Raw genomic sequence first — 112,334 nt, 5'->3', positions numbered from 1 at the left:
CCTCTCCCGGGGCGGGAGAGGGATTGTGTGGCCGATGTTGGAACGGTCGGCGATTGCCAAGACGGCCCCCAGGCCGGGCACCCCTGCCTTGCGGGACCATGCGGGCACGAAACGCCAGCGCGGCTGTTTACGCTTGGCCTCCGCGGTGATGGAGGCGTGCTTTGGGAGATCCGCGAGATGAGCGACGAGGGTTTCACGGACCGCGTTCTGGACGGCGTGAACGGGCTGGACGGAACCGCCCGCCGCAAGGCCGTCGCCCTGGGCGCGGAGGTGCCGGCCCTGCGCGACGGGCTTCAGGTGCCCAGCTCCCGCATGGTGCTGATGCCGGCGCTGGGGGCGCTGTGGGCCGCCGGGCTGGGCATGGAGAAGCCGGGCTGGTCACGCCTCGCCCGGCAAGGGCTGCTCGCCATCGCGCTGGGGACGGTGGCCGGCAAGGGAATCAAGCGCGTCGTCTGCCGCGCCCGCCCGAACGAGGGCCGCGACCCCAGCCGCTGGGGCAAGGCGGACGGCAAGCACGCCTCCTTCCCCTCCGGCCACGCCATCAACGTGTCGGCGCTGACCACGGCGGTCGGGCTGAACCGCGGGCTCTCCCCGGAAACCATGGTCACCCTGGGCTTCGCCGCGGCGGTGGGCTGGTCGAGCCTCGCCACCGAACGGCACTGGGCGTCCGACTACGCCGCCGGCATGGCGACCGGCGTGCTGGCCGGCCTGGCCGCCAAGGCGCTCGACGGCTGGGCGGAGGACACGCTGTCCTGAGGCCCGGCTTTTATGCGGACGGATCGGCGAGCGCGTGCAGCAGCCGCTCGCGGATCTGGGCCAGCTTGCTCTCGTGGGTGACCTTCAGGCCGAAGACGTCCTTCACATAGAAGACGTCGATGGCCTTCTCGCCATAGGTCGAGATCTTCGCCGAGGAGATCTGCAGCGTCAGGTTGGTCAGCGCGCGGGTCAGGTCGTAGAGCAGGCCGGGGCGGTCGCGCCCGTTGACCTCGATCACCGTGTGGGTGGTCGAAGCGTTGTTGTCGATCAGCACGCGCGGCGGCACGTGGAAGACGCGGGTGCGGCTGGCGTGCGGGGCCTTGCGCTTGGTCAGGTCGTGCAGTGGCTTCAACTGGCCGGACAGCACCTTCTCGATCATCACCGACAGCTTGGCGAGCTTGTCGCCGCTCTCGAAGGCGCCGCCGCCCGCCGCGTCCTGCACGGTGAAGACATCCAGCGCCATGCCGTTGGTCATGGTGAAGATGCGGGCGTCGACGATGTCCGCCCCCGCCGCCGCCAGCGCTCCGGCGAGGCGGGAGAACAGGCCGTGGTGGTCGGTGGCGAAGATCGTCACCTCGGTGATCGCCCGGCCGCGGTCGATGCGCGTGTTGACGGTCAGCGGCCGCTCGTCGCGCAGCGCCTCGCGGACCAGCCGCGCCTGCCGGCCCAGCGTCTCCGCGTCGAAGGCCAGCCAGTAGGCGGGGTAGCCGAGCGCGAGGTGCTGCTCGAAATCGGCGTCGTCGAAGTCGGACAGCTCGGCGCGCAGCGCCGCCTGGGCGGCCTGGATGCGGCGCCCGCGCCCTTCGACCGACAGGCCGCCGGACATCACCTCCTCCGAGCGGTTGTACAGCTCGCGCAGCAGCGTGGCCTTCCAGTTGTTCCAGCGCTGCGGCCCGACCGCCCGGATGTCCGCCACCGTCAGCACCAGCAGCAGGCGCAGCCGCTCCGGCGACTGGACGAGCGAGACGAAGTCGCGCACCGTCTTGTCGTCCTCCAGGTCGCGCTTGAAGGCGGTGTAGGACATGGCGAGGTGCCAGCGCACCAGCCAGGCCACCGTCTCCGTCTCCTCCGCCGTCAGGCCGAGGCGCGGGCACAGCTTCTCCGCCACCCGCGCGCCGAGGATGGAATGGTCGCCGCCGCGGCCCTTGGCGATGTCGTGCAGCAGCACGGCGACGTAGAGCGCGCGCCGCGACACCACCTTGTGGATCACCTCCGACGACAGCGGCAGCTCGTCGGTCAGCTCGCCCATCTCGATCTTGTGCAGGATGCCGAGAGCGAACAGCGTGTGCTCGTCCACCGTGTAGACATGGTACATGTCGTACTGCATCTGCGCGACCACCCGGCCGAAGTCGGGGATGAAGCGGGCCAGCACCCCGGCCTCGTTCATGCGGCGCAGCGTGATCTCCGGGTCCTTGCGGCCGGTCAGGATCTCCAGGAACAGCCGGTTGGCCTCCAGGTCGGCGCGCAGCTTCGGCCCCACCACCGACAGCGAGCGCGTGATGGCGCGCAGCGCGTTGGGGTGGATGTCGATGTCGTTCTGCTGGGCGGTGTGGAACAGCCGGATCATGTCCAGCGGCTCGTCCTTGAACTGGCGGTCGCTGCGCACGTTCAGACGCTCGCCGTCCACCACGAAGCCGTCCACGTCCTTGCGGCGGGCCAGCGCCGCCAGCCGCAGGATGTTGAACTTGGGCGGGCGCTTCGATTCCGCCTCCAGCGCTGCGCAGAAGATGCGGGTCAGGTCGCCGACGTCCTTGGCGACCAGGAAGTAATGCTTCATGAAGCGCTCCACGCCCTTGGTCCCGGCGTGGTCGGTGTAGCCCATGCGGTTGCCGATCGACGTCTGCACGTCGAAGGTCAGCCGGTCCTCCATGCGCCCGGTCAGGTAGTGCAGGTGGCAGCGCGCGGTCCACAGGAAGTTCTGCGCCTTGGCGAAGCGCTGCGCCTCCTCCGGCAGCAGCACCTTCTTGCCGACCAGATCATCCACATCCTCGACCCGGTACAGGTATTTGGCGATCCAGAACAGGGTCTGCAGGTCGCGCAGGCCGCCCTTGCCGTCCTTCAGGTTGGGTTCCAGCACGTAGCGGCTGTCGCCCAGCTTCAGGTGGCGGTTGTCGCGCTCGGCCAGCTTGGCCTCGACGAACTCCGGCCCGGTGCCGGCCACCACCTCGCGGTCGAAGCGGCGGCGCAACTCGGTGAACAGCTTGCGCGGACCCCAGAGGTAGCGGGACTCCAGGATGGCGGTGCGGATGGTCACGTCGGCCTTGGACTGGCGGATGCAGTCGTCGACGCTGCGCACCGCGTGGCCGACCTTCAGCCCGAGGTCCCACAGGATGTAGAGCATGTACTCGACCACCTGCTCCACCCGCGGGGTGCGCTTGTAGGGCAGCAGGAACAGCAGGTCGATGTCGGAGAAGGGCGCCAGCTCGCCCCGGCCGTAGCCGCCGGTAGCGACGATGTCGAACACCTCGCCGGAGGTCGGGTTGGGCGAGGGGAAGATGTGGGTGACCGTGAGGTCGGCCAGCGAACGCACCACCCCGTCGGCGAGGTAGCAGTTCTGCCGCACGCAGTCCTCGCCCGATCCCTTGGCCTCGAAGCGGGCGCGCACCTCGGCCCGCCCGTCGTTCAGCGCGGCGCGCAGCCGGGCGATCAGGGCGGGGCGCAGCTTGTCGCCGGTCCCATGCTCCGCCACCAGCGTCTCCAGGTCCTCCGCCAGCTTGCGCCGGGACAGGATCGCGCGCTTGTTGGGGATGTTGGCGGTGCCGGCGTCCTTGGCGTCGGACGCGTCGGCGGAGGCGGCGCGGGTGGAGAGCATCGGCAAAACGTGAGCCTTCCCAGGACTGCGAGGGGTGCGACGAACCGTGCGGCGTCCCGACTATAACGGGAAAGAGGATAATTCGCACGCGGCACACCAAAAGAGGCTGCCGTCTGTTTCCTGCATGATCCCATTCGGAGCGCCGCGGTGACGGCCGTGCTGTGATGGCCGTCACTGACGTGCTCCATCCCAACGAGATAAGGAGTCCCCGGTGAGACACGCGCGAGGGAGGCCATTGATGATCCCGAACCCCGGAACGGCTCGGCGGGAGCTGGCGAACCTCGGGAATGCCCTGACCCTGGCGGAGCGCGGCCTGCCGCGCCACACCCCGGCCGAGCTGATGGCCTGGCTGGTGCACGCCCTGGCGCTGTGCCCCGGCTCCATCGGCGACGCGCTCCTGTTCGAGATCTGCGGCACCGCCACCGACGCCAAGGCCTCCGACGCCGTCAAGATCGCCCAGATCCGCAAGGGCTGGGCCGCGGTGGTGCGGGCGCAGTTCCGCCTGCGCGGGCTGACCGTGGTCGGCGGCGGAGGCGACTGGCGCGCCTGCGCCGCCTGACGGCCGGTCTCTCTCCGCCTACTCCTCGCGCACCGACAGGTGGATGTTGCCGCCGCCGTTGCCTTCGAGAATCTCGGCGGCCTCCACCTCGTCCTCCACCTCGGCGGTGCGCACCCACAGGATGACCCCGCCGGCCTCCAGCGCGCGGCTGAACTCGTCGGTGTCGGGGTGGCTGGTCAGCTCGTCCAGGTAATCCTTGATGGCGACGCCGCCCAAGCCGGCGGCGACGATGGCGGCCAGCGGCGCGGCGATCGGGCCGCCGACGATGGCGAGAAGCCCGGCGGTGGTCAGCGGGAAGGCGTATTTCAGCTCGCCCACCAGACCGGTCAGGGCTTCGTCCGTCGGGGCCTGCGGGCGCTGGTCGGCGGCCTCCAGCGAGGTGTGGCTGGCCAGGACCGACAGGTCGTCGCGGTCGAAGCCGGCGTCCAGCAGGGCGGCCACGGCCTTGTCGAAGGCCTCGCGGGTCTTGAACAGGGCGACGACCTCGCGCACCTCCCGGACGCCGTCCTGGCCGTCGGTGATCGGGCCATCAGTGTTGTCGGGCGCTTGCGTCACGGCGGTCTCCTTCAGCTTCGGCTGCTCGTTCTACGGGCATCGAACAGTCTAACGAAGCGGTCATCGCGGCACCAGCGCGGGCGTGCTAGGGTGCCGGCCCGACCTCGCCCGTCACAACGCAACCGGTTGAAGACCCGTGTCCGACGCGCCCGCCGCCATGCCGCCCGCCGCCATTCCCCCCGACGCCACTCCGATGATGGCGCAGTATCTGGAGATCAAGCAGGCCCATCCCGACTGCCTGCTGTTCTACCGGATGGGCGATTTCTACGAGATGTTCTTCGAAGACGCGGTGAACGCCGCCCGGACGCTGGACATCGCGCTGACCAAGCGCGGCCAGCATCTGGGCGAGGACATCCCGATGTGCGGCGTCCCGGTCCACAGCCATGAATCCTACCTGCAGCGCCTGATCCGCCAGGGCTTCCGCGTCGCCATCTGCGAGCAGATGGAGGACCCGGCGGAGGCCAAGAAGCGCGGTTCCAAGTCGGTGGTGAAGCGCGGCGTCATCCGCATCGTCACCCCCGGCACGCTGACCGAGGACAGCCTGCTCGACTCCCGCTCCTCCAACTGGCTGGCCGCGGTGGCGGAAGCGGCGGGCGGCCTCGGGCTGGCCTGGCTGGAGCTGTCCACCGGCGAGCTGGTCGTGCAGCCGGTGGAGCGCGCCGGGCTGGGCGCCGCCCTCGGCCGCCTCGACCCGCAGGAGGTTCTGGTCTCCGAGAAGCTGTGCCAGAGCCCCGACCTCTACGAGCTGTGGGGCGAGTGGAAGTCGCGCCTGACCGTGCAGCCGACCCCGCGCTTCGACAGCGAGAACGGGCGGCAGCGGCTGCTCACCCTCTACGGCGTCGGCACGCTGGACGCCTACGGCCAGTTCTCGCGCGCAGAGGTGGCGGCGGCCGGCGCCCTGGTCGCCTATGTGGAGCTGACGCAGAAGGGCCGCGTGCCGCGCCTGTCGCCGCCGCGCCGGCTCGGCCCCGGCGCCGTCATGGAGATCGACGCGGCGACCCGCCGCAACCTGGAGCTGACCCGCACCCTGACCGGCGACCGGCGCGGCAGCCTGCTCGCCACCATCGACCGCACGGTGACCGGGGCGGGGGCGCGTCTGCTCGCCGCCCAGCTCTCGGCCCCGCTGACCAACCCCGCGGCCATCGCCAAGCGGCTGGACATGGTCGAGTTCGCGCTGAACGAGGAGCGGCTGCGCGGCGACCTGCGCGAGGCGCTGCGCCGCTGCCCGGACCTGGAACGCGCCCTGTCCCGCCTGACGCTGGGGCGCGGCGGCCCGCGCGACCTCGCGGCCGTGCGCGACGGTCTGGTCCAGGCCTCGGCCATCCGCCTGCTGCTCAACGGCCACCCCGGCGGCCCGCTGCCCGACGGGTTGGGCGCCGTGGCCAAGGGGCTGGGCGAGCACAGCGAGCTGGTCCAGCAATTGACCCAGGCGCTGGCGCCGGAACTGCCGCTGCTCGCCCGCGACGGCGGCTTCATCGCGCGCGACTATTCCTACGCGCTCGACGAGCTGGTGACTCTGCGCGACGAGAGCCGGCGGCTGATCGCCGGGCTTCAGGTCAAATACGCCGGCATCGCCGGGGTGCCGGCGCTGAAGATCAAGCACAACAACGTGCTCGGCTACCACATCGAGGTGACGGCGACCCACGCGGACAAGCTGATGTCCGAGACGGGGCGCGAGGTCTTCATGCACCGCCAGACCATGGCGAACGCCGTGCGCTTCGGCACGGTGGAGCTGTCGGACCTGGAGCGCCGCATCTCCGAGGCGGCCGACAAGGCCCTGGCCGTGGAGCTGGAGCTGTTCAACGACCTTGTGGAGGAGGTGACCAGCCGCGCCGAGGCCATCGCCCAGGCGGCCCATGCGCTGGCCGCGCTCGACGTCGCCGCCTCGCTGGCCGAATTGGCGGCGGAGCGGCGCTACCGCCGGCCGGTGGTGGACGGCAGCCTCGCCTTCTCGATCAAGGGCGGGCGGCACCCGGTGGTGGAGGCCGTGCTCGACGCCGGCAACGCCGGGCCGTTCGTCGCCAACGACTGCGACCTCGCCCCGGACAACCGGCTGTGGCTGCTGACCGGCCCGAACATGGCCGGCAAGTCAACCTTCCTGCGCCAGAACGCGCTGATCGCTATTCTGGCCCAGATGGGCGGCTTCGTGCCGGCGGAGAGCGCGCACATCGGGGTGGTGGACCGGCTCTACAGCCGCGTCGGTGCCGCCGACGATCTGGCGCGCGGCCGCTCCACCTTCATGGTGGAGATGGTGGAGACCGCGGCCATCCTGAACCAGTCCGGCGACCGCGCGCTGGTCATCCTGGACGAGATCGGGCGCGGCACCGCGACCTTCGACGGCCTGTCGATCGCTTGGGCCTGCGTGGAGCATCTGCACGACGTCAACCGCTGCCGCGCGCTGTTCGCCACCCACTACCACGAGCTGACCATGCTGGCCGGCAAGCTGCCGGGCCTGTCCTGCCACACCATGCGCATCAAGGAATGGCAGGGCGACGTGGTCTTCCTGCACGAGGTGACGGCGGGAGCGGCGGACCGCAGCTACGGCATCCATGTGGCGAAGCTGGCCGGCCTGCCCGGCGCCGTGGTGGGCCGTGCCGAGGAGGTGCTGACCATCCTGGAATCGGGCGACCAGAACGCCGCCATCCACCGTCTGGCCGAGGATCTGCCGCTGTTCAGCGCCGCCCTGAAGCGCCCGCCGCCGGCCCCCGCGGTGTCGGCGCCCGCCGCCCCGCCGGAACCGTCGCGGGTGGAGGAGGCGCTGAAATCCATCGACCCAGACAGCCTGACGCCGCGTCAGGCGCTCGACGAGTTGTACCGACTGAGGGGATTGCTCTCCTAAGAGGGAGGGTTTGCGAAGAAGTACACTCCATAGTATGAAAATCCGCCGCCGCAGCGTCCCGAGCCATGTGCAAGGGGCGTTGTTATCCAAGCGGCGGGAAGGGGGTGTGTTTATTGACCCCTGGTAAGGTGCTGGTGATCTGCACGGTCATTCAGACGGTCGTCGCGATCCTCGCGCTGCTCGTCGCCGTGCTGTAACTCAGACGACGGAGGGGCGGCGTAGCAGCGCCGCCCCTCTTTTCGTGTACACGCCCGTCCGGCCATCCAAACCGTCCGAAGCGCGCGGTACCGGAGGTGTCGTCTATTGACCACTGGTACGGGAAATATAGCGCTGAACCACAGCCGCCGCAATCCCATCCGGTGGCGGCTTTACGCCCGTTCCACCGCGTCCTCGTCAAGCGGGGCGCCGCGGTCGCGGATGGGGGTGACGTGACGTTGGGCAGCAGAACGTTGCGCGTGGCGCAGCTTCTCCTCCACCGCCTCGGTCACGAACTGGTCGAGCGAGCGGCCCTCCCGCTCGGCGGCCTTCGACGCTTCGGATTCCAGCGACTTGTGCAGATGAACCATTCGGTGCCTCCCCCAACGCGGAACGGGATCTGTCCAGTGCTTCACATGGGAAGCCCGCGCCAGCCCTGCGAGCGGCCTATCCGGAAGCGCCGTCCCGATCGGAAGCGTCCGGCGGCACGACCGCGGACGGCAGGAGCGGCTTTGCGTGCAGCGCGCGGGCGGCGACGGCCATCGGGTCCTCGCCCGGTGCGCAGGGATGGGTGGCGGCCAGCAGTGCCTCGGGCACGCTGGCGGCGATGTAATCGGCCACCGTTTCGTGCACCGGGACGATCATGGCGATGCGGGTCAGGTCCACCACCTTGCGCACCTGCCCGGAGGCGCAGAGCAGGGACAGCGCCTTGCCCGCCGACAGGGCCTCGCCGTTCATCACCAGCAGCAGGCCGATGCCGGCGCTATCGATGAACTCCAGCCCGGTCAGGTCGAGAAGGTGGCGGCGCTCCGGCCCGCCCGTCACGTCGGCGATGGCCTGCCGCACCGGAGCGGCGTCCTGGCTGGTGAAGCGCCCGGTGAACACCAGACGGGCGAAGTGCCGCTCCTGCTCCTTGCGATACTGCACGGCCCGCACCCCTTTCCGACGTCCGGCGGCCATGATCCGGTCCGGGCCTTCGCCGGGCAAGCGGACGGCGGCCTCGGGTCCTGCGCGATGTTGACGCAGGGCGGCCCCTATTTGTCACGGGCTCCTTGTCCCTTGACGGCGCGCCGCGGCGGTCCTACAAGCGGGGGTACGTGGTGATTTGGTCGACCGGCTTGCGGGCCACGTAAAACAACCCGCTAAAAAGGTCCGAGCCGCGTCCGCGCCTCGACCCGATCGGTCGGGGCGTTTTTTGTTTTGCCGGTCTGCCCCGCCGGCGGACAGAGGAGACAAAGCGGCCATGGCGCGCACCGATCATCGCAATCCGAACGTCGCGGGGCTTCGCCCGCGCTCCCGTCTGGTCCATGGCGGCGTCCGCCGCTCGTCCTTCGACGAGACCTGCGAGGCGCTCTACCAGACCTCCGGCTTCGTCTACGGCTCGGCGGAGGAGGCGGAGAGCGCCTTCGTCAACGACGGCTCCCGCCACGTCTATTCGCGCTTCCGCAACCCGACCACGGCGATGTTCGAGGACCGGCTGTGCGAGTATGAGGGGGCGGCCTGGGCCTACGCCACGACCAGCGGCATGGCCGCGGTGCACGGCGCCCTGTGGTCGAACCTGCGCACCGGCGACCGCATCGTGGCGCCGCGCTCGCTGTTCATCTCCTGCTACTGGGTGATCAAGGAACTGTCGGCCCGCTTCGGGGTCGAGGCGGTCTTTGTCGACGGCACCGACCTGTCCCAATGGGAAGAGGCGCTGGCAAAGCCGACCAAGGTCGTCTTCCTGGAGACGCCCAGCAACCCGGGGCTGGAGGTCGTCGACCTGCGCGCGGTCAGCGCCCTCGCCCACAAGGCCGGGGCCAAGGTGGTGGTCGACAACGCCTTCGCCACGCCGGTCCTGCAGCGCCCGTTCGAAATGGGGGCCGACGTCGTCATCTATTCGGCGACCAAGCACATCGACGGCCAGGGCCGCTGTCTGGGCGGCATCATCCTGACCAACGACAAGCAGTACGGGTCGGACGTGATCCATCCCTACCTGCGCCACACCGGCCCGACCATCTCGCCCTTCAACGCCTGGCTGCTGTTGAAGGGTCTGGAGACGCTGGAACTGCGCGTGTCGGCGCAGAGCGCGGCGGCCCTGACGGTGGCGGAGTTCCTGGAAGGCCACGCGAAGGTGGAGCGGGTGCTCTATCCGGGTCTGGCCAGTCACCCGCAGCACGACCTTTGCCGCAGCCAGATGACCGGCGGCGGCACCATGCTGTCGATCTTCCTGAAGGGCGGTAAGGAGGAAGCCTTCCGCGCCCTGAACGACCTGCGGATGGTGATGATCTCCAACAACCTGGGCGATTCCAAGAGCCTGATCACCCACCCCGACACCACCACCCATTCCAAGCTGACGGTCGAGGAGAAGGCGGCGGCGAACATCCGCCCGAACCTGCTCCGCCTGTCCGTCGGGCTGGAGGACGCCCAGGACATCGTTGAAGATCTCGACCGCGCGCTCGCTTCCCTGTAAAGACTGGACCCGGAACCAAATGCTGCAGTGCAGCGTTGGCGTCCGGGTCACGGTTTTTTCGGCCCGGCCGGGCCTTCCGGTCCGGTCGGGTCCTTTGGTGAGGTGGAGCGAATGGCGAGACGCAAGGCCGGCAACGGCGAACCGACGCAACGCTTTCTGACGGTGGCGGGCGATCTGACCCGGACCGGCGTCAAGACGGGCGAGATGGGGGTGGCGGCGGCCCAGACGATCGGCTACCGCACCGCGATGATGGCGGCGGCGATGAACAACCCCATCGACCTCGCCAACCCGGAGTTCGTCCGCATGGGCTCCGAGAAGGTGGAGGCGATGGTGGAGGCCACCCACGCCGTCGCCAAGGGCATCGGGGAAATGCAGCAGGCCTGGATGACCCTGATGCAGGGCCAGCTTCAGGCCGCCATGGTGATGGTGACCGGCCTCGGCCAATGCCGCAACCCCGCCGACCTGATGGAACTGCAGCGCCGCACCGTCACCGAGACGGTCGAGGCCGGCATCCACGCCGCGCTCTACATGGTCGAGTCGGCCACGGCCCTGACCCAGGCCGGCATGACCCCCGCCTACCGCACCGTCCGCGCCAACGCCCGCCGTCTGGCGAAGCAGCACGGGTGATGTCGCGGTTCACCGCGACGGCACAAGGCACGATCTCCGTCGTGCTTCGCGCCGCCGCGGTTGAACGCTTTTTTCAGAGCTTTGCGATCACTGCCCCAGCATTTCGAAGCTGGACGGGGCGGGATCGATCACGCGGGGACCGCTCGGGGTGACCTCCAGAACGGCCAGACCGCGCTCCACGACGCCGTCCGCGCGCAGGCGGAAGACGCCGTCCATGCCTTCGAAACCGTTGGGGTTGTTCAGCGCCGCCCGGTCGAAGCGGCCCGCCGCGTCGGGCATCTTGGCCAGCACCGCGGCGATGGCCGTGGCGTCGTAGGACAGGGTGGCGATGCGCGGCGGCTTGCGCCCATAGGTCTTCTCGAAGCGCGCCTCGAAGTCGGCGCGGCTCTGCGGGGCCGGGGCGGCGAACCAGGCGCCGGCCAGGGCGGGCTCCTGGCCCAGCCCGGGCTCGTCCCACAGGCCGGTGCCGAGCAGCTTCACCTGCTGGGTGTTCAGCCCGTTGGCCGACAGCGCCGACGCCAGGCCCTGGGCGCGCGGCCCGCCCTCGGCCAGCATGACCGCCTGCGGCTGCACGCCGGCCTGGGTCACCTGCCGCGCCGGCTGGGCGAGGTCGGTCACCGCCGGGTCGTAGCGCTCGACCTGCGCCACCTGCCCGCCGAACTGGCGCGAGGCGGCCTGCACGGCGTTGACCACGGCGTCGCCGTAGGCGGTGCGCGGGGCCAGCGCGACGTAGCGCGTCGCACCGCGCGAGCGGGCGAAGCCGATCACCCGGGTCACCTGATCGGCCGGCACGAAGCCCAGCACATAGGTGCCGTTGCCGGCCTGGGTCCAGTCGTTGGTGAAGGCCAGAACGTCCACGCCCGCGGACTGGGCGACCGGCTTCACCGCCGCCACGTCGGCGGCGAACAGCGGGCCGAGGATCAGGCTCGCTCCCTCGGCGATGGCCTGCCGCGCCGCGTCGGCGGCGCCGGTGGGCGTGCCCTTGGTGTCGCGGGGCAGCAGCTCGAACCGGTCGCCGGCCAGATCGAACAGGGCCATCTGTGCCGACTCCAGCATGGCCTGCCCGATGGCGGCGCTGGACCCGGACAGCGGCAGCAGGATCGCCACCTTCAAGGTCTGCGGGGCGGCCGGAACGGCGGCGACGGGCGCTTGCGGCGCTTGAGTCGGCGGCGCCGGGGCCTTTACAGTCGAGCAGGCCGAAAGCGTGCCGGCAACCAACAGGGCGGCGGCAGCCCGCTGCCCCCAAGCGCGCGAGAAAGGTGTCGTCAAGCGTGCCACCAACGATCTCCACATCCGGTCCGGCGCCCGAGCCCGTTTCCGGGCCCGGCGTCTCTGGTGACGCTGAAGGTAGCGAGCCGAGGGCCGCAAGTAAACTCGGCGCCGGCCTTTATGTGGTCGCCACCCCCATCGGCAACGCCGCCGACATCACGCTGCGCGCGCTCGACACGCTGCGCCGCGCCGACGCCATCGCCTGCGAGGACACGCGGGTAACGGCGAAGCTGATGGGCATCCATGGCATCCACACGCCCTTCGTCTCCTATCATGAACACAACGCGGCAAAGATGCGTCCGGTCCTGATCGGGCGCATGAAAGCGGGCGAATCCATCGCGCTGGTCACCGACGCCGGCACGCCGCTGGTCTCCGACCCCGGCTACAAGCTGGTGCGCGAGTGCGTGGCGGAGGGGGTGGCGGTCACCACGCTGCCCGGCGCCTCCGCCCCGCTGGTGGCGCTGGTGCTGTCCGGCCTGCCGACCGACCGCTTCCTGTTCGCCGGCTTCCTGCCCAACAAGAGCAGCGCGCGGCGCGCCACCGCCGGGGAACTGAAGACCGTTCCCGCCACGCTGGTCTTCTTCGAGTCGCCGCAGCGCCTGCCCGAGTCGCTGGCCGACCTCGCCGACATCCTGGGCGCGCGGGAGGCCGCGGTGGCGCGGGAGCTGACCAAGCTCTACGAGGAGGTGCGGCGCGGCACCCTGCCGGAGCTGGCCGCCCATTACGCCGAGGCCGGCCCGCCGAAGGGCGAGGTCGTGCTGGTCATCGGTCCGCCCGGCGAGGAGCCCACCCCGACCGAGGCCGACGTCGACGCCCTGCTGCGCGAGGCGCTGACCCGCCTCTCGGTCCGCGACGCCGCCGCCGACGTGGCCGCCCGCACCGGCCAGAACAAGCGCACCGTCTACGCCCGCGCGCTGGAGCTGTCGCGGGAGGGGAAACCATGAGCGCGCCGGGCGCGCTGCGCCGCCGGGCCGAGAATTACGGCCGCTACGCCGAGCAGCTGTGCCGGCTGGCGCTGCGGCTGAAGGGTTACCGCATCCTGGAAAGCCGCCTGCGCACACCCATGGGAGAGATCGACATCGTGGCCCGGCGGGGCGACACTCTGGCGATCGTCGAGGTCAAGGCCCGCGGCGACTGGGACACCGCGAACGAGGCGGTCAACGCCCGCCAGCGGGGCCGCCTCGCCCGCGCCGCCCACGCCTATCTGGGGGCCAACCCGCAGTATGCCGGCTATGTCTTGCGCTTCGACGTCATGCTCGTTACCCCTTGGTCGTGGCCGCGCCACGTCCCGGACGCGTGGCGGGCCTGACGCGAAGGCTGAAGAAGAGGAAGGACGCCGCCCGTGACCAGCCGCGCCGAGGCCCGTGACATCCTGCGCCGCGTGGGGCAGCAGCCGGACGAGCAGATCGATCTGGCCGAAGCCGCCCTGGCGCTGGGCGCGCTGGAGGTGCCGGGCGCCGCGCTGGCCGACTACCGCCGTCACCTCGCCGACATCGCCCACGATCTGGCGGAGCGCGTCTCGCCCACCCTCGACGGGCTGGAGGCCCGCATTTCCTGGCTGCACGAGGTCATCGTGGAGCGGCACGGCTACGCCGGCGACCAGGACACCTACGACGACCTGCAGAACGCCAACCTGCTCCGCGTCATCGACCGCCGCCGCGGCCTGCCGGTGGCGCTGGGCATCCTGTATCTGCACGCCGCCCGCTCGCAGGGCTGGACGATGCTGGGTCTGAACTTCCCCGGCCATTTCCTGGTGCGGCTGGAGGCCGACGGCGCCCGCGCCATCCTCGACCCCTTCAACGAGGGGCAGGTGCGCACCGCCGTGGACCTGCGCGACCTGCTGAAGGCCACCGCCGGCAGCGCCGCGGAGCTGGAGCCCGGCCATTACCAGACGGTGTCCAACCGCGAGATCCTGCTGCGGCTTCAGAACAACATCAAGCTGCGCCACCTGACCGCCCGCGACGTGCCGCGCGCGCTGGAGGTGCTGGAGGCGATGCGGCTGTTCGCCCCGGCCGAGGCGTCGCTGTGGCGGGAGACCGGCCTTCTGGAGGCCCACAACGGCAACCTCGCCGCCGCCATCGCCGCGCTGGAAACCTTCCTGGAGCTGACCGCCAGCGAACGGCACCGCCATCAGGTCGCAGCGCTGATCCAGCAGCTCAAGAACCAACTGAACTGACCCCATTTCAAAAGCCCGTTTCGGAGACCCGCAGGATGAGCCTCGCCGTCGCCTTCCAGATGGACCCCATCGAGTCCATCAACATCGACACCGACTCGAGCTTCATGATGGCGCTTGAGGCGCAGAAGCGCGGTCACACGCTCTACCATTACCACCCGTGCGACCTCAGCCTGACCGGCAACGTCCTGACCGCCCGCGTTCGCGAAATGACCGTGGTCCGCAAGAAGGGCGCCCACTACACGCTGGGCGAGCCGCGGATCGTCGACCTGTCGACCATGGACGTGGTGCTGATGCGCCAGGACCCGCCCTTCGACATGGCCTACATCACCGCCACCCACATGCTGGAGCACATCCAGCCCAAGGTGCTGGTGCTGAACGACCCGGCGGAGGTGCGCAACGCGCCGGAGAAGCTGTTCGTCACCCATTTCCCCGACCTGATGCCGCCGACGCTGATCACCAGCGACAAGCAGGCGGTCCTGGACTTCCGGGCGCAGCACAAGGACATCATCGTCAAGCCGCTGTTCGGCAACGGCGGGGCCGGCGTCTTCCACCTGAAGCCGGACGACGAGAATCTCGGCTCGCTGCTGGAGCTGTTCACCCAGCTCTACCGCGAGCCTGTGATCGTGCAGAAGTACCTGCCGGAGATCCGCCAGGGCGACAAGCGCATCATCCTGATCGACGGCGAGCCCGCCGGCGCCGTCAGCCGCATGCCCCAGGAGGGCGAGGCCCGCGCCAACTTCCACGCCGGCGGCAGCGCCAAGAAGACGGAGCTGACCGCGCGCGAGCAGGAGATCTGCAAGGCCATCGGCCCGGTGCTGCGCGCGAAGGGTCTGGTCTTCGTCGGGATCGACGTGATCGGCGACTACATGACCGAGATCAACGTGACCTCGCCCACCGGCATTCAGGAGATCAACCGGCTCGACGGGTCGGCGCTGGAGGCCACCCTGTGGGACGCCATCGAGCGCCGCCATCACGAGAACAAGGGCGAGACCAAGGGGGCCTGAGGGTCGAAGCCCCCGCCCCCCGCCGGCCGGTCACTCGGTGAAATAGCCGGGCTGGCCGAGGTCGGCGACGAGGCCGGTCTCGCGCGGCTCCCATCCCAGCAGGGCGCGGGTGTGGGCGCTGGAGGTCGGGCAATCGACGCCGGCGAAGAAGGCGAACCACCCGAAATGGGCGGCCGCCTCGTCCGGCGTCTTCGACACCACGGGCAGGCCAAGCCGCGCGCCGATGGCCTCGGCGACGCGGCGCAGCGGCACCCCCTCCTCGGCGATGGCGTGGAACGGGCCGCCCTGCGCGCCGGCCTCCAGGGCCAGCCGGTACAGCCGCGCCGCGTCCCGGCGGTGCACCGCCGGCCAGCGGTTCCCGCCGTCGCCGATGAAGGCCGAGACGCCGGTCCGGCGGGCAATGTCGTGCAGGATGCGTGTGAAGCCATGGTCGCCCACGCCGTGGGTCGAGGGCGGCAGACGCACGACGCCGACCCGGACGCCGCGGGCGGCCAGTTCCCCAGCGGCGAGTTCGGTGCGGCGGGGCAGGGCGTCGGAGGGCGGCCGGTGCGGATCGCTCTCCACCGCCACCGGGCCGCGCGCGGCCACGACCGCGCCCGCCGTCACCAGCAGAGGACGGTCGCTGCCCTCCAGCGCCTCGCCCATCGCGAGGATCGCCTGATAATCCTCCCGGCAATTGTCGGCGAAGCGCGAAAAATCATGATTGAAGGCGGTGTGGATCACGCCGTCGGCCGCGGACACGCCGGCGCGCAGGCTCTCCAAATCGTCGAGGGAGCCGCGATGGACCTCCGCCCCGGCCGCGGCGAGGGACGTCGCCGCCGCGTCGGAGCGGGCGAGGCCGAGGACCCGGTGCCCGTTGGCGAGCAGCTCCTGGACGATGGCCGAACCGACGAAGCCGGTGGCGCCGGTGACGAAGACACGCATGGGAAACCTCTTCCGATCAGGGTCGCAAGGCCACTGTCCGCCGGGGGCTTATCCTGGTAAAGTCGTGACGTTATCGGGGTATAATGACCAACAGGACGGGCCGGAACGCCATGGTGGAGAGCGGATCGGGGGAAAGCCGGCTGGGCGCCTATCTGAAGGACCGCCGGGCGAAGCTCGATCCCGCGGCCTTCGGCTTTTCGGCGGAGCGCCGGCGCACCCGCGGCCTGCGCCGCGAGGAGGTGGCCCAGCGCGCCAACATCAGCACCACCTGGTACACCTGGCTGGAGCAGGGGCGCGGCGGAGCGCCGTCCGCCGACGTGCTGGAGCGCATCGCCCGCGCCCTGATGCTCACCGACGCCGAGCGCGAGCATCTTTTCCTCCTCGGCCTCAACCGCTTGCCGACGTTGCGCCATCCGGTGGGTGAGGCGGTCACGCCGCGCCTGCAGCGGGTGCTCGACGCGCTGAACCCCAGCCCTGCCCTGATCAAGACGGCGACCTGGGACGTCGTCGCCTGGAACCGCGCCGCCGCCGCGGTGCTGACCGACTACGGCGCCCTTCCGGCGGCCCGGCGCAACATTTTGCGGCTGATCTTCTGCGACCCGCGCGTGCGGGCCGCCCAGTTCGATTGGGAGGGCGTGGCGCGCTTCGTCGTCGGCGCCTTCCGCGCCGATGCGGCGCGCGCCGGCGCCGACGACGCTGTGAAGGTTCTGGTCGAGGATCTGTCGCGCCAGAGTCCGGAATTCGCCGCCCTGTGGACCGCGAACGACGTGAGCCATTTCGGGGAGGGCGTCAAACGCCTGCGCCACCCCACGCTGGGCACGCTGGAGCTGGAATATTCGGCCTTCGCCGTGGACGGGCGGCCGGACCTGACGATGCTCGTCTACAACCCGGCAACCCCGGACGACGCCGAGCGGGTGCGGGCGCTGCTGGCCTGACCCGTCACGGGCCGGCGGCGGACGCGGCGCGCCGGAAATCGACGTACCGGTAATCCAGCCCGTTCTCGGTCAGCAGCGGACCGCGCTCCGTCTCCACCCACTCCGGCCCCAGCGGCGGCATGACGGTGTCGCCCTCCACATCCTGTTCGACGCGGGTCAGATGGACGAGGTCGGCGAGCGGCAGGGTCTCGCGGAACAGTTCGGCGCCGCCGATCACCCCGACCTCCGGGACGCCACGGCCGCGGCACCAGTCCAGCGCCGCGTCGAGGCCGCCGAACCAGCGCGCCCCGTCCCGCTCGCCCGGTGGGACGCTGCGGCTGACCACGAGGTTGTCGCGGCCGGGCAGGGGCTTGCGGGGGAGGGACTCCCAGGTGCGCCGGCCCATCAGGACCGGCTTGCCCGTCGTCAGCTCCCGGAAGCGCTTCAGGTCGCCGGGCAGGGACCAGGGCAGGGTGCCGTCGCGGCCGATCACGCCGTTGCGCGCGGCGGCCACCACCAGACTGATGCGCATCCCAACCCCTTTTCCCGTCCCGTTCACCCCACCTTACGCCGCGCGGAGCTGCTGGAGGAAGCCCCCGACCTCCCGGTGCAGCGTGTCGAGCTGGTGGCCGAGCTGGCGCGACATCTCCAACACGTCGCGGGCGGTGGCGCCGCTCCGGGTCGCCGCACCGGTGACGCCGGTGATGTTGGCCGACACCTCCTGCGTGCCGCCCGCCGCTTCCTGGACGTTGCGGCTGATCTCGCGGGTCGCCGCCCCCTGCTCCTCGACCGCGGAGGCGATGGAGGTGGCGATCTCGTTCACCCGCAGGATCACCTGGGTCACGCCCTGGATCTCGCCGACCGCGTCTCCGGTCACCGTCTGGATGTTGGCGACCTGGGCGGCGATCTCCTCGGTGGCCTTGGCGGTCTGGTTGGCCAGCGCCTTGACCTCGCTCGCCACCACGGCGAAGCCCTTGCCGGCCTCGCCGGCGCGGGCCGCCTCGATGGTGGCGTTGAGCGCCAGCAGGTTGGTCTGGCTGGCGATGTCGTTGATGAGCTGGACGACCGCGCCGATCTTCTGCACCGCCTCGGCCAGCCCGCCGACCTTGCCGTTGGCCCGTCCGCTGAGGGTCACCGCCTCACCCGCGATGCGCGACGACTCGGCGACCTGACGGCTGATCTCCTGGATCGAGCCGGCCAGCTCCTCCGACGCCGCCGCCACGGTCTGCACGTTGGCGGAGGTCTGCTCCGTCGCCGCGGCGACCGAGGTCGCCAGCTCGTCGGTCTGGGCGGCGGCGCGACTCATCTCGGCCGCCCGCTCCTCCATCGTCGCCGCCGCGTCGGAGACGGTGCGGACAACGGCGCCGATGCTCTGCTCGAAGCTGGCGGCCAGCGCCAGCATGGCGCGGCGCTTCTCCTCCTCGGCGCGCTGGGCCGAGGCGGCCTGTTCGGCCTCCAGCCGCTGCTTGTCGCGGGCGTTGGTCTGGAAGACCAGCACGGCCTTGGCCATGGCGCCGATCTCGTCGCCGCGCTCCGCCTCCGGAAAGCGGGTGGACAGGTCGCCGTCGGCCAGCGAGCGCATCTTGGCGCCCAGCCCGCGCAGCACCCGGCTGATGTCGGTGCCGACCCAGGCGATCAGGCCGACGGCCGGCACCGCCAGCGCCAGGATGACGAAGGCCAGAGTCCGGAGCTGGTCCAGAAAGGCGGCGCGGATGTCGTCGATGAAGATGCCGGTGCCGATGAAGATGTTCCACGGCTCGAAGCCGCGGACATAGCCCAGCTTCACCGCCAGATCGTTGCCGCCGACCGTGCGCGGCCAGTCGTATTCCAGCAGGCCGTCGCCGGTGGCGCGGACCATGCGGATGAACTCCACGATCATGTGGACGCCGTTGGCCGACTTCAGCGGCTTGACGTCGGCGCCGATCAGCTTGGCGTTGACGTGGGCGAAGCCGTAGCCGTCCATCGTGTGGGCAAAGAGATACTCCTTGCCGCCGGCGTAGCGAATGCCGGCCACCGCGGCCTTGAAGCGCGCCTGCGCCTCCTCGCGGGTGATCTTGCCGGCTGCCGCGTCCGCCTCCAGCGTGGCGGCCAGGGTGACCCCGGTTTCCACGATGCTGTGCAGCGTGTCGAGCCGGTCGGCGTGCATTCGGCTGTAATTGAGATAAAGGCCGGCGCCAGCGATGGCGAAGGATGCGACCGAAGCCGCGACGACGAGCGCCCACAGCTTGGCCCGGATGGAAAGCTTCGTGAGGGTCATGGGATGTCTGCCTGAAACTGTCTGCCCTGTCCCGCGTCTCGGCAAGCGGCGGTTGTTTGCCCTTGTCTTTGCCGAGACTCCAAGAATGATCGACAGTCACAGGAAACTTATAAACGGATGTATAAAAATACGGGGCGCGCCGGGGACTGGGCGCCTTTGTCACACCACGTTTCCGGGTATTCCTGCGGTCAGGCCAGAAGAGCCCCCAGAACGGCGTTCAACCGCTGCCGCCCCTCGTGCGTGGCGCGCAACGTGTCCTTGCCGACCTCCAGGAAACCGCCGGCCACCAGACGCTCCAGCGCGGCTGGATCGACCAGCCCGTCGAGATCGCGGCCGGTCTCCTCGACCAGCCGGGCGCGGGCCACCCCCTCGCGCAGGCGCAGCCCCATCATCAGCAGCTCCGACCCACGCGACTCGCGGGCGACCGGCTCGGGCGCGGCGGCGCCATGGCCGTCGCGCTCCACCCGCTCCAGCCAGATTTCCGGGGCGCGGTGGGCGCGGGTGGCGACTTTCTCGCCGTCCAGCGTCAGCCGGCCGTGGGCGCCGGGACCGACGCCGACGTAATCGCCATAGCGCCAGTAGGTCAGGTTGTGGCGGCTCTCCTCGCCGGGGCGGGCGTGGTTGGAGATCTCGTAGGCGGGCAGCCCGGCGCGGTCGAGCAGGCTCTGCGTCGCCTCGTAGAGGTCGCCGGCCAGATCCTCGTCCGGCAGCACCAGATCGCCCCGCGCGTGCAGAGGGAAGAAGGCCGTGCCCTCCTCGATGGTCAGCTGGTAGACCGACAGGTGGCCGACCGCGTGGTCGAGCGCTTGGGTCAGCTCCGCCTCCCAGGCCGCGACGGATTGGCCGGGGCGGGCGTAGATCAGGTCGAAGCTGAAGCGGGGGAAGGTCCGGGCGGCCAGCGCGATGGCGCCGGTCGCCTCGGCCGCGCTGTGCTGGCGGCCGAGGAACTTCAGCGCGGCGTCGTCCAGCGCCTGGATGCCCATCGACAGCCGATTGACCCCGGCGGCGTGGAAGGCGCGGAACTTGTCCGCCTCGACCGAAGTCGGGTTGGCCTCCAGCGACACTTCCAGGTCGTCGCCCACCGTCCAGCGGGCGGCGATGCGCTCCAGCACGGCGCCGACCGTCGTCGGCTCCATCAGCGACGGCGTGCCGCCCCCGAAGAAGACCGAGGTGACCCGGCGGCCGGGCGTTGCGTCCGCGTAATGATCCAGCTCCCGCACCAGCGCGGCGCGCCAGCGGTCATGCTCGACCCGGTCGCGGACGTGGCTGTTGAAGTCGCAGTACGGGCACTTCGCCTTGCAGAAGGGCCAGTGGATGTAGATCCCGAAGCCCGGATCGGGTTTCACTTGAAGCATCGCTCCACAAGCTGGCGGAAGGCGTCGGCCCGGTGGCTCATCTCATGCTTCCGGGCCGGGTCCATCTCGCCGAAGGTGATGTCGTAACCGTCCGGCTTGAACATCGGATCGTAACCGAAACCATGCGCGCCGCGCGGCGGCCAGACCAGCGTGCCGGGGCAGCGGCCCTCGACCGTCTCGACATGGCCGTCCGGCCAGGCGAGCGACAGGGCGCAGACGAACCAGGCGCGGCGGTCGCTCTGGCCCTTAAGCCCGTCCTCGACCTTGCCCATGGCCATCTGGAAGTCCTTGTCCGGACCGGCCCAGCGGGCGGAGTAGATGCCGGGGTCGCCGTTCAGCGCCGGCACCACCATCCCGCTGTCGTCGGCCAGCGCGACATGCCCCGCCTTGGCGGCGGCCAGGGCCTTCAGCTCGGCGTTCGCAATGAAGGTGGTGCCCGTCTCCTCCGGCTCCGGCAGGCCAAGCTCGCCCGCGGACACAAAGGAGGCGGCGTAGGGGCCGAGCAGCGCCGCGATCTCGCGGACCTTGCCCTTGTTGTGGCTGGCGATCACCAGCGTGCCGCCCGTGAAGCGGCGGGGAGGCGTGGTCATGGGGAGTTCCTTCGATGTGGACTGTTGCCCCCACCCCGACCCTCCCCCGCTTCGCGGGAGAGGGGGCCTGTTCCCCTCCACCGCCGGCGGCGGGGGAGGGTGCCCGCGAAGCGGGAGGGTGGGGGCAATGCGCAGCCGCGCCTTTACTTCACCGCGATCGCCGCCTTCTGCAAGGCCACCAGCTCATCGATGCCCTTGCGGGCGAGCGCCAGCAGTTCCATGAACTGCGGCTCGCTGAAGGGGCGCTCCTCGGCGGTGCCCTGCACCTCGACGATGCCGCCCTGGCCGGTCAGCACGAAGTTGGCGTCGGCCTGCGCCGTCGAATCCTCGGCGTAGTCGAGGTCCAGCACGCTGGTGTTCTTGTAGATGCCGCAGGAGACGGCGGCCACATGGTCGGTCAGCGGCATGGTCTTGAGCGCGCCGATCTGCATCAGATGCTGGAAGGCCAGATGCAGGGCGACGAAGCTGCCGGTGATGGCGGCGGTGCGGGTGCCGCCGTCGGCCTGGATGACGTCGCAGTCGATCTTGATCTGCTTCTCGCCCATGGCGGCGCGGTCGGTGACGGCGCGCAGCGCGCGGCCGATCAGGCGCTGGATCTCCTGGGTGCGGCCCGACTGCTTGCCCTTGGCGGCCTCGCGGTCGGTGCGGCTGTGGGTGGAGCGCGGCAGCATGCCGTATTCGGCGGTGACCCAGCCGAGGCCGGTGTTCTTCAGGAAGCGGGGAACGCCCTCGTCCACGCTGGCGGTGCACAGGACGTGCGTGTCGCCGAACCGCACCAGGCAGGACCCCTCGGCGTGCTTGCTGAAATGGGGCTCAAGGGAAATGGTGCGCAACTGGTCGTGGGCGCGGCCGGAGGGACGCATCGGGCATGATCCGCGAATCTGTTGAAATCGGCGGCAAGCTAGCGTCCGCCGCCCCCGCCGTCCAGCGCGCAACCGGGGCGCACGTTGATTCGGCGGGGACACCTGCCTAAATTCGGGACGCCCCTTTCGCAACCCACCCGCACCGTCCGGTCCCCGCCCCACCATGATCACCGAGCTGAACCAACGGTCCCGCGAGATCTTCCGGCTGATCGTCGACGCCTATGTGGCGACCGGCGAGCCGGTGGGCTCGCGCACGATCTCGCGGAGGCTCGGCATGGCCCTGTCGCCCGCGACCATCCGCAACGTCATGGCCGACCTGGAGGAGCAGGGGTTGCTCTACGCCCCCCACACCTCCGCCGGCCGCATCCCGACCGAGGCGGGTCTGCGCCTGTTCGTCAACGGCCTGCTGGAGATCGGCAGCCTGAGCGAGGACGAGCGCGGCTCCATCGAGGCGAAATGCGCCTCCTCCGGGCGGTCGCTGCAGGACGTGCTGGGCGAGGCCTCCACCCTGCTGTCGGGCCTGTCGCACTGCGCCGGGCTGGTGGTGGCGCCGAAGACCGACCGGCCGCTGAAGCACATCGAGTTCGTCTCGCTGGCCCCCGGCCGGGCGCTGGTCGTTCTGGTCAACGAGGACGGGCTGGTCGAGAACCGCGTCATCGAGGTTCCGGTCGGCGTGCCCGCCGCGACGCTGCAGATGGTCTCCAACTTCCTCAGCGCCAAGCTGGTCGGCCGCACGCTGGACGAGGCGCGTCAGGCCGTGCTGCGCGAGATCGAGGACCAGAAGACCGAGCTGGACGAATTGTCGCAGCGCGTGGTCTCCGCCGGTCTCGCCACCTGGGCGGGCAGCGGCGGGCAGAGCAGCGGCCAGCTCATCGTGCGCGGTCAGGCGAAGCTGCTGGAGGACGTCACCGCCCTGTCGGACCTGGAGCGCGTGCGCGCTCTGTTCGAGGCGCTGGAGACCAAGGAGACCATGCTGCGCCTGCTCGACGCCACCGGCAAGGGCGACGGGGTGCAGATCTTCATCGGCGCGGAGAACGTGCTGTTCGGCCATTCCGGCTGTTCGCTGATCATCTCGCCGTTCCAGAACAGCCGCGAGCAGGTGATCGGCGCCATCGGCGTGATCGGCCCGACCCGCATCAATTATGCCCGGATCATCCCGCTTGTGGATTATACAGCCAAGGTCATCAGCCGCCTTGTCGGGTGACGCCCTGTCGTGTGACGACCTTGGCAACGCTTCACCCATCCCCCATCAGACGACGACCCAAGACGACAACGAGAGAGCCATGAGCGAAGAGCAGAACAAGCCCGCCGAAACCGAGGTGGAGCAGACCGAAGCCGTCCAGGACAAGGCCGCCCAGGAGAAGGCCGCCCAGGACAAGGCCACGGACGCCGGCGCCGGGGATCGCGTGGCCCAGCTTGAGGCCGAGGTCGCCAGCCTGAAGGACCAGCTGCTGCGCCAGATGGCCGAGGTGGAGAACACCCGCCGCCGCGCCCAGCGCGACCGCGAGGACGCCAGCAAGTTCGCCGTGTCGAGCTTCGCCAAGGAGCTGGTGACGGTGGCCGACAACCTGCGCCGCGCGCTGGAGGCCGTCCCCGCCGAGGGCCGCGAGAACGACGATGTGCTGAAAAGCCTCTCCGTCGGCGTCGAGGCGACGGAGCGCCAGCTCATCTCCGCCTTCGAGCGCGCGGGCATCAAGAAGATCGACCCGACCGGCGAGCTGTTCGACCCGAACTTCCATCAGGTGATGTTCGAGATCGACAACACCGGCAAGCCCGCCGGCACCGTCGTGCAGGTGCTCCAGCCCGGCTACACCATCCACGGCCGCCTGCTGCGCGAAGCCATGGTGGGCGTCGCCAAGGCCGGTCCTCACGACCTGGGCGGCCAGCACGTCGATACCAAAGCCTGACCGTTCTTCGGAACGGCAGGCGGCACGTCTCTTGCGGCGGCGCGGCGGCATGGTCCGTTGCGCCGCTTTTTTTCGTCCCATCGTCCTCAAGGGGGCAGGGATGCGCGCGGTCCCCCGCTCACCGAAGGGCTTGCGCCGGGCGGGACCTTCGCCTATTCGCATCGCAACCCCGGTTCGCGTCGGGGATCCTCGCGGCGCCCGGTGAATTGTCCGTTCGGGGCGCCCGCTCATTCAGGGAACCGGACCCGTGGCCAAGACCATCCTGACCGTCGACGATTCCAAGACCATCCGCGACATGGTCGCCTTCACGCTGCGCAACGCCGGCTATGGCGTCACCGAGGCGGTGGACGGCACCGCCGGTCTGGCGGAGGTCAACCGGCAGAAGTTCGACTGCATCATCACCGATCTGAACATGCCGGGCATGGACGGTCTGGCCCTGACCCGGGCCATCCGCGGCAGCGCGCTCAACCGCGCCACCCCCGTCCTGCTGCTGACCACCGAGGCGGATCCCGCCAAGAAGACCGCCGGCCGCGAGGCCGGGGCCACCGGCTGGCTGGTCAAGCCCTTCAACCCGGACAAGCTGGTCGAGACCGTGAAGAAGGTCTGCCCCTGACCAGCACCCGGGGGTCACCGCACCAGCACGACGGCGGCGCTGCGCGTCCGCTCGACCGCCTGGGCCATCTGGGACACCGCGGTGGAGATGCCGGCGATGTTGGCGGAGGCCGTCTGCACGGAGGTCGCGGCGCTCTGCATGTTGCCGGACACGCTCTGGGTCACGCTGTTCTGTTCCTCGACGGCGGAGGCGGTGGCGGTGACGAAGGAGCGCACGGTCTCGATGCCCCCGCGGATGCCGTCCAGCGCTCCGGCCACCTCGGCGGAGGTCGTCTGGATCAGATCGATCTCGCGGGTGATCTGCTCGGTGGCCTTGGCCGCCTGGTTGGCGAGGTTCTTGACCTCCGACGCCACGACGGCGAAGCCCTTGCCCGCCTCGCCGGCACGCGCCGCCTCGATGGTGGCGTTCAGCGCCAGGAGGTTGATCTGGCTGGCGATGTTCTGGATCAGCCCGACGATGCTGTTCATCGACTGGGCGGCGTCGGTGAGGCGTCCGGCGTTGGCGCCGACCGCATTCGCCTTGTCGTAGACGCTGTCGGCGGCGGTGCGCGAATTCGCCATGCTCTGCGAGATTTCGGCGATGGAGGCGGCCAGTTCCTCGGCGCTGGCGGCGACCGTCTGCACGTTGGCCGAGGTCTGCTCGGCGGCGAGCGCCGCGGACCGCACCTCGGACGACGACTGCGCCATCGCCTGGTCGATCTCGCCGAAATTCTGGTCGAGGAGAACCTTGAGATCCCGCAGCAGGTTCATCTGGTTGGTGATGTCGGTAGCGAACTTGACGATCTTCACCACCTTGCCGTGTTCATCGAAGATCGGGTTGTAGGATCCCTCGATCCAGACCACCTTTCCTTGCTTGCCGATCCGGCGGTATTGGCCCGACCGGTACGTGCCGCGCCGCAGGTCGTCCCAGAAGGCGTTGTATTCCGCGCTCGCCTTGTGCTCGGCGTCGATGAACAGGCTGTGATGCTTGCCCTTGATCTCGTCCAGATGGAAACCGAACGCCGTCAGGAAGTTTTCGTTGGCGGTCCTGACGGTGCCGTCGGTGTCGAACTCGATGACCGCCTGGGAGCGGTGGATGGCCGCGACCTGGGCGGCGTAGTCAAGGTTCAGAAGGCGCTCCTTGGCGTCGGCCCACTCCACGACGAAGCCGATGCGCTGCCCGTCCTTCATCAGCGGGGAGACCAACAGGTCGAACTGGTGAGCGCCGACCCGGATGGTGGCGTTGTGCGGGCGCGTCAGAGCGCCCAGCATGCGCTGCTGATGGACCGGGTTCTTGTGGAAGACGTCGATCTTGCTGCCGACCAACGTGTCGACGTTGAAGTTCGGCAATTCCTTGCGCAGGTCTGCTTCGGCTTCGCGAAGAAAGGAAGCGACGGATGGATTGATGTAAGTGATCTTCAGATCATTATCAGCAATCATAATATTGGCGCGAACAGTGTCCAGCGCCGTTGTCTTGTTAATAATCTTGTAATCTTTCCGAAGCATGCCGAGCATGGCCAGACCCCATGGTTTTCATTGATGGGGCATATTGACACAGTAAAAGTGGAAGTCCACAGGTCGGAAAAAATAACATTAAAATTATTACCCAAGATTTAAAAAATTTCATTACCAAAGAAACTCTTTTCGGCCATAAGACGCGTCATATGAGAAACATTTTTTGGCATAAACGGCTCGATTGTCCCTACATATTTTAAGGATAGTCGAGATATGACATCACCTTATTCTTTAAATAGGAGAAACGGCACGGGAAAGGCGACGCCGATCCCTTTCGCCATAGGCGGTGGGTGCGTCGGCCTATTCCGTGATCGAGCCGCTGTTCCCGCCCGGCGCTCGTGGAAAGAGGAACTCGCCCGCCGGGTCGTGGGCGGCAAAGCGCCGTTGCGCGGTGGCGCGGTTGGCGACGGCGTAGCAGTAGACGCAGCCGTGCGGGCAGGTGTCGTACTCCCCGATGTCGCGGCTTTCCGCGCACAGGCAGCCCGGCCGGTTGCCCTTCGTCCGGGCGCCGATGGCCTGCCCGACGACGTCGGACAGCCGCTGCGCGTCGATGCAGCGGGCCGGCGCCGTGCCGGCGACGCCGGCCAGCTCCGGCTGGGTGCACAGCGTCAGCGCCATGCCGTGTTCGGCGGCGATGCCGGCGAAGTCGGCCAGCAGGGTGCGCTTCTCCTCCGCGTCCGGGTCGTGCCAGGGCACGCCGGCGGCGTCGAGGTTGCGCGCCGTCTTGCGGTAGGGCTGGAGGAAGGACACCACCACCTCGTCGGTCAGGCCGCGCATCCGCCCGGCCAGCCGGGCGAAGGTCTCGCGGTGCCAGGACGGCGGCGTTGCGTCTGCCGTCACGATGGGGTCATAGCGCCAGACGGCGGCGCGCGGCCCCCAGCGGTCGCGCAGCCGGGCCATGTGCTCCACCGCGCGCTCCGCGTCGGGGACGGAGCGCTCCAGCGCGGCGGGCAGGCCGGTGACGCTGTACTGGACGACGAAGGGAAAACCGCGTTCCGACACCTCCTCCAGCGCCGGCAGGAAGGGTCCGAGATTCTTGGTCCAGAAGACGAAGCCCTCGACCTCCGCGCGGGTCAGGCCGATGCGGTGGGTTTGGCCGCCGTAGGGGTTGACCATGCGGCAGTATCCGGCCTCCAGCCGGTTCAGGAACCAGCGCCCGTAGAAGGCGGGGATGTCCGTCTTGTAGCTGGCGGAAATGATCATCGCCGAACCATGGTGGCTCGGCGGACTGCGATCAAGGCTGGATTCGCCGGCGCTTCGGCCTAAAGTGCCGGCACAGGATCAGGGGCACAGGATCAGCGGAGGATGCCGTGACGGGCGCACAGGACGGCCAAGGTTTGGGCCACAGCGTGGAATGGGAAGGGGTGGTGCGGTTCCGGCTGCCGGACGGTTGGCGCCCGGAGGTCGAGGAGCACGAGGGCCACGCCGTGGCGGCCTTCCACCCGCCGGCCCCGGCGGGGGGCGTGCTGCGGCTGGTCACCGACCGGGTGGCGCCCAAGGACGGGCCGGACGGTGCGGTGGCGGTGCTGCGCGAGATGGCGCTGCGCTTCGTGCGTCCCGACGACCCGCGGGCCAGCGATCGGATCGTCGAGCCCTGGGGCGACGACGGCGTGCTCGCCCAGGCGGTGATGATGACCGAGGAGGACGGCGGCACCGACGCCCATTACCTGTGGCTGGTCGGGGCGGAGCGCGACGGCAAGGCCGCGGCGGCCATGTTCAGCTACCGCCTGCCCATGGTCATGGACGGCGACGAGTCCTGCGCCGACACGCTGGCCCTGCTCGACGGGGCGATCCGCGCGGCGGAGATTCTGTAAGGCTCGGCGGGACACGCTCCGCACACAGGAAAGCCGCCCCGTCGAGGGCGGCTTTTTTCTTTTCCGGCTCATTTGCCGGTCCGGTTCCTTTGCCGTTGCAGGTCTTTTCCCGGTCCGGTTCTTCCGGTGGTCAGCAGTGGCCGGCGCCGCCGGACATCAGGGCCTTCAACTGCGCCGCCTTCGGATCGAAGGCCATGGCCGCCTCCTCCGCCGCCAGGGCGGCCAGGCTGATGAAGCGCGCCAGATCGTCCAGGTCGCACTTCGTCGCGTCGTCCATAAGGCTGTCGAGGCAGGACTTGATGGCCAGAGCCATGTCGCGCCGTTCATCCATCATCTTGATCCCCCTATGGAATGCTGCACACGGTCCCGCTTCGGAAAGCCATGCCTGCGAGCGCGAGCGGCCCCCTGACCAGGAGGGATATATCATGTTTCCTTCGATTCTCCACTATTAGAATCTTCGGACAACAAAGAAACAAGGCAACCGGCAATTGATTGTGCACTGAAATGCACACCATTACTTGTTAATGAAAAGTTAACATGGCTGGGTTGCGGGGGTTTTGCTTGTGTTAAAGCTCTGTAACAGAGTGCTTTCGGCCCGGCACGGGGATGAAGGGGGGCCGTTGCACGCCTTATGCTTCTGAATACCCCGGTATTCACTTGCGACGCGAAGCCGCAGGCGCGACGATATGTCCCGGTGTGCACGTCACCTTTTGGTCTTTTGACGGTTGGCGGAATGACCAGGACGTTGCAGCCCGAAACGCACCTGCCTATATCTCCGGCGACAGACGTTAATCCACCCAACCGTTCCACCGACCCCAAGGGGATCGCGGCGGTGCCGGACCAAACGGGCCGCCACGCATCTGCCGAACAACAGAGGCTGAACATGAGCAAAGTCATTGGCATCGACCTCGGCACCACGAACTCCTGCGTGGCCGTCATGGAAGGCTCCAGCGCCAAGGTGATCGAGAACGCCGAAGGCACGCGCACCACGCCCTCCATGGTCGCCTTCGCGCAGAACGCGGAGCGTCTGGTCGGCCAGCCGGCCAAGCGTCAGGCGGTGACGAACCCCGAGAACACCCTCTTCGCGATCAAGCGTCTGATCGGCCGTCGCTACGACGATCCGCTGACCAAGAAGGACCAGGGCCTCGTCCCCTACAAGATCATTCCCGGCGACAACGGCGACGCCTGGGTGGAGGCCGTCGGCAAGAAGTACAGCCCGTCGCAGATCAGCGCCTTCATCCTGCAGAAGATGAAGGAGACGGCGGAGAACTATCTGGGCGAGAAGGTGACCCAGGCGGTCATCACCGTCCCGGCCTACTTCAACGACAGCCAGCGCCAGGCGACCAAGGACGCCGGCAAGATCGCCGGCCTGGAAGTGCTGCGCATCATCAACGAGCCGACGGCGGCCGCTCTGGCCTACGGCATGGAGAAGAAGGGCGCCGGCACCATCGCCGTGTACGACCTGGGCGGCGGCACCTTCGACGTGTCCGTTCTGGAGATCGGCGACGGCGTGTTCGAGGTGAAGTCGACCAACGGCGACACCTTCCTCGGCGGTGAGGACTTCGACGCTCGCATCATCGACTACCTCGCCGACGAGTTCCAGAAGGAGCAGGGCATCGACCTGCGCAAGGACCGTCTGGCCCTGCAGCGCCTGAAGGAAGCCGCCGAGAAGGCGAAGATCGAGCTGTCCTCGGCCATGCAGACCGAGGTCAACCTGCCCTTCATCACCGCCGACCAGTCCGGCCCGAAGCACCTGAACGTCAAGCTGACCCGCGCCAAGCTGGAAGCCCTGGTCGACGAGCTGGTCGCCCGCACGATCGAGCCCTGCAAGGCCGCTCTGCGCGACGCCGGCCTGAAGGCCAACGAGATCGACGAGGTGATCCTGGTCGGCGGCATGACCCGCATGCCCAAGGTCATCGAGGCGGTGAAGCAGTTCTTCGGCCGTGAGCCGCACCGCGGCGTGAACCCGGACGAGGTGGTCGCCATCGGCGCCGCCATCCAGGGCGGCGTGCTGAAGGGCGAGGTCAAGGACGTCCTGCTGCTCGACGTCACCCCGCTCAGCCTGGGCATCGAGACGCTGGGCGGCGTGTTCACCCGCCTGATCGACCGCAACACGACGATCCCGACCAAGAAGTCCCAGACCTTCTCGACCGCCGAGGACAACCAGAACGCGGTGACCATCCGCGTCTTCCAGGGCGAGCGCGAGATGGCCGCGGACAACAAGATGCTCGGCCAGTTCGACCTCGTCGGCATCCCGCCGGCCCCGCGCGGCGTGCCGCAGGTCGAGGTGACCTTCGACATCGACGCCAACGGCATCGTCAGCGTCACGGCGAAGGACAAGGCCACCGGCAAGGAGCAGCAGATCCGCATCCAGGCGTCGGGCGGCCTGTCGGACGCCGACATCAACAAGATGGTCAAGGACGCCGAGGCCCACGCCGCCGACGACAAGAAGCGGCGCGAGCTGGTGGACGCCCGCAACCACGCGGACGCCCTGATCCACACCACCGAGCGGACGATCAAGGAGAACGGCGACAAGATCCCGGCCGCCGACAAGACCGCCGCCGAGGCCGCCGTGGCCGAGCTGAAGTCGGTGCTGGACGGCGAGGATCTGGAGGCCGTGAAGGCGAAGACCGAGGCGCTGGCCCAGGTGTCGATGAAGCTGGGCGAGGCCATGTACAAGGCTGGCCAGGGCGAGGCCCCGGGCGCCGGTGCCGCCGGTGCGGCGGGCGCCGCCCCGAACGAGCCGGGCGTGGTCGACGCCGACTTCGAGGAAGTGGACGACGACAAGAAGAAGTCGGCGTAAGCGTTCGGAACCGGAGGCAATTGTCGGGCTGCCGTCGGACAGCCGCCCGTTGCCTCCGGTGTCACAGCCGGGAGAACCCGGCGCCATGCAGTATCGTCCGGCCCGTCATCCGTCCTGCGGTGGCGGGCCGGAGATATGATTGGTCTGTTGAATGTGAAGGCGGTCGGGGCCCATGGCGAAACAGGACTATTACGAGCTGCTCGGGGTGGCGAAGGGCGCCAGCGCGGACGAGATCAAAAAAGCGTACCGCAAGATGGCGATGCAGTATCACCCGGACCGCAATCAGGGTGACAAGGACGCCGAGCACAAGTTCAAGGAAATCAGCGAAGCCTACGACGTCCTGAAGGACGAGCAGAAGCGCGCGGCCTACGACCGCTTCGGCCATGGCGCCTTCGAGAACGGGCGCGGCGGGGCCGGCGGCGGCTTTGGCGGCTTCGATTTCGGTGGCGGCGGCGGCGGCTTCGCCGACATCTTCGACGAGATGTTCGGGGAGTTCATGGGCGGGCGCCGCGGCGGCGGCGGCGCGTCGGGCCGCGGCCAGGACCTGCGCTACAATCTGGAGATCGGGCTGGAGGAGGCCTTCAAGGGCACCACGGCCAACGTCCGCGTCCCCTCCACCGTCGCCTGCGAGTCCTGCAGCGGCTCCGGCGCGGCGGCGGGGACCCAGCCGGTCACCTGCCCGACCTGCCAGGGCCACGGCAAGGTGCGCGCCCAGCAGGGCTTCTTCACCATCGAGCGCACCTGCCCGGCCTGCCACGGCCAGGGCCGCGTCATCAAGGACCCTTGCAAGAGCTGCGGCGGCGCCGGGCGCCTGCGCAAGGAAAAGACCCTTCAGGTCAACATCCCCGCGGGCGTCGAGGACGGCACGCGCATCCGTCTGGCCGGCGAGGGCGAGGCGGGCTTGCGCGGCGCGCCGCCGGGCGACCTCTACATCTTCCTGGCCATCGCGCCGCACCCGATCTTCCAGCGCGACGGCGCCAACATCCACTGCCGGGTGCCGATCCCGATGACCACCGCGGCGCTGGGCGGCACGGTGGAGGTGCCGACCATCGAGGGGAGCCGCACCAAGGTGACGGTCCCGCCGGGCACCCAGTCCGGCCACCAGTTCCGCATCAAGGGCAAGGGCATGTCGGTGCTGCGCAGCCAGCAGCGCGGCGACATGTACATCCAGGCCGTCGTCGAGACTCCGGTCAACCTGACCAAGAAGCAGCAGGAGCTTCTGCGCGAGTTCGACACCGCCGGCAAGGAAGGCTCCCACCCGCAGTCCGAAGGCTTCTTCGCCAAGGTGAAGGAGCTGTGGGAAGACCTGAAGGACTGACCGTCTTTCCTTCGTTCCGACCCGTGAAAAAGGCCCGGCCCGCCGCCGGGCCTTTTTTCGTGGGCACCGCGTGCTTTTGCCCCAGTGGTATGACCAGTTCGGCGTTGACAGCGGTGGGACTCGGGGACGACTGTCCCCGAAAACCACGGACCTATGCGTCGATGCCACAGGCCGCACGGCATACGCACGTATCCTGGACATCACGGCGATTGACGTTGCCGATGGGGGGCATCGCGTGTATCAACAAGCGCTTAATCTCCTCAGACGGTTCGCGGAGAGGGCATTCCAGGCGGTGAGCGGCGATCTCTCCTTCGAGCAGTTGCGCGACCTGATGCATCCGGGCGGACACACCCCGATCATCCAGCGTCGCCGGGCCGTGCTGATCCATTCCCGTGTCCGCATGGTCGCCGCGGTGTTCGCCGTGCTGACGCCGCTGTGGATCGTCATCGACGTCTTCATCTTCCCCTGGCCTCTGTGGGGCTATCTGGCCGGCCTGCGGCTGGTGTCCAGCTTCGCCTTCGGCGCGCTGGCGCTCGGCTACCGGATCTGCGACGACATGGGCAGCGCGTGGCGGGGGCTGGCCCTGCTGCTGGCCGTGCCGACGATCTTCTTCCTCGCCTCGCACCCCATGCTGAACGAGGACATGATCGCGGGAAGCGCGCTGGCGGTGGCCGCCGGCTACGCCTTCCTGCCCTTCGTGATGGTGGCGGGGCTCAGCGTCTTTCCGCTGACCGCCCTGGAGGGGCTGGCCTTCGCGACGCCGATGCTGGCGGCGCACATGCTGGCCGGGGTCTACGGCTCGCTGGTCTTCCCGTTCCCCTCCTATCTGGGCGCCCTGTGGCTGCTGGTGCTCATCATGGTGGTGGCGACGCTGGCGGCGATGAGCCAGCTGCACTTCATGATGGCCCTGGTCGATCAGGCGTCGCACGATGGGCTGACCGGCGCATTCTCCCGCCGCATCGGCGAAGAGCTTCTGCGGCTGCAGTTCGCCCACGCCCAACGCTCGGATCACCCGCTTTCGGTGATCTTCTTCGATCTGGACAACTTCAAGTCGATCAACGACCGCTTCGGCCACGACCAGGGCGATAAGCAGCTCGGGCGGTCGGCGGAGGCGATCCGGGCCATGCTGCGCCAGTCCGACGTGCTGGTGCGCTGGGGCGGCGAGGAGTTCGTGGTCATCATGCCCAACACCTCCCGCGAGGGCGCGCTGACCGCGGTGGAGCGGCTGCACGCGCGGGGGCTGGGCAAGCGCCCGGACGGAGTTCCCCAGACCGCCAGTGTCGGACTCGCCGAATACCTTCACGACCGCCCGCTGGACTGGGAACGGCTGGTCGATCTGGCCGACCAGCGCATGTACGCGGCCAAGCAGTCCGGCAAGAACCGGATCGTCGCCGACGACCGGGTCCCCGAACCGGCCTGACGCTCTGAAACAGCCGGGGCGTTCCCGCTACGCCTCCGGCCCGCCGCGCTCCAGGACCGCGACGAAGGCGTCGACGACGCGCGGGTCGAAATGCCGGCCCGACTCGGCGCGGATCAGATCGACCACCGCCGCCAGTTCCCACGCCTCCTTGTACGGGCGGCGGTGCAGCAGGGCGTCGTAGACGTCGGCGACCGCCACGATGCGGCCCGACAGCGGGATGGCGTCGCCCGCCAGCCCACGGGGATAGCCGGTGCCGTCGAACTTCTCGTGGTGGCTCTCGGCGATCTCCGCCCCCATCGTCAGGTAGTTGCGCCCGCCGACCGGGCCGGAGGCGTCGCGCAGGATGCTCCCGCCGATGGTGGCGTGTTCGCGCATCTGGGTGATTTCCTCGGGGTCCAGCTTGCCGGGCTTGCGCAGGATCCGGTCGGGGATGGCGACCTTGCCGACGTCGTGCAGCATGCTGGCCAACCCGATCAATTCGCAGAACAGGTCGTCGGCGTCGTCGCCACAGGTGCCCCGCGTCTGGAGTTCCCGTGCGATGGCGGTGGCCCAGCGGCCGATGCGCCGGACATGCTCCCCGGTGACCTCGTCCTTGTATTCGGCCAGCTTGCCCAGGGCGTGCACCGTCGCGACCTGGGCGAGGCGGAGCTGCTCGTAGAGGGACACGTTGTCGAACCCGACCGACATCCGGGAGCAGAAGATCTCCACCAATCGCCGCTCGACCTCGGGCAGGCCGCCGTGTCCGCCGATGAACAGCGCGGCGGGACCGGGGCGCTGGGTCTGGAACAGCGCGACGCTGTGGTCGTCGCGGTGCAGGCTGCGGCCCCGGGCGAGGGCGGCGGCGATGTCGGCGCAGGACGCGCCGGGCAGCACGGCGCTGACCGGCCGGCCGACGGCGTCGGCGAAGACGCCGGTTCCGCACAGCACCTCCGCCTCCCGGGGCGGGCGATCCGGAGGCGCGCCATCCGGGGTCGCGCTGTGCGGCACGGCGCACAGGAAGGCGCCGGCCGCCCGCGGCAGCAGGGCGGCGACCCGCTCCACCACGCCGACGGCGAAACGGTCCATGCGGCGCTGCTCGAACAGGGTGCCGGCGGCGTCGACGATCGTCTCCAGCCCCTGACGGTTGCGCTCGATGGCATCGATGTGCTGGTAGGAGCGCAGGGCGGCCACCGTCGTGGTGAACAGCTTCTGGGCGGTCAGCTCGCTCTTGGCCTTGTAGTCGTTGATGTCGTAGCTGACGATCACCTGCCGTTCCGGCGCCTGGCCGGGCTGGCCGGTGCGCAGGATGATGCGGACCCGCCGGTTGCCCAGCACTTCCCGGATGTGGTGGACCAGCCGCAGCCCGGCGTCCTCCGTCTCCATCACCACGTCCAGGAGGACGGCGGCGATGTCGGGATGATCGTTCAGGATCGCCCGCGCCTCGCCCCCCGAATGGGCGGACAGGAAGTGCAGGCGGCGCCCGTCGAAGGTCACATCGTTCAACACGACGCGGGTGATCGCGTGCACCTCCGGGTCATCGTCGACGATCAGCAGCTTCCAGGGTGCGGCGGGGCGCGACGGGGCGGACGACGGGTCCGGAGCATCCTCGTCGGCGAACAGCAACTCGTCGTCCTCGTCCTGGCCCCAGCCCTGGATGTCCGACATCGCCGCTCCCCGCCCCGCTTTGCCAAAGCTGCATGGCTACAATTCGATTCTCTTTTTCAACGTTTGTCGCGGTTCGTGTCAACCGCTCTGGTGTGCCGTTGCGCACGACTGCCGGCGGAGGACGGCTGCGGCGCGTTGTCCTCCTCCGTTCCGGCTACCGCAAAAGCGTCCGCCCCGGCGCGTGTGGAGGGGTTGCGGCCCGCTCCGAACGGGGGATCATCGGAAGAAAGGCACGAGGCTGACAACGACGAAAACGACGGGGGCAAGCCATGATTCCGGACGCTTGGGACATCGAGCTGCGCGAGGGGGCCATCGGGGTGGCCCGCCATCTGATCGAGACCGGCTGCGTCCGGTACGACCCGGACCATCTCTGCCGCCACGGCTCGGGGCTGGTCAGCCCGGTCCATCTGGAAGGGCGGCGGCTGCTCTCCTACCCCGCGGTGCGCGACGAGGTGCTGGATTTCGCGCTGCGGATGATCGGGCAGGAGATCGGCGACGGCGAGTTGGACGCCATCGCCGCCGCCGAGGGGGCCGGCGTGCCCTGGGCCGCGCTGATCGCCGACCGGATGAGCCTCCCCCTCGTCTTCGTTCGCAAGGATGCGCCGGAGGGGCAGCAGGACTACAAGCACCGGATCGAAGGCCGGGTCGAGCCGGGCTGGCGCGTGCTGCTGGTCGAGCAGATCGCCGCGGACGGCCACCGCAAGGCCCGCTTCGCCCAGCCGCTGAAGGAGGCGGGCTGCGACGTGCGCGACCTGTTCGTGCTGTTCCAGTACGGGATCTTCGACGAGATCCAGGAGCATCTGGCCCCGTTGGGCATCACGATGCACGCTCTGGCGACCTGGTGGGACGTGCTGGAGGTGGCGAACCGCGGCCATTACCTGGATGGGCAGGCGCAGGGCGAAATCCACGCCTTCCTGCACGATCCCAAGCGCTGGACCGCGGAGCATCAGGGCAGCCGGAAGAGCGAGAAGGCGGCCTGAGGCAGAGCGTGCCCCTCTCCCACGCCAAGCGGGAGAGGGGGAAACCCTCACTGCCCGGCGATGCGGACCCATTGATGGCCGGCGCGGGCGGTCTCGCCACGGCGGGCGGCCAGGACGGCGGCGGCGTAGGGCACCGCCAGCAGAAGCTGGAGCCCGGCCCAGGACAGCGCCTCCCAGTTCGGGCTGGTCCACACCACCTCGTGCAGCGCCTCCAGGAAGGGAAGCTGCCCGTAGATCAGCGACTCCATCGGCACCACGCCCTCCGCCAGCACGGTCAGCAGCGCGCCGAGCAGCAGCAGGACGGCCAGCGCCGACTCCAGCGGCAGGCGGCGGACGGCGCCGCACAGGCCGCTCGCCGGGGCATCAGCCGCCAGAGAATCGGCAACTGGGACGGCGGGGCGGAACAGCCCACCAATCCCCCAGGCGGCCAGCGCCCCCGTGCCCTCCGGACGCCGCGTGGCGCGCATGGCGCCGAGCGCCAGCAGGCCGAGCGCCGGCAGGGCGAAGTACCAGTTGGGGAAGTCGCGGTAGCGGCCATCGAAGACGATCAGGAAGCTCCAGACGATCCCCAGCAGGGCGAGGAGCACGGCGGCGGCCTTGCCCACCGTTTCCAGCCGCGACAGCGCCGGACGGCCGCGCAGGGGCGCCAGCGGTTCCAGAGCCAGACCGCCGCTGCCCAGCGCCCGCCGGGCGGCCAGCAGGACGGCCACCGACAGGACACCCGTCGCCGCCAGCATGACCACCGACAGCACCACGTCCTGCGGGTAGTGCTTGCCGTGCAGGGCGCCCCAGACGGCGTGGACGTACAGGGTGGAGAGCGCCTGCGCCAGGACGGCCAGGGCGGCGAAGGCCCCGGTGGTCAGCGGCCGGCCGCGCAGGGTCAGCCCGATGACGAACGCCAGGGCGAGGCTGGAGGAGACGCCGAACAGCAGCCGCCATTGGCGGTTCTCCACCACCGGCCCGGCCAGCGCGAACTTCGCCTGACGGTCGGCGGTGTAGAGGCCCCAGTGGCCGCCCACCGTGCCCTCCAGCTTGGCCTTCCAACCCTGGTCGAAGGCCTCGATCACGTTGTAGTCGAAGCCCTCCTGCTCGGCGAGGCGGACGAAGCCGTTGACGAACTTGGCCTTGTTGACCAGCCCGGTGACCGCGGCACCGCGTGACCGGCCCTCGGTCGGCCAGCCGGTCTCGCCGACCAGGATCGGCTTGCCGGGGAAGCGCTGGGCGATGGTGCGGTAGCTGCCGCGGATGCGCTCCATGGCGCCGGCCACGTCGGTCGGCACGTCCTCCCAATAGGGCAGCAGGTGGATGGTCAGGTAATCCACGTGATCCGCGATCTGCGGGTATTTCAGCCACCATTCCCACACGTCGGCGTAGGACACCGGCTGCTTCACCGCCGCCTTCACGCGGTCGATGTAGCCGGCCACCTGCTCCGGCGTCAGCTCGCGGCGCAGCAACACCTCGTTGCCGACGATCACGCGGGTGATGACGTCCGGGTAGCGGTTGGCGAGGTCGATGAGGGAGGCGACCTCCTTCTCGTTCTTATCGAGCCGCGACGACAGCCACGCCCCCATGGTGACCTGCATGCCGTGACGGCGCGCCAGTTCCGGCACCACCTCAAGCCCTTCCAGCGAGGTGTAGGTGCGCACCCCCGCCACCTGCGGGGCGAGGGCCGCCAGATCCTCGTCGATCTGCTCGGTGCTGGGGAATGTCTGTGTCAGCGGGCTCTGGCCGTCGCGGAAGGGCGCGAAGGACACGCTTTTCAGCTTGCCACCGGGCGGCGGGTCGAGCGGCACCGGCTGGTTCGGCAGCGACCAGACGGCAAAATTCGCGAGGCCGGCCACGAGCAGCACGGCGAGGATCGTGATGAGGCGCATGGAGGGGATGTCTACACCAAATGCGGGATCGGCAAAACGGTCTGGCGAACCGGGTCAGTTCCGGAAGGAAAACGGGCGCGCCCCCGCGAGGGAGACGCGCCCGTCAAGGACCAACCCGGCCCAGGCGGGCCGGCTGGAGTTGATGACGTGCCATCGTCACGTCCCATCAACGAACCGCGGCCCGCTTTATTCCGGCAAATCCGCTCAGCGTTCCACAAAAGCCTTTTCGATCACGTAATGACCGGGTTCGCCGTTGTGGCCCATGGAGAAGCCCAGCTCGTCCATGATGCCGCTGGTCTCGTCGAGCATGGCCGGGCTGCCGCAGATCATCACGCGGTCGACCTCGCGGTCGAAGGGGGCCAGCCCGACGTCCGCGAACAGCTTGCCGTTGCGGATCAGGTCGGTGATGCGGCCCTGGTTGCGGAACGGCTCGCGCGTCACGGTCGGGTAATAGATCAGCTTCTGCTTGACGTCCTCGCCGAAGAACTCGTTCTCCGGCAGGACGGTGTTGATGATGTCGCCGTACGCCAGCTCGCCCACCGTACGCGTCGTGTGGGTCAGGATCACCTTGTCGAACCGGGCGTACATCTCCGGGTCCTTGATGATGCTGAGGAACGGGGCGAGGCCCGTGCCGGTGCTGAGCAGGTACAGGTTGCGGCCCGGCAGCAGGTTGTCGGTCACCAGCGTGCCCGTCGCCTTGCGGTTGACCAGCAGCGTGTCGCCTTCCTTCAGATGCTGGAGGCGCGAGGTCAGCGGCCCCTCCTGCACCTTGATCGAGAAGAACTCCAGCGTCTCCTCGTAGCTGGCGCTGACCAGGCTGTAGGCGCGCAGCAGCGGCCGGCCGTTCACCTCCAGGCCGATCATGGTGAACTGTCCGGGATCGAAACGGAACGAGGGATCGCGCGTGGTGGTGAAGCTGAACAGCGTGTCCGTCCAGTGGTGAACGCGCAGGACGCGCTCATGAATCAGATTGCTCATGGAATCCGCAGGTCCGTTTCGGTGACCGGCATGCCGTGGCCGGTGTCGTTTCAGAAGCCAAGCCGTGCCGCATTGCAGCACACTTCTTTAACAACAAATTCGTCAACAGACCACTAATTTATACCAACAATTTTGTTGTGGCTTTTCGGTTACCACAAGACGATATCGCACAATAAACGGCGTTACTCTCCCGCCGGCGGGGCGAAGAGATAGGGCGACAGACCGCGCAGATTCTCATCGACAATCAGGCGATGGTTCAGCGGCGGGAAGGCGCGCTGCGAGCAATCCAATCGCGGACAGAGCCGGCAATTCACACCGATGGGCGTCGCCGCCTCGGTGTTTTCGAGATCCACACCATCCGCATAGGTGATCTGCGCCGCATGCTGGAGATCGCAGCCCAGCGCGATGGCGAATTGCTGCGGCGGGCTGCGGAAGCCGCCACCGGCCTTCACCACCGTGCGGGCGATGGAGAAATAAGTGGTGCCGTCGGGCATCTGGGCCAGCTGGCTGTGGATTTTTCCCGGCGTGCGGAAGGCCTCGTAAACGATCCAGCGGGCGCAGCCGCCGCCGAAGCGGGCCAGATGGAAGCCGGCGCCGGAAAAGCGCTTGGACACGTTGCCGGCGCTGTCCACCCGCATCAGGAAGAAGGGAACGCCCTTCGCCCCCGGCCGCTGCAGCGTGGTCAGCCGCTGGCAGACCTGCTCGAACGAGGCATCGAACCGGCGCCGCAATATTTCGATGTCGTATCGAACCTGATTGGCCGCCTCCCAGAAGCGGGCGTAGGGCATCACCACCGCCGCCGCGAAATAGTTGGCGAGACCGATGCGGGCCAGCCGACGTGCCTCGTCGCCGGTCAGGCCGGACGACTCGACGATCTGGTTCAGCAGGTCGCGGTGGCGCAGCAGGGCGATCTGGCAGGCGAGCTGGAAGTTGCGTCCGGACGGCGCCAGCATTTCCGACAGCAGAATGCGCCGCCCGTGCCGGTCGAACCGGCGCACCGCGTAGCCCATGATGTCGGACGGCAGCAGCCGGACGCGGACGCTGTGGTTGTTCAGCAGATAGTCGGTCAGGCCGCGGTAGAGGTCGCCCTTTTCCAGCCGGCCCTCCTGCCACAGTTCTTCCGCCGCCGCCTCCAGCTCGGCAAAATGGTTGGAGTGGGCCTGGAAGAGGTCGCGCACCTCGTCCTGCGGGAAGGAGGAGGTCTGGACCAGATGCAGCTTCTCGCGGTCGGCCACCCGCTCCGACAGGGTCTGCAGATCGTCGCGGCTGGTGCGGAAGGCGCGGTAGAGCGCCACCACCGCCTGCCCCAGCGTCGGGGCGACCGCCGCCAATTCGCGGAAGTCCTGGTTCTTGATGTCGGAGCCGTCGAACAGCGGGTCGGCGAAGACCTCGCGCAGGCCGGCGACGAGGCGGCTCTCCTCGTCCTCCGCGAAACTCTGCAGGTCCACCCCGAACTGCTGGCCCAACTTCAGCAGCAGCGGCACGGTGACCGGACGCTGGTTGTGCTCGATCAGGTTCAGGTAGCTGGGGGAGATGCCCAGCTGCTCGGCCATCTGGGCCTGGGTCAGCCCGTGGTCGCGGCGCAGCCGACGCACCTTCGGACCCAGCATCGCCTTCTTGTCCATGGCCGACCGAACTCCAGCTTGGCGGATTTACAATATTTACTGATTTACAGAACTTTTCTGACGGTAGTTTACAAACAGACCCTTTTACAAACAAGGGCATGTTGCAAGGCAGCGAAGGTCGTTTTAGTTGTTTTGTCAGGGCAAGCGCTCAAAAGCAGCGCAACGGTGATGAAAAGAAGGAAAACGACCATGTCGCTCGATGAAAAGACCAAGGCCGCTCTCCGCGCCGCGCGCTTCGAAGGCATCCGGCGCGATTACACCCAGGACGATGTGAAGCGCCTCAGCGGCTCGGTCAAGATCGAGTACACGCTGGCGGAACTGGGCGCCCAGCGCCTGTGGGAACTGCTGAACACCGAGCCGTACATCAACACGCTGGGTGCGCTCACCGGCAACCAGGCGATGCAGGCGGTGAAGGCCGGCCTGAAGGCCATCTACCTGTCGGGCTGGCAGGTCGCCGGCGACGCCAACCTGGCCGGCCAGATGTACCCGGACCAGAGCCTGTACCCGGCCAACTCGGTGCCGGCGGTGGTCGAGCGCATCAACAACACCTTCAAGCGCGCCGACGAGATCCAGACCGCCGAGGGCAAGGGCGACACCTACTGGTTCGCGCCGATCATCGCGGATGCCGAGGCCGGCTTCGGCGGCCCGCTGAACGTCTTCGAGCTGATGAAGGCGATGATCAAGGCCGGCGCCGCGGGCGTCCACTTCGAGGACCAGCTCGCGTCGGAGAAGAAGTGCGGGCATCTCGGCGGCAAGGTGCTGATCCCCACGCAGCAGCACATCCGCACGCTGAACGCCGCCCGTCTGGCCGCCGACACCATGGGCACCTCGACCATCGTGCTCTGCCGCACCGACGCGGAGTCCGCGCAGCTCATCACCTCGGACGTGGATGAGCGCGACCATCCCTTCATCGACTTCGACGCCGGCCGCACCTCGGAGGGCTTCTTCCGCCTGAAGAAGGGCACGGGTGTCGAGCATTGCATCGCCCGCGGCCTGTCCTACGCCCCCTACTCGGACCTGCTGTGGTGGGAGACCTCCCGCCCGAACCTGGAAGAGGCCAAGCGCTTCGCCGAGGCGATCCGCAAGGAGTTCCCGAACAAGCTGCTGGCCTACAACTGCTCGCCGAGCTTCAACTGGAAGGCCAACCTGGACGAGGCGGACATCGCCAAGTTCCAGCGCGAGATCGGCGCCATGGGCTACAAGTTCCAGTTCGTGACGCTGGCCGGCTTCCACAGCCTGAACTACTCGGCCTTCAAGCTGGCCAAGGGCTACGCGGCGCGTGGCATGGCCGCCTACTCGGAGCTGCAGGAGGCGGAGTTCGCGGCCGAGGCCGAGGGCTACACCGCGACCAAGCACCAGCGCGAGGTCGGCACCGGCTACTTCGACGCGGTCGCCACGGCGATCTCGGGCGGCCAGTCCTCGACCACCGCCTACAAGGACTCCACCGAGGCCGATCAGTTCCATTGATCCAACCGCAGGGTGTGTCCGGTTCCATCCGCCGGACGCGCCCGCCTCGGACGAGACAGCACTTTGCCCCGGCAGAGTGTGAAAGGGTCATACGGCCGCCCATCGCGGCAGCCTCCCCGGCTCGGGCCGTATGACCGGTTTGCGCCGATCCTCCGGACGGTTGGCCTCGGCCCGCCGCCCCGGTGACCGGTGGTTCCCGATCCGGTGTGCGAGCCGGATCTCTTCGAACGGCTGACGCTATCGACTTCAAACGGCCGGAGGTCCGCCTCCGGCCGCTTCTTTTTGTCCGCCGCCTTTTTTGTCTGGCGCCGTTTCCGCGACCATTCGTTGTCACAGCCGCGCCGTGACGGCATGGCTGACCTGCGCCATCCCAACCGTCATAATCGGGAAATCGTGATTAAGTCTTGAGCGCGACCGCGAAATTGCCGTGTCGGTTGCCCTGCCCGATGGTGGGGAAGCTGCGTTGCAGTGCGGAATAAGCCATTGACTTGGGACCTCGTTGCCGCCACTTGTGTTCCATGCTCACCACAAACCGATCAGGGGCGTAATTGCCCCCCCGCCGGACCTCATCGGACGAGGGCCGGCTGCGGGTCCCATCGCCGCGCAAAGCCTTGCGCGGCGTGCGCCGTTTCTTTTCCCCGTCGGCGCATTCTCGGCGATGGCCCGCGCACTCTGGTTGAACGATGAAAGGACAAGACAGTATGGATCAACCCCTCGCAGGAAAGAGCATTGCCATTCTCGTCGCCAACGGCTTTGAGGAACTGGAGATGACGGAGCCGCAACGGGCTCTCCTCAAGACCGGCGCTACTCTTCGTACGATTTCTCCCGAACAGGGTCTGGTGAACGGCTGGCACGGCAAGTCCTGGGGCCATTACTTCCCGGTGGACAAGCAGGTCGGCGAGGTTCTGGGTGCCGACTATGACATGCTGCTGCTGCCGGGTGGCGAGCGCAGCGTCACCAAGCTGCAGCAGAGCGCCCACACCCGCCGCATCGTCGGTCACTTCCTGGACGCCGGCAAGCCGATCGCCGCGATCGATCAGGGCATCCAGCTCCTGGCCATCCCGGGCAAGCTGAAGGGCCGCACGCTGGCCGCTCCGGAGGCCGTCCGCGCCGAGCTGGAAGCCGCCGGCGGCAAGATCAGCGACGAGGCTCTGGTGGTGGACAACGTGACCATCACGGCGCTGGGCCATGACGAGCTGGCCGCCTTCGTCGAGCAGGTCGTCAAGGTCTTCTCCGAGGCCGCCGCCGTGCGCAAGGCCGCCTGAGGCCAAGCCAGCTTAAGGCCAAGCCAAAGCGCCTCGACAGGCCGCCCGTTTTTCCTGCGGGTATCGTCTTGTGGGTTCACGGCCGCCGCGCTTTCAGCGCGCGCGGCCGTTGCGCGTTTTGGGGACCCGTTTCCGGTTTTTGAAAACCCGCTTTTTAGAGACGTTGCATTCCCCCGCCGACCCGGCAGGGCGGAAAGGTCAGGCGCACCGTCGTCCCGGCCCCGACCCGGCTGTCGATGTGGAAACCACCGCCGTGCAGCGCGATCAGCGCGCGGGTCAGCGGTAGGCCCAGGCCGGAGCCGCGCTCCGCCGCCCGCTCGCGGCCCTGGTGGTTATGACCCTGGTTGCGGCCATGCACCTGCCCGAAGGCGTCCAGCGCCACCGGGATTTGTTCGGGCCGCATGCCGATGCCGTTGTCGGCGACGGTCAGCGCGATGCCGCCGTCCTCCGTCAGCTCCGCGCGCACCCGCACGCACCCGTCCTTGGGCGGCGAGAACTTGATGGCGTTGCCGATCAGGTTGGTCAGCATCTGCCGGATCTGCGAGGCGTCGCCGTGCAGGCTGGGCAGATCGTCGGGAATTTCCATGCACAGCGCCACCGCGGCCTCGCAGGCCCGCGGCTGCATCATGCCGAAGGTCAGGTCGACCAGCAGCGACAGGTTGCAGGCCTCCTCATGCAGGTCCATCCGCCCCGCCTCGATCCGCGCGAGGTCGAGCAGGTTGTTGATGAGGTCCAGCATATAGACGCCGGCCGCCGCGATCTGGCCGGCATATTCGCGGTAGCGCGGGTTGTTCGGCCCCATCATCTCGTCGTGGATGATCTGGGCGAAGCCGAGCACGGCGTTCAGCGGGGTGCGCAGTTCGTGGCTCAGATGGTGGACATAGTCGGACTTGCGCTGGTTGGCTTGTTCGGCCTCGTCGCGGGCGGCGCTCAGCTCGGCCTCGCGGCCCTTCAGGTCGGTGATGTCGGCGCGGATGCCGACGGTCCCGCCCTCGTGGGTCCGCCATTCCTCGATGCGGATCCAGCGCCCGTCGTGAAGCTGCACCTCCATGGGGGCGCCGGCGCCGCGGTGCTGCGCGATCCGCCGCTCGATCCAACCCTCCAGGTCGCCGTCCGGCACTTGGTAGACGCCCCGCTCGACCCCGCCGCGCAGCACCTCCTCGAACCGGGCCCCCGGCGTGATGAGGTCGGTGTTGGCGGAAAACAGCTCGCGATAGCGCCCGTTGCACAGCACCAGCCGGTCCTGGGCGTCGTACAGCACGAAACCCTCGGTGATGCATTCGATGGCGTCGGACAGCAGATGATGGGCGCGCCGGGCGGCGCTTTCCGCCAGCACCCGTTCGGTGACGTTGCGGATGCTGCACATCACCCGGTCGCTGTCGGGCAGGGCGACCAGCCGCGCCTCGAAGAACTTGGTGCTCCCCTCCGATCCGGCCCCCGTCTGGCCAAGCGGCGGCGGCAGGGAGAAATCCAGACCGATGACCGTCTGCCCCTCGTTCAGCCGGCCGAGCGCCGCGGCGAGCATCGCGGCGGCGGGATCGGGCAGAACCTCCTGCACGCGGTGCGCCAGGAAGCGCTCGGCGGGAACGTTCAGGTCGCCCGGGCTGGCGGCGGCGAAGTCGAGGATGGTGCCGTCGCGCAGCAGCTCGAAGCGGATGTCGGGATAGGCGTAGGACAACGCGATGAGCTGCTCGTTCAGCCGCATCATCTCCTGCCGGGCGCCGCTGTCGGCGGGGGCTTCGGCCAGGATCAGCCCGTTCGGGAGCGGCGCCGGAACCAGCCGGAGGTCCACCTCCAGCGGCAGGACCAGAGGGGCGTGGATGACCGCCCGCACCTCCACCGTCCGCCCCGCGGCGGCCTGCCCCAGCGCGGCGGGGAAGCGGTTGGACAGGCTGATCCGGACGGCGGCGGCGGGCGCGCCGGGTTCCAGGCCGATCAGCGCGCGGGCGGCGCCGTTCAGCCACAGGGTCAGGCCATCGGGGTGGAGCAGCCACAGCGGCGTGGCGAGCGCGTCCAGCCACGCCAAGCCGGCCGCATCCTCAGGAGCCATGTCCAGCCCAGTCATTTCCAACCCGGCCCTCGTCACCCCGGTGCTCGCCAACCCGGCCTTCTCCAGCCCAAGAGGCGCCGCATCGGCGTGCGGGGCGACGGGAAGGACGGTGGTCATGGGCGGTGATAGGGCAGATCATGCATGGCGGACATGCTATCAGAGCAAGGCAGGGCGTGAACAGGGGCAGGGGGACCGTCCAAACCGTCTATTTCCAGAACAACCGCGGAAAAATGAAACGGAAAGGGTGGGGATCAGCCTTTCGCACCGCAGAAAACCACGGCATCGGCGCTGACACCAGCCCCCATCCATGCATAAATCCGTACCGCTCACCAGGGACATCGCTGCCGATCCACCCCATCGGAGGACCGCCATGGCCGACGAGAGTTCTCAAGATGGCCCACAGGATGGCCAGATCCGCGACAAACTGGTCGCCACCAAGGAGCAGTGGGCGCGGGAGGGGCAGGGGCTGACCGGAAAGACCGCCGATCCGGCGCGCGACCGTCTGCCGCCCGGCCAGCGTCTGGTCGAAACTTGGCCGGTGCTCGATCTCGGCCTCCTGCCGCGGGTGACCGAGGCGACCTGGACCCTGGCGGTGGACGGGCTGGTCGACACTCCCGTCACCTGGAACTGGACGGACCTGCAGGCCCAGCCGCGGGAGCGCGTCGTCTCCGACATCCATTGCGTCACCACATGGTCGCGCTACGACAACCAATGGGAGGGCGTGACCACCCGCCACCTGCTGTCGGTCGTCCAGCCCCGGCCGGAGGCGCGCTTCGTCCTCTGCCATTCCTCCGACGGCTACACCACCAACCTGCCGCTGGAGGCCTTCGCGGCGGAGGACGCGCTGCTCGCCACCGGCTGGGAGGGCCAGCCGATCAGCCGCGACCATGGCGGCCCCGTCCGAGTCGTCGTGCCGAAGCTCTATTTCTGGAAGAGCGCCAAGTGGGTGAAGCGGATCGAGTTCCTGGCGGAGGACCGCCGCGGCTATTGGGAGGTCCGCGGCTATCACAATGACGCCGACCCCTGGCGGGAAGAACGCTACAGCGAGTAGCGTGCGACGGCGCCCGCCGTTCCGGTCCAGAAACAATCCCGGCGACAATCGACGCCAAGGGACGGCCGGTCGCCGGGCAAGACATTGACCGGACCATTTCAGAACGCGACTTCGCAAAATCGTGGCGTCTTTCGTCCGATTTGCGCCAGATCATTCCCTTGTTCCGCAATGCTGACGTAGCCGTACGGGCGTCGGGCGACTCACATTCGGACGCAAGGGATTAACCAATGACAGTGGACTCGGTCACGATTGCCCTGGTGGGCAGCGGTGGCGCCGGCGCGATGACCGCCGGACAGATGCTGCTGGATGCCGCCGCCAACGTGGGATGGTACGGGTTGATGTCGCGGACCACCGGCCCGCAGATCCGTGGCGGCGAGGCCGCCGCCCTCGTTCGCCTGTCGCCGACGCCCGTTCACGGTCCGGGGGACCGTTTCGACCTGATCGTCGCCTTCGACTGGCAGAATGTGGAGCGCTTCGCGGCCGAGCTTCCGCTGTCGGACAAGAGCGTCATCATCACCGACCCCAGCCAGGGCGAGGTGCCCGCGGTCCTGGCCGCCAGCGGCGCCCGCCAGGTCGAGCTGCCAATCAAGGAACTGGCCGGCCGCATCCCCAGCGGGCGCGTCAACATGGTCGGCCTCGGCGCCGTCGCGGCGATCGTCGGCCTGCCGCGCGCCGGCATCGACGCGGTGATCCAGAAGGCGCTGGGCAAGAAGGGCGACGCCGCCATCCAGGCGTCCAACGCCGGCATCGACGCCGGAACCAAGGAGGCCGCCGGCTGGAACCTCGGCCTGGAGCTGGCCGCCCCCAACAAGGAGGGCGCCACCCGCTGGAACATCTCCGGCAACGAGGCCGCCGGGCTGGGCGCCCTGAAGGGCGGGGTGAAGTTCTGCGCCGCCTACCCGATCACGCCGGCGACCGAGATCCTGGAGTGGCTGGCCCCCAACCTCGCCAAGACCGGAGGCAAGCTGGTCCAGGCAGAGGATGAGCTGGCCTCCATCGCCATGTGCCTGGGCGCCTCCTTCAGCGGCGTGCCGTCGATCACCGCGACCGCCGGCCCCGGCCTGTCGCTGATGACCGAATGCATCGGCCTGGGCGTGGCCTCCGAGACCCCGGTGGTGATCGTCGACGTGCAGCGCGGCGGCCCGTCCACCGGCATCCCGACCAAGTCCGAACAGTCCGACCTGAACATCGCCGTCTACGGCCTGCACGGCGACGCCCCGCATCTGGTGGTCGGCCCGACCTCCATCGCCGATTGCCTGTTCACCACCCAGTGGGCGGTGCATCTGGCCGAGGCCCTGCAGACCCCGGCCATCGTGCTGTCCGATCAGGCGATGGGCCAGTCCCGCGCCATCGTCGACAAGCCGGCCGACGCCCCCCACAAGGCGAACCGGCTGCTGGCGACCGATCTCGGCGGCGAGGCGACGTACAAGCGCTACGCCAACACCGAATCGGGTGTCTCCCCCGCCGCCATCCCCGGCATGGCGGGCGGCGAGCACACCGCCGACGGTCTGGAGCATGCGGAGAACGCCCTGCCGTCCTCGCAGGCGTCCGACCACCAGAAGCAGCTCGACAAGCGCCTGCGCAAGCTGACCAGCCACGACTACGGCGACGCCTGGGCCGACGTCGAGGGCGAGGGCGAGATCGCCGTCGTCACCTGGGGCTCCGCCACCGGCCCGTCGCGCGAGGCGGTGCGCCGGCTGGAGGCCGCCGGCACCAAGGCCCGGCTGGTCGCCATCCGCCTGATCTCCCCGGTCCAGCCGGCCAAGCTGGCCGCGGCGCTGGACGGTGTCTCCAAGGTCCTGGTCGTCGAGCAGACGCACGGCGCCCAGTTCCACAAGTTCCTGCGCGGGCATTACGACCTGCCGGGCGCTGTGTCGGTGTTCAGCCGCCCCGGCCCGCTGCCGATCCGCGCCCGCGAGGTGCACGAGACGCTTCTTTCCCTGATCTGACCGGCCGGAGCACGAAATCCATGGATACCCATCTGACCGACGATGTCGTGGGCCCGCTGCCCGGCGACTACAAATCCGACGTGAAGCCCATCTGGTGCCCCGGCTGCGGCGACTATTCCGTGCTGGCCGGCATCACCCGCGCCATGGCGACCATGGGGCTGGAGCGCAAGGACACCGTCGTGGTGTCGGGCATCGGCTGCTCGTCGCGCATCCCCGCCTACACCAGCGTCTACGGCTACCACACGGTGCACGGCCGCTCGCTGGCCGTGGCGTCCGGCGTGAAGCTGGCCCGGCCGGAGCTGAACGTGCTGATCTTCGGCGGCGACGGCGACGGCTTCTCGATCGGCGGCAACCACTTCCTGCACGCCTGCCGCCGCAACGTCGACATGACCTACATCGTCATGGACAACCAGGTCTACGGCATGACCAAGGGTCAGGCCTCGCCGACCACCGAGGCCGACTGGTGCGAGTCGAAGCTGACCCCGGAAGGGCCGGGCGTCAACCCGATCCAGCCGGTCGCCCTGGCGCTGGCCTGCGGCGCGAACTTCGTCGCCCGCGGCTTCTCCAACAACCCGAACGAGGTCGCGCGCCTGATCGTGGAGGGCGTGCGGCACCCCGGCTTCTCGGTCATCCACATCCTGTCCCCCTGCGTCACCTTCCGCCCCGAGCAACGCAACTGGAAGAGCACGGTCCATCCCTACGGCCGCGAGCCGACGGACGACCCGAACGAGGCGATGCGCGCCGTCCTCGAGGACGACGGGTTCGGCCTCGGCATCTTCCTCGCTGGCAATCGCCGTCCGTTCCAGCCGGAATCGGCGGCCACCCGCAGCATCGCCCAGATCGAAGAGGGGTTCGCGGTATGAAGACGAAAGTGCTGAACGGGGCCGCCAACGTCGGCCTGTTCCTCGCCCACGCGCTGGCCCTGGAGATCGAGGCGGCGGAGCGCTACACCGAGCTGGCCGACAGCATGGAGGCCCACAACAATGTGGAGGTCGCCAAGCTGTTCCGCGATCTGTCCACCTACTCGGCCAAACACGCCGAAGAGGTGAAGCAGATCGCCCGGGAGTTCGGCGCGCTGCCCAAGGTCGCCCCCTGGGAATTCCAGTGGGACGCCACCACCGAGTCCCCGGAGTCCGCGGCCTTCGAGAACGCCCATTACCTGATGAAACCGCACCACGCGCTGAAGATGGCGCTGTTGAGCGAGCATCAGGGCAACAACTACTACGCCTCGGTCGCCGCCGAGACGAAGGACCCGGAGGTCGCCCGCCTCGCCCGCGAGTTCGCGGAGGAGGAGGCCGGCCACGTCGCCCTGGTCCGCAAGTGGCTGGAGCGCTACCCGGCCCCGAAGGACGACTGGTCGGACGATCCCGATCCGCCCAACATCTCCGACTGAAACGATCGGGCAAAAGGCCTTTGGGATTGAGACCGGACGCTAGCGGATGGTAAGGACGGGACGGCCCAGTGCCGTCCCGTTTCCTTTTGGCCTTTGGTATGACCGACGGACTTCCGCAAACCGACCCCGCCGCCATCGTCCCGTCTCCCTGCGTCAGCGTGTGCAAGCTGACCGCCGACCGCGCCTATTGCATCGGCTGCCTGCGCACGCTGGAGGAGATCCGCGGCTGGAAGCACATGAACGCCGACCAGAAGCGCGCCCTGCTGGCCGATCTGGAGAAGCGTCAGGCCGCCGCCGCGGAGTAACCGTCCCTCGCGTGTTTTCCGGCGTCAGGCCGGGGTGCCGCGCAGCAGCGTCATGCGGTCGCGGTCGGCGCGGATGCGGTCGAGATGCTGCACCGCCACCGCGGTGATCGGCAGGGGAAGCTCCTTGGCCAGGGCCTCCTCGTAGGCACGGACGCATTCGCCCTCGCCGCGCTGCACCTCGGCGAGGATCGCCTCGCGGTCGTGGCCCAGGACGTTGGTCTTCAGCTCCAGAAAGAAGCGGTGGGCGCCGCCCATCACGGTGCCGCCCATGTCCGGCGCCCCGCCCTGTTCGGCGACGAGGCGCTGCACCTCGCGCACGATGGCGCCGCGTTGGGCGGCCAGATCGTTGAACAGGGCCTTCAAATCCTCGTCTTCCAAAGCCTCAGCGGCCTGACGATAGGCTTCGTGGCTGTCCTCGACGATGCGGATCAGATCGTTGAGGGTGTCGACGATCTGGTCTTTTCCCATCACGGCCGGTTCATTTGCCGACATGGCCGGTTCCTCCCCTGGCAGGCTGCCCAACCACTTGAAAACCTGCCGCTCCGGTGAAGGTTCCTCGATGCATCCGAAGGGTGCTCCGCTTGGGTTGGTCCGCATCGTCCGATGGTGACGAACCACTGCTCCGCCTGTTGTCGGTCCATCCCCAATGGACTGTCCGATAACGCAACGAGGGAGAGGACCTGTGGCCAACACCACCAAGGAGACCCTGATCGACTGGCTCCGCGACGCCCACGCCATGGAGAGCCAGGCGGTCGAGATGCTGGAGCGGCAGGCGGAGCGCATCAAGAACTACCCGGACGTCCTCGCCAAGGTGCAGGAGCACATCGAGGTGTCGAACCGGCAGGCCGACCGGCTGAAGCAGTGCCTGCAGCGCCTGGGCACCGACACCTCGGCCATCAAGACCGGCGTCGCCATGCTGATCGGCAACGCCCAATCGCTGTCCGGTGTCGTGGCGTCGGACGAGATCGTGAAGGCGTCGATCTTCGACTATTCCTTCGAGCATTTCGAGATCGCCAACTACCGCGCCCTGATCTCCGCCGCGGAGCAGGCCGGGGAACCGGAGATCGCCCGGATGCTGCAGCCGAGCCTGGACGAGGAGCTGGAAATGGCCGCGTGGCTGGAACAGCGCCTGCCGCAGCTCACCAAGACCTATCTGGAGCGCCGCGAAACCGCCGGCACCGCCGAAGCGAAGCGCTAACCTCAACAGAGAAGCGCTAACCTCAACAGAGAAGCGGTAGCGTCAACGCGTCTGCGAAACCGCGCCGGGGCACCGCCCCCGGCGCGGTTTCCTTTTTCAGTGAAGCGCCAACGCCGACCGCCGGCGAACCGCCGGGCGGGCGCGCCAGAGGGCGAGCAGATGGCCGGACAGGGTCATCGCGTCCGACGCCAGCCCGAAGGCCGAACCGGCCAGCGCGTTGTGGCCGGCCCCGACCACCGTCGAGGACAGGAAGAACAGCCGCATCCGCCCGACCCGGCTCTGCCAGCGCCCGATGGTGCCCAGGACGAAGCCCGCCGCCGACAGGGCGGACATCGGCCCCTGCCACGTCGCCGCCGCGACGGCCAGCGCCGCCGGGACGGTCAGGGCGAACAGAACGCGCAGCCAGCGCGGCCGCCGGTCCGGATAGGCGGCGGCCATCTGCACGAGGCCAAGCGCGCACATCAGCGTGCCCGTGTGGGCACCCAGGGCGAAAAAGTGGAGGACGAACAGCGCGCCGGCCCCGGCCTGCGCGGTCAGGATCGCCCGCCGGTCCTGAAGCAGCGTGGACAGGACGCCCAACGCCAGACCGGCGAGTCCGCTCACCGCGACCAGCGACAGGGACGGCAGGTAGTGCAACAGGAAAACCATGGATAACGCCTTCACCCTTCGGAAAATGCTGCGCCGCAGCAGAAAGCCGCGGCGAAAGGGGGCGGACGCTAGGCGCGGATGGTTAACCGGCTGTGAATCGGGGTGTGATCAAGAGTGGGCGGACCGCCCCGCAGGACCGATTCGCGATAAGGGCAAAAAGCGTTTAATGCCAACGATCTCGCGACCTATGGCCTGACCATGGGCATACCCCTGTGGTCGGGGGCACCCCATGGGCATTTCACCTTTGCGACGTTTCACCGGGACGGTGAGGCGGTCATTCTTCGCACCGCAAGATGACACGCCCAAGAAAACACATGCTCTCACACGCTCTCGACGCCGTGCCTTCCCGAAACGCCGTGCCTGAGACGCCTCCTGGAATAAGACGCTCTGGATGAGATGCCCTATGAACCAGCTGACGAAACGGGACGCCGCACGTCTTCCCGCGCCACCCACCTGTTGCCATTGCGGGAAACCTTTGCGGGCCGGGGAACCGCATTGGGCCGGCGATGCCGAGAACCGTCCCTGGCACTATGGCTGCGCCGAGCGGGTCGGCCTGACCATGTCATGGACGCGGGTCCGCCATCGCCGCGCGATCGTCGCGGGAGTTTGACCGCGCCGCGCTGTTACCACCCGGGCCGAAATTCATCGGCAGGGCCTTCAAAAAGGGGGAAGCATGAAGGGGACACCGCAAAGCCTCTGGCTGTCCATGGCCAACCGGACGGCCAGCCAGGCCATCGGTTTCTGGAGCGGCGTGTTCGGCGCCGCCGCCCGGCGCAACCAGACCGCCCTGTTCAACGCCATAACCAAACCGCCCAAGCCGAAGCGCACCACGCGGAAAAAGAAAAACGGCTGAGGGAAACCTTCGCCAGGCAGAGTCCAGAAAGCAGAAAAGCCGCCCAAGGGCGGCTTTCTTGTGCAGACTGGAAGGAATGGCGCGCCCGAAGAGATTCGAACTCCTGACCCCCAGATTCGTAGTCTGGTGCTCTATCCAGCTGAGCTACGGGCGCATTCCTGTTTGTCTTCCCGGCGGCGGCGGTGACCGTCCGTCGTCGAGGCGCGCAACTTACTCAAAAGGGTTTCGGGCTGCAAGACCTTTTTTCGCCTTTTCACGCGGTCGATTGCCCGGCGGTGGGGCTTGCGGTATAAGCGGCGCACGTTTCTTTCGGAGTCCATAGCCGTGCCAGAAGCCGTTCCGTTCAACAAGCACTTCCCGGTGTCCTGGGAGGAGCTTCACCGCAACGCCAAGGCGTTGGCCTGGCGCCTGATCGACAAGGGCCCGTGGAAGGGCATCATCGCCATCACCCGTGGCGGTCTCGTCCCGGCGGCCATCATCGCGCGCGAGTTGGAACTGCGCATGATCGACACCGTCTGCGTCTCCAGCTACGACCACCAGAACCAGCGCGAGGCGATGGTGCTGAAGGGCGTGGAGGGCGCCAACGCCGGGGACGGCGAGGGCTGGCTGATCATCGATGACCTCGTCGACACCGGCAAAACCGCGGTGGTCGTGCGCAAGATGCTGCCCAAGGCGCATTTCGCCACCGTCTACGCCAAGCCGCTGGGGCGTCCGCTGGTCGACACCTTCATCACCGAGGTGAGCCAGGACACCTGGATCCACTTTCCGTGGGACATCGAGCTGCAATTCTCCCAGCCGATCGCCAAGCAGCACCGCGGCGCCTGAAAATTGCCCTCTACCCTCTGGGGAGAGGGTGGCCCGGAGGGCCGGGTGAGGGGGTTGCGCTTGTGCCGAACGTACCGCTACGCGCATCCCCCTCACCCTAACCCTCTCCCCGGAGGGGAGAGGGGACAACTCCCACCCGCTTGACACTTGACACAAGCCCAAGCGTCTTGTGTCAAGTCTACAGCAGCCCCGCCGAGCGGTGGCGTGGGTCGAGCGCGTCGCGCAGCCCGTCGCCCAGCAGGTTCAGCCCCAGCACCGTCACCGCGATGGCCGCCCCGGGAAAGATCGCCTGGAGGGGGGAGGTGAACAGAAAGGTCTGCGCGTCGCCCAGCATCTTGCCCCAGGACGGCGAGGGCGGCTGGATGCCCAGCCCCAGATAGCTCAGCGCCGCCTCGTTCAGCACCGCCACGGCGAACAGCACCGTCCCCTGGACGATCACCACCCCGGCGATGTTGGGCAGCACATGGACCAGCGTCACCGACAGCGGCCCGCGCCCCAGCGCCAGCGCCGCCCGCACGAAGTCCCGCCGCCAGACTGCCAGCGCCGCCCCGCGCGCCACCCGCGCGAAGACCGCGGCGTTGAACAGGCCGAGCGCCAGCACGACGTTCACCGCCCCCGCCCCCAGCGCCGCCGTCAGCAGGATCGCCGTCAGCACCGCGGGAAAGGCGAACAGCAGGTCGCCCAGCCGGGCCACCGCCTCGTCCCCCCAGCGTCCCCAGGCGGAGGCGGCCAGCCCCAGCGGCACGCCCAGCAGGGCGCCCAGCGCCACCGCCGCCGCCCCGACGGCCAGCGAGTTGCGGGCGCCGACCAGGATCATCGACAGCACATCGCGCCCGAAATGGTCGGTGCCCAGCCAATGGACCGGCCCCGGCGGGCGCAGCCGGGCGACCACCCGCACCTGCTCCGCCGGGAAGGGCGTCCAGGCCAGCGACAGCAGCGCCGCCCCGACCACCAGCGCGGTGAGCAGCCCGCCCAGCAGCAGGCTGACCGGCAGGCGCCTAAGCCGTCTCACGAACCCTCTCATGCCGTCACCCGCGGGCGCGGGTCGATGGCCGCGCAGGCGATGTCGACCAGCGCGTTGACCGTCACCACCGTCACCGCCAGCAGCACGACGACGCTCTGCACCACGATCAGGTCGTGCTGGCCGATGGCCTGATAGAGCAGCCGGCCCAGCCCCGGCAGGGTGAAGACGTTCTCCACCACCACCGCCCCGGCGACCAGGAAGGAGAATTGCAGGCCGAGGATGGTGGCGACGGGGATCAGCGCGTTGGGCAGCACGTGGCGGCGCAGGACCACGCGGCGCGGCAAGCCCTTGGCGACCGCCGTGCGCACATACTCCTCGCGCAGCGTGTCGAGCGCCGCGGTGCGGGTGATGCGCGCCAGGATCGCCGCCTCCGGCAAGGCCAGCGCCACGGCGGGCAGCAGGAGCGCCTTCAGCGCCGGCCCCGCCCCGGCCTCCCACCCCGGAAAGCCGCCGGCGGAGAACCAGCCCAGCCGAACGGAGAACAGCAAAATCAACAGGATGGCGAACCAGAAGCCGGGCACCGCGATGCCCATCTGCCCGAAGGCCATGACCGCCCAGTCCCCGGCCCGGCCCTGCCGCCCGGCGGCGAACAGGCCGAGCGGGATGGCGATGCCTGCCGACAGGATCAGCGCCAGCCCGGCCAGCGGCAGGGTGATGGCCAGCCGGTCGGCGACCAGCCCGGCGACCGGGCGCGCGTAGGTCAGGCTGGTCCCGAAATCCCCGTGCAGCATGCCGCCCACCCAGCCGGCGTAGCGGACGGGCCAGGGCCGGTCGAGCCCCATCTGGGCACGCAGGGCGGCCACCGCCTCCGGCTGCGCGCTGGTGCCGAGCATGACCAGGGCGGGGTCGCCGGGGATCGCCTCCAGCACGGCGAAGACCACCAGCGTGGCCAGCCACGCCGTCAGCGCCAGGGTGAGCAGACGGCGCACCAGGAAGGCGAGCACCCGGGTCAGCCCCCGCCGGGTCCGGTCCGGCCGCGCCGGGTCACTTCCACCGGACGCCCGTCACGTCGTTGGCCTGGATCGGGCGGTTGACCCACATGCCCTGCACCGCCGACTTCTGCACGGTGGCCGAGGGAAGCATGAAGAGGAAGCCGTTCACCGCGTCCTCGGCCAGGATGCGCTGCTGCTCGCCATAGAGGGCGTTGCGCTTGGCGCTGTCCTGGGTGCGGTCCAACTCCGCCCCCACGGCGTTGAAGCGCTCGCTTTGGTAGTTGAAGTAGTAGTCGGGGCGCCCGTAGATGTCGATGTCCAGCGGCTCCGTGTGGGCGATCAGGGTCAGGTCGTAATCCTTGCCCTTGAACACCTTCTCCAGCCAGGGCGCCCATTCCATCGGCTCGACCGTCACGCGGACGCCGACCTCGGCCAGCATGGCGGCGATCAGCTCGCCGGAGCGGCGGGCGTAGATCGGCGGCGGCAGGCGCAGCGTCGTCGCGAACCCGTCCGGAAGGCCGGCCTCGGCGAGCAGCGCCTTGGCCTTGTCCGGGTCGTAGGGGTAGAGGCCGGTCAGGTCGACGTAGCCGGCGCGGTGCGGCGGGAAGTGGCTGCCGATGGCCGCCCCGTTGCCGAACAGAACCCCGTCGATCAACGTCTTGCGGTCGATGGCGTGGGCCAGGGCCCGGCGCACCCGCACGTCGTCGAAGGGCTTGCGGGCGTTGTTGGTGCCGAGGATCGTCTCCCCCTCCGTCGTGCCGACCATGACGGTGAAGGCCCCGTCGTCGCGGAACTGGGGCAGCGCCTCGTAGGTGTCGAACTGCGGGAAGCTGTCGATGTCGCCGGCCTTCAGCGCGGCGACCTGGGCCGCCGGGTCGCTGATGAAGCGGAAGGTGACGCGCTCCAGCGCCGGCTTCGGCCCGTCATAGTCGGGGTTGCGCACCAGCACCACCCGGTCGCCGGCCACCCAGCGCTCGAACTTGAAGGGGCCGGTGCCGACCGGGGTCTGCTTGTTGGCGCCCGCCGACTCCGGCGCGACGATGGCGGCGTCGCCCGACGCCATGTGGAAGAGGAACAGCCCGTCCGGCCGCGACAGGGTGACCACCACGGTCCGCGCGTCCGGCGCCTCGACCCCGGCGATGGCCGCGAAATAGCCCTTCTGCGCGTTGACCGACTCGGCGCCACGCGCGCGGTCGAGCGAGAACTTGACGTCCGCCGAATCGGCGTCCGTGCCGTCGTGGAACTTCGCTCCCTTGCGCAGGTGGAAGGTGTAGGTCAGCCCATCCGCCGACACCTCCCATTTTTCGGCGAGGCCCGGCACCACCTTGCCTTCGGCGTCGATGCGGGTCAGCGGCTCGAACAGGTTGGCATAGGTCACCTCGTCGATCGCCGCCGCCGCGCCCGCCGTGGGGTCGAGGTGCGGCGGCTCCAGCCGCATCCCGACCACCAAGTCGGTCCGGAGGGCAGCCTGCGCGAGGACCGGACCGGCGGCCAGCGCACCGGCCAGCCCGAGAACCGCTCCCATGGTGATGGCGAGCGCGGCGCGCCTCTGGCGGTTCGGCATGACGGCTGTTTCCCCCAATCGTTGTCTCGGCGCGGGATGATGCGGTGAAGCCCCGCCCGAGTTCAAGGCCGCAAGCAGGCTTTTCCGCTCGCTTTTCCGCTCAGGCCTCCGCCAGGAAGGCGCCGTACTGGCGGGAAATCGCCTCCACCGCCGTCTCGAACAGCCGCTTGCCATGCTCCGGCGAGGCAAGGCCGGGGGCGGAGCCGATGCGCCCGTCCGGGTGGCGGCGCCGGAAGTCGCGGGCGTCGTAGAAGCCGCCGGGCGACGCGGTCTCCGGGTCCATCGCCGCCGTCTTGATCGACTCGGGATAGGCGTACTGGGTCAGCGAGACCTCGCTGGGCGTGGCGTGGGAGCCCTCCTTGCCGCCGAACAGCTCCCGCGACAGGCGGCCGATCTCCTGGTTTTCCCACCAATTGACCAGGGTGCAGCGCAGCTCCGGTGCCTGCCGGCCGCGCAGGGCGCGGTTCTCCGCATAGATCTCGTAGAAGGCGGCGCGGACCGACGCAACGTTGCCGCCATGGCCGTTGACGAAGAAGAAGCGCTCGAACCCATGCTCGGCCAGCGACATCACATAGTCGCGCAGCAGGGCGATCAGGGTGGAGGGCTTCAGCGTCATGGAGCCGGCAAAGTCCATGTGGTGCACGGCCATGCCCACCGGGATGGTCGGCCCGACCATGGCCCCGGTGGCGTCGCCGACGCCGCGGGCCACGACCTCCGCGCAGATGGCGTCGGTGCCGATCAGGCCGTTCGGCCCATGCTGCTCGGTGGAGCCGATGGGCAGGATGATGCCCTTGGACGTCTTCAGATAGGCCTCGGCCTCGGCCCAGGTGCTGAGAAGAAGCTGCACGGTCCTGGTTCCTTGTTCGGTGTGGTCTCCGCCAAAGATAGGGCAGATCGGTTGGCTTCCCAAAGGCCGCACGCCGACATTCTCTGCGGAATTGAGATGATCGTGTTGAATTTTTTCCAGCTGCCTATACTATCGAGGGAATATGAATCACCCCTCTGCAATCTGGCATCTTTCTGGTCTATGGAGCTGAAATCGTCAATCAATCCACCCGACCGTCCTATACCGAGCCGTCTGCAAGGAACCTATCTTGGATATCAACGCAAAAATAACCGAGAATGGCGACGATTCGCTGGTTGCATATTCATCAAGATTTGAGCATTTTGCTGCCTTAATATCTAACATTTCTGTCACGGTTCTCGGCTTTTTTCTCTTCAAAACATCCGAACTGAATGAACTCAGCGGATGGCTCAGCATCATCATTATTGTATTTGGTTGTATAAAATCAGCTGAAAATTTATCGCTTATGATACATAGTGGGCCGATTATTATAGCAGATAAGAATGGGTTGTTCGTTTATGGCCAAACAGTATCATCAATAAAATGGGTAGACTTCAAATCAGCGGAACACTCTATGATGTGGGGAACAAATGGTATTCCATACACATACAACTTGAGAATTTCCAATGATAGAAAAAATCTTGTTCGGCGAAGCATCAACTCTTTTTATACAAGCCGGGTTATTACGCTCAGCAGCTTCGGCTCCACCGCGTCGGCGAAAGATATCCGGCGGGCTTTGAAGGCCTACGTTCCGAATTTGCTCTGGCACATCGAATCGGACCGAATGGATAAAAATTCCGGGTAAACGCAGCACGATTCCGTCACCGTCCGGTGCCGTCAGCGCGTTTCCCTGGTAAATCGATAGGTCTACACATACAATCGCACGCGGTTTCGCGAGGGTGAGTGCCGGCATGGTTGCGTTGATCAAAATGGCGGCGTCCGGGAGATTGAGGTTCTGGACATCGATGCCCAGGTGCAGATGTCCGACCGCATCGTCGCCTTCACCAATGTGGAACCGATTATACCTTCCCTAACGAATTTGGTCCTTGGCTGGTGGAGAAGAATGAGACGTTTCATAATTAACTTTCTCACCGGAATTGGTACCATTTCGGTCGTCGGATTGGGCTTGTTTTTACTGATTGGACGCAACCGGCCATTTGCGGAGGATCATTTTTCTGTAGTAGGTGCTTTATCGTCTCCTGACAGTCAGCATCAGGCCATAATGTTCGTGGCAGCTGGCGGCGGTGGCATTTCGCCATACTGTGTATCTTATATTTCTGTCATTAAATTAGGATCCGATTTTTCCAGAGCGTTTAATGAAAGGAATCAAGTGTTGGTTTCCGGATGTGATGGGGTTTCTGATTGGAATAATGATGTTTCTTGGACTTCCAACTCTGAACTCCTTATCAAAGTCAATCTGAACGTCGGGGTCCGAGATGTTTCCAACATGCTTCTACGGGGCCATGCGGCTGATCCAGCCATCCGCATTCGTTATAAGCAGTAGGCGAAACCCATGGTCGCCCGCGTCAACACGGTTGCGTTCCAGGGCATCGAGGTTCTGGACATCGACGTTCAGGTGCAGATGTCCGGCGGCATCGTCGCCTTCACCGTGGTCGGCTTGCCCGACAAGGCGGTGGCCGAGAGCCGGGAACGGGTGCGGGCGGCGCTGCACGCGCTCGGCCTCGCCCTGCCGGCCAAGCGAATCACCGTCAACCTCGCTCCGGCGGACGTGCTGAAGGAGGGCAGCCATTTCGACCTGCCCATCGCGCTCGCCCTGCTGACCGTCATGGGCGTGCTGCCCGATCTGGAGATGAGCCGCTATTGCGCGCTGGGCGAACTGGCGCTGGACGGGGCGCTGACCCCGGTGGCCGGAGTGCTGCCGGCGGCGATCAACGCGCTGGCCCACGACCGCGGGCTGATCTGCCCGGAGGCCTGTGGCGGCGAGGCTGCCTGGGCGGGCGAGGGGCTGGACGTGCTGGCGCCGGCCACGCTGCTGGCGCTCATCAACCATTTCCGCGGCCAGCAGGTGCTGACCCGCCCGCGCCCGCGCATCCAGGAGAGCGCCGAGGCGCCGCTCGACCTGCGCGACGTGAAGGGCAACGAGACGGCCAAGCGCGCGCTGGAGGTCGCCGCCGCCGGCTCGCACAATCTGCTGATGATCGGGCCGCCCGGCTCCGGCAAGTCGATGCTGGCGGCGCGGCTGCCGGGCCTGCTGCCGCCGCTCGACCCGGCGGAGGCGCTGGAGGTGTCGATGATCCACAGCGTCGCCGGGCTGCTGGAGGGCGGCAAACTGCTGCGCCAGCGCCCCTACCGGTCGCCGCACCAGTCGGCCAGCCTGCCCGCCCTGGTCGGCGGCGGGTCGCGCGCCAAGCCGGGCGAGATTTCTTTGGCCCACAAGGGCGTGCTGTTCTTGGACGAGCTTCCCGAATTTCCGCGCGGCACGCTGGAGGCGCTGCGCCAGCCGCTGGAGACCGGGAAGGCGGTGGTCAGCCGAGTCAACCAGCATGTGACCTATCCGGCGCGGGTGCAGTTGATCGCGGCGATGAACCCCTGCCGCTGCGGCCATCTCGACGACGCGTCGCTGGCCTGCGCCCGCGCGCCGAAATGCGCCGCCGACTACCAGTCGAAGATCAGCGGGCCGCTGTTCGACCGAATCGACCTGCACATCGACGTGCCCGCCGTTAGCCCTGCCGACCTCAGCCTGCCGCCGCCCGCCGAGGGCAGCGCCGACGTGGCCGCCCGCGTGGCGCTGGCCCGCGCGATCCAGGCGGAGCGCTATGCCGGTTTCGGCCCCTTTCCCGAAGGCCGGGCGGTGCGCACCAACGCCGAGGCCGACGGCGAGCTGCTGGAGAAGGCTGCCGCCCCCGACCAGCCGGGCCGCGCCCTGCTGACCGAGGCCGCGGAGCGGCTGAAGCTGTCCGCCCGCGGCTATCACCGCGTCATGCGCGTTGCCCGCACGCTCGCCGATCTGGACGGCGGGGGCGGCGTGCGCCGCCCGCACGTCGCGGAGGCGCTGGGCTACCGCAGCATCGCCCCCGGTCGATGATGCTTTACTCCGCCGCCACGGCGTTGCCATGGTTGGAATGATGGGTCCGGTCGTGCAGGCAGCGGCGCAGGCGGAAAGCGGTGATGATGGCCAGCGCGCCATAGGCGATCAGGTAGCTGCCCACACCCAGCGCCACGGCCAGCAGGCCCAGCGACGGCAGGACCCACATGCCGAAGCCGAACAGCACCGACAGGGCGCCGGCCACGCCCCAGGCCCATTTGCCGTGGGTGCGGTGCATGCGCCACGCGGTCATGATCTTGGCGAAGCCGGTGATGACCGACCAGGCGGCGATCACGAAGATCAGCGCGAACAGGCTCGCCTCCGGCCACAGCAGGGCCACGGTGCCGGCCACCAGACTGACCACGCCGTCCAGGATGAAGGGCAGGCTGCGCTCCTGCGCCTGGGCGGCGCGGACGCCGCCGACGATGGCGAACAGCCCGTCCATCAGCAGGTAGGCCGCGAGCAGAACCGCCAGGGTGGCGACCGTCGCCCCCGGCAGAAGAAAAGCCAGCAGGCCGAGCATCACCGCCCCGGCACCGCGCAACGCCAACGCCCACCAGTTGCGCGCCAGCAGATCGTTCATGCCCTGGACCCGTCGGGCCTCGTACATCGCCTCCGTAGCCATGTCTCGTCTCCCCTCATCCGTTCGAGTGCACCGGGCGCGGGTGAACGCGCCCTATGCATCACGGCAACAGGATCAGGAGGACTTCGTTGCGGCGGCGGGTTGTTGCAACGGCGGGATTCGCGCGACTTCCGTGCATGCTCGTTGGGGCAGGTCAGTTGCTGCGGCCGTAGTCGCCCTTGCTGGGTTCGATGAAGTAGAAGAGCTTCGAGTCGAACTGCATGCCCTCGCGCGGGTTCATCAGCGCCACCTCGGTCGTCAGCCCCTGGGCGTCCAGCACCCGCCATTTGCGGAGCTGGAAGGGCCGGTCCTCGAAGACCAGGGTCAGGGTGCCCTTGCCGGGGTCCTTGGTCTCGGTCAGGCTGATTTCCACCAGCCCCGGCGCCTGATAGACGCCGGTCACCGTCACGTCGCCGGACAGCCGGATGTTCTTGCGCAGGATGAAGTCGGCCAGCGTGCTGCCGATGGGGGCGCTGGACTGCTGCCGCATCTCCCCGTCCCAATAGAAGATGAAGGCGCCGTCGGCGACGACGAAGTCCTTCACCGGCGGGTCGTACTCCAGCCGCATCCGGCCGGGACGCGCGAGGTAGAAGGTGCCGGCGGTCTGGTGCCCGTTCGGGGCGACCTGCACGAACTTCGATTGCAGCGTGCCAATGCCGTTCAGATAGCTTTCCGCCTGGGCCACCAGCGCCTGGTCCTGGGTGGACAGGGCGGCGGCGCGCGGCGCGGCGAGCGCGGGGTCGAGGACCGCTCCCGCCGAGGTGACGGACAGAGCGACGGCAGCGGCAGCCAGAATGCGGCGGAACGGGATCTTCATGATGCCTGCTAGGTAACCGGACGTTCCGGGCGGAAATGGGGCGCGGCGGTGGTGGTTCCAAGGAGAAAGAGCGCTTTACCCCCTCCCCAACCCTCCCCCTCTTCGAGGGAGAGGGGGCATGGGCGAAGCGGCGGCAGTCCCCTCCACCTCGAAGAGGGGGAGGGCTAGGGAGGGGGCAACCGCCGCTCACTCCTCGATGTTGCGGGCCAGGACCTCGCGCTTGCCGGCGTGGTTGGGCTTGCTGACCACGCCTTCGCTCTCCATCCGCTCGATCAGGCGGGCGGCGGAGTTGTAGCCGATGCGGAGCTGGCGCTGGATGAAGCTGGTCGACGCCTTGCGCTCGCGGCAGACCACCGCCACCGCCTTGTCGTAGAGGTCGTCGCCCGACCCGCCGCCGGCGCCCGACCCGTCGTCGAAGGAGCCGCCGTCCTCGTCGTCCTCCTCGGTGATGGCGTCGACGTAGCTCGGCTCGCCCTGCGTCTTGAGGAACTTCACCACCTGCTCCACCTCGCCGTCGGCGACGAAGGGGCCGTGGACGCGGGTAATGCGGCCGCCGCCGGCCATGTAGAGCATGTCGCCCTGGCCGAGCAACTGCTCCGCCCCCTGTTCGCCGAGGATGGTGCGGCTGTCGATTTTGCTGGTGACCTGGAAGCTGATGCGGGTCGGGAAGTTGGCCTTGATGGTGCCGGTGATGACGTCCACCGAGGGGCGCTGCGTCGCCATGATCAGGTGGATGCCGGCGGCCCGCGCCATCTGGGCGAGGCGCTGGATCGCCGCTTCGATGTCCTTGCCGGCCACCAGCATCAGGTCGGCCATCTCGTCGACGATCACGACGATGTAGGGCAGCTCCTTCAGGTCGAGCGGCTGCTCCTCGAAGATCGGCTTTCCGGTGTCGGGGTCGAAGCCGGTCTGGACGCGGCGGGTCAGCAGTTCGCCGTCGGCGCGGGCCTCGCGCAGGCGGGCGTTGTAGCCCTCGATGTTGCGCACGCCCAGCTTGGACATGTTGCGGTAGCGGTCCTCCATCTCCCGCACTGTCCATTTCAGGGCGACCACCGCCTTCTTCGGATCGGTGACGACCGGCGTCAGCAGATGCGGGATGCCCTCATAGACCGACAGCTCCAGCATCTTGGGGTCGATCATGATGAAGCGGCAGCGGTCGGGCGGCAGACGGTAGAGCAGCGACAGGATCATCGTGTTGATCGCCACCGACTTGCCCGAGCCCGTGGTGCCGGCGACCAGCAGGTGCGGGAAACGGGCGAGGTCGGCCACCACCGACTGGCCGCCGATGTCCTTGCCGAGCGCCAGCAGCAGCTTGCCCGCCGTCTTGTCGAAGACGTCGCCGGCCAGCAGCTCGCGCAGCAGCACCGTCTCGCGCTTGGCGTTGGGCAGTTCGATGCCGATGACGTTGCGGCCCGGCACCACGGCGACGCGGACCGACACCGCGCTCATCGAGCGGGCGATGTCGTCGGCCAGCCCGATGACGCGGGACGACTTGGTGCCGGGCGCCGGCTCCAGCTCGTAGAGGGTGACGACCGGGCCGGGATGGACCTTCTGCACCTCGCCGCGCACGCCGAAGTCGGACAGCACGCCCTCCAGCCTCACCGCGTTCTCGCGCAGCGCCGCCTCGTCCACCTTCTCGCCGCGCACGCTGGTCGGGACGATCTGGAGCAGGTCGAGCGGCGGCAACTCGTAGCCGTCCGCCTCCTCCAGATTGAGGGCGGCCTGCTTGGACGGGCGCCCCTGGTCGGCGGCCTTCGTCTTGCCCCCGGCGGGTGGGGTCACCACCGGAACGGCGCGGGTCTTGGCCTCCACGCGCGGCTCGACGCTGATGGAGTCGGACAGCCGGCCGCGCGGCGCGGCGCGCAGGGTGATGGCGGCACCGTCCTCGTCGGGCGTGTCGTCGAGAGACGGGGCGACGGCCTTCCGGTCCGCGGTGGCGAGGCTGGGCTCCCGGCGCAGCAGGCCACCGGTCTGGTGAACCGCGTTGCGCGCGGCCTCCGCGCCCTTGTCGCGCACGAAGGACATGCCGGCCCGCGCCCCCCGCCCGAGGCGGGCGAGGCCGGCGGCGGTCTCGCGCAGGCTGGCCGCCCATTCGCGGATCGACAGGCCCATGGCGACGAACAGGATCAACCCGCCGGCCACGCCGGCCACGGTGCCGACCAGCGGATTGCCGGGGCCGCCGAACAGCAGCTTGCTGACCCCGTCCAGCAGGACGATGCCGAAACTGCCGCCGGGATGGCCGTTCAGCGGATCCCCGCCTCCGCCGCCCATCCCGGCCAGGAACATGGCGACCAGAAGCACGCCCCACACCGCCAGCACGCTGCGGAACAGCGGATGGCGGATGCTTTTCTGCAGGCTGAGCCGCCAGCCCCACATCATCGGGACCAGCGCCAGCAGATAGGCCGCCCAGCCCAGCGACTGAATCAGGACGTCCGCCAGATGGGCGCCGAACCGGCCGAACAGGTTGTGGATGTGGGCGTCCGCCGCGGGGACCGCGTTCCACGAGGGATCGGCCGGGTTGTAGCTGCCCAGGATGACCATCAGCACCAGACCGACCACGCCCAGCGCGAAGCCCGCCAGCTCGCGCGCCCGTGCCACCACGAAGGCGCGCGTGGCGGGCGAGAAGAAGGGCGGCTTCTCCGGCCGCGCACCGGCGGGCCGTGCTCCGGCGCTTTTGCCGCTTCCGCTGCGGGGGCTTGCGGGTCGTGCCATGGGCAGAAGGTCCTCAAGAACGTGCTGAACCGGACCCGTCCTTCGGGGCGAAAGACCGGGGTGACGTGAGCCGAAACGGGCGGCTCTTATCCCAGGATGCGGGCGATGGTGCTGCAGGCGTGGGCGACCGTCTCGGCGTCGTTCACCAGCGCGATGCGGATGAAGGGGGCGCCGGGGTTGGCCTCGCCGGGGTTGCTGCGGGTCAGGTAGGCGCCGGGCAGAACGCGGATGCCGCCCTCCGCCCACAGGCGGCGCGTCGCCTCCTCGCCGTCGCCGACCTCCAGCCACAGAAAGAAGCCGCCGTCCGGCCGGTAGTAGCCGTAGCGCCCCTTCAGCGAAGCCTCCGCCGCGTCGAACTTGGCGCGGTAGAGCGCGCGGTTCTCCTCGACATGGGCCTCGTCCCGCCACAGGGCGGCGCTGGCCGCCAGCACCGGCAGCGGCATCCCGGCGTTGGAGTAGCTGCGCAGGCGGGTGAAGCGGGACATCAGCTCCGGATCGCCGGCCACGAAGCCCGAGCGCAGCCCGGCGGCGCTCGACCGCTTGGACAGGGAATGGAAGACCAGGATGTTCGCCCAGGGCTTCCCGTCATGGGCCAGCCCCGACGCGACCTGGAGCGCGCCGACCGGCGGTGTGTCCAGATAGATCTCGGCGTAGCACTCGTCCACCGCCAGGATGAAGCCGTAGCGCCGCGCCAGCCCGATCGCCCGCTCCAGATAGGCGGCGTCGGCCGCCGCCCCCTGCGGGTTGGCGGGGGTGCAGAGGTAGAACAGCGCCGTGCGCTCCAGCAGCTCCGGCGTCAGCGCGTCGAGGTCGGGCAGGAAGCCGGTCTCGCGGGTCGAGGGCAGGAACACCGGCTCCGCCCCCGCCAGCAGGGCCGCGCCCTCGTAGGGCGCGTAGAAGGGGTTGGGCATCAGCACCGCCGGCTGGCGGCCCGCCTTGGACGGCGGCACGGCCAGCAGGGCGAGGAGGAACAGCGCCTCGCGCGTGCCGGACACCGGCAGGACCGACTTTTCGGCATCGAACAGCCCGTCCGGCAGGGCGTAGCGGCGGGCCAGCCAGGCGCCCACCGCCTCGCGGAACTCCGGCGTGCCGCCGACCGGCGGGTATTTGCCCCACAAATGGGCGTTGGCGCGCAGCGTCTCGTCGATGACGGCCGGCGGCTGGTGCTGCGGCTCGCCCACCGACATCATGATCGGCTCGGCGTTGGCGCGCGGCGTCACCCCGGACAGCAGGGCCGCCAGCCGGGTGAAGGGGTAGTCGGACAGCCGGTCGAGCCGGTCGTTGACGAGAGCGAAGGTGCCGAGGTCCGGGAGCGACATGCCGCCGAGAATCCTTTCCATGAGGACGGCCCGGGAAGGCCGGGCCGGCCCCGAGGGGCACGGCCCGTCAGTGGCCTCCGGGGGCCTCTGCCCGATACGAAACGGAAACGATCCTACCGGCGGTGGAGTCCCGGCACAAGGGCACAAAACCGGACGAGACCCGGTCAAGGGAAAGCATACGCCGCCCGTTCCGGCGGCCTTAGCGTCACAGCGGAAAGATTGGCGCGCCCGGCCTCAAGTCTCCGGGCAGATCATCGACGCCCTGCGGCAAGAAAAAGCGGACGCGCCTTCCCCCCTCGCGGGAGGGGCCGGGCGATGACGCCCCGCCCGGTCCGCTTCCTCCAGGACGCCTCAGAGGGCTTCGGTGTTGGTCTCGCCGGTGCGGATGCGCACGGCCTGGGCGATGTCCAGCACGAAGATCTTGCCGTCGCCGATGCGGCCGGTGTTGGCGGCCTTCTGGATCGCCTCGACCACCTGCTCGTACTGGTCGTCGGACACCGCGACCTCGACCTTCACCTTGGGCAGGAAGCTCACGGAATACTCGGCGCCGCGGTAGATCTCGGTCTGACCCTTCTGGCGTCCGAAGCCCTTCACCTCGCTCACCGTCAGGCCCTGGATCCCGAGCGACGTCAGCGCCTCGCGCACTTCGTCGAGCTTGAACGGCTTGATGATGGCCATAACCAGTTTCATGTGGCTTCCCCTTGGTATGCGTGTTTGCGGGCCCTTGCGGTCGCCCGGTCCCCCCTCGGCCGATCCCGCCGTGACGGCGGGTTTCCCGAACGTGACTCGAGCGTGTTCGCCTCGACCATAAAAAGCAATGTCTTCAAAAATCGTGCCGGTTGCAGAATCGGCCCTTTTCAGCGGTTTTTGGATGTTTCGCCGATCGATTGGGCAGGTCATGCCTAATAATTACGCAAACCGGGTGCCGCGACGCCGCGCCGCTGGACATCCGGACCGAGCGGAACGATTGTTCGTACCCGTCTACACTGATCGAAGGGCAGCGCCATCATGACCGAATCGGGCACCACCGCAGCGCAGGAGATCACGACCGACGTCGTCGTGTTGGGCGGCGGACTGGCCGGACTCAGCATGGCGGCGGCCCTGGCCACCGCGGGCGTTCCGGTGGTCTGCATCGACCGCGACAGCCCGGACCGGCAGGCGGGGGACGATTTCGACATCCGCACCACGGCGGTCGCCTACGCCTCGATGAAGGTGCTGGAGGGGGCGGGCGTGTGGAAGCACATGGAGCCCTACGCCGGCCCGATCCTGGACATCCGGGTGGCCGACCAGTTCTCGCCCCTGTTCGTCCATTACGACCACACGGAGCTGACCTGGGACGGCAAGAACCAGCCCTTCGGCTGGATTCTCGACAACAAGGACATGCGCCGCGCTTTGTTCGCCCGCGCCAGGGAACTGCCCGGCCTGCATCATCTCGCCCCCGCCCAGGCCGTGTCGATCGAGCGCAGCCGCGCCGGCGCCACGGTGACGCTGGCCGACGGGCGGGTGGTCAAGGCGCGGCTGGTGGTCGGGGCCGACGGGCGCCGCTCGCTGGCGCGGGAGAGCGCCGGGATCAAGCTGCGCACCTGGGCCTACGACCAGACCGCGATCATTTGTACGATCCGCCATTCGGAGCCGCACAACGGCGTGGCGGTGGAGCATTTCCTGCCCAACGGCCCCTTCGCCGTGCTGCCGATGACCGAGAACCGTTCCTCCATCGTGTGGAGCGAGAAGCGGTCGCTGGTCGACATGTATCTGAAGCTGCCCGAGGACCAGTTCATCGACGAGTTGACCCGGCGTTCGGGCGGCTATCTGGGCGACATCGAACTGGTGACCCGGCGCGACGCCTGGCCGCTGTCGGTCCTGCTGGCCGAGCGCTTCATCGCGGAGCGCGTCGCCCTGATCGGCGAGGCGGCCCACGCCATCCACCCCATCGCCGGGCAGGGGCTGAACCTGGGCCTGCGCGACGTGGCCGCTCTGGCCGAGGTGATCGTGGACGCCCACCGGCTGGGGCTGGACGTCGGTTCGCCGGAGGTGCTGGCGCGCTTCCAGCGCTGGCGCCGCTTCGACACGGTGCTGCTGGCCGTGGTCTGCGACGGTCTGGTCCACCTGTTCTCCAACAACATCCCGCCGATCAAGCTGGCCCGCGACGTCGGCATGGCCGTCGTCAACCGCCTGCCGCCGCTGAAGCGCTTCTTCATGAAGCACGCGATGGGCGTGGTCGGCGAACTGCCGCGGATGATCAAGGGCGTGCCGCTGTAAGGCGCCGCCCGCCCGTCATCCCAGCCCGTACTCCGACAGCGCCTCGTACACCGCGGCCCCCTTGCCCAGGTGGCTGCGGTAGAGCGTGAAGTGATCCACCCGGATCGGACCGGCGCGGAACATCCCGCGCTCCTCGACGAAGCGCCCGATCCGATCCTTCGGCGCGTCCTTCAGCCGGGCGAGCGTGACGTGGGGCGAGAATTTGCGCTCCTCCGCCGGCAGGCCGCAGCGGACCAGCGCCGACTCGACCTTGGACTGGAGGTGCGACAAGGCGTCGCTGCGCTCCACCCCGGCCCAGAGGACGCGGGCGTTGCGGCCGCTGCCGTACACGCCCACGCCGTCCAGGACCAGATCGAAGGCCGGCGCCGCGATCTGCGCCAGCGACTCGTCGATCTCCGCCGCCTGATCCTCCGGCACCTCCCCGATGAAGCGGAGCGTCAGGTGCAGGTTGTCCGCGTCGGTCCAGCGGGCGCCGGGCACGCCGCCGCCCAGCCCCGCCAGACGCCGGCGCACCTCCTCCGGAAAATCGAGGGCGACGAAGAGACGGATCATTGGCGTTCCGGAATGGTTACGGGCAGGGGTCGGGATAGCGGGCGTTGACCGCCTCGATGTCCTTCATCACCTCGTCCGACAGCGTGACGTCCACCGCCGCGATGTTGGACTTCAGGTCCTCCATGGTCGTCGCGCCGATCAGCGAGGACGCCACGAAGGGCTGCTGCAGGGTGAAGGCGATGGCCATCTGGGTCGGCGACAGGCCGTGGCGCCGGGCGACGTCCAGATATGCGCGGGTCGCCGCGTCGGCGTTGACGGTGGCGTAGCGCGACTTGCGGTGATCCAGCGCGCGGCGGGTGCCGGCGGGAACGGCGCCGTCCAGATACTTGCCGGTCAGCGTGCCGGCGGCCAGCGGCGAGTAAGCCAGAAGCCCGACATCCTCGCGCAGAGACACCTCGGCCAGACCCTGCTCGAAGGTCCGGTTCAGCAAGCTGTAGGCGTTCTGGATCGAGGCGACGCGCGGCAGGCCCTTGTCCTCCGCCAGCTTGAGGAACTGCATCACCCCCCAGGGCGACTCGTTCGAGACGCCGATGTGGCGGACCTTGCCGGATTTCACCAGCTCGTCGAGCGCCGCCAGAGTCTCCTCGATGGGCGTGCCGTCCTTCTCCGGCCGATGGACGTAGTTGCGCGCGCCGAAACGGTTGGTCGACCGGTCGGGCCAGTGGAGCTGGTAGAGGTCGATGTAGTCGGTCTGGAGCCGGCGCAGGCTGGCCTCGACCGCCGCGAAGATGTTGGCGCGGTCGAGCTTCGCCTCGCCGTTGCGCACCCAGGCGAAGCCGCCGTCGGTGGCGCCGACGACTTTGCTCGCCAGGATCACCTGGTCGCGCTTGCCGTTCGCCTTGAACCAGGTGCCGATCACCTCTTCCGTACGTCCGTACGTGTCGGCGGTCGGGGGGATGGCGTACATCTCCGCCGTGTCCCAGAAATTGACGCCCTCGCCGAGCGCGTAGTCCATCTGGGCGTGGCCTTCGGCCTCGCTGTTCTGGCGGCCCCAGGTCATGGTGCCCAGGCCGATGGCGCTGACCGACAGGCCGGTGCGGCCGAGCGGACGGTATTGCATTTGGTTGTGGTCCTTAAAGGAACAGGGTGAGCACGCCCGTGTATCCGTACAGGCGGGCGTTGGAGATCTCGCCGCTGGCGAAGAAACCGGCCAGCGGGATGTCGCCGAAGGTTTCGCGGATCAGCGCCAGTTCCTGGCTGCCCTCGCCGAACAGGCTGGGGCCGCGGGCGATGCAGCTGACGTAGAGGGCGCCCTTCGGGGTGGTCTTCACGCGCTTCTTCAGATTGGCCAGCATGCGCCGCATGTCGGACTCGGCGCTCTGCTGGTCGCGGCGGGTGAACAGGATGGGCTGGCCGCTCTGCACATGATGAGCGACGGCGATCCAGCCGGCGCGCGGGTCGATGGCGATCAGGTCGCGCACCAGATAATCCGCCGTATCGCTGCCGGCGATCGGCAGGCCGGCGAAGATGTAGCCGGACACCCGCTTGAGGTCGCGGGCCAGCAGTTCGCCGATGTCCTCCTTGAAGACCTCCAGCGCCGGGCGCCCGTCGATCTCCAGGACGACGTTGTCCTCCGCCGCGGTGATGGTGCGCACCGGGCCGATGGGCGTGCAGCCCTGGCTGAGGCCGGTGGCGACCGGCACCTGCGGCGCGAACAGCACGCCCGACACGCCGCCGTCGGCCACCGGCCCGCCGACCATCGTGGCGGTGTTGCCGGGGATGGTGAATTGCGGGAACTCCGACCGCGAGGCCGACAGGCCGCCGACCAGGAAAGCCCCGGTCGATTCCGCCAACGAAACGACCAGCCCGGCCAGATCCTGGTGGCGCGGGTCGGCGTGGGCGAGCGCCAGCATGGCGCCGTGCTTGTCCAGCCAGCCGCCGGCCATGCGGCGCAACGGCTCCATGTCGCCCGACACCACCGGGAACAGACGGAACCCCTCCGGCGGCAGGCGGGCCACCATCACGGCGATGCCCGGCTTGTCGAAGATTTCCTCGTCGTTGGCGCAGACGCCGATGCCGACCGTGCCCACCCAGTCGCGGATGCCGGTGACGCCGCGCAGCAGGGTGACCATGCTCGTCGCGTGCTCGGCCAGCGCGTCGGTGATGTAGAGGAAGCCGAGGTTGCAGCCCTCCACCGCGCCGAGTTCGTCCAGGCACGACTTGACGACGGCGCCCCATTCGGTGCCGGTGGCCGATGCGGCCTTGAAGTGGGTCTCGGTGGTGGCGCTGTCGCCGGCCAGGGTCGCCATGGGTGTCAGTCTCCGCTTTTGGCGATGCCGTCCAGAAGGCGGGCGACGTGGGGCGTGATGCGCTCCACGATCACCTTCACGCCGGCCGCGTTGGGATGGATGCCGTCGGGCTGGTTCAGCGCGGCGTCGGCCGCCACGCCGTCCAGGAAGAACGGGTAGAGCTGTACGTCGTACGCCTTCGCCAGATCCGGGTAGATGGCGTTGAAGCGGTCCCCGTACGCGCGGCCCAGGCTGGGCGATGCGTACATCCCGGCCAGCAGCACGGGCAGCTTCTCGCCGGTCAGCCGCTTCAGGATGGCGTCAAGGTTGGCGCGCGCCGCGGCGGGGGCGAGCCCGCGCAGCATGTCGTTCGCCCCCAGCTCCACCAGCACGGCGTCCGGCTTGTCGGCCAGCGCCCAGTCGAGCCGCGACAGGCCGCCGGCCGTGGTGTCGCCCGACACGCCGGCGTTGACGACGGTCACGTCGTAGCCCTTCGCCCGCAGCGCGGCCTGCAACTGCACGGTGAAGGCCTGCGCCTCGGGAAGGCCGTAGCCGGCGGTCAGGCTGTCGCCGAGCGCCAGCAGGGTGTAGGGCCCTTTCCCCGCACCCGTCTGGGCGGACGCGGGCGCGGTCATGCCAATTCCCACGCCGATTGCCGCAACGACGGCGAGAGCGGCCAGCCCCGACCGAAGGAGGGCCGTGTTGAAATGGCGGCGCACCATGCCATATGGCGTGAGGTTTTCCCGCCCGTTCCCCCGCCCGTTCCAGAGACGCATGCCAATGTCCCGACCCGATTCCGTTGAGTCCACCATCGTCGAACTCGACGAGGTGCATCTGAGATTGGACAGCGCGGCCGGACCCGTCAACATCCTGAGAGGCTTGAATCTCCGCATCCAGCCCGGTGAACGGGTCGGCGTGGTCGGCCCGTCGGGCTCCGGCAAATCGACCATGATGATGGTCATGGCCGGTCTGGAACGCCCCACGGGCGGGACCGTGCGCGTGGCCGGACAGGATCTGGGCCGGCTGGACGAGGACGGGCTTGCGCGCTTCCGCCGCGACCATGTGGGGATCGTCTTCCAGGCTTTCCACCTCGTGCCGACGATGACCGCGCTGGAGAACGTCGCCATCCCCCTGGAATTCGCCGGGGCCGCCGACGCCTTCGACCGCGCGCGCTCCGGGCTGGAGGCGGTCGGGCTGGCCCACCGGCTGAGCCACTATCCGGGCCAGCTCTCCGGCGGCGAGCAGCAGCGCGTCGCCCTGGCCCGCGCCTTCGTCGCCGAGCCGTCGCTGCTGCTGGCCGACGAGCCGACCGGCAACCTCGACATCGGCACCGGCGCCACCATCGTGGAGCTGCTGTTCGACCTTGCCGAGCGGCGCGGCACGACGCTGGTGCTGATCACCCACGACCCCTCCCTGGCCGACCGCTGCGACCGGACCGTGCGCCTGATGGATGGGCGCATCGTCGACGACGGCCTCGCCGCCCGCGCCGAACGCGAGCGCGTGGCGGGGGACTGAGATGTCCGGGGGGTGGTCGCGCCGCGCCCCCCTCCCAACCTCCCCCCGCTTTCGCAGGGGGAGGAGATTAAAGCCCTCCCCTGCGAAGCGGGGGAGGGTTGGGTGGGGGCCCGACAAGACCACTCCCCACCACCACCCCACGCCGGACAGCCCCATGACCAACCTCGCCCTCGCATTCCGTCTGGCCCGCCGCGAGCTGCGCGGGGGGCTGAAGGGGTTCCGCATCTTCCTCGCCTGCCTGACGCTCGGCGTCGCGGCCATCGCCGCGGTCAACTCCGTGTCCGGCGGCGTGCTGTCGGGCCTGCAGGCGGACGGACGGGCGATCCTGGGCGGCGACGTCGCGCTGCGCCAGATCTACGCGCCGCCGACCGACGAGCAGCGCGCCTGGCTGGAACAGGCCGGGCGCCTGTCGCAGTCGGTGGACATGCGCGCCATGGCCCGCTCCGCCGACGACGAACGCTCCACGCTGGTCGAGCTGAAGGCGGTGGACGACGTCTACCCGCTCTACGGCTCCGTGGCGCTGGCGCCGGAGGGTGACCTGCACACGGCCCTGGCCAACCGCGACGGGCGCTGGGGGGCGCTGGTCGAGGACGGGCTGCTCGACCGGCTGGGGCTGAAGACCGGCGACACGCTGCGGCTGGGCGAGGGCGAATTCGCCGTGCGCGGCGTGCTGACACGCGAGCCGGACCGCGCGTCCAACGGGGCCTTCTCGCTGGGCCCGCGGGTGATGATCGGTCTGCCGTCGCTGGAGGGCACCGGCCTGCTCCAGCCCGGCAGCATCGTCTATTGGACCGCCAAGCTGGCCCTGCCGCCGGGCACCGACGTGGCGGCGTGGCAGTCGGCGCTGACGGCGCGCTTCCCCGACGCCGGCTGGCGGGTCCGCGACTTCACCAACGCCTCCCCGCAGATCGAGCGCTTCATCGACCGCATGACGCTGTTCCTGACGCTGGTCGGGCTGACCGCCCTGCTGGTTGGCGGGGTCGGCGTGGGCAACGCGGTGCGCAGCCATCTCGACTCACGCGCCCGCACCATCGCCACGCTGAAATGCCTGGGCGCGCCGGGCGATCTGGTCTTCCAGGTCTATCTGCTGCAAATCCTCGCCCTGTCCGGGCTGGGCATCCTGCTGGGGCTGCTGCTCGGCGCGGTGGCGCCGCTGGGGCTGGGGTCGCTGCTCGATCAGGTGCTGCCGGTGCCCACCCGGATCGGCGTCTACCCGGGCGCCCTGGCTCTGGCCGCGCTCTACGGCCTGCTGACCGCGCTGACCTTCTCGCTGTGGCCGCTCGGCCGCGCGCGGGAGGTGCCGGCGGCGGCGCAGTTCCGCGACGTGGTCGCCCCCGCCGGGGGCCGCCCGCGCGCGGTCTATCTGGCGGCGATGGCGCTGACCGTCGCGGCTCTGGCCGGGCTGGCCGTCGCCACCGCCCACAACAAAATGTTCGCCGCCTGGTTCGTCGGCGGTTCCATCGCCACCTTCATCGCTTTCCGCGTGGCGGCGTGGCTGGTGGTGCGCGGGGCCGCGGCGGCGGGGCGGCCGCGCCGTCCGGGGCTGCGGCTGGCGCTCGCCAACCTGCACCGGCCGGGCAACCCGACCGGGGCGGTGGTGCTGTCGCTCGGCCTCGGCCTGACGGTGCTGGTCGCCATCGCGCTGATCGAGGGCAACTTCTCCCGCCGGGTCAACGAGACGATCCCGAAGGACGCGCCCAGCTTCTTCTTCGTGGACATCCAGCCCGACCAGTTCGAGCCGCTGAAACAGACGCTCTTCGCCCTTCCCGGCACCAGCGGGTTCGAGGCGGTGCCCAGCTTGCGCGGGCGGATCGAGACGGTGAACGGCCAACCGGCGGAAAAGGCGCTGGTCAACCCCGAGCAGTCCTGGGTGCTGTCCGGGGACCGCGGCATCACCTATTCCGCCAAGCTGCCCGAGCATTCGGAGATCGTCGCCGGCTCCTGGTGGCCGGAGGACTACAAGGGGAAGCCGCTGATCTCCATCCACCAGAACGTGGCGAGCGCCTTCGGCATCGGTCCCGGCGCCACCATGGGGATCAACGTCCTGGGCCGCACCATCGAGGCGACGGTCGGCAACGTGCGCGCCGCCGACTTCTCGACGCTGGCCATCAACTTCGCCCTGGTCTTCGCGCCGGGCACGCTGGAGCGGGCGCCGCAGACCTGGATCGCCACCATCCGCAGCACGCCGCAGGCGGAGCCGGAGGTCCAGCGCTCGGTCCTGCAGCGCTTCCCCAACGTCACGCTGGTGCGGGTGAAGGACGCGCTGGACACGGTGGGCACCATGCTGGGCCACATCGGCACGGCGGTGCGCGTCACCGCCGGGATCACGCTGGCCGCCGGCACGCTGGTGCTGGCCGGCGCGGTCGCCGCCGGGCACCGCCGCCGGGTCTACGACGCGGTGGTGCTGAAGGTGCTGGGCGCCACGCGGGCCGACGTGCTGAAGGCGTTCCTGCTGGAATATGGGCTGCTCGGCATCCTGACCGCGGCCATCGCCGGGATCATCGGCACGATCACCGCCTGGGCGGTGATGACTTTCCTGATGCGCTGGGACTGGACGTTCCTGCCGTCGGCGGTGCTGACCACGGCGCTGCTGAGCACCGCGATCACGCTGGCCTTCGGCTTCCTCGGGACGTGGCGGGCGCTCGGCCAGCCCTCCGCCCCGCTGCTGCGCAACGACTGACACCGGCGGCGGACACCGGCGAGGACACCGGCGGTCACTGGAGTGACCGCCGGCATCGCGTGCGTCACGAACCCTGGCTGAGCGCCTCGGCCAGGGCGCGGTCGGGGTGGTTCCCGCCGACGATGAGCTGCATGGAGCCGGTCGGCACCTCGACCCCCAACTCGTCGAAACGCTTCTTCATGCGGCGGTTGAACTCGCGCGACACGCCCCACTGCTTGGTCGGGCGGGTCTTGAAGCGCGCGGTGATGAGCTGGGTCGAGTCGGGCTGGAACTTGTCCAGGCCCATCACCTCCAGCGGCCCCATGATGTCGGGCGCGAACTGGGTGTCGGACTGCAGGCTGGCGCCGATGTCCTTCAGCAGCTCGATCACGCGGTCGGGGTCCTCGCGGTAGGCGACCCGCACCTCGAACAGGGCGTAGGAAAAGTCCTTCGACATGTTCTTGACGGTGCTGACCGAGTTGAAGGGCACCGTGTGGATGGCGCCCGAGCCGTCGCGCAGCCGGATGGAGCGGATGGAGATGGCCTCCACCGAGCCGGAATGGCCGCCGCCCACATCCACCACGTCGCCGATCGAGATGCTGTCCTCGAACAGGATGAACAGGCCGGTGATGATGTCCTTGACCAGCGTCTGCGACCCGAAGCCGACGGCCAGACCGACCACACCGGCGCCGGCCAGCAGCGGCGCGATGTTGACGCCCAGCTCCGACAGGGTGATCAGCGAGACCATGGTGACCAGGAGGATCAGGAAGGCGTTGCGCAGCAGCGGCAGCAGGGTGCGCACCCGCGCGCTGCGCTCGATCCGCGTGCCGTTGCGGTCGGTGGAGGCGAGGAAGCGCTCGATCATCGCGCTCACCACCTCCCAGGCGATGACGGAGCCGATGAACAGGAGGCCGATGGTCACCGTGCTGCGCAGGATGCGCTGGCCGAGCCGGGTGTCCGTCCAGGCCAGCGTGTCGAAGCCCCAGCCGTAGAGGATCATCATCGCAGCGCCGACCCAGATCACCGTCTTCACCGCCCGGTGCAGGAAGGGCAGGTAGAGGGAGGCGCGGTCCTTCAGCGGCGGCAGGGCGCCCTGGCTCTCCGGCACCATGCGCAGGCCGCGGCGCAGGCCGCGGTTGATGCCGTTGACCAGCAGCCGGGCGATCACCGCGACCAGGATGGTGATGCCGGTGGCGCGGGCCAGATACTCGAAGCCGCCATAGACGTTCAGCACCCAGACGCCGAAGGTGACCACGACATAGATGATCGCCAGGACGTGCCAGACGTCGGCGAAGCGGCGGCGGGCGGAGCGCAGGACGGCGCCCTGGCCCTCCGACTCGCGCTCGGCGGTGGCCGCCGGGTCGCCGTCGCCGGACAGCGGGTTGCCGTGCATCCAGTCGGCGACGATGCGGCGGTTCTGCAGGATCAGCGCGATCAGCATGCCGGCGATCGCCAGCCCCAGCAGCTTCAGCAGCGCGCCGTAGGCGCCGAGCGGCAGGCCCAGCACATAGGCGCCCTCGGCCAGGAAATAGCCGTAGACGCCGACCGCGGCCAGCCGGCGGACCCAGCGGTAGAGGCGCTGCGCGTTGGCGTCGCCCACCCGCACCATGCGCAGGGAGGGCGCGAAGGGCGCGATCAGGATGCGGGCGGCGACCAGCAGGATCTGCAGAATGACGGTGGCGTTGATGACGGCCAGCGCGACCAGCCGGACGCGCGGCCCCGGCTCGCTGACCGACAGGATGGCGTAGGCGACGACGATGAAGGCGGCGATGGGCGCCAGCTCCAGCAGCGCGCGGCCAAGCAGCAGCGGGAAGCGCACCAGCACCGTGCTGCCCCGGCGGGCGGCGAGCGCGTTGCGCGGGCGGGCGAGCAGCCAGCCGACGAAGCGCTGGATCGCCAGGCCGGCGGTCAGGATCATCGTCAGCTGGATGGCGATCTGCACCCAGCGGTCGCGGGCCGACGGGTCGACCATCTGGCGGTTCGCCCAGTCGATGGCGCCGGGCAGTTCCTTGAACACGTTGCCGACCTGGACGAGCTGGCGGCTCAGCACGTCCATGCGCTCGGCCAGGAAGGACAGGGCGCTGGCGCCGATGGTCTCGGGCAGGGTGCTGGCAGCCGGTGCCTCCTCGGCCTTGGCCTGTTCCAGCCCCTTCTGCGCGGCGACCAGAGCCTTCAACTGCTCGACCAGCCGGGCGCGGGCCGCCGGGTCCTCCAGCGTCGTGATCATCGCCTGCATCTGCTCGGGCGTCGGATCGGGCGAGGCGGCGGGCTCGGCGGGGGCCGCGGCGGCCGGGGCCGGCATGGCGGCGCCCGGAACGGGGCCGGCGGCCAGCGCCGGCGCGGCGAGGCCGGCGAGGAGCAGCAGAAGGACGGCGAGTGCGCCCATGCAGGGGGCCGTCCACCGGGTGCGTGCGCGAAGCATCCCTGTCCTTTTTCGTGATTTCGGCAATGCGTCAGTGAAGGCCGGGGACGTTATCCCGTGCCCGCCTCCTTGCCAACCCGCGCAGTTTCAGACCTTTTTGGGACGGAATTGCGGCCGTGCCCAAGGCGCCGGCGGGCTCCGGAACGGGGCCTAGGGCGCTTTTCCGCCAGACTGGGCGCCGTCCTGGGCCTCGTCCTGAGCGACGTGGCAGGCGACTCGGTGGCCCGGCGCCACGGGGTCGAGAGACGGCGGGACCTGGGCGCAACCGTCATGGGCCAGCGGGCAGCGCAGCCGCAGGGCGCAGCCGGTCGGCGGGCGCAGGGGGGAGGGCGGATCGCCGTGCAGCGCCGGGCGGACCAAGCCGGCCGCCGCGACCAGCGCGCGGCTGTAGGGGTGGCGCGCCCCCGCCGCCAGAACCGCGCTGTCCGCCGACTCGACGATCCGGCCGAGCAGGAGCACCAGCCCCCGCCGCGCCATCCGCAGGCCCTCCGCCGCGTCCTGGGTGGCGTAGAGCAGGGCGAGCCGGCGGCGGCGGCGGATCGCTTGCAGCAGGGCCAGGAAGTCCGCCCGCTCCGCCCCGTCGAGCGTCGCGGCCGGCTCGTCGCAGACCAGCAGGCGCGGCTCCGGCAGCAGGGCGCGGGCCAGCCCGGCGCGCGCCGCCTCCGCCGGACGGAGCGACCCGGGATGGAGGTCGAGGACCGCCGTGGGCAACCCGACCTCCTCCAGCGCCTCGGCCATCCGCGCGGCGCGGTCGGCTGGGGATCGGGTGGGCCGCAGCGACTCCAGCGTCTCGGCGAGCTGCGCGCCGATGGTCATCAGCGGGTCGAGGGCGGCCAGCGGATCGGGGAAGAGGATTTGCAGGTCCCGCCGCGCCCGGCGCATCGCCTCCGGCGGGGCGGCGGCGAGGTCGGTCCCCAGCCAGGACACCTGACCGCCGACCGGCGGCACCAGCCGCAGGATGGCGCGGGCCAGCACCGACTTGCCGCTGCCCGTCTCGCCGAGCAGGGCCAGCGTCTCGCCCTCGGCCAGTTCGATGGACAGGCCGTCGACCACGGTCAGCCAGCGCTCCTCGCCGCGCCAGCTCCGCCCCAGCGGAAAAGCGACGCGCAGGTCGCGCACCGACAGGATGGGCGGGCCGGAGGGCGCCGGCTCCACCGGGGGCGGGGCGGGGGTGGGCTCCTCCTCCGGTGCTTCCAGGCGCCCTTGGGCCAGGATCAGCCGGCGGTCGGCCAGACCGGAGTGGACCGGGTCGGCCTGGATTGGATCGGGTTGCGGGCGTCCGGCCAGCAGCAGCGCTGTTCCGGCCTCGCGCGTCCAGGCGGCGAGGTCGCTCAGCAGGCGGACGCGCTGGGTGGGGTCGAGCGCGGCGGCGGGGGCGTCGGCGAGCAGCAGCGCCGGCTCCGCCGCCATGGCCAGCGCCAGCGCGGCCCGCCAGCGCATCGCCTCGCCCAGCTCGTGGGGGTGGAGCGCCAGCCGGCGCGCGGCGGCGGGCACCTGGAAACGCTCCAGCGCCTCGGCGGCGCGGCGCAGGGCGGTACGCTCGTCCATCCCGGATTGGTGGGCCAACAGCTCGGTGAACTGGGCGCCCAGCGGGCGAAGCGGGTCCAGGGCGCCGTCCTGGGTGACCAGGATGCGCCGCCCCCGGATGTGGATGTCGCCCAGCACCGTGATGCCCTTGGGCGCGAGGCTGGCCAGCGCGCGCAGGAGCAGCGTCTTGCCCGCCCCGGCGTCGCCCGACAGGGCGAGCACCTCGCCGGGCTCGACGGCGAAGCTCAGCCGGTCGAGCAGGATGTCGCGGCTGGTCAGCAGGGACAGCCCCTCCACCCGCAGCGGCGTGCGCTCTTCCGATCCGCTCACCGGTGCCCCCCGGTCGTGGAGAAGGCCAGCCGCATCCCGTCGCCCACCCCGTGCAGCGCCCACAGGGTCAGCGCCAGCAGCAGCGCCGGACCGGCCAGCGCCACGGCGTCGCCCGCCCGCGCCGCCGCGCCGATGGCGGTTCCCCAGCCGGTCACTCCCTCCGGCAGGCCGAGGCCGAGCAGGCTGGCGAGGCTTTCCGCCATCAGGGCGCGGGGAAGGGCGGTCCAGGCCGCGGCGGCGAGCGGCAGGACGGCGTTGGGCAGGATGTGGCGGCGCAGCCGGCGCCCGTTGGCAATCCCGGCGGCCTGGGCGGCGCTCAGGAACTCCCGCCGCAGCAGGGCGCGCAGCTCGTCCCGCGCGACGACGGCCACCGCCGGGGCGGCGATCAGGGCGGTCACCACGGCCATCGGCGCCAGCCCGCGCTCCGGACCCAGCAACCCGCCGGCCAGCGGCAGCGCCAGCGCCAGGGGCAGGCCGGTCAGCGCGGTGGCGGGCGTCATCATCGCCCGCTCCGCCCGCTCGCCCAGGGCCACCGCCGTGGCGGCCCAGAGCAGGCCGAGGGCGGCCCCGCCCAGCCCGGCGAACAGTGCGAAGGTCAGGCTCTGGTGCCCGGCGGCCAGCGCCGCCCCCACCGGGCCGCCCCCGGCGACGAGGCCGGCGGCGACCGCCAGCATCAGCGCCGCGAGGACGGTCAGCCCCGCGGCGGCGGGCCGGTGCGCGGTCAGCCGCTGCCCGGCCTTCTGCCAGGGACCGTCGCGCCAATGAGAGTCGGTGCCGGCGGGTCCGTGCATCAGGCCATCCGGGCGCGCGGGTCGATCCAGCCGTGCAGCGCGCCGCACAGCGCGTTCAGCAGCACGGCGAGGCCGCACAGCCCGGCGAGCGCCGCGACGGCCATGCTGGCATCCCCGGCCCGCGCCGCCTCGACGAACAGCCGCCCGGCGCCGGAAAAGCCGGTCCCGAACAGGCTTTCCACCGCCACGGCCGCGGTCACCGTTCCCGCCACGGCGCTGCGCAGGCCGCCCACCGCCGCCGACAGCCCCAGCGGCAGGCTGAGCCGCCACAGCAGGGCGGAACCGTCCACCCCGCGTCCGCGCGCCGCCAGCAGAACCGTGTCCTCCGCCCCGGCCCGCGCCCGGCCGGCGAGCACCGCGGCCTGGGCGGTGGCGGGCAGAGCCACGGCGGCGACGCCCAGCAGGACGGGCGCCGTCGCGGATGTGACGGCGAAGACCGCGGCCAGCAGAAAGCCCGGCATGGCCGGACCCACCCCGCCCAAAATGGCGCCCGACCCACCCAGCACACCGAGCAGGGCGCCGAGCCCGGTTCCCAGGGCCAGCGCCGGCAGGATCAGCGCCAGCGTCGCCGGCAGGGCGGCCAGCGCGGCGCCGAGCGCGGGGGCCCAGCCCGGTCCGGCCAGCGCGGCCACCACGCCGGCGGCGAGCGCGAGGCCCAGCAGGGCTGGCACCGCGGCCAGCACCCGACGCAGGACGAGGCTCAGCATCGGTCCCGCCGGGAGCGGGCGGCCGTGACGGGCGGATTGTGTGGAGGGACGGACAAGCGGCTCACAACAAGCGGGTCACGGGGCAAGGACGGGAGCAGGGACGGGCACGAATGGATTCCTCCTGACGGTACCCAGGTCCCGGCCGGTCGGGCAATGGAATTTCGCCTCTCGGCGGGGGGCGGGGAGGGTTGGGCGGCTGCGGTGTTGTTCGGGCATTCGCCTTCCTGGCCGGTCGCAGCCCGTCCCGGACGCACCATATGTGAACCCCCGATGCCGATCCCTGCAGGAACCCCGGTCCAGCCGCGTCCCATGCCCGACCAGCCGTCCGTCGCCCAGCCCTTCCTCCCCGCAACGCCGCTTCCGGCGTCTCCCATGATGGCCGCGGACCCGCTGCTGGTGCCGGGCCGCACCTGCTGGCGGGTGGAGCGGGCCGAGCGGGTCGGCGTCATCGTCGATGGGGAGGACTACTTCGCGCTCGCCAAGGCGGCGATGCGGCAGGCGCGGCGCAGCATCTACCTGACCGCCTGGGACTTCGACGCCCGCATCCGGCTGACCCCGCAGGCGCGCCACCCGCGCCGCCCCGACAAGCTCGGCAACCTGCTGAACTGGCTGGCCGCGACCCGCCCGGACCTGACCATCCATGTTCTGAAGTGGGACTTCGCGGAGCTGTTCGACCTGGCCCGCTGGTCGCAGCCGCTGTTCCTGCGCGGCTGGCTCAGCCATTCGCGGCTCCAGTACCGGCTGGACGGCGACCATCCCGCCGGGGCCTGCCACCATCAGAAGATGCTGGTGATCGACGACCGGCTGGCCTTCTGCGGCGGGCTGGACATCACCGCCAACCGCTGGGACACCCGCGCCCACCGCGCCGACGAGCCGCTGCGCCGCCAGCCGGACGGCTCCCCCTACGAGCCCTTCCACGACCTGATGATGGCGGTGGACGGCGACGCCGCCCGCGCGCTGGGCGACCTGTTCCGCGAGCGCTGGCGCCGTGCCACCGGTTGTGTGCTGTCGCCGCCGGCCATGGACGTGCTTGGCGGCGGTGGCGGCCCTTCCGACGGCAAGCGCCCCCGGCGGCTGCGGCTGAAGGCGCGCCGGGCCGGGCCGGACAGCCCCGACCCCTGGCCGCAACAGCTCGTCCCGCTGCTCAAGGGCATGCCCGTCGGCATCGCCCGCACCGAGCCCGGCTACAACGGGCGCGCCGAGGTGCGGGAGGTCGAGGCGCTCTACACCGCCGCCATCGCCGCGGCCGAGCGCTTCATCTACATGGAGAGCCAGTATTTCGCCTCGGTCGCCGTGGCCGAGGCGCTGAAGGCGCGGCTGGCCGAGCCGGACGGGCCGGAGGTCGTCGTCGTCAACTCCGCCCGCACGTCGAGCTGGCTGGAGAACACCGTGATGCTCGGCGCCCGCGCCCGGCTGGTGAAGGAGCTGCGCGAGGCCGACCGCAACGGGCGCTTCCGCTTCTACATCGCCAAGACCGAGAGCGCCAAAACCGGCAGCGTCGGCATCACCATCCACGCCAAGGTGATGGTGGTGGACGACCGGCTCCTGCGCATCGGCTCGGCCAACCTGAACAACCGGTCGATGGGGCTGGACACCGAATGCGATCTGGCGCTGGAGGCGCCCCAGGGGAGGGTGGAAGGGCGCGAGGCCCGGCTGGCCATCGCCGGGGTGCGCGACGACCTGCTCGCCGAGCATCTCGGGGTGACGCCGGACAGCGTGGCGGCGGAGCTGCGCCGCACCGGCTCGCTCATCCGCACGGTGGAGGCGCTGAGCCGGCCCGGCGGGCGGACGCTGGAGTTGCTGGAGGACGCCGACCCCGGCCTGCTGGCCACCGCCGTCGCCGATTCCATGCTCTTCGATCCGGAACGCCCGGTCAGCGCGGCGGAAATCGTGTGGCGCGTCCTGCCGTCGCGCATCCCGCGGCGCCACCACTGGCTGGCGCTGGGCATCATCCTGGCGGTGGTGGGCGGGGTGTGGGGGCTGTGGAACCACACGCCGCTGCGCGACTGGGCGACGCTGGACGCCGTGCTGGAGGGGTTCGAGCGCCTGCGCGAGTCGGCCTTCGGGCCGCTGTGGCTGATCCTGCTCTACGTCGCCGGGGGCTTCGTGCTGTTTCCGGTGCTGCTGCTGATCGCGGCGACGGCCATCGCGCTGGGGCCGTGGGTGGGCTTCCCGACCGCGCTGGCCGGGGTGCTGGCCTCCGCCGCGGCGCTGTTCTGGGTGGGACGGTTCACCGGCCGGCGCCCCATCGAGCGCTACGGCGGCGCTGTGGTGCAGCGGGCGAGCGCGGCGTTCGGCGAGCGTGGCGTGCTGGCCATGGCGGCGCTGCGGGTGGTGCCGGTGGCCCCCTTCACCGTGGTGAACCTCGTCGCCGGGGCGTCCCGCATCCGGTTTGCCGACTATCTGTTCGGGACGATCCTGGGAATGGCGCCGGGAATCCTTGTCTTCAACCTGCTCGGGCACCAGCTTGAGCGTGTGTTGACGGAACCGACGCCCACCGACATGGTTCTTCTGGGTCTGGCGGCGGTGACGGCGCTGGGGCTCGGCTGGGCCGGCAACCGGCTGGTGCGGGCCCTGGCGGCGAGACGGCCAGCCACCGGAGAGACAGCGAGGGGAGACCAAGAGCGGTGATCCGATTCAGCCGAGAGCGTGTGCAGCGGATCGCCTCCGCTCTGCGCGCCGCCCGCGTCCGCCGCCCGAAGCGCCGCGTCGACAGCCGCAGCGGCCCGGTGCCGGAGGGCATGGCGCCGCTGCGCGTGGCGACCTGGAACATCCACAGCTGCGTCGGGCTGGACGCGCGCTTCGCGCCGGACCGCATCGCCGAAGTCATCAAGGAGCTGGACGTCGATCTGGTCGGGCTTCAGGAGGTCGGCTGGCACCACCGCGGCGAATCCGGGCTGGACCAGTTCGCCTTCCTGGAGCGCGCCACCGGCCTGAAGGCCCACGCCGGCCCGACCAAGCACAACGCCCACGCCCATTACGGCAACGCCATCCTGACCCGGCTGCCGGTCCTGAAATGCGAGCCCATCGACCTCAGCGTCGGGCGGCGGGAGCCGCGCGGCGGCATCGACGTGATCGTCGAGGTGGAGGGGCGCCCGGTGCGCATCATCGTCGCCCATCTCGGGCTCGACCCGTGGGAGCGGGCGCGGCAGGTCGGCGCCATCGTCGACCGGCTGGAGGAACAGCCGGCCCTGCCGACCCTGTTCATGGGCGACCTCAACGAATGGGCGCCGAACTCCCCCCGGCTGCGCAAGCTGGCCGAGGCCTTTCCCGACTGGGCCAGCCCGCGCAGCTTCCACGCGCGGATGCCCACGCTGCGGCTCGACCGTATCTACGTGAACAACGGGCTGACCATCCCGTCTTACGAGGTGGTGCGCACGGTGCTGACGCGCCGCGCGTCCGACCATCTGCCGGTGCGCGCCACCGTGGCGGTGCCATAACCGATATTCCCGCTCGGGTATGCTGGGTCCTGATGGCTGCAAGGTGCGTGCGCGGTTCCGCGGGCGCGCCTTTTTCTTTGGGCTTGATCCTTCTGCCTTGCCGCCTTTGCAGTGCAGCATTGCGCGGTCTGTTTCGTGTGGCTGACTGTTTCCCATGTAAGTTTTTTGCCCGAGAACGGGTGTCGGCTATTGACCTTCCGGATAAGGACTGACCAATCTATCGGTTGGTCATACGACCAATGACGGCCGATCAATGACGACACCCAGCCGACCGGGCGTGGGACCAACCGCCGAAGCGAGGACCTGTTGCTCTACCATCTCTACGATCTGCAGCACGCCGCTCTGCGCCCGATGCGCCTCCTGGCCGAAGCGACCCAGCACACCTTCCAGAACCCGTTCAGCCCGGTGTCCTACACCCGCGTCGGCCGCGCCATGGCCGCTGGCGCGGAACTGCTGGAGCGCACCACCCGCCGCTTCCCCAAGCCGGACTTCGGCCTGACGACCACGGTGGTGAACGGCGAGACGGTGGCGGTCACCGAGCGCATCGCCCACCGCAAGCCCTTCTGCAACCTGCTGCACTTCGCCAAGCCGGAGGGCACCCCGGCGCAGCCGCGCGTCCTGCTGGTCGCCCCGATGTCGGGCCACCACGCGACGCTGCTGCGCGGCACGGTGGCGGCGCTGCTGGCCGACCACGACGTCTTCGTCACCGACTGGATCGACGCCCGGCTGGTGCCGCTGGCGCGCGGGCGGTTCGACCTGGACGACTACATCGACACGGTGGCGGAGCTGATCCGCGTCCTCGGGCCGCAGACCCACGTCATCGCGGTGTGCCAGCCGGCGGTTCCGGTGCTCGCCGCGGTGTCGCTGATGGCGGCGGGGGACGAGGCGGTGCAGCCGCGCTCCATGACGCTGATGGGCGGCCCCATCGACCCGATGGCCAACCCGACCGCGCCGGTGAAGCTGGCGGCGACCCGCCCGCTGTCCTGGTTCGAGCGCAACGTCATCACCACCGTCCCGGCCTATTATCCGGGCGGCTTCCGTCAGGTCTATCCGGGCTTCATCCAGCTCTCCGGCTTCATGTCGATGAATCTGGACCGCCACATCGGGGAGCATGTCGGCCTGTTCCGCCACCTCGTCCGCGGCGATGGCGACTCCGCGGAGCAGCACCGCCGCTTCTACGACGAATACCTGTCGGTCATGGACCTGTCGGCGGAGTTCTACCTGCAGACCATCGAGACGGTGTTCCAGAAGCATTCGCTCGCCAACGGCACCATGGAGTCGCGCGGGCGCAAGGTGGAACCGGCGGCGATCCGCCGAACCGCCATGATGACGGTGGAGGGCGAGCTGGACGACATCTCAGCCCCCGGCCAGACCGAGTCGGCGCACCGGCTCTGCGCCTCGCTGCCGGACGACATGCGCGCCCGCCATTTCCAGAAGGGCGTCGGCCACTACGGCATTTTCAACGGCCGCCGCTGGCGCGAGAGCATCATGCCGGCGGTGCGGGAGTTCATCCGCAAGCACGACTGAGATGAGTGGAAAAACCCCTCTCCCGTCCCGGGAGAGGGAAGGGGCCCGCGGCAAAGGCGTGGGAAGGGTGAGGGTGCCGGCAAGGATCGGTTCTTGATCCTTGGACGACCCTCACCCGGCGCCTTTAGCGCCACCCTCTCCCGGGGCGGGAGAGGGAATCGGACGGCGTCAGCGCTTCGGAACGCGCACCGGGCGCAGCTCGTGGAGCAGCCAGACTAGCCCGGACACCAGCAGGATCGCACCCGCCTGATGGGCGGCGCCCAGCGGGATCCACACAAAGCTCAGCAGCGTGGCGATGCCCAGCCCGATTTGCACCAGCACCATCGCCGCGGTCAGCAGCGCCACCCGCCCGGCGCGGCCCGGCAGGCGGGCCACCCACACCCGCAGGGCGAGCCCCAAGACCACCAGCCCGGTCAGCAGCGCCAGCGCCCGGTGCGTCAACTGGATGGCCGCTGTGTTCTCGAAAAGGTTGATCCACCAGGGCGTCAGGTTGGCGACCTCCGGCGGGATGACGTGGCCAGCCATCAGCGGAAAGGTGTTGTAGGCCAGCCCGGCGTCCGTCCCGGCGACGAAGGCGCCCCAGACGATGGTGACGCCGGTCAGCCCCAGGGCCCAGCGCGCGTGTTTGCGCAGCCGGCCCGACTCGGTCGCCCAGCCGGCCAGCGGCAGCGGGTCGAGAATCCCCAGCGCGGTGCGCAGCAGTAGCCCGTAGATCAGGATCGCCGTGCCGAGATGCAGCGCCAGCCGGTAGTGGCTGACATCGGGCCGGTCGACCAGCCCGCTCTTGACCATGTACCAGCCGATCACCCCCTGGAGCCCGCCGAGCAGGAACAGCCCGGCCAGTTTCGGCCACAGGGCGGCGGGAATCCGCCCGTTGACCCAGAAGCGCAGGAAGGGGATCAGGAAGACGAAGCCGATCAGCTGGCCCCAGAAGCGGTGGAACCACTCCCACCAGAAGATCTGTTTGAAGGCCGCCAGATCCATCGCCGAGTTGTAGATGCGGAACTCCGGCGTGGTCTGGTAGAGGCCGAAGACGCGGTTCCATTCCGCTTCCGACAAGGGCGGCAGGATGCCGATCAGCGGCTTCCACTCCACCATCGACAGGCCGGATTCGGTCAGGCGCGTGATGGCGCCGATCACCGCCATGGCGAAGACCATCCCACAGCAGACGAGAAGCCAATAGGCGATGGGACGGGTGGAGGCGGGGTCGCGGACGTCTTTCCCGGCGAGGGCGGGGGCGGTGATGTCGGTCACGGACGGGCGGCTCCGGATGATGCGGAAAAGTTCCGGCGGGGTAGGGGCTTCCGGCTCATGTGGGGTGCGGCAGCGGCTGCGTCAAACGGACACGGGTTACCCCGCGGCGAGGGGCACGGGTTTCGGGTGAAGCCGGTGGGCCGCGGGTGTTACAAATATCAGTCTTACCAACGGCTTCGGATGCGGGGCGGCGATGGCGGACCTCACCCTCGGCTTCGGCCTGTCGTTCCACGAGCTTTACGGGCAGGACGGGCTGGCCCGGCTCGACCGCGCCTTCCTCGCCCGGCTGTCCGAGACGGACGCGGCGCTCGCCAACCGGCTGCTGTCCGCCCGCGCCCAGCCCGACCGGCTGGAGGCCAAGGCGGAAAGCGACCTGCTGATCGCGCTCGCCCCCCACGCCGAGGATTTCATCGGCGAGCTGTTCGGCATCCGCGCTGCGCTCGACGAGCTGCGCGCCCGCCACACGGAGCTGGCGCCGCTCTACACCGCCAAGCGCCTGTTCGTTCAGCGCCGCGCCGCCAAGGCGGTGAAGCCGGAGGCGGTCGCCGCGCTCGACGGGGCGGAACTGGCCGCGCGGCTGGAGGACTGGCTGGGCGGCCCGCTGACCGAGGCCGCCTTCGCCCGGCAGGTGCTGGCCTGGATGGAGGACGAGGCGGCCCACGCCGACCAGTTGGACAGCGCCGCCCAATACGCCGCCTGGGCGGTCTTCAGCGAGGCCGGGCGCGCCCGGCACGGCGGCGGCGTGCTGTTCCAGGTGCCGCACCGCACCGACCCGCAGCGTCTCGTCCCGGTGGAGACGGTGGAGCGGCACGGCGTCACCATGATGCGCCTGCCCGACGAGGCCTGCCGCGAGCGGCAGGGCTTCCACCTGACCGACCCCGGCACCGATCTGGCCGGCGCGCTGGACGAGGCCAACTACTGCATCTGGTGCCACAACCAGGGCAAGGACAGCTGCTCCAAGGGGCTGCGCGACCGCAAGACCGGGGAGTTCCAGAAGAGCGCCTTCGGCGTCGCGCTGGCCGGCTGCCCCTTGGAAGAGAAGATTTCCGAGATGCACGCGCTGAAGGCCGAGGGCGTGCCCATCGGGGCGCTGGCCGTGGTGGTGGTCGACAACCCGATGTGCGCGGCCACCGGCCACCGCATCTGCAACGACTGCATGAAGGCCTGCATCTACCAGAAGCAGGAACCGGTGGACATCCCGCAGGCGGAGACCCGCACGCTGAAGGACGTGCTGGAACTGCCCTGGGGCTTCGAGATCTACAGCCTGCTGACCCGCTGGAACCCACTGGACCTGCGCCGCCCGCTGATGCGGCCGGACAGCGGTTATAAGGTTCTGGTGGCCGGGCTGGGGCCGGCGGGCTTCACGCTGGCGCATCATCTGATGAACGACGGCCACACGGTGGTCGGCATCGACGGGCTGAAGATCGAGCCGCTGCCCGCCGACCTCTCCGGCGTCCTGCCCAGCGGCACGCGGGTGCCCTTCCGGCCGATCCGCGACGTGCGCGACCTCTACGACCGGCTGGACGAGCGGGTGATGGCCGGCTTCGGCGGGGTGGCCGAATACGGCATCACCGTGCGCTGGAACAAGAATTTCCTGAAGGTGATCCGGCTGCTGCTGGAACGCCGGGCGCGCATGACGATCATCGGCGGGGTGCGCTTCGGCGGCACGCTGACCATCGACGGGGCGCTGGAGCTGGGCTTCGACCACATCGCCCTGTGCATGGGAGCGGGCAAGCCGACCGTGGTGCCGATGGCGAACGGGCTGGCCCGCGGGGTGCGGCAGGCGTCGGACTTCCTGATGGGGCTGCAACTGACCGGGGCGGCCAAGCCGGACAGCATCGCCAACCTCCAGGTCCGGCTGCCCATCGTGGTGATCGGCGGCGGGCTGACCGCCATCGACACGGCGACGGAGGCGCTGGCCTACTACCCCGTCCAGGTCGAGAAGTTCCTGTCCCGCTACGAGGTTCTGGCGGCCGACCGGGGGGAGACGGCGGTGCGCGCCCGCTGGACGCCCGACGAGGCCGAACTGGCCGACGAGTTCCTGGCCCACGCCCGCGCCATCCGGGCGGAGCGTCTCGAGGCGGGGGAGCAGGGGCGTGAGCCACGCGTCACGGCGCTGCTGCAATCCTGGGGCGGCTCGACCATCGCCTACCGCCGCCGGCTGATCGACAGCCCCAGCTACACGCTGAACCACGAGGAGGTGGCGCACGGGCTGGCCGAGGGCATCCGCTTCCTGGAATGCGCCGCCCCGCGCGGGGTGGAGATCGACGAATCGGGCGCCGCTCGGGCGATCCACCTCGCCATCAGCCCGGTCGGGCCGGACGGGGTGGTGGCGCCCGCCGCGGTGGACGCGCGGCTCCCCGCCCGCACCATTCTGGTCGCCGCCGGCACCCAGCCGAACACCGTCCTGGCCCGCGAGGAACCGGAGTGGGTGGAACTGGATGGGCGCTCCTTCCGCGCCATCGACGAGGACGGGCGGCCGGTGACCCCGGAGCGGCAGGCCAAGCCGAGCCAGGCCCATGTGCTGATGGCGCGGGCGCCGGACGGGCGGTTCCTCAGCTTCTTCGGCGACCTGCACCCGTCCTTCGCCGGCAATGTGGTGAAGGCGATGGGCGGGGCGAAGCGCGGCTATCCGGTGGTCAGCCGCGCCCTGGCCCGCCGGGCGCCCACCTCCGTGACGCCGGAGGCGCTGGTGCGGCGCCTGAACGCCGAGTTGCGGCCCTTGGTGCACAGCGTCACCCGCCTGACCCCGACCATCGTGGAGGTGGTGGTGAAGGCTCCCGCCGCCGCGCGCCGTTTCGAACCCGGACAGTTCTACCGGCTGCAGAATTTCGAAACGCTGGCGCAACGGATCGGCCGGACCACGCTGGCCATGGAAGGGCTGGCCCTGACCGGCGCCTGGGTGGACAAGGCGGCGGGGCTGCTCTCCCTGATCGTTCTGGAGATGGGCGGCTCCTCCGACCTGTGCGCCCTGCTGAAGCCCGGCGACCCGGTGGTGGTGATGGGGCCGACCGGCGCCCCGACCGAGATCCCGGAGGGCGAGACGGTGGCCCTGGTCGGCGGCGGGCTGGGCAACGCCGTGCTGTTCTCCATCGGGCAGGCCTGCCGGGCGCGCGGCAACCGGGTCGTCTACTTCGCCGGCTACAAGCGGATGGAGGACCGTTACAAGACCGAACAGATCGAGGCCGCCGCCGACCGCGTCGTCTGGTGCTGCGACGAGGCGCCGGGCTTCACGCCGACGCGCCCCGGTGATCTGAGTTTCGTGGGCAACATCGTGGAGGCTATGCGCGCCTACGCGGCGGGCGAGCTGGGGCCGGCGGACATCTCGTTGGAAACGGTGGACCGGATCGTCGCCATTGGTTCCGACCGCATGATGGCGGCGGTGGGGGCGGCCCGGCACGGCGTGCTGAAGCCGCATCTGAAGCCCGGCCACGCGGCCATCGGCTCCATCAACTCCCCCATGCAATGCATGATGAAGGAGATCTGCGCCCAGTGCCTGCAGCGGCACACCGACCCGGAGACCGGCAAGGAGACGGTGGTCTTCTCCTGCTTCAACCAGGACCAGAGCCTGGACCGGGTGGATTTCGCCAACCTGAACCAGCGGCTGCGCCAGAACGCCGTCCAGGAAAAGCTGACCGCCCAATGGATCGACCGCGGCCTGCGGCTGACCGGCCAGCGGAAGGGGTGAAGGGGAGACGTTCTTTCCCCTCTCCCGTCCCGGGAGAGGGTGGCGCCGAAGGCGCCGGGTGAGGGTAAGGTCGAGAATCAAGGCGCTGATCCTTGGCATCACCCTCACCCTTCCCACGCTGCGCGTGGGCCCCTCCCCTCTCCCGGGGCGGGAGAGGGGGTCTGCGTCACGCGCCCGTCGCGGTGCTGACCGCCGCCTGGGGCAGCGGCTCGGTGGAGCTTTCGAACAGGTCGGCCTCGGCGGCGCGGCGCTTCACCAGACCGGGAAGCTGCGTCTTGACGCCGTTGACCGTGGCGTAGACCCAGCGGCCGAACTGGCCGGCGGCGCCCTCGTAGTCGCCCTGGTTCAGCAGGCGCAGCAGGGTCGAGCATTGCAGGCTGCCGGCCCCCAGGTTGAACACGAAGGAGGCGAGCGCCCCGCGCTGGTTCGGGTTCAGCGCGACGGTGACCAGCTTGTCCACCTGGGCGGCGGCGGAGGTCAGGTCCGACTTCAGGAAGTCGTCGGCCTGGGCGGAGGAGATGCTCTGCCCCAGTTCGACCCCGGCGGTGTGGCCGTAGCCGATGGTCGGCACCCCCGCCGGACACAGGTAGGCCTTGAGGTAAAGCCCCTCGAAATGCTTCACAAGGTTGACCGCTTCTTCGCAAACCGGCGTGGTCATGATCGTGATTCCCCCAGCTTCTCGTGAACGTGCATCCGCACGAACGGTTCGTGCTGGGGGAAGGCTATCCGAAGCAACAAACTCCTAAAAATGGTTTATTTTTTCACATTCACCCGCATGAGGAGAGGGCTTGGCCGGGCGTCAGGTCCAGCGGAATTCCGCCGCCACCGCGCGGGCCTCCCCCGGCGTGATCAGGCGGTGGGTCGCCAGCTTCACCGAATGCAGCTTGCCGTCCAGGTTGGCCTGCCAGAAATCCAGGAACCGGCGCAGCACCGGGTAGCCCGGGGCGATGTCCAACTCTTGCCAGAGATAGCTCTGCAGCAGGTGCGGGTGGTCGGGCATGTGGTACAGAATCTCCGCCGTGGTCAGGCGGTAATCGCGAAGCTGAAGACCCAGACTGGCCATGCTCTGCCTCCGTGATGGTGGAACCGATGGCGTCCTTCCGCTGCGTCCTGGTGATTCTTTTGTGAAAGTGTGCCGTTCGCGGCTGCGGCAATCAACAAAATTTTTTCTGCTATTTCAATGCATTAGCAGCAAGTGTGGGCGACTGCTGCCAGGAATCGCACCGATTGCCGCAACGAGCCTCTTGAATCGAAACCGCAGCTCGATTAGCTGTCTGGCACTCGCCGGGGGAGAGTGCTAACAGCCCCGAGCCCGGCGCCAATCCTTTCAATAAGCCTTGATCCTGGAGGCATCCCCATGAAGTTCCGTCCGCTGCACGACCGCGTCGTCGTCAAGCGTCTGGAGTCCGACACCAAGACCAAGGGCGGGATCATCATTCCCGACACCGCGAAGGAAAAGCCCCAGGAGGGCCAGGTGGTCGCGGTTGGTCCGGGCGCCCGTGACGAGAGCGGCAAGGTCGTTGCGCTCGACGTGAAGGCCGGCGACCGCATCCTGTTCGGCAAGTGGTCGGGCACCGAGGTGAAGATCGAGGGCGAGGATTTCCTCATCATGAAGGAATCCGACATCATGGGCGTCGTCGAGGCCTGAGCCTCCGCCCGCGCTGAGCGATCCAACCCCCCGAATTTCAAGGAAGTGAGCAATGGCTGCCAAGGAAGTTAAGTTCTCCGCCTCCGCGCGCGAGAAGATGCTGCGCGGTGTGGACATCCTCGCCGACGCCGTTAAGGTGACGCTGGGTCCGAAGGGCCGCAACGTCGTGATCGAGAAGTCCTTCGGCGCTCCGCGCATCACCAAGGACGGCGTCTCGGTCGCCAAGGAAATCGAGCTGTCGGACAAGTTCGAGAACATGGGCGCCCAGATGGTGCGTGAGGTCGCGTCGAAGACGAACGACCTGGCCGGCGACGGCACCACCACGGCGACCGTTCTGGCCCAGGCCATCGTCCGCGAGGGCGTGAAGTCGGTGGCCGCCGGCATGAACCCGATGGACCTGAAGCGCGGCATCGACCTCGCCGTCGAGACCGTCGTGGCCGACATCCGCGGCCGCGCCAAGAAGGTCACGACCAACGACGAGATCGCCCAGGTCGGCACCATCTCCGCCAACGGCGAAGCCGAGATCGGCAAGATGATCGCCCAGGCGATGGAGAAGGTCGGCAACGAGGGCGTCATCACGGTGGAAGAGGCCAAGAGCCTCGAGACCGAGCTGGACGTCGTCGAGGGCATGCAGTTCGACCGCGGCTACCTGTCGCCGTACTTCATCACCAACGCCGACAAGATGATCGCGGACCTCGAGAGCCCGTTCATCCTGCTCCACGAGAAGAAGCTGTCGGGTCTGCAGGCCCTGCTGCCGGTCCTCGAGGCCGTCGTGCAGTCCTCGCGTCCGCTGCTGATCATCGCCGAGGACGTCGAGGGCGAGGCCCTGGCGACCCTGGTCGTGAACAAGCTGCGTGGCGGCCTGAAGGTCGCCGCCGTCAAGGCCCCGGGCTTCGGTGACCGTCGCAAGGCGATGCTGGAGGACATGGCCATCCTGACCGGCGGCCAGGTCATCTCCGAGGATCTCGGCATCAAGCTCGAGAACGTCACCATCGACATGCTGGGCACCGCCAAGAAGGTCGTGATCTCCAAGGAGAACACCACCATCGTCGACGGCGCCGGCTCGGCCGAGGACATCCAGGCCCGCATCGGCCAGATCAAGGCGCAGATCGAGGAGACCACCTCGGACTACGATCGCGAGAAGCTGCAGGAGCGTCTGGCGAAGCTGGCTGGCGGCGTTGCCGTCATCCGCGTCGGCGGCGCCACCGAGGTCGAGGTGAAGGAGCGCAAGGATCGCGTTGACGACGCCATGCACGCCACCCGCGCCGCGGTGGAAGAGGGTGTCGTCGCCGGCGGCGGTACCGCTCTGCTGTACGCCACCAAGGCCCTGGAAGCCCTGAAGCCGATCAACGACGAGCAGCGCGTCGGCATCGAGATCATCCGTCGCGCCCTGCAGGCCCCGGTCCGTCAGATCGCCTACAACGCGGGCACCGACGGTTCGATCGTGGTCGGCAAGCTGCTGGACCAGAACGACGCCAACTTTGGCTACGACGCCCAGAAGGGTGAGTTCACCGATCTGGTCGCCGCCGGCATCATCGACCCGGTGAAGGTGGTTCGCACCGCCCTGCAGGACGCGGCCTCGATCGCCGGCCTGCTGATCACCACCGAGGCGATGATCGCCGAGAAGCCGGAGAAGAAGGCTGCTCCGGCCGGCATGCCGGGTGGCATGGACGACATGGGCGGCATGGGCTTCTAATAGCCCGCGTCGAAAAGCTCACGTCATCCACGACGTTTGCGGCCAAGACGTTTGCGGAAAGGGCGGTCCTTCGGGGCCGCCCTTTTCCGTTTGGGCATCTCCCTGACGGACAGGGTGCCGCCGGCCGGCGTTTTGGATTGGAACGGTTCCAAACTGGGGGCGTTGACCTCCCAACCGGACGCCCCAGGGGTGCGCCGGCACGGCTTGCTGTTCAGGGAGAAAGCGATGGCTGACCAATCGAAGACTCTGACCAACCGTCAGGGCCACCCGATCACCAACAACCAATCCCAGCGCACCGTGGGAGCGCGCGGCCCGGCGACGCTGGAGAACTACCAGTTCCTGGAGAAGATCTCCCACTTCGACCGCGAGCGCATCCCGGAGCGCGTGGTCCACGCCCGCGGCTTCGTCTGCTACGGCGAATTCGAAGCGACGGGCAAGATCGGCGACGAGCCGGCCTCCAAATACACCCGCGCCAAGCTGTTTCAACAGGCCGGCAAGAAGACCCCGCTGGCCATCCGCTTCTCCACCGTCATCGGCGGGCGCGATTCGTCGGAGGTGGCGCGCGACCCGCGCGGCTTCGCGGTGAAGTTCTACACCGAGGACGGCAACTGGGACCTCGTCGGCAACAATCTGCCGGTCTTCTTCATCCGCGACGCCATCAAGTTCCCGGACGTCATCCATTCGCTGAAGCCCGATCCGGTGACCTTCCGCCAGGAGCCGAACCGCATCTTCGACTTCATGAGCCAGACGCCCGAATCCATGCACATGCTGACGCATCTGTTCAGCCCGCGCGGGATTCCGGCCAACTACCGGCACATGGAAGGCTTCGGCGTGAACACCTACAAGATGGTGAACGCCAACGGCGACACGGTGCTGGTCAAGTACCACTTCCACCCGCGCTGCGGCGTCGCCTCCCTGACGGCGGAGGAGGCGGCGAAGGTGCAGGGGCAGGATCTCGGCTCCGCCTCCAAGGACCTCTATGAGGCCATCGACCGGGGCGATTACCCGCAGTGGGATGTGTTCGTCCAGGTCATGGAGGACCACGACCATCCCGAGCTGGAGTGGGACCCGCTGGACGACACCAAGATCTGGCCGGAGTCGGACTTCCCGCTGCGCCACGTCGGCGTGATGACGCTGAACCGCAACGTCGAGGACTTCTTCAACGAGAACGAACAGATCGCCATGGGCACCGGCGTTCTGGTCGACGGGCTGGACTTCTCCGACGACAAGATGCTGGTCGGACGGACCTTCTCCTACTCCGACACGCAGCGCTACCGGGTCGGCCCCAACTATCAGCAGTTGCCGATCAATCAGGCCAAGAACGCGCCGGTCGCCACCAACCTGTCGGGTGGGCAAATGTCCTATCAGCGCGATCTGGCGCCGGGGCAGAACCCGCACGTCAATTTCGAGCCGTCCATCCACAACGGCCTCAGCGAAGCCCAGCGGGAGGAGCCGAACAACCCGCCGGAAATCCACGGCCGCCTGACCCGCAGCGTGATCGAGCGCCGCAACGACTACGTCCAGGCGCGCGCCCGCTACTGCACCATGATGGATTGGGAACGCGACGATCTGGTCTTGAACATGGGCACCCTGCTCGGCCAGTGCGAACGCGACGTCCAGGAACGGATGCTCTGGCACTTCTTCCTGGTTCATGACGATTACGGCAGCCGGGTCGCCGGCATGCTGGGCATGACCGCCGCCGACGTCGCCGGCTTGGCCCCCCTGCCCAAGCAGGTGCTGACCGACGAGGACCAGAAGCGGCTGAAGGCATTGGGCAAGAACGGCGACACCATCGACGCGAAGGCCTGGGGCCAGTGGACCGGCTCCGTGAAGGTCCACCGCGCCACGGCGGACGAGGTGGTGAAGGGTATGCCGTCCGGCGCGCAAGGCGGCATGGCCAGCCAGGCCGCGGCCGAATAGGCACAACCTGAAATAATCAATTGGTTGACGTTCCGATGGGGCGGCGGGTTCTCCCGCCGCCCCTTTTTCATGCCGGCACCGATGACTGTTTCCAGTAGGCACAATTCGTGTACGGACATGCGGCGCATTGCCGCGCGACACGCCTGTCACTGGTATCACCAGAGCGGTGCGTGTCACTGTCATTCCGCATCAAGGCATTAGCCAAAATATTAGAACTTCGATAAGGGAGAAGTGCGATGTCCATGCGTGCTGCCGTGTCCTTTGCGGTCCTGCTGGCGGCCTCCGTCGCCACCTTCGGCGCACCCGCTTTCGCCGCCGGAGAACCGATTTCACCGATCGAGCCGGCGAAGGTCACCAATCCCGGATTGGTTGAACTCGGCAAGAAGCTGTACTTCGATCCCCGGCTGTCCAAGTCCGGTTTCATCTCCTGCAACTCGTGCCACAACCTGTCCATGGGCGGCACCGACAACCTGAAGACCTCCATCGGCCACAACTGGCAGCAGGGTCCGATCAACTCGCCGACCGTGCTGAACTCCAGCCTGAACGTGGCGCAGTTCTGGGACGGCCGCGCGCTGACCCTGCAGGAGCAGGCCGGCGGCCCGATCGCCAACCCCGGCGAGATGGGCTCCACCCACGCCCTGGCGGTCGAGGTGCTGCGCTCCATCCCCGAATACCAGAAGGAATTCGGTGAGGTCTTCGGTGAGACCAAGATCACCATCGAAGAGGTGACCAAGGCCATCGCTGCCTTCGAAGAGACGCTGGTCACGCCGAACTCCCGCTTCGACCAGTGGCTGAAGGGCGACAAGAAGGCCCTGACCACCGTCGAGCTGGAAGGTTACGAGCTGTTCAAGGACTCGGGCTGCACCGCCTGCCACAACGGTTCGGCCGTCGGCGGCAACACCTTCCAGAAGATGGGCGTCGTCGAGCCCTACAAGACCAACAACCCCGCCGAGGGCCGCATCGCGGTGACCAAGGAGGAGGCCGACCGCTTCAACTTCAAGGTTCCGACGCTGCGCAACGTCGCGCTGACCTACCCCTACTTCCACGACGGCGAGGCCGCGACGCTGTCCGACGCTGTGGACGTCATGGGGCGCATCCAGTTGGGCAAGAAGTTCTCGACCGACGAGAACGCCAAGATCGTCGCCTTCCTGAAGACGCTGACCGGTGACCAGCCGAGCTTCGCTCTGCCGATCCTGCCGCCGTCCACGGACAAGACGCCGAAGCCGCATCCCTTCGACTGACGGGTTGGGAGGCTATTCTCTCTCCCCTCCGCTCACGCGCAAACGAAGTTTGCGCTGACGCGACAGGCGGACCTCTGGTCCGCCGAAAGCGGGAAGAGGGTTAGGGTGAGGGGGGTGCGCTTGTGCCGGACGTGCCGCCACGCGCAACCCCCTCACCGCCCGCTTCGCGGGCACCCTCTCCCCGGAGGGGAGAGGGTTGAGGATTGCCAGGGTGTCCAGGGAATCGACATGCGGTGGGGATGGAAGACGGCGGGCGGCTTCGGGGCGCTCGCGCTGGCCGGTCTGGTGGGCGTCGTCGTCGGAGTGGTCGGCTGGGGCGGCTTCAACACCGCGATGGAAGCGACCAACAGCATGGAATTCTGCATCTCCTGCCACGAGATGCGCGACACCGTGTATGTCGAGTACAAGACCTCGCCGCACTACCAGAACGCCTCGGGCGTAAGGGCCACCTGCGCCGACTGCCACGTCCCGCGCGACTGGACGCACAAGGTGATCCGCAAGGTGCAGGCGTCCGGCGAGCTGTACCACTGGCTCATCGGCTCCATCGACAGCAAGGAGAAGTTCGAGGCCAAGCGCCACACGCTGGCGCGCCGCGAATGGGACCGCATGCGGGCCACCGACAGCCAGGAATGCCGCAACTGCCATTCCTTCGGCGCCATGGATTTCCACAAGCAGACTCCGAAGGCGGCCAGCGCCATGGAAGGGGCGGAGAAGGCCGGCAAGACCTGCATCGATTGCCACAAGGGCATCGCCCACAGCTTTCCCGACGTGACCGCCGGTCATCGCCAGTTTTTTGCCAGCCTGTCGGAGCAGGCGAAAGCTTTGGCCCTGGAGCCCGGCGACACAGCCTACGCCCTGACCAGTCTCGCCCTGTACGGCGCGCCGCCGGCTCCGGGGGTCTCCGGGGACGGCGAGATTGCCGCGGCGACTCCGGTGAAGGTTTTGACAGTGGAAGGTGGCGCTCTGAAGGTGGAGATCACCGGCTGGCAGCGCGGCAACTCCACCCAGACGCTCTACGCCCAGCCGGGCAAGCGCATCACCATGGTCAAGCTGGACGCGGCGGCGACCGGGCAGACGGCTGCGCTGCGCACCGTCACCGATCCGGAGACCGAACAGGAGTGGACGGAGGTCCGCCTGACCGCCTGGACCAGGGCGGGCGGCTATGTGGGCACGCTCGGCGCGCTGTGGGATTACGGCGCGCGGGTCTACGACGCCAACTGCTCGCTCTGCCACACGCTGCACCCGCCGGGTGCCTTCGACGCGAACGCCTGGATCGGCAAGATGAACGCCATGAAGCGGCTGACCCGGCTGGACGAGGAGGAGGGCCGCCTGCTGCTGACCTATCTGCAGAGCCATGCGAAGGACGGCGCGCGATGATCGCTGCGGCGAGAACCCGAAGCTGCTAAGAGGGGTTTTCTACCACGGGCCGGCAATGAACGCGCCTCGCCCGACGGCAGACGACCACTTGAGAAAGAGGACCCCCGCGATGTCGACTCTGCACAAACAAGCCATGGAAGCGGTGCTTCAGGCCGCCTCTCACGACATCGTCGGCACGCTCCAGGAGCGTGGCATCACCGACAAGCACAGCGAGGAGGGCGACCTCGTCGTTCTCGACGTCGCGATCCTGCACGCCTACCGCATCTTCATGCGGATCTGCGAGGAGAATGGGCTGGAGGTGGACGCGGGCTATTTCGCCGACATGGCCAACGACCTTGCCGACGAGGTGGCCCAGGAGGACGACGCGGACTGAGCCGGTTCCGCGCCGCCGATTCCCGCTTCTTGAGTGCCCCGGTCCCGTCCCCGCTTGCCGCCACGCGGCGGGCCGGACGGGACCGGTCGACATCCTTCACCCCTCGGGGGACCCGATGACCGACGCCCCTGACACTGTCTTTTCTCCCGACGCCTTCTCTCCCGATGTTGCGATCATCGGCGCCGGCCCGGCCGGGCTGATGGCGGCGGAGGTCATCGCCGCCGCGGGCCGCTCGGTCGCCGTCTATGAACGGATGCCCACCCCGGCGCGCAAGCTGCTGCTGGCCGGGCGCGGCGGGCTGAACCTGACCCATTCCGAAGCGCTGGACGCTTTCACCGCCCGCTACGGCGCGCAGGCGCCGCTGTTCGCCGATCTGCTGGCCGACCTCTCCCCGGCGGATCTGCGCGACTGGGCGGCGGGGCTCGGGATCGAGACCTTCGTCGGCTCCAGCGGGCGCGTCTTCCCGGTGCAGATGAAGGCTTCCACCCTGGTCCGCGCGTGGCTGCGCCGGCTGGAGGGGCTGGGCGTCACCCTGCACACCCGCCACCGCTGGCTCGGCTGGGACGCGTCCGGCGCGCTGCGCTTCCAGCGCGGCGACGGCAGCGAAATCACCGTCGCCCCGCGCGCCACCCTGCTGGCGCTGGGCGGGGCGAGCTGGCCGCGCACCGGTTCCGACGGCGCCTGGACGGAGATTCTCGCCGCGCGCGGGGTGGACATCGCGCCGCTGCGCCCGTCCAACATGGGCTTCGAGGTGCCCTGGTCCGATCACCTGCGCGAACGCTTCGCCGGCCAGCCGGTCAAGAGCGTCGGCCTCGCCTTCGCCGACCGCCGGCTGAAGGGCGAGTTCGTCATCACCGAGACCGGCATCGAGGGCGGCGCCGTCTACGCGCTGAGCGCCCCCTTGCGCGACGCCATCGAGCGCGAGGGCTGGGCCGCCCTGACCATCGACCTGATGCCGGACCTGCCGGAGTCGGCGATCGCCAAACGGCTGCGCCGCCGCGGCGCGGAATCGCTGTCCACCTTCCTGAAGAAGTCCCTGTCGCTGACCGGCCCGCGCGCCGCCCTGCTGCGCGAGTTCACCCCGGCGTCGGCGCTGTCCGACCCGGCGGCGCTGGCCCGCCACATCAAGGGCCTGTCGATGGTGCTGACCGGGGTGCGGCCCATCGAGCGCGCCATCTCCACCGCCGGCGGCGTCCGGTTGGCGGAGCTGGACGATTCTCTGATGCTGACCCGCCTGCCGGGGACCTTCGTCGCCGGGGAGATGCTGGATTGGGAGGCGCCGACCGGCGGCTACCTCCTCCAGGGCTGCTTCGCCATGGGCGCGCGGGTTGGGAAGGGCGTGCTGGGGTATCTGGGGGGCTGAGTTTCATCCCTATTGCCCCCTCCCTAACCCTCCCCCTCTGCGAGGTGGAGGGGACTGCCGCCGCTTCGCAGAAGGCACCCTCTCCCGCGACAGCGGGGGAGGGCCGGGGTGGGGGCAAAGTGCTCGCCCGTCACCGCACCGGATTGCCGTAGTCGTACTGCACCTGGGGCGCGCTGCCCTTGCCGGTCAGGCTTTCGATCAGCGAACCGATGCCGCCCGCAACACCACCCGACGAACCGCGCGCCGGGGCCGGAGCCGCCGCCGGGGTGGCGCGGGCGGGCTCGGCGATGCCGGACGCGACGTAGGCGGGGGCGCCCTCCATCCCCGGCAGGGGGCGGGGCGGGCGTCCGGCGTGGGCGTCCAGCATGAAGCCCTGCCACAGCTTGGCCGGCAGGGAGCCGCCGGTGACCCGCTTCATCTCGGCGTTGTTGTCGTTGCCCAGCCACACCCCGGCCACGAGGTCGGCGGTGAAGCCGACGAACCAGGCGTCGCGGTAGTCCTGGGTGGTGCCCGACTTGGCCGCCGCCGGGCGGTCGAGCTTCGCCGACTTGCCGGTGCCGTACTCGATGACGCCGGTCATCATGCGGGTGAGCTGCACGGCGTGCGCCGGGTCGACCACCGGGACGGAGCCGCCGGCCTGCCGCCGGTACAGGACGTTGCCGTCGCGATCACGGATTTCGGTGATGGCGTAGGGCCAGACCGGGGCGCCGCGGTTGGCGATGCCGGCGTAGCCGCGGGTCAGCTCCAGCAGGTTGACCTCGCTGGTGCCGAGCGCCAGAGACAGGTCCTTGCCGAGCGGCGAGTTGATGCCCAGCCCCGCCGCCACCCGGCGCACCCGCTCCACCCCGATGCGGTCGATGATGCGCACGGTCGCGGTGTTGGACGAATGGGCCAGCGCGTTGGCCATGGTGATGGTGCCGCGGAACTTGCCGTCGTAGTTGCCGGGGCTCCAGGTGCCGATGCGGACCGGGGCGTCCTCGACCGGGCTGTCGGGCGACCAGCCGGCCTCCAGCGCCGCCAGATAGACGAAGGGCTTGAAGGCCGATCCCGGCTGGCGCATCGCCTGGGTGGCGCGGTTGAACTCGCTGCTGTCGTAGTCCCGCCCGCCGACCAGGGCGCGCACCGCGCCGTCGGTGGTCATGGCGACCAGGGCGCCCTGGCGGGCGTTGGCGGCGGCACCGGGGCCGGCCAAGGTCTCCTCCAGCCGCTGCTCCGCCGCGCGTTGCAGCTTGAGGTCCAGCGTCGTGCGCACCACCACGTCGCCGTGGCCGGAGCCGACGAAGGCCGAAACCAGCTCCGTCACCCAATCGGCGAAATAGCGCCCATCGCCGCCCGGCTTGCGCTTGGCCGACGGCGGGGCGTTGCGTGCCGCCTCCAGCTCCTGCGCGGTGATGAAGCCGGCGTCCACCATGGCGCCCATCACGACGCGCGACCGCTCCGCCGCCTCGTCCGGGTTGGAGGACGGAGCGTAGCGCGAGGGCGCCTTGAGCAGGCCGGCGATGATCGCCGATTCCCGCAGGTCGAGCTGGGTCGCCGGCTTGCCGAAATAGGTGCGCGCCGCCGCGTCCACGCCGAAGGTGCCCGCCCCCAGATAGACGCGGTTCAGATAGGCGGTGAGGATCTGGTCCTTGGTGAAGCGGTGCTCCAGCCACAGCGCCAGCATGGCCTCCTGGATCTTGCGCTTCAGCGACTTCTCGGGCGTCAGGAACAGGTTCTTGGCGAGCTGCTGGGTGATGGTGGAGCCGCCCTGCGCCGAGCGCCCGGACCGCCAGTTGACGTAGAGCGCGCGGGCCAGACCGATGGGATCGACGCCGAAATGCGAATAGAAGCGCCGGTCCTCGATGGCCAGCACGGCGTTGATCAGGTGCGGCGGCAGGTCGCGCACGCCCAGCGTCGTGCCGTGCAGGTCGCCGAAGCGCGCGAACTCCGACCCGTCGGCCGCCAGCACAGTGACCGAGGCGCGCCGTTCGAACTGCGCCACCTTGGAGATGTCCGGCAGGTCCAGCGCGAACCAGGCCAGCACCGCGCCCAGCGCGATGCCGCACCACACCCCCGCGACCATCCCGGCATAGACCAGCGTGCCGAGGATCGTCCGCCGCCGCCCGCCGCCGCCTCTGGCCGGTTTCGGAGCGGGCTTGCGCGGCGGCGGAGTGGCCTTCCGCGGCTTCTCGGCCTTGGGTTTCTCGGGCTTGGCGGGCTTTTCCGGCTTGGGCGCGCGTTTGGGCAGGCGGGGGCGCAGCGCCGGTTCCTCGCCCCGCGTCTGGATGGGGCGCGGCCCCGCAAAGAGTTCGCCCGGTCGATCGTTGCTCACGGCGCGGTCGCGGCCCCCAAGAAATCCATGCCCGATGTAATCTGTGATGGAAAGCTATACGCCGCCGCCCCGTTGCGACGAAAGAGCGCCCTCGAAAGAGATAAGATTTGTCTTAGCACCGTTGCAGATGGATGACGGGGTGGAAGAAAAGCCGCCGCGGACTGTTGTTTGTGTGAATAAGCGTTGACGCAGCGGAGAGCCTGTTCATGTCGAAGCCCCTGACCGTTTCCATTCCCCACAAGCTCGGCCGGGACGAGGCGAAGCGGCGCGTGGCGGAGGGGGTGGGGCAGGCCCGCTCCCACCTCGCCGCGGTCGCCAGCAGCATGGACGACCATTGGACCGACGACCGCGTGGATTTCCGCGTGGTGGCGATGGCCCAGACCGTCACCGGCTTCATCGACGTGCAGGACGACAGCGTCACCGTGGAGGTGCAGCTTCCCTGGGCGCTCGGCCTGCTGGCCAACAAGGTGAAGGACCGGCTGCAGAGCAAAGGCACGTTGTTGTTGGAGAAGAAGTGAAGTCCCTCTCCCGGGGCGGGAGAGGGGCAAGGCTACTCGGGTCTGCCGATCAGCCCGTGCTTCTTCAGCAGCCCGCGAAGCTGGTGGTAGCCGAGCCCCAGCGCCTCGGCGGTCTGGCGCTGGTTGAAGCGGTGCCGCTCCAGCGCCGTTTCCAGCAACCCGGACTCGAAGCGCCGCACCTGCTCCTGGAAGTCTCCGGCGGCAACGGGCGGCGCCTCCTCCGCGACCGGTGACGAGGCGGACACCGCCGGCGCCGCCGGCCGCCAGGCGGAGGCGAAGGGATCAATCAGGATGTCCTCCACCATCCCCTCCGGGTCGGACGCGGCGACGGACCGCTCCACCGCGTTGCGCAGCTCGCGCACGTTGCCCGGCCAGCCATGGTCCAGAAGCTGCTCCAGCGCCCGCGGGGCGAAGCCGGGGAACAGCGCCCGCTCCAACTCCCGCACCATGCCCAGCGCGAAATGCTCGGCGAGCACCGGGATGTCCTCGCGCCGGGCGCGCAGCGGCGGCAGGGTCACCACGTCGAAGGCCAGCCGGTCCAGCAGGTCGGCGCGGAACCGCCCGGTCTCGGCGAGCGCCGGCAGGTCGGCGTTGGTCGCCCCGATCACCCGGACGTCGACGGTCTGGGTCCGTCCGCCGACCCGCTCGATCTCGCCATACTCGACGGCGCGCAGCAGCTTCTCCTGAACGGCGGCGCTGGCGGTGGCGATCTCGTCCAGGAACAGCGTGCCGCCGTCGGCCTGCTCCACCCGCCCGATCTGCCGCCGGATCGCCCCGGTGAAAGCGCCGGCCTCGTGCCCGAACAGCTCGGAATCGAGAAGGCTCTCGGTCAGCGCGGCGCAGTTCACCTTCACGAAAGGACGGTCCCAGCGACGGGACAGATAGTGCAGGCGGGCGGCGATCAACTCCTTGCCGGTCCCGCGCTCCCCGATGACCAGCAGCGGGCGCTCCAGCGGTGCCACGCGGGAGACATGCGCAAGGACCGCGTGGAAGGCCGGGGATTCCCCGAGCAGGGAGGGCGGATTGGGCTGCATGGTCAAAAAGGCGAAGAGTTCGTGAATTTCCTCATTCTATCGCGGAAAGGGCGATGCTCCAAGCCCGGCCGACGTCCACCCTCTCCAGGAAATCCAAGGCTTTGCCGGAGTTTCCGGCGTTGGCACGGCCATTGCGAAGATGGGAACCAAACAAGGAGACCCGCATGAGCCACTACAGCGACTACCACCGCCGCTACACCCGCGAGGCCCGTCCGCTGGCCGCGCGCATCCGGACCTACCTGACCAGCCGCCCCACCGAGAGCTGGGCGTTCTTCGCCGCCGGCCTGCTGATCGCCACGATCCTCGGCTGACGCAACCGACGCCCGACCCAAAGCGACCAAGAACGGACACATCCCCATGAGCATCTTTTCGCGCCTGACCGACATCGTGCAGTCCAACCTCAACTCCCTGCTCGACCGCGCGGAGGACCCGGAGAAGCTGATCCGTCTGATCATCCAGGAGATGGAGGACACGCTGGTCGAGGTGCGCTCCTCCACGGTGAAGATCATCGCCGAGCGCAAGGAGATCGAGCGCCGCATCGCCGACCTGCACCGCGAGCGCGACTCCTGGGACCGCAAGGCCGAGACCGCCCTGACCCACGACCGCGAGGATCTCGCCAAGCAGGCGCTGCTGGCCAAGTCGCGCGCCGCCGAGGAGGCGGACGTCCTGACCGCCCAACTGGCCCAGGTCGAGGAGGCGCTGTCCAAGTCCAACGAGGACATCGGCCGTCTCCAGGCCAAGCTGACCGACGCCAAGAACCGCGAGAAGGCGCTGGTCGCCCGCACCAAGACGGCGGCCAACCGCGTGCGCGTCCGCTCCACCCTGCACGACGAGCGGATCAACGACGCCTTCTCCCGCTTCGAGCAGGTGGAGCGCAACCTCGACGAGCTGGAAGGCCGCGTGGAGGCCTACGACGTCGGCCGCACCAAGACGCTGACCGAGGAGATCGCCGAGCTGGAGGCCGACAAGAAGGTCCAGGACGAGCTGGCCGCGCTGAAGGCCCGCGTCGCCGCGCGCCGGGGAAGCTGATCCCGCACCGGTGCCGGCGCCAACCCAGGCTCCGTCCTTTCCGACGGTGGGGTTGGCGTTGAGTCCCCTCTCCCGCCGGTGCGCGGGAGAGGGGTTTCCCAAACAAAAAGAAAGGCCGTCCCCCGATGAGCGGTTTCAGCTTCGTCCTCGCGGTGCTCTTCATGACCGTGGTGGCACCGCTTTGGATCATCTTCCACTACATCACCAAATGGCGTGGGCAGCGCGGGCTGTCGGCCCAGGACGAGCAGCTCCTGGCCGAGCTGTGGGACATCTCGAACCGCCTGGAGGGCCGCATCCACGCGCTGGAACGGGTGCTCGACGCGGAGTCGCCCAATTGGCGCGACAAGCTGTGAGCCGGCCGCCTTCCCCCCTCATTCCGACCTGACGGGAGCCCGACGATGGACCGTTCTTCGCCCTACGACTCGCCCAACCCGCACCGGCTCTTCCGCGATCCGCAGCGTGGCGTGGTGGGGGGCGTGTGCGCCGGCATCGCCGACTACTTCGGCTTCAAGCCCGGACTGGTGCGGCTGGCCCTGGTGCTCGGCCTGTTCTTCTTCATGCCGCCGGTGATCCTCGCCTACGTGATCGCGGTGCTGGTCCTGCCGGTCAAGCCGCCGGCGGTCTACCGCAATTCGGAGGAGGAGGCCTTCTGGCGCGGCGTATCGATCAAGCCCGACCGCACGCTGGCCGGCCTGACGCAACGCTTCCGCGATTTTGAAAAGCGCGTGGGAAATCTGGAAGCGCACGTCGCTTCCAAAGAGTACGAACTCAACCGCGCGATCCGCAACCTGGACCGCTGACGGCAGCCCCGGAGCGCCTCCGGGGCCGAACCGCCGCCTGACCGCAGCGCCGCGTCCGCGGCGCCGGGCGGTCAGCGCCGACGGCGGTTCCGGCTGCGCACGCGCACCGGCTTCATGGCCGGGCGGGCGGCAGCGAGACCGGCGAGGGCCGCAGCCATCGCCCCAACGAGCACGACCAGATCGAGATCCATCATGGCTCCTCCGCTTGACCCGATCAGAATGACGCAACTGTGAAGGACATGGTAGCGAAAAGAGGTGACAGCAACCGTCCGTCCGGCCGATGACCGCCACCGGGGCTCCCCCAAACGGGGAAGCCTATCCGTCCGGGTCCTCAGTCGAGGTAAGGCTTCACCGAAAGAATGGAGAAGCCTTTGTGCACGGGATAGCGGGCGTTGGTCTTCTCCCGCGCCTTCGTCTCGTCCAATCCCCAGACCAGAAAGCGGCGTCCCCTCTTCCAGCGCTCCAGGGCCGTCTTCTCCAGGCCGCCGGTGACCCGCGCGCCATAATCGGCGTGGGCCACCGTCACCACCCATCCGGCGTCCGCCGGGGTGCGCCGATCGTCCAGCACATAGACCCGCCGGTCCACCGCGCCCGCCGCCGCCAGCCGCCGCTCCAGATCCTCGCAGGCCAGGTCGATGGAGTCCTTGCGCCGCCGCGCCGCGCGCAGCTCCCGCGCCTGATCCAGCGTGGCGCGGGCGAGGCGTTTGAGGCGCTCCACCTGGGCCTGCCGGCGGGCCGCGGCGCTGGCGATCCGGTCCTCCGCCGTCCGGAGCTGCCGCCGCGCCGACAGAAGCGAGACCGCCACCGTCGCCACGCCGACCAGCGCGGAGAAGAGATAGGGGATCGGCGGATGGGCCATGGCGCCCTCAGCTCGCTTTCGCCAAGGGGAGGGCGGCGTCCAGCGTGGAGTCGCCGTAGCCGGCTTCCGCAACGCCGGTCATGATCGCGGCGTTGGCCGCGACCGGGGAGGCTTGCGGCGCTTCCTGGATCCGCAACACCACATAGCCGAAGGCGGGCGGGTAGCGCCGCTCGATCTCCGCCCGGGCCACCGGCATGGTGCGCGCCCACACCTCGACCGTCTGGGGCCTCGCCCAGCCGGAGTCGATGAAGGCGTGCTGCGCCGGCTGGTTGGTGCCGCCGCCGACGTATTTGTTCGCGACCTGTGCGATGTAGCAGGGGGTTCCGGCGACCTCCTCGCCGATCAGCCGCAGGAGGTCGTCGCCGCGGTTCTGAAGGTCGCGCAGGCGCCGTTCCAGCGACTGGCGCCGCCGCAGGGCCTCGCCGCTCTCCCCCTCGGCCTTGCGCAGGTCGGCGATGCGCTGCGTCCGGCGCGCCTCGAACCCGGCTTCCATCTTGGCGCGGCGGGCAAGGAGGTCGCGCAGGCTTCCGGTGCCGAGCCGCCGCTCGATCGCGCGCTCGCCGAGCAGAACCGCCGCCTTGCCGATGCCGAACCCCAGCCCGGCCAAGGCAAGCGCCAGGAACAGGGCCTGAACGTACGCGTGCCACATGGCTGAAACCCTGAACTGAAACCCAGAGCCCTCGGAGGAGACCGCAGCGGGACCGAATTCCGCTCGTCGCTTGCGCCGTCTCATGATGTCGAGTCCGGTTGAGCGGTAATCCACGCCCTTGGACCCTGCAACGCCAAAGTGCAGAACCCTTGAAATTTGCAAATTTTGTTCAAGCCCGGGAAATATCCGTATGCGGGCGGTGTGCGATCACTTTGCGGACCGCCGGAAAAGCGTTGCTTTGTTGCGAGCAGCGCCGGGGATCGCGATGGCGGATCAGGGGCGGGGCGGCGCTTCCGGATCGTCGGCCACGCACACGCGGTTGCGTCCGGCCAGCTTGGCCTCGTAGAGCGCGGCGTCGGCGCGGCGCAGCGTCAGCTCGATGGAGGATTCCGCCGCGCGCCATTCGGCCACGCCCAGGCTGGCGGTGATGGGGATGGACCGGCCGTCGGTCATCACCGGGCTGCCGGCGATGGCGGCGCGCACCCGTTCGGCGACGATGCGCGCCCCGCCAAGGTCGGTCTCCGGCAGCAGGGCGACGAACTCCTCCCCGCCGAAGCGGGCGATCTGGTCGGAGGTGCGCAGGGCCTCGCGGGCGCGGATCACCGCCGTGCGCAGCGCCTCGTCCCCGGCGGCGTGGCCATGGCCGTCGTTGACCGCCTTGAAGTTGTCGAGGTCGAGCAGGAGGACGCTGAGCCGCCGCCTGTGGCGATGCGCCCGCCCCAGCTCCGCCGCGGCGAGGTCCAGGAAATGCCGGCGGTTCCACACGGCGGTCAGCGGGTCGACGGTGGCCAGCCGCTCCAGCTTGGCGTTCGCCGCCTCCAGCGCGCGGGTGCGCTCGGCGACGCGGGCCTCCAGCGTCTCGTTGGCCTCGCGCAGCCGCTCGTACAGGCTGACGTTGGCGAAGCTGATGGCGATCTTGGAGGCGAACACCTCGACCAGCGCGCGGTCCACGTCGTCCAGCGGGCGGTCGGTGTGGATCCAGGCCGCCACCTCGTGCCCGTCCGGCACGCGGATGAACAGGGTCGTCTCGTTGGGGCCGTAATGGCTGCGGCGGCTGCGGAAGGCGTCGGTGATGCGGCCGGCAAGGGCCGGCGGGATCGCCGCGCCCGGCCTCACCGCCTCGGCCGGTGACGCCGTCCGCCCGGCCGCCTCGGCGTAGCAGCCGGCGCCGGCCAGCACGTAGAAGGCGCCGTCCGGCAGCGGCCGCCCGGCGGCGCCGCGCTGGGCGCACAGGACGGCGTCGGGCTTCACCCGCAGGAAGGCGGACAGCTGGGTCAGCACCCCGGCGGCGAACTGCTGCATGCAGCGCAGCTCGAACAGCCGGTCGGTGGACTGGATGATCTGTTGAAGTCCGCGGCGGTTGGTCTCCAGCGCCACGATGTCGGCGTAGGCGCGCAGGGCCGCGACGACGGAGGTGAACAGCTTCTTGGCCGTCAGCTCCGCCTTGGACTTGTAGTCGTTGATATCGTAGGCGAGGACCACGTCCTCCTCCGGCGCCTGACCGGGCTGGCCGGTGCGCAGGATGATGCGGATGGCGTGGTTGTTCAGCTCCTCGCGGATGGTGCGGACCAGCCGCAGCCCGGCGTCGTCCGTCTCCATCACCACGTCGAGCAGGATGATGGCGACGTTGGGGGTGCAGCGCAGGATGGCCGCGGCCTCGCCCGCCGACAGGGCGCTGACCAGCGACAGGCGCCGCCCCTTGTAGCGCAGGCCTCCCAGCGCCAGCCGGGTGACCGCGTGAACCTCCGGATCGTCGTCCGCGATCAGCACGATCCACGGCTCCGCATCGTCTTCCGGCGGCGGCGGCAGATCGTCGTCTGCGAACAGAAGGTCGGTTCCCATGCTGTGCGTTCCGCCCGTCCTGCCCGTCCTTCAGGCCTGCATCGGCCAACAACCGGTTCCCCGGCGATGCCGGCCAGGGTTTGTCCTGCGGATTGCTGTCATCCAGCGGTAACCGATGCAACTTCCCCTGCGCAACGGGTTCGTTGTCCTTATGGATTGAATTTCGTCCTTTCGCAACCGTCGGTCCGCGGCGCACCGTTTGACCGCGATCAAAGCGGGCGGTGGTGGCGGGCGGCAGACTGCGTTGAAACGGGATGGCGGCGGGCCGTCTTTCCGCAAGTCTGTGGAGCGGGTGTTGCGCATGTTGGATCGGCGGATGTTTCTCACGGCCATGGGGGCGAGCCTGACGGTGGGCGCCCTGGCCATCGCGGTGCGCAGCCTGGCCGGCACTTCGCCCGCCTCGGCCTTCTCCTCGGCCAAGCCGGAGGTGATGGTGTGGAAGTCGTCGACCTGCGGCTGCTGCGGCGGCTGGGTGGACCACATGCGGGCCGCCGGCTTCCCGGTGACCGTGCAGGAGGTCGACGATGTGGAGCCGGTCAAGACGCGCCTCGGCGTGCCCGCCCGGCTGCAGTCCTGCCACACCGCCCTGGTCGGCGGTTACGCGTTGGAAGGCCATGTGCCCGCCGACAGCGTGCAGCGGCTGCTGCGCGAACGCCCGCCGGCGGTCGGCCTTGCCGTTCCCGGCATGCCGCAGGGCTCGCCGGGCATGGAAACCGGGGTGAAGGACCCCTACGACGTCGTGCTGTTCGGTGGAGCGGGCGGCGACCGCGTGTACGAGCGGCGCTGACGCTTCCGGGATAAGCCCGATACCCCGTTCCCTTGGGGCTTGTCCTTCCGTTCCTTGCTTCCAGTGGTCGGCCATCCAGGGGCCGGCCGGCTCGGCGGAACGGAGGGAACGGCGTGACCACGGCATTCGACCTCGTCATCATCGGCTGGCTGAACGGCTACAGCCGCGCCAGCATGGCGGCGGACAAGACCATCTACGTCATCGCCCAGAGCGACCTGCTGAAGGGCGGCGTGCTGATGGCTCTGCTGTGGTGGTGCTGGACCCGGCGCAGCGGGCGGCTGATCGGGCCGGACCTCTACGCTTTGCGGACCATCGTCGGGGCGCTGCTGGCCATCGCCATCGGGCGTGGGATGCAGAACTTCCTGCCGATGCGCCTGCGCCCGGTCCATGATCCGGAACTGGGCTTCGTCGTTCCTTATGATGTGAACGCCTGGGCGGTCGACGGCTGGAGTTCCTTTCCCAGCGACCACGCCGTGCTGTTCTTCGCGCTGGCCGCGGCCCTGTGGTGGTCGAACCGGCTGGTCGGGGCCTTCGCCTTCCTGTGGACGCTGGTGGTGATCTGCCTGCCGCGCGTCTATCTCGGGCTCCATTTTCCAACCGACATCCTGGCGGGTGGACTGGTCGGTGTCCTCATCATGGCGGCGGTGCTGGCCGTCCCCGTGCCGGAGCGGCTGACCCGCCGCGTCCTCGACTGGCAGGAAACGCAGCCGGGGATCGTCTACGGGCTGGCCTTCCTCGTCACCCTTCAGATGGCCACCCTGTTCGCCAACGCCCGGCGGCTGGTCGAGGGGGCGATGACCGTCCTTCTTGGCTCGTGATGCGCTGCAGCGAAAAAAATGCGTCGCGGAGAAAAAAGCTCTTGCCGGACTAATCCAACCCGCCTATAACCCGGCTCCCACGACGCCGGGGCCGCTGAGAAGCGCGACGGCGGAAGGGAAAAGGCAGAAATGCCGAAGACGAGACGAAGTAAAGTCGGCCGGCGCAAAAACAAAGGCTTGACAGACCGCTTCGGATCTTCTAAACAAAGCACCCCGACGCGCCGCACCGAACTCCGGTAGCGCAGCGCAGGATGGGCAGCGGTTCTCCTGAGGGCCGCGGGATCTTGGATATCGTTGATACCGTGTTGTGAGAAGGGATGCGCAGGCGGCGGTTTTGACCGTTGGCCGCGGACCGGTTCCGGAGGGGACTGGCATCGCGGGTCGCTTGAGCATCTCGGTCAAGCAGTAAGAGACGAACAGTTTCGAAAGCTTGGGTGAGGTCGCGTTGAGCGGCCCTGTCAAGTGGATGCGGTCTTCGGACCGCTGTCCAGCTTGAACCTGAGAGTTTGATCCTGGCTCAGAACGAACGCTGGCGGCATGCCTAACACATGCAAGTCGAACGAGGGCTTCGGCCCTAGTGGCGCACGGGTGAGTAACACGTGGGAACCTGCCTTTCGGTTCGGGATAACGTCTGGAAACGGACGCTAACACCGGATACGTCCCCCAGAGA

The 112,334-nt window shown here is 69.1% G+C and carries 99 protein-coding genes, 1 tRNA gene, 1 rRNA gene and 1 riboswitch; of the genes, 53 read left to right on the top strand and 48 right to left on the bottom strand.

Annotation, left to right across the window (positions count from 1 at the left end; translation table 11 throughout):
• Nucleotides 1-177: 177 nt before the first annotated feature.
• On the top strand, nucleotides 178-756 hold the full coding sequence (locus tag FBZ83_RS31415) for a phosphatase PAP2 family protein (RefSeq protein WP_186466047.1): 579 nt from the start codon (nucleotides 178-180) through the stop codon (nucleotides 754-756).
• A 10-nt stretch (nucleotides 757-766) separates the two neighbouring features.
• Here FBZ83_RS31415 and FBZ83_RS11705 read toward each other — a convergent pair whose 3' ends face one another.
• A complete protein-coding gene (locus FBZ83_RS11705; protein WP_247888284.1) occupies nucleotides 767-3,568 on the bottom strand; it encodes a [protein-PII] uridylyltransferase in 2,802 nt (933 codons plus the stop codon).
• Nucleotides 3,569-3,806: 238 nt separating this feature from the next.
• Here FBZ83_RS11705 and FBZ83_RS11700 point away from each other — a divergent pair, with 238 nt between their 5' ends.
• Nucleotides 3,807-4,127 carry a hypothetical protein gene (locus tag FBZ83_RS11700; RefSeq protein ID WP_109069893.1) on the top strand — a complete coding sequence of 107 codons (321 nt, stop codon included), beginning with the start codon at nucleotides 3,807-3,809 and terminating at the stop codon, nucleotides 4,125-4,127.
• 18 nt (nucleotides 4,128-4,145) lie between these two features.
• On the opposite strand, the gene FBZ83_RS11695 is transcribed toward FBZ83_RS11700, so the two are convergent.
• Nucleotides 4,146-4,682, bottom strand: a complete 537-nt coding sequence (locus FBZ83_RS11695) for a hypothetical protein (protein WP_186466046.1) — start codon at nucleotides 4,680-4,682, stop codon at nucleotides 4,146-4,148.
• A gap of 157 nt (nucleotides 4,683-4,839) precedes the next feature.
• Here FBZ83_RS11695 and mutS point away from each other — a divergent pair, with 157 nt between their 5' ends.
• Entirely contained in the window at nucleotides 4,840-7,521 is a 2,682-nt protein-coding gene (mutS, locus tag FBZ83_RS11690) for a DNA mismatch repair protein MutS (protein WP_145683511.1), read from the top strand.
• Nucleotides 7,522-7,889: 368 nt separating this feature from the next.
• Here the strand turns inward: mutS and FBZ83_RS11685 are convergent, their stop codons facing one another.
• Nucleotides 7,890-8,087, bottom strand: a complete 198-nt coding sequence (locus tag FBZ83_RS11685) for a hypothetical protein (protein WP_145682711.1) — start codon at nucleotides 8,085-8,087, stop codon at nucleotides 7,890-7,892.
• A 76-nt stretch (nucleotides 8,088-8,163) separates the two neighbouring features.
• Nucleotides 8,164-8,676 carry an STAS domain-containing protein gene (locus FBZ83_RS11680; RefSeq protein WP_145682709.1) on the bottom strand — a complete coding sequence of 171 codons (513 nt, stop codon included), beginning with the start codon at nucleotides 8,674-8,676 and terminating at the stop codon, nucleotides 8,164-8,166.
• Nucleotides 8,677-8,803: 127 nt separating this feature from the next.
• Nucleotides 8,804-8,883: riboswitch (SAM riboswitch) on the top strand.
• A 76-nt stretch (nucleotides 8,884-8,959) separates the two neighbouring features.
• Here FBZ83_RS11680 and metZ point away from each other — a divergent pair.
• Nucleotides 8,960-10,168: an O-succinylhomoserine sulfhydrylase gene (metZ, locus tag FBZ83_RS11675; protein WP_145682707.1), complete on the top strand. Its 1,209-nt coding sequence runs from the start codon at nucleotides 8,960-8,962 to the stop codon at nucleotides 10,166-10,168.
• A gap of 111 nt (nucleotides 10,169-10,279) precedes the next feature.
• Nucleotides 10,280-10,795, top strand: coding sequence for a phasin family protein (locus FBZ83_RS11670; protein ID WP_035670582.1), 516 nt, complete (start codon nucleotides 10,280-10,282; stop codon nucleotides 10,793-10,795).
• 87 nt (nucleotides 10,796-10,882) lie between these two features.
• Here FBZ83_RS11670 and FBZ83_RS11665 read toward each other — a convergent pair whose 3' ends face one another.
• Entirely contained in the window at nucleotides 10,883-12,073 is a 1,191-nt protein-coding gene (locus FBZ83_RS11665; protein ID WP_145682705.1) for a penicillin-binding protein activator, read from the bottom strand.
• Between FBZ83_RS11665 and rsmI the strand changes: the two genes are divergently transcribed.
• Genes rsmI through gshB form a run of 4 tightly spaced genes read left to right on the top strand, consistent with a single transcriptional unit; the run spans nucleotide 12,067 to nucleotide 15,244 of the window.
• Nucleotides 12,067-13,008: a 16S rRNA (cytidine(1402)-2'-O)-methyltransferase gene (rsmI, locus tag FBZ83_RS11660; protein ID WP_432612491.1), complete on the top strand. Its 942-nt coding sequence runs from the start codon at nucleotides 12,067-12,069 to the stop codon at nucleotides 13,006-13,008. The genes FBZ83_RS11665 and rsmI overlap by 7 nt on opposite strands.
• The gene (locus FBZ83_RS11655; RefSeq protein WP_114861151.1) at nucleotides 13,005-13,373 is read left to right on the top strand and encodes a YraN family protein; all 369 of its coding nucleotides are present in this window, start codon (nucleotides 13,005-13,007) and stop codon (nucleotides 13,371-13,373) included. Before rsmI ends, FBZ83_RS11655 begins: the two co-directional genes overlap by 4 nt.
• A gap of 33 nt (nucleotides 13,374-13,406) precedes the next feature.
• Nucleotides 13,407-14,240, top strand: coding sequence for a SirB1 family protein (locus tag FBZ83_RS11650; protein WP_145676212.1), 834 nt, complete (start codon nucleotides 13,407-13,409; stop codon nucleotides 14,238-14,240).
• Nucleotides 14,241-14,275: 35 nt separating this feature from the next.
• Entirely contained in the window at nucleotides 14,276-15,244 is a 969-nt protein-coding gene (gshB, locus tag FBZ83_RS11645; RefSeq protein WP_145682700.1) for a glutathione synthase, read from the top strand.
• A gap of 30 nt (nucleotides 15,245-15,274) precedes the next feature.
• On the opposite strand, the gene FBZ83_RS11640 is transcribed toward gshB, so the two are convergent.
• Entirely contained in the window at nucleotides 15,275-16,168 is an 894-nt protein-coding gene (locus FBZ83_RS11640) for an SDR family oxidoreductase (RefSeq protein WP_145682698.1), read from the bottom strand.
• Between the two features lie 83 nt (nucleotides 16,169-16,251).
• Between FBZ83_RS11640 and FBZ83_RS11635 the strand changes: the two genes are divergently transcribed.
• A complete protein-coding gene (locus FBZ83_RS11635; RefSeq protein ID WP_247888270.1) occupies nucleotides 16,252-17,103 on the top strand; it encodes a helix-turn-helix transcriptional regulator in 852 nt (283 codons plus the stop codon).
• Nucleotides 17,104-17,107: 4 nt separating this feature from the next.
• Here FBZ83_RS11635 and FBZ83_RS11630 read toward each other — a convergent pair whose 3' ends face one another.
• The 5 genes from FBZ83_RS11630 to rph all read right to left on the bottom strand — a co-directional run bounded on the left by FBZ83_RS11630 (nucleotide 17,108) and on the right by rph (nucleotide 22,147).
• A complete protein-coding gene (locus FBZ83_RS11630; protein ID WP_145682696.1) occupies nucleotides 17,108-17,614 on the bottom strand; it encodes a dihydrofolate reductase in 507 nt (168 codons plus the stop codon).
• A gap of 33 nt (nucleotides 17,615-17,647) precedes the next feature.
• Entirely contained in the window at nucleotides 17,648-19,339 is a 1,692-nt protein-coding gene (locus tag FBZ83_RS11625; protein WP_145682694.1) for a methyl-accepting chemotaxis protein, read from the bottom strand.
• A gap of 188 nt (nucleotides 19,340-19,527) precedes the next feature.
• Nucleotides 19,528-20,694, bottom strand: coding sequence for a radical SAM family heme chaperone HemW (hemW, locus tag FBZ83_RS11620; protein ID WP_145682691.1), 1,167 nt, complete (start codon nucleotides 20,692-20,694; stop codon nucleotides 19,528-19,530).
• Complete coding sequence (gene rdgB, locus FBZ83_RS11615; RefSeq protein WP_145682689.1) at nucleotides 20,682-21,284, bottom strand: RdgB/HAM1 family non-canonical purine NTP pyrophosphatase; 603 nt, start codon at nucleotides 21,282-21,284, stop codon at nucleotides 20,682-20,684. Before rdgB ends, hemW begins: the two co-directional genes overlap by 13 nt.
• Before the next feature lie 143 nt (nucleotides 21,285-21,427).
• On the bottom strand, nucleotides 21,428-22,147 hold the full coding sequence (gene rph, locus FBZ83_RS11610; protein WP_035670630.1) for a ribonuclease PH: 720 nt from the start codon (nucleotides 22,145-22,147) through the stop codon (nucleotides 21,428-21,430).
• 163 nt (nucleotides 22,148-22,310) lie between these two features.
• Between rph and hrcA the strand changes: the two genes are divergently transcribed.
• The 3 genes from hrcA (at nucleotide 22,311) to FBZ83_RS11595 (ending at nucleotide 24,667) form a co-directional block, all read left to right on the top strand.
• Nucleotides 22,311-23,351, top strand: coding sequence for a heat-inducible transcriptional repressor HrcA (gene hrcA / locus FBZ83_RS11605; RefSeq protein WP_014239022.1), 1,041 nt, complete (start codon nucleotides 22,311-22,313; stop codon nucleotides 23,349-23,351).
• 79 nt (nucleotides 23,352-23,430) lie between these two features.
• Nucleotides 23,431-24,054, top strand: coding sequence for a nucleotide exchange factor GrpE (gene grpE / locus FBZ83_RS11600; protein WP_145682686.1), 624 nt, complete (start codon nucleotides 23,431-23,433; stop codon nucleotides 24,052-24,054).
• Between the two features lie 247 nt (nucleotides 24,055-24,301).
• Nucleotides 24,302-24,667 (top strand): response regulator, encoded by a 366-nt coding sequence (locus FBZ83_RS11595; RefSeq protein WP_145682684.1) that lies wholly within the window; start codon nucleotides 24,302-24,304, stop codon nucleotides 24,665-24,667.
• Between the two features lie 14 nt (nucleotides 24,668-24,681).
• Here the strand turns inward: FBZ83_RS11595 and FBZ83_RS11590 are convergent, their stop codons facing one another.
• Both FBZ83_RS11590 and FBZ83_RS11585 read right to left on the bottom strand, forming a co-directional pair.
• Nucleotides 24,682-26,151: a methyl-accepting chemotaxis protein gene (locus FBZ83_RS11590; protein ID WP_186466065.1), complete on the bottom strand. Its 1,470-nt coding sequence runs from the start codon at nucleotides 26,149-26,151 to the stop codon at nucleotides 24,682-24,684.
• 309 nt (nucleotides 26,152-26,460) lie between these two features.
• Nucleotides 26,461-27,363 (bottom strand): DUF1848 domain-containing protein, encoded by a 903-nt coding sequence (locus tag FBZ83_RS11585; RefSeq protein ID WP_145682680.1) that lies wholly within the window; start codon nucleotides 27,361-27,363, stop codon nucleotides 26,461-26,463.
• A gap of 107 nt (nucleotides 27,364-27,470) precedes the next feature.
• On the opposite strand from FBZ83_RS11585, the gene FBZ83_RS11580 reads away from it, so the two are divergent.
• Nucleotides 27,471-27,974: a hypothetical protein gene (locus FBZ83_RS11580; RefSeq protein WP_145682678.1), complete on the top strand. Its 504-nt coding sequence runs from the start codon at nucleotides 27,471-27,473 to the stop codon at nucleotides 27,972-27,974.
• 130 nt (nucleotides 27,975-28,104) lie between these two features.
• On the opposite strand, the gene FBZ83_RS11575 is transcribed toward FBZ83_RS11580, so the two are convergent.
• On the bottom strand, nucleotides 28,105-28,308 hold the full coding sequence (locus FBZ83_RS11575; RefSeq protein WP_014239027.1) for a hypothetical protein: 204 nt from the start codon (nucleotides 28,306-28,308) through the stop codon (nucleotides 28,105-28,107).
• A 297-nt stretch (nucleotides 28,309-28,605) separates the two neighbouring features.
• On the opposite strand from FBZ83_RS11575, the gene dnaK reads away from it, so the two are divergent.
• The 3 genes from dnaK (at nucleotide 28,606) to FBZ83_RS11560 (ending at nucleotide 33,515) form a co-directional block, all read left to right on the top strand.
• Nucleotides 28,606-30,777, top strand: a complete 2,172-nt coding sequence (gene dnaK / locus FBZ83_RS11570; protein WP_348982507.1) for a molecular chaperone DnaK — start codon at nucleotides 28,606-28,608, stop codon at nucleotides 30,775-30,777.
• A gap of 172 nt (nucleotides 30,778-30,949) precedes the next feature.
• Nucleotides 30,950-32,095: a molecular chaperone DnaJ gene (gene dnaJ / locus FBZ83_RS11565; protein ID WP_145682674.1), complete on the top strand. Its 1,146-nt coding sequence runs from the start codon at nucleotides 30,950-30,952 to the stop codon at nucleotides 32,093-32,095.
• A gap of 292 nt (nucleotides 32,096-32,387) precedes the next feature.
• A complete protein-coding gene (locus FBZ83_RS11560; RefSeq protein WP_145676250.1) occupies nucleotides 32,388-33,515 on the top strand; it encodes a diguanylate cyclase in 1,128 nt (375 codons plus the stop codon).
• Nucleotides 33,516-33,542: 27 nt separating this feature from the next.
• On the opposite strand, the gene FBZ83_RS11555 is transcribed toward FBZ83_RS11560, so the two are convergent.
• Entirely contained in the window at nucleotides 33,543-35,159 is a 1,617-nt protein-coding gene (locus FBZ83_RS11555) for a DUF3369 domain-containing protein (RefSeq protein WP_145682672.1), read from the bottom strand.
• Nucleotides 35,160-35,428: 269 nt separating this feature from the next.
• On the opposite strand from FBZ83_RS11555, the gene FBZ83_RS11550 reads away from it, so the two are divergent.
• A complete protein-coding gene (locus FBZ83_RS11550) occupies nucleotides 35,429-36,139 on the top strand; it encodes an orotate phosphoribosyltransferase (protein WP_145682670.1) in 711 nt (236 codons plus the stop codon).
• A gap of 47 nt (nucleotides 36,140-36,186) precedes the next feature.
• Here FBZ83_RS11550 and FBZ83_RS11545 read toward each other — a convergent pair whose 3' ends face one another.
• From FBZ83_RS11545 to FBZ83_RS11535, 3 genes are all read right to left on the bottom strand, one after another.
• Nucleotides 36,187-38,013 (bottom strand): glycosyl hydrolase family 17 protein, encoded by a 1,827-nt coding sequence (locus tag FBZ83_RS11545; protein WP_145682667.1) that lies wholly within the window; start codon nucleotides 38,011-38,013, stop codon nucleotides 36,187-36,189.
• 204 nt (nucleotides 38,014-38,217) lie between these two features.
• On the bottom strand, nucleotides 38,218-38,991 hold the full coding sequence (locus tag FBZ83_RS11540; protein ID WP_145682665.1) for a ferredoxin--NADP reductase: 774 nt from the start codon (nucleotides 38,989-38,991) through the stop codon (nucleotides 38,218-38,220).
• Between the two features lie 182 nt (nucleotides 38,992-39,173).
• Nucleotides 39,174-40,616, bottom strand: a complete 1,443-nt coding sequence (locus FBZ83_RS11535) for a helix-turn-helix domain-containing protein (protein ID WP_145682663.1) — start codon at nucleotides 40,614-40,616, stop codon at nucleotides 39,174-39,176.
• Between the two features lie 189 nt (nucleotides 40,617-40,805).
• Here FBZ83_RS11535 and aceA point away from each other — a divergent pair, with 189 nt between their 5' ends.
• Both aceA and FBZ83_RS11525 read left to right on the top strand, forming a co-directional pair.
• On the top strand, nucleotides 40,806-42,083 hold the full coding sequence (gene aceA, locus FBZ83_RS11530; protein WP_114860663.1) for an isocitrate lyase: 1,278 nt from the start codon (nucleotides 40,806-40,808) through the stop codon (nucleotides 42,081-42,083).
• 701 nt (nucleotides 42,084-42,784) lie between these two features.
• Nucleotides 42,785-43,348, top strand: coding sequence for a DJ-1/PfpI family protein (locus FBZ83_RS11525; protein WP_094301285.1), 564 nt, complete (start codon nucleotides 42,785-42,787; stop codon nucleotides 43,346-43,348).
• Nucleotides 43,349-43,502: 154 nt separating this feature from the next.
• Here the strand turns inward: FBZ83_RS11525 and FBZ83_RS11520 are convergent, their stop codons facing one another.
• The gene (locus tag FBZ83_RS11520) at nucleotides 43,503-45,515 is read right to left on the bottom strand and encodes a PAS domain-containing sensor histidine kinase (RefSeq protein ID WP_145682661.1); all 2,013 of its coding nucleotides are present in this window, start codon (nucleotides 45,513-45,515) and stop codon (nucleotides 43,503-43,505) included.
• Between the two features lie 253 nt (nucleotides 45,516-45,768).
• Between FBZ83_RS11520 and FBZ83_RS11515 the strand changes: the two genes are divergently transcribed.
• From FBZ83_RS11515 to FBZ83_RS11495, 5 genes are all read left to right on the top strand, one after another.
• Nucleotides 45,769-46,449, top strand: coding sequence for a sulfite oxidase-like oxidoreductase (locus FBZ83_RS11515; RefSeq protein WP_145682659.1), 681 nt, complete (start codon nucleotides 45,769-45,771; stop codon nucleotides 46,447-46,449).
• 227 nt (nucleotides 46,450-46,676) lie between these two features.
• Entirely contained in the window at nucleotides 46,677-48,398 is a 1,722-nt protein-coding gene (locus FBZ83_RS11510) for a 2-oxoacid:acceptor oxidoreductase subunit alpha (protein ID WP_145682657.1), read from the top strand.
• Nucleotides 48,399-48,418: 20 nt separating this feature from the next.
• A complete protein-coding gene (locus tag FBZ83_RS11505; RefSeq protein WP_051658017.1) occupies nucleotides 48,419-49,261 on the top strand; it encodes a 2-oxoacid:ferredoxin oxidoreductase subunit beta in 843 nt (280 codons plus the stop codon).
• A complete protein-coding gene (locus FBZ83_RS11500; protein WP_145682655.1) occupies nucleotides 49,258-49,791 on the top strand; it encodes a ferritin-like domain-containing protein in 534 nt (177 codons plus the stop codon). The genes FBZ83_RS11505 and FBZ83_RS11500 overlap by 4 nt, the downstream gene beginning before the upstream one ends.
• A gap of 98 nt (nucleotides 49,792-49,889) precedes the next feature.
• Complete coding sequence (locus FBZ83_RS11495; protein WP_145682653.1) at nucleotides 49,890-50,096, top strand: DUF1289 domain-containing protein; 207 nt, start codon at nucleotides 49,890-49,892, stop codon at nucleotides 50,094-50,096.
• Between the two features lie 24 nt (nucleotides 50,097-50,120).
• On the opposite strand, the gene FBZ83_RS11490 is transcribed toward FBZ83_RS11495, so the two are convergent.
• Nucleotides 50,121-50,588, bottom strand: a complete 468-nt coding sequence (locus FBZ83_RS11490; protein WP_145682652.1) for a PA2169 family four-helix-bundle protein — start codon at nucleotides 50,586-50,588, stop codon at nucleotides 50,121-50,123.
• 190 nt (nucleotides 50,589-50,778) lie between these two features.
• Here FBZ83_RS11490 and FBZ83_RS11485 point away from each other — a divergent pair, with 190 nt between their 5' ends.
• Nucleotides 50,779-51,294, top strand: a complete 516-nt coding sequence (locus tag FBZ83_RS11485) for a ferritin-like domain-containing protein (RefSeq protein ID WP_014239055.1) — start codon at nucleotides 50,779-50,781, stop codon at nucleotides 51,292-51,294.
• Between the two features lie 96 nt (nucleotides 51,295-51,390).
• On the opposite strand, the gene FBZ83_RS11480 is transcribed toward FBZ83_RS11485, so the two are convergent.
• The gene (locus tag FBZ83_RS11480) at nucleotides 51,391-51,942 is read right to left on the bottom strand and encodes a YgjV family protein (protein ID WP_145682650.1); all 552 of its coding nucleotides are present in this window, start codon (nucleotides 51,940-51,942) and stop codon (nucleotides 51,391-51,393) included.
• 673 nt (nucleotides 51,943-52,615) lie between these two features.
• Here FBZ83_RS11480 and FBZ83_RS11475 point away from each other — a divergent pair.
• Nucleotides 52,616-52,795, top strand: a complete 180-nt coding sequence (locus tag FBZ83_RS11475) for a hypothetical protein (RefSeq protein ID WP_145682647.1) — start codon at nucleotides 52,616-52,618, stop codon at nucleotides 52,793-52,795.
• Between the two features lie 77 nt (nucleotides 52,796-52,872).
• Here FBZ83_RS11475 and FBZ83_RS11470 read toward each other — a convergent pair.
• Nucleotides 52,873-52,949, bottom strand: a tRNA-Arg gene (locus FBZ83_RS11470).
• A 170-nt stretch (nucleotides 52,950-53,119) separates the two neighbouring features.
• On the opposite strand from FBZ83_RS11470, the gene gpt reads away from it, so the two are divergent.
• Nucleotides 53,120-53,620: a xanthine phosphoribosyltransferase gene (gene gpt, locus FBZ83_RS11465; protein ID WP_035670736.1), complete on the top strand. Its 501-nt coding sequence runs from the start codon at nucleotides 53,120-53,122 to the stop codon at nucleotides 53,618-53,620.
• Between the two features lie 178 nt (nucleotides 53,621-53,798).
• Here gpt and FBZ83_RS11460 read toward each other — a convergent pair whose 3' ends face one another.
• The 4 genes from FBZ83_RS11460 to FBZ83_RS11445 all read right to left on the bottom strand — a co-directional run bounded on the left by FBZ83_RS11460 (nucleotide 53,799) and on the right by FBZ83_RS11445 (nucleotide 57,987).
• A complete protein-coding gene (locus tag FBZ83_RS11460) occupies nucleotides 53,799-54,632 on the bottom strand; it encodes an ABC transporter permease (protein ID WP_247888268.1) in 834 nt (277 codons plus the stop codon).
• A gap of 8 nt (nucleotides 54,633-54,640) precedes the next feature.
• The gene (locus tag FBZ83_RS11455) at nucleotides 54,641-55,588 is read right to left on the bottom strand and encodes an ABC transporter permease (RefSeq protein WP_145682642.1); all 948 of its coding nucleotides are present in this window, start codon (nucleotides 55,586-55,588) and stop codon (nucleotides 54,641-54,643) included.
• A 40-nt stretch (nucleotides 55,589-55,628) separates the two neighbouring features.
• Nucleotides 55,629-57,140: an ABC transporter substrate-binding protein gene (locus FBZ83_RS11450; RefSeq protein ID WP_145682640.1), complete on the bottom strand. Its 1,512-nt coding sequence runs from the start codon at nucleotides 57,138-57,140 to the stop codon at nucleotides 55,629-55,631.
• A 100-nt stretch (nucleotides 57,141-57,240) separates the two neighbouring features.
• On the bottom strand, nucleotides 57,241-57,987 hold the full coding sequence (locus tag FBZ83_RS11445; RefSeq protein ID WP_137139492.1) for a creatininase family protein: 747 nt from the start codon (nucleotides 57,985-57,987) through the stop codon (nucleotides 57,241-57,243).
• Between the two features lie 247 nt (nucleotides 57,988-58,234).
• Here FBZ83_RS11445 and FBZ83_RS11440 point away from each other — a divergent pair, with 247 nt between their 5' ends.
• From FBZ83_RS11440 to FBZ83_RS11430, 3 genes are all read left to right on the top strand, one after another.
• A complete protein-coding gene (locus FBZ83_RS11440) occupies nucleotides 58,235-58,789 on the top strand; it encodes a hypothetical protein (protein WP_145682638.1) in 555 nt (184 codons plus the stop codon).
• Between the two features lie 174 nt (nucleotides 58,790-58,963).
• A complete protein-coding gene (locus tag FBZ83_RS11435) occupies nucleotides 58,964-59,488 on the top strand; it encodes a hypothetical protein (protein WP_145682637.1) in 525 nt (174 codons plus the stop codon).
• 9 nt (nucleotides 59,489-59,497) lie between these two features.
• Complete coding sequence (locus tag FBZ83_RS11430; RefSeq protein WP_145682634.1) at nucleotides 59,498-61,030, top strand: YifB family Mg chelatase-like AAA ATPase; 1,533 nt, start codon at nucleotides 59,498-59,500, stop codon at nucleotides 61,028-61,030.
• Between the two features lie 4 nt (nucleotides 61,031-61,034).
• Here the strand turns inward: FBZ83_RS11430 and FBZ83_RS11425 are convergent, their stop codons facing one another.
• The 5 genes from FBZ83_RS11425 to glnK all read right to left on the bottom strand — a co-directional run bounded on the left by FBZ83_RS11425 (nucleotide 61,035) and on the right by glnK (nucleotide 67,190).
• Nucleotides 61,035-61,655, bottom strand: a complete 621-nt coding sequence (locus FBZ83_RS11425; RefSeq protein ID WP_145682633.1) for an HdeD family acid-resistance protein — start codon at nucleotides 61,653-61,655, stop codon at nucleotides 61,035-61,037.
• A gap of 151 nt (nucleotides 61,656-61,806) precedes the next feature.
• Nucleotides 61,807-62,469, bottom strand: a complete 663-nt coding sequence (locus FBZ83_RS11420) for a LolA family protein (RefSeq protein ID WP_137115439.1) — start codon at nucleotides 62,467-62,469, stop codon at nucleotides 61,807-61,809.
• Nucleotides 62,470-62,655: 186 nt separating this feature from the next.
• Nucleotides 62,656-65,181 (bottom strand): DNA translocase FtsK, encoded by a 2,526-nt coding sequence (locus tag FBZ83_RS11415; RefSeq protein ID WP_145682631.1) that lies wholly within the window; start codon nucleotides 65,179-65,181, stop codon nucleotides 62,656-62,658.
• 86 nt (nucleotides 65,182-65,267) lie between these two features.
• Entirely contained in the window at nucleotides 65,268-66,500 is a 1,233-nt protein-coding gene (locus FBZ83_RS11410) for an aminotransferase class I/II-fold pyridoxal phosphate-dependent enzyme (protein ID WP_247888267.1), read from the bottom strand.
• Between the two features lie 351 nt (nucleotides 66,501-66,851).
• Entirely contained in the window at nucleotides 66,852-67,190 is a 339-nt protein-coding gene (glnK, locus tag FBZ83_RS11405) for a P-II family nitrogen regulator (protein ID WP_035670687.1), read from the bottom strand.
• Between the two features lie 318 nt (nucleotides 67,191-67,508).
• On the opposite strand from glnK, the gene FBZ83_RS11400 reads away from it, so the two are divergent.
• Nucleotides 67,509-68,759, top strand: a complete 1,251-nt coding sequence (locus FBZ83_RS11400; protein ID WP_145682627.1) for a UbiH/UbiF/VisC/COQ6 family ubiquinone biosynthesis hydroxylase — start codon at nucleotides 67,509-67,511, stop codon at nucleotides 68,757-68,759.
• Between the two features lie 15 nt (nucleotides 68,760-68,774).
• Here the strand turns inward: FBZ83_RS11400 and thpR are convergent, their stop codons facing one another.
• Genes thpR through FBZ83_RS11380 form a run of 4 tightly spaced genes read right to left on the bottom strand, consistent with a single transcriptional unit; the run spans nucleotide 68,775 to nucleotide 72,174 of the window.
• Nucleotides 68,775-69,311, bottom strand: a complete 537-nt coding sequence (thpR, locus tag FBZ83_RS11395) for an RNA 2',3'-cyclic phosphodiesterase (protein ID WP_145682625.1) — start codon at nucleotides 69,309-69,311, stop codon at nucleotides 68,775-68,777.
• Nucleotides 69,312-69,327: 16 nt separating this feature from the next.
• Nucleotides 69,328-70,371, bottom strand: coding sequence for an NADP(H)-dependent aldo-keto reductase (locus tag FBZ83_RS11390; protein ID WP_145682623.1), 1,044 nt, complete (start codon nucleotides 70,369-70,371; stop codon nucleotides 69,328-69,330).
• A 13-nt stretch (nucleotides 70,372-70,384) separates the two neighbouring features.
• Nucleotides 70,385-71,560 carry an FIST signal transduction protein gene (locus FBZ83_RS11385; RefSeq protein ID WP_145682621.1) on the bottom strand — a complete coding sequence of 392 codons (1,176 nt, stop codon included), beginning with the start codon at nucleotides 71,558-71,560 and terminating at the stop codon, nucleotides 70,385-70,387.
• Nucleotides 71,561-71,565: 5 nt separating this feature from the next.
• Nucleotides 71,566-72,174, bottom strand: a complete 609-nt coding sequence (locus tag FBZ83_RS11380; RefSeq protein WP_247888266.1) for an arylesterase — start codon at nucleotides 72,172-72,174, stop codon at nucleotides 71,566-71,568.
• A 145-nt stretch (nucleotides 72,175-72,319) separates the two neighbouring features.
• On the opposite strand from FBZ83_RS11380, the gene FBZ83_RS11375 reads away from it, so the two are divergent.
• Nucleotides 72,320-73,054 carry an ABC transporter ATP-binding protein gene (locus FBZ83_RS11375; protein ID WP_145682619.1) on the top strand — a complete coding sequence of 245 codons (735 nt, stop codon included), beginning with the start codon at nucleotides 72,320-72,322 and terminating at the stop codon, nucleotides 73,052-73,054.
• A gap of 154 nt (nucleotides 73,055-73,208) precedes the next feature.
• A complete protein-coding gene (locus tag FBZ83_RS11370) occupies nucleotides 73,209-75,734 on the top strand; it encodes an ABC transporter permease (RefSeq protein WP_145682617.1) in 2,526 nt (841 codons plus the stop codon).
• Between the two features lie 64 nt (nucleotides 75,735-75,798).
• On the opposite strand, the gene FBZ83_RS11365 is transcribed toward FBZ83_RS11370, so the two are convergent.
• From FBZ83_RS11365 to FBZ83_RS11350, 4 genes are all read right to left on the bottom strand, one after another.
• Nucleotides 75,799-78,099, bottom strand: a complete 2,301-nt coding sequence (locus FBZ83_RS11365) for a mechanosensitive ion channel domain-containing protein (protein WP_247888265.1) — start codon at nucleotides 78,097-78,099, stop codon at nucleotides 75,799-75,801.
• A gap of 186 nt (nucleotides 78,100-78,285) precedes the next feature.
• Nucleotides 78,286-79,992, bottom strand: coding sequence for an oligopeptide/dipeptide ABC transporter ATP-binding protein (locus tag FBZ83_RS11360; RefSeq protein ID WP_145682613.1), 1,707 nt, complete (start codon nucleotides 79,990-79,992; stop codon nucleotides 78,286-78,288).
• Nucleotides 79,989-80,783 (bottom strand): ABC transporter permease subunit, encoded by a 795-nt coding sequence (locus FBZ83_RS11355; RefSeq protein WP_145682611.1) that lies wholly within the window; start codon nucleotides 80,781-80,783, stop codon nucleotides 79,989-79,991. The genes FBZ83_RS11360 and FBZ83_RS11355 overlap by 4 nt, the downstream gene beginning before the upstream one ends.
• Nucleotides 80,783-81,490 (bottom strand): ABC transporter permease subunit, encoded by a 708-nt coding sequence (locus tag FBZ83_RS11350; RefSeq protein ID WP_145682603.1) that lies wholly within the window; start codon nucleotides 81,488-81,490, stop codon nucleotides 80,783-80,785. The genes FBZ83_RS11355 and FBZ83_RS11350 overlap by 1 nt, the downstream gene beginning before the upstream one ends.
• A 270-nt stretch (nucleotides 81,491-81,760) precedes the next feature.
• Here FBZ83_RS11350 and FBZ83_RS11345 point away from each other — a divergent pair, with 270 nt between their 5' ends.
• From FBZ83_RS11345 to FBZ83_RS11335, 3 genes are all read left to right on the top strand, one after another.
• The gene (locus FBZ83_RS11345; protein ID WP_145682600.1) at nucleotides 81,761-84,121 is read left to right on the top strand and encodes a VTT domain-containing protein; all 2,361 of its coding nucleotides are present in this window, start codon (nucleotides 81,761-81,763) and stop codon (nucleotides 84,119-84,121) included.
• The gene (locus FBZ83_RS11340; protein ID WP_051658011.1) at nucleotides 84,118-84,930 is read left to right on the top strand and encodes an endonuclease/exonuclease/phosphatase family protein; all 813 of its coding nucleotides are present in this window, start codon (nucleotides 84,118-84,120) and stop codon (nucleotides 84,928-84,930) included. Before FBZ83_RS11345 ends, FBZ83_RS11340 begins: the two co-directional genes overlap by 4 nt.
• 306 nt (nucleotides 84,931-85,236) lie before the next feature.
• Nucleotides 85,237-86,457 (top strand): polyhydroxyalkanoate depolymerase, encoded by a 1,221-nt coding sequence (locus FBZ83_RS11335; RefSeq protein WP_145682598.1) that lies wholly within the window; start codon nucleotides 85,237-85,239, stop codon nucleotides 86,455-86,457.
• A 168-nt stretch (nucleotides 86,458-86,625) separates the two neighbouring features.
• Here FBZ83_RS11335 and FBZ83_RS11330 read toward each other — a convergent pair whose 3' ends face one another.
• Nucleotides 86,626-87,711 carry a COX15/CtaA family protein gene (locus FBZ83_RS11330; protein WP_145682596.1) on the bottom strand — a complete coding sequence of 362 codons (1,086 nt, stop codon included), beginning with the start codon at nucleotides 87,709-87,711 and terminating at the stop codon, nucleotides 86,626-86,628.
• Nucleotides 87,712-87,904: 193 nt separating this feature from the next.
• On the opposite strand from FBZ83_RS11330, the gene FBZ83_RS11325 reads away from it, so the two are divergent.
• Nucleotides 87,905-91,399 (top strand): pyridine nucleotide-disulfide oxidoreductase, encoded by a 3,495-nt coding sequence (locus FBZ83_RS11325; protein WP_145682594.1) that lies wholly within the window; start codon nucleotides 87,905-87,907, stop codon nucleotides 91,397-91,399.
• Nucleotides 91,400-91,565: 166 nt separating this feature from the next.
• On the opposite strand, the gene FBZ83_RS11320 is transcribed toward FBZ83_RS11325, so the two are convergent.
• Entirely contained in the window at nucleotides 91,566-92,057 is a 492-nt protein-coding gene (locus tag FBZ83_RS11320) for a lysozyme (RefSeq protein ID WP_145682592.1), read from the bottom strand.
• 141 nt (nucleotides 92,058-92,198) lie between these two features.
• Nucleotides 92,199-92,462, bottom strand: a complete 264-nt coding sequence (locus FBZ83_RS11315) for an usg protein (RefSeq protein WP_014239086.1) — start codon at nucleotides 92,460-92,462, stop codon at nucleotides 92,199-92,201.
• 294 nt (nucleotides 92,463-92,756) lie between these two features.
• Here FBZ83_RS11315 and groES point away from each other — a divergent pair, with 294 nt between their 5' ends.
• The 7 genes from groES (at nucleotide 92,757) to FBZ83_RS11275 (ending at nucleotide 101,017) form a co-directional block, all read left to right on the top strand.
• Nucleotides 92,757-93,047 carry a co-chaperone GroES gene (gene groES, locus FBZ83_RS11310; RefSeq protein ID WP_014239088.1) on the top strand — a complete coding sequence of 97 codons (291 nt, stop codon included), beginning with the start codon at nucleotides 92,757-92,759 and terminating at the stop codon, nucleotides 93,045-93,047.
• Nucleotides 93,048-93,099: 52 nt separating this feature from the next.
• Nucleotides 93,100-94,743 carry a chaperonin GroEL gene (gene groL, locus FBZ83_RS11305; protein ID WP_014239089.1) on the top strand — a complete coding sequence of 548 codons (1,644 nt, stop codon included), beginning with the start codon at nucleotides 93,100-93,102 and terminating at the stop codon, nucleotides 94,741-94,743.
• A 225-nt stretch (nucleotides 94,744-94,968) separates the two neighbouring features.
• Nucleotides 94,969-96,663 carry a catalase gene (locus FBZ83_RS11300; protein WP_145682589.1) on the top strand — a complete coding sequence of 565 codons (1,695 nt, stop codon included), beginning with the start codon at nucleotides 94,969-94,971 and terminating at the stop codon, nucleotides 96,661-96,663.
• A 236-nt stretch (nucleotides 96,664-96,899) separates the two neighbouring features.
• Nucleotides 96,900-97,904, top strand: coding sequence for a cytochrome-c peroxidase (locus FBZ83_RS11295; protein ID WP_145682587.1), 1,005 nt, complete (start codon nucleotides 96,900-96,902; stop codon nucleotides 97,902-97,904).
• Between the two features lie 228 nt (nucleotides 97,905-98,132).
• Nucleotides 98,133-99,281, top strand: a complete 1,149-nt coding sequence (locus FBZ83_RS11285; RefSeq protein ID WP_145682580.1) for a NapC/NirT family cytochrome c — start codon at nucleotides 98,133-98,135, stop codon at nucleotides 99,279-99,281.
• Nucleotides 99,282-99,390: 109 nt separating this feature from the next.
• A complete protein-coding gene (locus tag FBZ83_RS11280) occupies nucleotides 99,391-99,654 on the top strand; it encodes a hypothetical protein (protein ID WP_014239094.1) in 264 nt (87 codons plus the stop codon).
• A 115-nt stretch (nucleotides 99,655-99,769) separates the two neighbouring features.
• Nucleotides 99,770-101,017: an NAD(P)/FAD-dependent oxidoreductase gene (locus tag FBZ83_RS11275; RefSeq protein WP_145682572.1), complete on the top strand. Its 1,248-nt coding sequence runs from the start codon at nucleotides 99,770-99,772 to the stop codon at nucleotides 101,015-101,017.
• A gap of 130 nt (nucleotides 101,018-101,147) precedes the next feature.
• On the opposite strand, the gene FBZ83_RS11270 is transcribed toward FBZ83_RS11275, so the two are convergent.
• Nucleotides 101,148-103,328, bottom strand: a complete 2,181-nt coding sequence (locus FBZ83_RS11270) for a transglycosylase domain-containing protein (protein WP_145682564.1) — start codon at nucleotides 103,326-103,328, stop codon at nucleotides 101,148-101,150.
• 206 nt (nucleotides 103,329-103,534) lie between these two features.
• On the opposite strand from FBZ83_RS11270, the gene FBZ83_RS11265 reads away from it, so the two are divergent.
• Nucleotides 103,535-103,846, top strand: coding sequence for a polyhydroxyalkanoic acid system family protein (locus FBZ83_RS11265; protein WP_014239097.1), 312 nt, complete (start codon nucleotides 103,535-103,537; stop codon nucleotides 103,844-103,846).
• Nucleotides 103,847-103,878: 32 nt separating this feature from the next.
• Here FBZ83_RS11265 and pspF read toward each other — a convergent pair whose 3' ends face one another.
• Nucleotides 103,879-104,880: a phage shock protein operon transcriptional activator gene (pspF, locus tag FBZ83_RS11260; RefSeq protein ID WP_145682555.1), complete on the bottom strand. Its 1,002-nt coding sequence runs from the start codon at nucleotides 104,878-104,880 to the stop codon at nucleotides 103,879-103,881.
• A 164-nt stretch (nucleotides 104,881-105,044) separates the two neighbouring features.
• Here pspF and FBZ83_RS31410 point away from each other — a divergent pair, with 164 nt between their 5' ends.
• The 4 genes from FBZ83_RS31410 to pspC all read left to right on the top strand — a co-directional run bounded on the left by FBZ83_RS31410 (nucleotide 105,045) and on the right by pspC (nucleotide 106,709).
• Nucleotides 105,045-105,191, top strand: coding sequence for a hypothetical protein (locus FBZ83_RS31410; RefSeq protein ID WP_014239099.1), 147 nt, complete (start codon nucleotides 105,045-105,047; stop codon nucleotides 105,189-105,191).
• A 46-nt stretch (nucleotides 105,192-105,237) separates the two neighbouring features.
• The gene (gene pspA / locus FBZ83_RS11255) at nucleotides 105,238-105,909 is read left to right on the top strand and encodes a phage shock protein PspA (protein WP_035670837.1); all 672 of its coding nucleotides are present in this window, start codon (nucleotides 105,238-105,240) and stop codon (nucleotides 105,907-105,909) included.
• Between the two features lie 125 nt (nucleotides 105,910-106,034).
• A complete protein-coding gene (pspB, locus tag FBZ83_RS11250) occupies nucleotides 106,035-106,262 on the top strand; it encodes an envelope stress response membrane protein PspB (RefSeq protein WP_109067670.1) in 228 nt (75 codons plus the stop codon).
• A 45-nt stretch (nucleotides 106,263-106,307) separates the two neighbouring features.
• Entirely contained in the window at nucleotides 106,308-106,709 is a 402-nt protein-coding gene (gene pspC, locus FBZ83_RS11245) for an envelope stress response membrane protein PspC (protein ID WP_145682549.1), read from the top strand.
• A 71-nt stretch (nucleotides 106,710-106,780) separates the two neighbouring features.
• On the opposite strand, the gene FBZ83_RS32320 is transcribed toward pspC, so the two are convergent.
• From FBZ83_RS32320 to FBZ83_RS11230, 4 genes are all read right to left on the bottom strand, one after another.
• Entirely contained in the window at nucleotides 106,781-106,903 is a 123-nt protein-coding gene (locus tag FBZ83_RS32320; RefSeq protein ID WP_014239103.1) for a hypothetical protein, read from the bottom strand.
• Nucleotides 106,904-107,040: 137 nt separating this feature from the next.
• Nucleotides 107,041-107,568 carry a hypothetical protein gene (locus FBZ83_RS11240; protein WP_145682545.1) on the bottom strand — a complete coding sequence of 176 codons (528 nt, stop codon included), beginning with the start codon at nucleotides 107,566-107,568 and terminating at the stop codon, nucleotides 107,041-107,043.
• 7 nt (nucleotides 107,569-107,575) lie between these two features.
• Nucleotides 107,576-108,217, bottom strand: a complete 642-nt coding sequence (locus FBZ83_RS11235; RefSeq protein ID WP_186466045.1) for a hypothetical protein — start codon at nucleotides 108,215-108,217, stop codon at nucleotides 107,576-107,578.
• Between the two features lie 273 nt (nucleotides 108,218-108,490).
• Entirely contained in the window at nucleotides 108,491-110,059 is a 1,569-nt protein-coding gene (locus FBZ83_RS11230; protein ID WP_145682543.1) for a diguanylate cyclase, read from the bottom strand.
• A gap of 316 nt (nucleotides 110,060-110,375) precedes the next feature.
• Here FBZ83_RS11230 and FBZ83_RS11225 point away from each other — a divergent pair, with 316 nt between their 5' ends.
• From FBZ83_RS11225 to FBZ83_RS11210, 3 genes are all read left to right on the top strand, one after another.
• Entirely contained in the window at nucleotides 110,376-110,846 is a 471-nt protein-coding gene (locus FBZ83_RS11225) for a DUF411 domain-containing protein (RefSeq protein WP_145682540.1), read from the top strand.
• Between the two features lie 113 nt (nucleotides 110,847-110,959).
• Nucleotides 110,960-111,664 (top strand): phosphatase PAP2 family protein, encoded by a 705-nt coding sequence (locus FBZ83_RS11220; RefSeq protein ID WP_145682536.1) that lies wholly within the window; start codon nucleotides 110,960-110,962, stop codon nucleotides 111,662-111,664.
• Nucleotides 111,665-112,158: 494 nt separating this feature from the next.
• Nucleotides 112,159-112,334 (top strand): 16S ribosomal RNA (locus FBZ83_RS11210); the annotation flags it as partial.

It is taken from the genome of Azospirillum brasilense, from assembly GCF_007827815.1.
GTDB lineage: Bacteria > Pseudomonadota > Alphaproteobacteria > Azospirillales > Azospirillaceae > Azospirillum > Azospirillum brasilense_C.
Note: the sequence above shows the minus strand (reverse complement) of the source record. Positions and strands in the feature narration are given on the sequence as shown.

What these genes read in the sequence shown, in the direction of transcription:
- FBZ83_RS11285 (WP_145682580.1), top strand. Translation starts at nt 98,133, where the DNA reads ATGCGGTGGGGATGGAAGACGGCGGGCGGCTTCGGGGCGCTCGCGCTG.
- FBZ83_RS11700 (WP_109069893.1), top strand. Translation starts at nt 3,807, where the DNA reads ATGATCCCGAACCCCGGAACGGCTCGGCGGGAGCTGGCGAACCTCGGG.
- FBZ83_RS11380 (WP_247888266.1), bottom strand. Translation starts at nt 72,174, where the DNA reads ATGACCGCGCCCGCGTCCGCCCAGACGGGTGCGGGGAAAGGGCCCTAC.
- FBZ83_RS11390 (WP_145682623.1), bottom strand. Translation starts at nt 70,371, where the DNA reads ATGCAATACCGTCCGCTCGGCCGCACCGGCCTGTCGGTCAGCGCCATC.
- FBZ83_RS11345 (WP_145682600.1), top strand. Translation starts at nt 81,761, where the DNA reads ATGCCGATCCCTGCAGGAACCCCGGTCCAGCCGCGTCCCATGCCCGAC.
- aceA (WP_114860663.1), top strand. Translation starts at nt 40,806, where the DNA reads ATGTCGCTCGATGAAAAGACCAAGGCCGCTCTCCGCGCCGCGCGCTTC.
- FBZ83_RS11355 (WP_145682611.1), bottom strand. Translation starts at nt 80,783, where the DNA reads ATGCACGGACCCGCCGGCACCGACTCTCATTGGCGCGACGGTCCCTGG.
- FBZ83_RS11480 (WP_145682650.1), bottom strand. Translation starts at nt 51,942, where the DNA reads ATGGTTTTCCTGTTGCACTACCTGCCGTCCCTGTCGCTGGTCGCGGTG.
- FBZ83_RS11275 (WP_145682572.1), top strand. Translation starts at nt 99,770, where the DNA reads ATGACCGACGCCCCTGACACTGTCTTTTCTCCCGACGCCTTCTCTCCC.
- gshB (WP_145682700.1), top strand. Translation starts at nt 14,276, where the DNA reads ATGAGCCTCGCCGTCGCCTTCCAGATGGACCCCATCGAGTCCATCAAC.
- FBZ83_RS11425 (WP_145682633.1), bottom strand. Translation starts at nt 61,655, where the DNA reads ATGGCTACGGAGGCGATGTACGAGGCCCGACGGGTCCAGGGCATGAAC.
- pspB (WP_109067670.1), top strand. Translation starts at nt 106,035, where the DNA reads ATGAGCGGTTTCAGCTTCGTCCTCGCGGTGCTCTTCATGACCGTGGTG.
- FBZ83_RS11575 (WP_014239027.1), bottom strand. Translation starts at nt 28,308, where the DNA reads ATGATGGATGAACGGCGCGACATGGCTCTGGCCATCAAGTCCTGCCTC.
- FBZ83_RS11365 (WP_247888265.1), bottom strand. Translation starts at nt 78,099, where the DNA reads ATGGGCGCACTCGCCGTCCTTCTGCTGCTCCTCGCCGGCCTCGCCGCG.
- rph (WP_035670630.1), bottom strand. Translation starts at nt 22,147, where the DNA reads ATGCGTCCCTCCGGCCGCGCCCACGACCAGTTGCGCACCATTTCCCTT.
- FBZ83_RS11350 (WP_145682603.1), bottom strand. Translation starts at nt 81,490, where the DNA reads ATGCTGAGCCTCGTCCTGCGTCGGGTGCTGGCCGCGGTGCCAGCCCTG.
- FBZ83_RS11320 (WP_145682592.1), bottom strand. Translation starts at nt 92,057, where the DNA reads ATGACCACGCCGGTTTGCGAAGAAGCGGTCAACCTTGTGAAGCATTTC.
- FBZ83_RS11625 (WP_145682694.1), bottom strand. Translation starts at nt 19,339, where the DNA reads ATGACCCTCACGAAGCTTTCCATCCGGGCCAAGCTGTGGGCGCTCGTC.
- FBZ83_RS11410 (WP_247888267.1), bottom strand. Translation starts at nt 66,500, where the DNA reads ATGTCGCTCCCGGACCTCGGCACCTTCGCTCTCGTCAACGACCGGCTC.
- FBZ83_RS11550 (WP_145682670.1), top strand. Translation starts at nt 35,429, where the DNA reads ATGATTCCGGACGCTTGGGACATCGAGCTGCGCGAGGGGGCCATCGGG.
- thpR (WP_145682625.1), bottom strand. Translation starts at nt 69,311, where the DNA reads ATGATCCGTCTCTTCGTCGCCCTCGATTTTCCGGAGGAGGTGCGCCGG.
- FBZ83_RS11430 (WP_145682634.1), top strand. Translation starts at nt 59,498, where the DNA reads ATGGTCGCCCGCGTCAACACGGTTGCGTTCCAGGGCATCGAGGTTCTG.
- groES (WP_014239088.1), top strand. Translation starts at nt 92,757, where the DNA reads ATGAAGTTCCGTCCGCTGCACGACCGCGTCGTCGTCAAGCGTCTGGAG.
- FBZ83_RS11635 (WP_247888270.1), top strand. Translation starts at nt 16,252, where the DNA reads ATGACCAACAGGACGGGCCGGAACGCCATGGTGGAGAGCGGATCGGGG.
- FBZ83_RS11540 (WP_145682665.1), bottom strand. Translation starts at nt 38,991, where the DNA reads ATGAGCAATCTGATTCATGAGCGCGTCCTGCGCGTTCACCACTGGACG.
- FBZ83_RS11370 (WP_145682617.1), top strand. Translation starts at nt 73,209, where the DNA reads ATGACCAACCTCGCCCTCGCATTCCGTCTGGCCCGCCGCGAGCTGCGC.
- FBZ83_RS11240 (WP_145682545.1), bottom strand. Translation starts at nt 107,568, where the DNA reads ATGGCCCATCCGCCGATCCCCTATCTCTTCTCCGCGCTGGTCGGCGTG.
- FBZ83_RS11670 (WP_035670582.1), top strand. Translation starts at nt 10,280, where the DNA reads ATGGCGAGACGCAAGGCCGGCAACGGCGAACCGACGCAACGCTTTCTG.
- hrcA (WP_014239022.1), top strand. Translation starts at nt 22,311, where the DNA reads ATGATCACCGAGCTGAACCAACGGTCCCGCGAGATCTTCCGGCTGATC.
- grpE (WP_145682686.1), top strand. Translation starts at nt 23,431, where the DNA reads ATGAGCGAAGAGCAGAACAAGCCCGCCGAAACCGAGGTGGAGCAGACC.
- FBZ83_RS11680 (WP_145682709.1), bottom strand. Translation starts at nt 8,676, where the DNA reads ATGGCCGCCGGACGTCGGAAAGGGGTGCGGGCCGTGCAGTATCGCAAG.
- FBZ83_RS31415 (WP_186466047.1), top strand. Translation starts at nt 178, where the DNA reads ATGAGCGACGAGGGTTTCACGGACCGCGTTCTGGACGGCGTGAACGGG.
- FBZ83_RS11705 (WP_247888284.1), bottom strand. Translation starts at nt 3,568, where the DNA reads ATGCTCTCCACCCGCGCCGCCTCCGCCGACGCGTCCGACGCCAAGGAC.
- FBZ83_RS11520 (WP_145682661.1), bottom strand. Translation starts at nt 45,515, where the DNA reads ATGACCACCGTCCTTCCCGTCGCCCCGCACGCCGATGCGGCGCCTCTT.
- FBZ83_RS11225 (WP_145682540.1), top strand. Translation starts at nt 110,376, where the DNA reads ATGTTTCTCACGGCCATGGGGGCGAGCCTGACGGTGGGCGCCCTGGCC.
- metZ (WP_145682707.1), top strand. Translation starts at nt 8,960, where the DNA reads ATGGCGCGCACCGATCATCGCAATCCGAACGTCGCGGGGCTTCGCCCG.
- dnaK (WP_348982507.1), top strand. Translation starts at nt 28,606, where the DNA reads ATGCTTCTGAATACCCCGGTATTCACTTGCGACGCGAAGCCGCAGGCG.
- FBZ83_RS11450 (WP_145682640.1), bottom strand. Translation starts at nt 57,140, where the DNA reads ATGCCGAACCGCCAGAGGCGCGCCGCGCTCGCCATCACCATGGGAGCG.
- FBZ83_RS11505 (WP_051658017.1), top strand. Translation starts at nt 48,419, where the DNA reads ATGGATACCCATCTGACCGACGATGTCGTGGGCCCGCTGCCCGGCGAC.
- mutS (WP_145683511.1), top strand. Translation starts at nt 4,840, where the DNA reads ATGCCGCCCGCCGCCATTCCCCCCGACGCCACTCCGATGATGGCGCAG.
- FBZ83_RS11300 (WP_145682589.1), top strand. Translation starts at nt 94,969, where the DNA reads ATGGCTGACCAATCGAAGACTCTGACCAACCGTCAGGGCCACCCGATC.
- FBZ83_RS11555 (WP_145682672.1), bottom strand. Translation starts at nt 35,159, where the DNA reads ATGTCGGACATCCAGGGCTGGGGCCAGGACGAGGACGACGAGTTGCTG.
- FBZ83_RS11535 (WP_145682663.1), bottom strand. Translation starts at nt 40,616, where the DNA reads ATGGACAAGAAGGCGATGCTGGGTCCGAAGGTGCGTCGGCTGCGCCGC.
- FBZ83_RS11545 (WP_145682667.1), bottom strand. Translation starts at nt 38,013, where the DNA reads ATGCGCCTCATCACGATCCTCGCCGTGCTGCTCGTGGCCGGCCTCGCG.
- dnaJ (WP_145682674.1), top strand. Translation starts at nt 30,950, where the DNA reads ATGGCGAAACAGGACTATTACGAGCTGCTCGGGGTGGCGAAGGGCGCC.
- pspF (WP_145682555.1), bottom strand. Translation starts at nt 104,880, where the DNA reads ATGCAGCCCAATCCGCCCTCCCTGCTCGGGGAATCCCCGGCCTTCCAC.
- FBZ83_RS11415 (WP_145682631.1), bottom strand. Translation starts at nt 65,181, where the DNA reads ATGGCACGACCCGCAAGCCCCCGCAGCGGAAGCGGCAAAAGCGCCGGA.
- FBZ83_RS11265 (WP_014239097.1), top strand. Translation starts at nt 103,535, where the DNA reads ATGTCGAAGCCCCTGACCGTTTCCATTCCCCACAAGCTCGGCCGGGAC.
- FBZ83_RS11525 (WP_094301285.1), top strand. Translation starts at nt 42,785, where the DNA reads ATGGATCAACCCCTCGCAGGAAAGAGCATTGCCATTCTCGTCGCCAAC.
- pspC (WP_145682549.1), top strand. Translation starts at nt 106,308, where the DNA reads ATGGACCGTTCTTCGCCCTACGACTCGCCCAACCCGCACCGGCTCTTC.
- FBZ83_RS11590 (WP_186466065.1), bottom strand. Translation starts at nt 26,151, where the DNA reads ATGCTTCGGAAAGATTACAAGATTATTAACAAGACAACGGCGCTGGAC.
- FBZ83_RS11420 (WP_137115439.1), bottom strand. Translation starts at nt 62,469, where the DNA reads ATGAAGATCCCGTTCCGCCGCATTCTGGCTGCCGCTGCCGTCGCTCTG.
- FBZ83_RS11400 (WP_145682627.1), top strand. Translation starts at nt 67,509, where the DNA reads ATGACCGAATCGGGCACCACCGCAGCGCAGGAGATCACGACCGACGTC.
- FBZ83_RS11235 (WP_186466045.1), bottom strand. Translation starts at nt 108,217, where the DNA reads ATGTGGCACGCGTACGTTCAGGCCCTGTTCCTGGCGCTTGCCTTGGCC.
- FBZ83_RS11500 (WP_145682655.1), top strand. Translation starts at nt 49,258, where the DNA reads ATGAAGACGAAAGTGCTGAACGGGGCCGCCAACGTCGGCCTGTTCCTC.
- FBZ83_RS11655 (WP_114861151.1), top strand. Translation starts at nt 13,005, where the DNA reads ATGAGCGCGCCGGGCGCGCTGCGCCGCCGGGCCGAGAATTACGGCCGC.
- hemW (WP_145682691.1), bottom strand. Translation starts at nt 20,694, where the DNA reads ATGCTTCAAGTGAAACCCGATCCGGGCTTCGGGATCTACATCCACTGG.
- FBZ83_RS11495 (WP_145682653.1), top strand. Translation starts at nt 49,890, where the DNA reads ATGACCGACGGACTTCCGCAAACCGACCCCGCCGCCATCGTCCCGTCT.
- FBZ83_RS11315 (WP_014239086.1), bottom strand. Translation starts at nt 92,462, where the DNA reads ATGGCCAGTCTGGGTCTTCAGCTTCGCGATTACCGCCTGACCACGGCG.
- FBZ83_RS11630 (WP_145682696.1), bottom strand. Translation starts at nt 17,614, where the DNA reads ATGCGCATCAGTCTGGTGGTGGCCGCCGCGCGCAACGGCGTGATCGGC.
- FBZ83_RS11490 (WP_145682652.1), bottom strand. Translation starts at nt 50,588, where the DNA reads ATGTCGGCAAATGAACCGGCCGTGATGGGAAAAGACCAGATCGTCGAC.
- FBZ83_RS11375 (WP_145682619.1), top strand. Translation starts at nt 72,320, where the DNA reads ATGTCCCGACCCGATTCCGTTGAGTCCACCATCGTCGAACTCGACGAG.
- FBZ83_RS11295 (WP_145682587.1), top strand. Translation starts at nt 96,900, where the DNA reads ATGTCCATGCGTGCTGCCGTGTCCTTTGCGGTCCTGCTGGCGGCCTCC.
- FBZ83_RS11230 (WP_145682543.1), bottom strand. Translation starts at nt 110,059, where the DNA reads ATGGGAACCGACCTTCTGTTCGCAGACGACGATCTGCCGCCGCCGCCG.
- FBZ83_RS32320 (WP_014239103.1), bottom strand. Translation starts at nt 106,903, where the DNA reads ATGATGGATCTCGATCTGGTCGTGCTCGTTGGGGCGATGGCTGCGGCC.
- FBZ83_RS11280 (WP_014239094.1), top strand. Translation starts at nt 99,391, where the DNA reads ATGTCGACTCTGCACAAACAAGCCATGGAAGCGGTGCTTCAGGCCGCC.
- FBZ83_RS11515 (WP_145682659.1), top strand. Translation starts at nt 45,769, where the DNA reads ATGGCCGACGAGAGTTCTCAAGATGGCCCACAGGATGGCCAGATCCGC.
- FBZ83_RS11435 (WP_145682637.1), top strand. Translation starts at nt 58,964, where the DNA reads ATGTCCGACCGCATCGTCGCCTTCACCAATGTGGAACCGATTATACCT.
- FBZ83_RS11385 (WP_145682621.1), bottom strand. Translation starts at nt 71,560, where the DNA reads ATGGCGACCCTGGCCGGCGACAGCGCCACCACCGAGACCCACTTCAAG.
- FBZ83_RS11475 (WP_145682647.1), top strand. Translation starts at nt 52,616, where the DNA reads ATGAAGGGGACACCGCAAAGCCTCTGGCTGTCCATGGCCAACCGGACG.
- FBZ83_RS11685 (WP_145682711.1), bottom strand. Translation starts at nt 8,087, where the DNA reads ATGGTTCATCTGCACAAGTCGCTGGAATCCGAAGCGTCGAAGGCCGCC.
- FBZ83_RS11510 (WP_145682657.1), top strand. Translation starts at nt 46,677, where the DNA reads ATGACAGTGGACTCGGTCACGATTGCCCTGGTGGGCAGCGGTGGCGCC.
- FBZ83_RS11585 (WP_145682680.1), bottom strand. Translation starts at nt 27,363, where the DNA reads ATGATCATTTCCGCCAGCTACAAGACGGACATCCCCGCCTTCTACGGG.
- glnK (WP_035670687.1), bottom strand. Translation starts at nt 67,190, where the DNA reads ATGAAACTGGTTATGGCCATCATCAAGCCGTTCAAGCTCGACGAAGTG.
- pspA (WP_035670837.1), top strand. Translation starts at nt 105,238, where the DNA reads ATGAGCATCTTTTCGCGCCTGACCGACATCGTGCAGTCCAACCTCAAC.
- FBZ83_RS11640 (WP_145682698.1), bottom strand. Translation starts at nt 16,168, where the DNA reads ATGCGTGTCTTCGTCACCGGCGCCACCGGCTTCGTCGGTTCGGCCATC.
- FBZ83_RS31410 (WP_014239099.1), top strand. Translation starts at nt 105,045, where the DNA reads ATGAGCCACTACAGCGACTACCACCGCCGCTACACCCGCGAGGCCCGT.
- FBZ83_RS11325 (WP_145682594.1), top strand. Translation starts at nt 87,905, where the DNA reads ATGGCGGACCTCACCCTCGGCTTCGGCCTGTCGTTCCACGAGCTTTAC.
- rdgB (WP_145682689.1), bottom strand. Translation starts at nt 21,284, where the DNA reads ATGACCACGCCTCCCCGCCGCTTCACGGGCGGCACGCTGGTGATCGCC.
- groL (WP_014239089.1), top strand. Translation starts at nt 93,100, where the DNA reads ATGGCTGCCAAGGAAGTTAAGTTCTCCGCCTCCGCGCGCGAGAAGATG.